Here is a 115,343-nt window from a genome sequence, read left to right on the forward strand (position 1 = left end):
CAAGATGGTGAGCCTCATCGAGTGATTTTGCTGTCTTACCAAAAGCAACTAAAGCTAAGGTTACATCTTCTAGCAGCATAGCTTCGGTTTTTAATTTAACTGTTGCCGTACCATGTGGATGCTCAGCGTCAGATGACATGATTTTGTTAATGGCAGCAGTAGTAGGATTTGGCGAAACAGGAAGAACGCTTTCTCCCATTAACGCATTTGCAAATGAAGATTTGCCTGCACTAAATGCACCGAATAGCGCAACCGTGAAAGTCTGCTTTTCTAGTCGGTTTGCCTTATCTGTTAATTCTTTATAAAGTGATTGAAAACCTTTCAAAGGTTGAATTAGTTTGGCTGCCTGCTGTAAATTTGATGCAGTCTCCATTAACTTTTCCTTCCCACGTAAATCTATCGTATTAGATAATGGAACGCCTACAGTTGATTCTGCTGCCTTAGTTTCGATTTCAAGATCCGCCACATGTAGTTCGTTAGCTTGCTTAACCCTATTGTCATCATTCGTGTTCATAATTTTGACTGTAATATTTTTTTCTTCTTCATCCCATTCAGTCAAAAGTGTCTCGACATAACGCTCATCCATTAGCGATACCGTTTGATTAGCAATACCCTCTAATTGTTCTGTTTGGGACTCGATTTCTGCATTCATCGCTGCGGTAACTTTGAGGGCTTCCGCAAATTCAGCAAAACCTTCAAGTTCATTATCGATGGATATCGTCTGTTGCTCCACTATACCCTGCATGACAGCAATCATGCTGTGCAAAAATTCTTCTGCTTCATCACGTGCCTTTTTTTTGATAGCAGAGGCCAAATCATTTGTATAGTTTAAAACGTATTCACCTGTAATATTGACTTGGGGCTTTAAAGAATTTTTTATGTAGGCTTCTGTCACCTCGATGTGCAGGGCCTGAGCTTTACTTTCAAGCGTTGAGTCATGGACTTCAGCTTCAGTAAGGGTTTTAACCGCTAACTCTTTAAGATGCCATTCAAGCTGGGTTTTGACCTTCTCTTGTAAATCTGCCAAGAATACGTTAAGACGCTCCTCGCGCTCGGCCTCCGTTTTTTTCTTGGCAAATAATAGCCCCATTTTAAAATCAGGTTGTGCTGATTCCAAGAATGATTTACCTAGGTCCCGTGTAGCCGCCGGCATGATGTATGCACTTTTCAAAATGGTTTCTAAATCTTTGGCAAATTGCACTTTCACACTCTCTAAACGTTCTGTTAATGATTTTTTTCCCTTTATAAGGCTGTCCACTTTATTCGTTAGGTCGATTCGCTCTTCATATGGAAGTTCTGATAAAACTTCAAAATCACTGGCATGATCCTCTTCATACTGTTCCTTCAGCCAAATAAGGTGTCTTTCGATTAGGGCCTTTGCCGATTGCATTATGGCATCTTTCCCATCATTTTGACCTTTCTCTGCCATTTCATATATAAATTGACGAACGGTTTCGATTTCATTCTCACTATTGTTCAAGTCTCTGACTGATGTATAAAATATTCCATCAGGGTATACATTCCAGTTTGCAAATGCTTCAGAAACAGATAATTTAAAGTCTTGGAAGCTGAGCTCATTTTCATCATGTTTATCAATCATATTGATAATTAAATATGTTGGTTTTTCCGCTTCTAACAATTCTTTAGTAAAAAGAAAGTTCACTTCTGATTGAACATGATTATAATCCATTACATAGAAGACTACATCAGCAAGATGCAAGGCCGATTCAGTAGAAACTCTATGTGCATCATCTGTCGAATCAATCCCTGGCGTATCCATGATTGCACATGACTCTGGCAGTGAAAACTGATTGGAGCTTATTGTTATTGCCGATACTGAATCACCATCTTTAGCAAATTTCTTTACCTCTTTAAAATCATAAGGTGCGGGAAATACGACCGGTGCCTGATGATGATAAAAGACTTTGGCATAGTCCTCCCCTTTTTGAACCTTAACCGTATTGGCACTCGTTGGAATCGGACTTGAAGGCAATACTTGATCATCTAGGAAGAAGTTAATCATGCTTGATTTCCCCGCTGAAAAATGCCCGCAAAAAGCAATGATAAATTCCTCATTTTTCACTTTCATGATTAGCTGTTTCAGTTTATCAGCATTGCTTGTATCTCCTGCTGATTGAAATTTCTCATACATGGCAGTCAAAATCCCCAATTTAGACTGTTGCTTTAATGTTTCTTGAATCATGAATCCATACCCCTTAATCTATCGTCATTTTAATAATCTTATTGTAAACGATTTCGATTGTTATTCATACCGAAAGCTTTTAGTTTTACTATATGAATTCTTACAAAACGTGTTCAGAAAACAAAAAAATCCACCGATTGGTGGCTTCCACTTTGTTTGTTACATCTTCGTAATTACTTTCTAATTGCATAAAAAAACCAGGTAATTTACCTGGTTGTAGGAGATGGGTTATATGTAGCTCGGTTTTCAATTGTTGACTCCGTATAAGCTTTTACTGCCTTTGCCGGTTTTTGAATATTACTTAATACATGTTTCATCACAAAACTATATGTAGCGATTGTCAATAAAATGAATAACCAGACCATTACGAACACCATCCTCTTTTATATTGGGTAGCTTTTAAGTTTCAAAAATATTTATCAGTAAGTGAATGAGAATAATTTTCATCTTCAATTAGAATCTTATCACGAACGATAATCATTTTCAATAAGAAAAATGAAACTTTTATTATTTTTGCTTAAAAACTGTAGAATATTCTGTGTGTGTTTTTAAAGCCTTCTCTTCCAAGGGGATTCTCACCGCCATCATCCAAGCGTTCAACAAACTAAAAATAATAGCTGTATAATAAGCATTGAATAATAAGGAAATGACGATAATCTCCGTTGCAACAATGAGATAGTTAGGATGTTTGAAGTATTTATAAGGGCCTTTAACTACAACTTCGGCATTTGGCACCACAATGATTTTCGTATTCCAATGTTTTCCTAGTGAACTGATTACCCAAACCCTGCCTGACTGAGCAATGAGAAAAAGAGTCAGCCAGATCGGCCAAAGCGTAGCAATTTTCCTTTCATAGACCATTACCTCGATAGTGAGTACAATAAAAAAACTCAGGTGCATCAGAACCATCCACCGATAATGGGACTCACCGAACTCAACAGCCCCCTCCATTTTCAACTGCTTTTCGTTTTGTTTTGCAATATATAATTCAACAAGACGCTGAATAGCAATCAGCGCAATAAAAATGGTGAAAATCATCAATTCCACCTCATTAACACTAATTCTGAAGAAAACCCTGGCCCCAATGCAGCTGCCAAGCCATATTCACCTATATTCCCGCCACGAATCATGAATCTTTCTAGTACATACAAAATCGTAGCCGAAGACATATTTCCGAACTCCCTCAATATACCCATTGACTCTGCTGTCATGCTTTCATTAAATCCCAGAGCTTCGTGATAGGCATCGATTACTTTTTTTCCGCCTGGATGCGCTATAAAATCTTTCACATCCCCCAGCATCAATCCATTCTCCACTAAAAAAGATTCCACGTTAGGTTTAAGCCAATCTTTGATAATGGTTGGAATATCTTTTGAAAAAACCACGTACAACCCTTGATCTTTAACTTCCCACCCCATTACATCCAACGAATTTGGCATAAGTGTTGATTGTGAATCTAAAAATTTTAAATGCTGATCTTTTTTCGAGACCTTTTTAGCTGACACTTCATCACCACAAATTAAAACGCAGCTAATTCCATCAGAAAATAAGGATGTTCCAATTAAATTGCTCTTGGAAATATCGTTTCTTTGAAAGGTTAAGCTACACAATTCCACACTTAATACTATGACCTTTGCTTTCGGATATGCTTTACAATATTCAAAAGCACGCGATAGCCCACTCGCTCCCCCCGCACATCCTAGCCCCCATATGGGAATTCTTTTTGTATGTGGGTTAAAAGGTAGTTCATTCATTATTCTTGCATCAATGGTAGGAGTAGCCATCCCTGTACTTGATATATAAAAGAAGGCATCAAGCTCACTTGGCTGCAGTTTGTCTTTTAAAAATTCAGTGTTAGCTAAACATTTTTCAATTGCTTCTTTACCAAACTCGACTGCTTGTTTAATATATATATCATTCCTTTCCGCAAACGTATGTTCCTCTTTGAACCAATCAAGATCATTTGAAAAATAACGATTTTCGACTTGGCCATTTTTAAATGCCCGCAATAATCGTTCAATATTCTTAAAAGAGGAACCAAAGATTTCCCTGGAAAATTCCATGATCTTTTCCTGTGAAAGTAAATAAGGAAGTTTTATATGAGATGCGGATAATAAATATGGCATGAACCCACCCCTTAATATACATGATATGGTTAATATACCCACAATAACCCATTTAATGCTCTAACGATAAATAGTGATATATATATGTTTTTTATAAATATTTTGTTTTTTTCATTTTATAAAGTAGGTAAAAAAACCTATATATTTGATAGGATATTCAAAAGCCTTCTCTTTTTTCTAATCAGCCTTCAAACAGGAAACCATCAGCGTGCTAATTGGCATGACAATTGATTTCCGAGGAAGATTTTTCATTGAGGAACAAGTGGATGCATGTGTAAAATAGGCGAAGCTATGTTTGGTATCCCTCTAGAAGGAGAAATGCTTGACTCATTTGCGCAGAGCTTGGCAATATGCTAGCTGTTAATATAGAAACATCCTTAACAGTGGATGAGACTATTATGGATATTCCCCCTCCAACCGTTTTTGTCGGTCAAATATTCGGCTTTAATCAAGTAATCATTTTCCCGATTATACTGAATGGGACCCATAAGATTCATATTATCTTGATGATTGAAATGTAGTTTTTAAATCAAAAAAACCCCTTACCTTCACAAGCGGTAAGGGGGGCCATCATTCTTCCTTCTTTATTGAGGATTGGTTTTGTACTTGTATAATGATATTTTGAAATTCCTCTTTTCCGCACACACGGCATCTAAATTCCTGATTTAATATAGTTCGACAATGAATACAATATTTTTTTTCCATCTCTATCACTTACTTTCTTGTATAGATACTATCAATATATTCAAAAAGTGAAGAGAGTTTCCTTTTATCTGTTAAATCTTTTTTTCATTATAATTAGAATTCTCTGGAGGGCTTTCTTTCAATCCGGTAATGTTTTAATAACCAATCAGAATAAAAAATACTGCCTCAAACGCAAAAATATCTGTGCGTTTGAGGCAGTTTACTCTAAGGTATAAATCTATCAGCTTTTTCGAAACTATTTAGGCTACTTTCCGTCCTTCGATACGTGCTTCTTTCACTTTCCCGTTTGCAGGGACGATATTGAAAACAATATTCAAGAAAATAGCAGTCAAACTTCCTGCCACAATTCCGTTATCCGTTAAAATTTGGATACTTTCTGGAATTTGAGCAAATAGCTCAGGAACAACCGTTACCCCAAGGCCCATACCTACTGAACAGGCGATAATCAATAAATTTTCTTGGGAAGCAAAGTCTACTTTGCTTAACATTTTAATTCCTGCTGCAATAACCATTCCGAACATGGCTACCATCGCTCCGCCTAAAACAGATGAAGGAATAATGGTCGTGAACGCACCTATTTTAGGAACAAATCCGATCAAAATCAGCATACCTGCTGCTGTATAAATAACATTTCTTGTCTTAATACCGGACAATTGTATCAGACCGACATTCTGTGAAAATGCCGTATAAGGAAATGCATTAAACAACCCACCCAACATGATCGCAATCCCCTCAGAACGATATCCACGTGCTAGATCATCTTCGGAAATCTCTTTATCTGTAATTTCCCCTAATGCATAATAAACACCTGTTGATTCCACTAAGCTAACTATTGCAACCAATGTCATTGTAATAATAGCTGTAATGTTAAATGTCGGAGTTCCAAAGTAGAAAAAATGAGGTAAATGCAACCAAGATGCACTTGCTACTGAGCTAAAATCCACTTTCCCCAGGAAGAAAGCTACAAATGTTCCGACTAGTAAACCTAATAAAATAGAAATAGAACGCACAAATCCCGTTGAGAATTTATACATAAAAATGATAAATAGCAATGTTCCAAAACCAAGACCCACATTATTCAAGGCACCGAAATCAGCTGCACCTTGGCCGCCCCCCAGATTGTTAATCGCAACTGGAATAAGCGTGATTCCGATAATCATAACTACTGATCCTGTAACAACAGGAGGGAAAAATCTTGCCAACTTACCAAAAAACTTACTTATTATAACCACAATCAATCCTGAGACCAAAATGGCTCCATAAATGGTAGTGACTCCATATTGGGTACCAACCGCAATCATTGGGCTAACTGCTGTGAATGTGCAGCCAAGAACGACTGGAAGCCCAATTCCAAAGAATTTATTTTTCCACACTTGTAATAAGGTTGCTATACCACACATTAAAATATCAATCGATACTAAATAAGTTAACTGCGCTGCCGTTAAACCCAACGCCCCACCGACTATCAGGGGAACAACAATCGCACCTGCATACATCGCAAGTACATGTTGTAATCCTAAAGAAGCAACTTTTATTGGTGATTGGTTAGACATTTACTGTTGCCCCTTCCTGTTCCTCAGCGAATGTTATCTCGCCGAATTTCAACTTTGCGATTCGAGCTAGAGATTCCACTTGGAAGCCTTGTTCTCTGAGATCCTTTCCACCACTTTGGAAAGCTTTCTCAATTACAATCCCGATTCCGGCCACTTCTGCTCCAACTTGGTCACAAATATCCGCCAAACCTCGGGCTGCTTGACCAACTGCAAGAAAGTCATCGATGATCAATACCTTATCACCTGCTTCAATATATTTATTGGACACCGTGATTGTATTCGTTTCTTGTTTAGTAAAGGAATGAACAGATGCTGTCACTAAACCTTCAGTCAAAGTCAGTGATTTACGTTTACGTGCAAAAATTAGCGGAACTTCTAATTCTAAGGCCGCCATCAGTCCAGGTCCAATCCCTGAAGATTCAATCGTTAGTACTTTTGTTATTTCCTTATGTTCAAAACGTTTCACAAATTCCTTACCGATTTCTTTCATCAGGATAGGATCCATTTGGTGGTTTAAGAATGAATCTACTTTTAAAATATCTTCTGATAAAGCTTGACCCTCGGACAAGATTTTTTCCTTTAAAAGTTGCATGAAGGTTCCTCCCAATCTTGGATGTTTATTTAACCCATAGTCATGCAGATGTTTCCCGACAAATAAAAAGCCCAAGAAACATTGCAGCACTTTTTTTAGAGTGAGGCAATATTTCTCGGGCATAAATGAAAAAGGACTCAACAAAACCCTTTCATTGTGCGACAAGATCTATTACTCACCCATAGTCGAATTATTTACGGTAATTCGGTAGAAACTTGCAGGCCATATCCCTGCTATTATACGAGTGAAACTTTATATTTTTGTAATATATGAATTATAACAACGCTTTCTCTATTTGAAAAGGTATTTTTAACAAAAACCGAACTTTCACTTTAAATAACAAATGATCATTCGTATTTTTAGAAAATTTAGAAATTGACTGATCGTTTCATAGGATTTTTTCCTACCATCTATGTGTGAAAAAATCCAGACTATATAATCTTCACAATTTTTTCACAACTTGATACACATCAAAAGCAAATTTTTATACTTACAAAAAGTAACGATTGAACAATTTGTGAAAAGAGAAAAAGTGGATTCTAATTTAAAAGGTACACTTGCTTCTGTTTTAATACTAGGAATTATTCTAATTATTGTATGGGTCAGCATCTATTTTATTTTTGTAAATCGTTTAGGTTAATTGAGGAGGAGAAATAATGCACATGCACAAGTTTGAAAAGGTTTGGTTGATTTTCGGTACAGTAGCCCTGCTAGTTTTCTTGACAGTGCTTGGGGTTAGTGCTTTCTATCTAGGGAATCAACCTCCCAGCTGTTTAGTTACAATTGATCCTGAAAAAGTGGAGGTCACTGCTCCATTTAATGCCCCTGGCTTACATGAGGTCACAGGAAAAGATTGGGACTATGAATTAGTGTTTGTAGCTTCTGCCTTTTCGTATAGTCCTGCAAAAGTGGAGATCCCTAAAGGTTCAACTGTCAAGGTTATCGCAACATCAAAAGATGTTATCCATGGCTTTGAGATAGCTGGGACTAACGTTAATATGATGCTTGAACCTGGATTCGTCAGTGAATATACCACTAGATTTAATAATGAAGGAGAAAATTTGATTATTTGCAATGAATATTGCGGGGTTGGTCACCACATGATGAGCTCGCGAATCGAGGTGGTTTCAAAATGAAAAAAACGGCTGAAAATGAAAAAGTTCACCCACTGGATGCAAAACTATCCATGGCTCATTTCTATGTAGCCATTATTGCTTTAGCACTTGGAGGATTTGCAGGATTACTTCAAACTTTGGTTCGCTCAGGCAGAATGGAATTACCTGCCGGTATAACGTATTATCAATTACTTACGGTTCACGGAGTTTTACTTGCTCTGGTGCTAACAACTTTCTTTATCATAGGATTTCAGCTATCAGCAATTAGTAAAACAATCGGTCCATTGTCCACCCCTTCCAGAATTGCAGGCTGGATTGGTTTTTGGACAATGACACTCGGCACTGTTATGGCCGCTGTTATGGTTTTATTAAATGAAGCATCTGTCCTTTATACTTTTTATGCACCTCTTCAAGCGCATCCTATTTTCTATGGTGGCTTAACACTTGTGATCGTTGGCAGCTGGATTAGTGGTGGAGCCCTTATAGCGGCATACCGCAAGTGGAAGAAAAACAATCGCGGCCAAGCAAGCCCCTTATTAAGTTTTATGGCTGTTGTAAATACTCTACTTTGGATTGTTGCTACTATCGGAGTGGCAGCTACCGTGTTATTTCAAATTCTCCCATGGTCATTAGGCTGGGTGGATTCTATTAACGTTTTAGCAAGCCGAACTTTATTTTGGTATTTCGGGCATCCGCTCGTATATTTTTGGTTGCTACCAGCTTATATGTGCTGGTATGTAGTGATTCCTAAAGTCATTGGCGGGAAAATTTTTTCAGATTCATTGGCTCGAATGTCTTTTATTCTTTTCCTGCTTTTCTCTATCCCTGTTGGACTTCATCACCAATTGCTAGAACCCGGTATCGATCCTGCCTGGAAGTTTTTACAAGTGACTTTAACCTTCTTGGTCGTTGTTCCATCTTTAATGACTGCCTTTTCTTTATTCGGATCTTTTGAACAATACGGACGTTCTCAGGGTGCCCAAGGGATATTCGGTTGGTTTAAGATGCTACCTTGGGGAGATGCGCGTTTTACCGTTCCTTTTATCGGAATGGCGGCTTTCATACCAGCAGGTGCCGAAGGCTTAGTCAATGCCTCAAACCAATTAAACCAGGTTGTCCATAATACTATTTGGGTTACAGGACATTTTCATTTAACGTTGGCGACTTCCGTAATCCTAACTTTCTTTGGGATTTCATATTGGCTCGTTCCCCATTTAACTGGACGCACCTTAACAAATAAATTAAATAAATTAGCGATTATTCAAGGGGTCTTTTGGGCAATTGGGATGTCCTTTATGTCTGGGGCCATGCATATCGCTGGATTGCTGGGAGCACCTCGCCGCTCTTCGTACTCCACTTATGGAGATTCCACACAGGCACTTGATTGGATTCCTTATCAAATCGCCCAAGCTGTAGGTGGAACCATACTCTTTATCGGGATTATTTTATATATCATTATTTTTATACAGTTATCCTTCTTTGCTCCAAAAGGCAACGAAGAGTTCCCTGTTGGTGAAGTTACTGATAAAGCCGAAAAAACGCCTCTCGTTTTTGAAAATTGGAAATTATGGCTTGGAATAACTGCAGCACTCATTCTCTTTGCGTATACAATTCCGTTTATTGATATTCTCCAAAATGCACCACCGGGATCAAAAGGATTTAAATTATGGTGATAATCCTACACAATAAAAAAACCTTGGCAGATTTGCCAAGGTTTTTTTATTTGAAGATTTTATTTAATTTTATAAACTTCCTTATACTTACTTTCAAGATAATCTATTAAATACTGCACGTTTAAGCCTTCACCTGTTGTTTCTTTCAAAATCTCAAGCGGCTTTTTAGTTTTTCCGAATTTATGTATCTTTTCATTAAGCCATGTTCTAATTGGAGCAATATCACCGGATGCCAACAAATCATCAAAATCAGGCAAATCTTTAAGCATAGCCTGCTTGATTTGGGCCGCATACATATACCCTAATGCATAGGATGGGAAGTAACCAAAGCTGCCGTCTGACCAGTGTACATCTTGTAGAACGCCCATGGCATCATCTTCAGGTACAATCCCTAAGTATTCCTTGTATTTTTTATTCCAAACCTCCGGTAAATCCTTCACTTCAAGCTCTCCATTAAAAAGTGCTTTCTCCAGTTCATAACGAATCATAATATGTAAAGGATATGTCAGTTCATCAGCTTCAATACGGATGAAGGACGGTTTTGATTCGTTAATGCCACGGTAAAAGTCATCAAGTTTCACATCAGCAAATTGTTCTGGTGCATACTCTTTTAAAAGAGGGTATTTATTTTTCCAGAAACTATAGTTTCGTCCAATAAAATTTTCAAAAAACAATGATTGTGATTCGTGGATTCCCATTGACGTCCCATCATCTAGCAGTGTCCCCGTTAACTCTTCAGCGATATTCTGCTCATAAATAGCATGTCCACATTCATGAATCGTACCAAAAATCGCCCCTCTAAAATCATATTCATCATAGCGGGTCGTCACCCTTACATCACCTCTGTTGATTCCAGTCGCAAAAGGGTGGACTGTTTCATCCAACCTTCCAGCCTTGAAATCGTATCCAAGCTGTTTTAAAACTCGAAGATTGAGTTGATGCTGTTGTTCTTTCGGGAATTCTTTATAAAGGAAAGCAGTTTCAGGTTGATGCTTACTCTCCGCTATTTGTTTTACTAGAGGAACTATACTTGCTCGCAGTTGACTAAATACCTTATCAAGAATGTCAACGGTCATACCTGGTTCATACATATCTAATAGGGTATTATATTTCTGACCCTCATAACCCCAATATTCAACGAATTTACGAGTATAGGCAACAATTTGTTCCAGATAAGGTTGAAATAACGAAAAATCCGCCTTTTCCCTTGCCTCTTCCCAAGCGCTTTCAGATCGGGATTGTAAAATAACGAATTCTTTAAATTCGTCTGCTGGGATTTTCTTATTCCTTTCAAACTCTTTTTTACATTCTTGTACCATTTTATTCGTCGTTTCACTAAGAGAAGCTTCCTCTGTTGTAAGGTCGTCGATGAAGCACTCCATCTCTTTACTTGTGATCATATTGAAAACTTCAGAGGAAAGTACCCCAATAACTTCAGAACGCTGCTCTACTCCCTTTTTGGGTGCACCTGTACGTAAATCCCAATTAATTAATGCGAGGGCTTCATTATAGGCTGAAATTTTCTTCACATATTCTTGAAATTCTTTTTCTATCACATTAGTACCCTTTTTCATATTCACTGCCCCTTCCATCTACACTTTACCATATTATACAAAAAGTTTTCATATCAGAACTACCAGCAGCTTAAAAATAAAATAAGAGCCAAGGGCTGGCTTTGCCCCTTGACTCTCAAAATAGTTTAATTAAAGCGATACAGGAAGAACAGAAATAATTTTCTCTTTCACCTGTTCCGAAAGATCCTTCTCAATCAAAATCTGTACGGTCCCCGAGTCATTGCTGGTACGGATCAAACGTCCAATTCCCTGACGCAAGCGAAGAAGCATATATGGAAGATCCACTTCTTCAAATGCATTAGTAACCGAGTTTCGTTTTGCCTCGAATACTGGATCATGTGGCGGGAATGGAAGTGAGTGAATCACTACATTTTGTAATGAAGCCCCCGGAACATCGAGCCCTTCCCATAAATGATATGAGAACAGAACAGATTGCTCTTCTTCTTGAAACCTTTTAACAAGATCGCTAATCTCCGCTTCACCTTCAAAATAAAAGGGATATGCTGTTTTCTGGCTGTTTTCCTTGAACCATAGCAATTCTTCTTTTGATTGGAATAATACTAGCGTTCTACCTTCATTTTCCTCAATCGTCTTCATTGTATAATTAAGTTTAGCCAATTTGTCTCCATTTTCAAAGACCGGCATATTCATTTTCATGACTTCATCATAATCAAAAGGCGATTCAACAGAGAAGCTATCATACTTATCTATCCCTAAGCTATCTGCAATGTATTGGAACGATTTATTATCAGATAATGTTGCCGAAGAAAAAATGTAAGGGATTTTTTTAGAAAAAACTTGTTCAGACAAAATATCTTGTACAAGCCTTGGCATAATGACCAATGTTTTTGTCATTTCATTTTCTTCAAACCATGATACCGCCTGTTCATCCTTCACAAATAGAGAAAGTGAGTATCCTAGCTGTTCTAAGTATTCTTCTGTCACTTTTAAATCATAGTCATTAATCGTGTACATTTCCGCTTCAAAAACAAGGTTTTCTTCTAACTCTTCAACCTTTTTATGAAGCTTTTGTGCAAAGTTTGTAATTTCTTTGGACATCGGAATTTCATACCGATTAGAACCACTAACATGAATGGCCTTTTCATCAAGCAAATCGAAGAACTCTTCATTAATGTCAATTAAGTCTTCAATGATGTAAAGCGTTTCTTCACGCACCTGGTTGGCTGTTAGCAATTCTAAAACCGAAGCAAGAGTTTGTTCACCAACTTTATACGTTAGTGCCTTTTGAGCAGAAAACTCCAATAAATGGCCTTCATCAAAGACCACACAGCTATGTTCTGGCAATAACGGTAACTGTCCTTCACGCTTACGTTTTTCTTTTGTCCAAACATGCTCCATAAAGAAGTCATGTGAACAAATGATCAAATCACTTGATTTTCGGTAGTGGTCTCGTGAAAGGGTTTGTCCACAACGATGGCGTTTATCACACGTAAAACAGTTTTGAAGCTGATCCCAGCCTACTTTTGACCAGTCTTCATCATTCAAATATGGATATTGTTTACGGTCCCCGTAAGCAGTATAAGCATTCATGGATGAGTTATCATGGACAAACTTGGGAAGTTCATCATATAGCTGATCTATTCCCTCTGAATCTTCATGATTCACTGCATACTCCAATTTCTTAAGGCATACATATTGATCATGATATTTGGCAAGACGTACATCCACTTCAATACCTAATGCGTTCTTAATTTTTTGAATGTCGCCTTCTTCTTTGACAAGCTGTTCAATCAATGTTTCGTCTGCACACGAAATAATTGCCGGTTTATTAGTATATCGGGCATAACAAATGGCATATAGTAAATAGACCAATGTCTTACCAGTCCCTACACCAGCCTCCGCAAAACTTACATTCTTTTCTTTAAAGGCTTTTTCTAATTGAAAAGCCATGAAGATTTGTTCGTCACGCAGCTCAAATCCTTTTTCGGGAAGAATATCGTAAAAAACATCACCGATCCATTCTGAAAGCTTATCGTAAAAAGAATCTTCCTTTGTAACCGAAAAAGGCAGTGTTTTAAGCATCATGGTCTCCCCTTTTATCTATCATCAGTATATAAAATTTCGTAAAATAACTTATCTAGGCAAAAGTATATTATCCTTTATTCTACATTGATAGTCAAGTTATTTACCTTTCTACAAGAAATGAATTTTCCCGTATAAACTGCATCTTCTATGTATGTAAGCAAAGCGGCTCCCTACTCGTAAAATAAAAGACAGGCTCTTCATGAGAGCCTGTCTGTAAGTACTATTTAGTTGAATTAAGCTTTGTTTACGTTTGATGCTTGTGGTCCACGTTGACCTTGTTCTACATCAAATGTAACATCTTGGCCTTCTTCAAGTGTTTTGAAACCTTCGCCTTGGATAGCTGAGAAATGTACGAATACATCGTCTCCACCTTCACGTTCGATGAATCCAAAACCTTTTTCTGCGTTAAACCATTTTACTTTACCTTGTTCCATTTTTGTTGCCTCCTAGTGTGTTCGCCACACATTATATTACTATCCTTGCTCATTGAATATTAAGGTATTCCTTAAATCTGAACAAAAATAATTCATTATTAGAATAACAGAAAAGGAAATGATAAGCAAGACTGGAACCTATTATGAATAAAATATCCTGACTATTCTAAATTTTCCATTATATTATACCTATTTATTCATTTCTCGGTTGTTTTGGCGGCCGTTTTCCCCAATACTGATAAAGGTCCGCTCGGATGAATCCATTGAACAACTTCCTTTTTTTAGTTGCAGGCTTACCATAAAACTGTTCAAAGTCAGGGTTCGAGGTAATCATGTACACTGACCAAGTATCAAGCTTCTTGAAGGCCTGCCCCATTTCTTTATACATCTGTTCAACAGCTTTTTTCTCCCCTAGACGTTCACCATAGGGTGGGTTCCCCACAATAACACCATATTCTTTCCTGGTCGAGATATCTCTCACTTGCATTTGTTTGAATTCAACAAGATCACCAAGTCCTGCTTCAAAACTATTGGCTTTTGAAATTTCAACCATGCGATGATCAATATCACAACCTGTTATGTCTAAATACTGATCATAATTCGCTAAATCTTCAGCTTCAATTCTCGCTTCATCCCAAACCTTACTGTCCATCCAAGCCCAGCTTTCAGAAACAAATTCCCGGTTAAAACCAGGAGCGATGTTCTGCCCAATCAATGCAGCTTCAATAGGAATAGTTCCAGATCCACAAAATGGGTCAATGAAAGGTTTATCCGGTTTCCAATTAGTCAGCATGATCAATGCAGCCGCCAAAGTTTCTTTAAGGGGCGCTTCCCCTTGCCCTGTGCGATATCCGCGCTTATGAAGTCCTGCACCTGATGTGTCCATAGTAAGTGTCACTACATCTTTTAAGATAGAAACTTCAATTTTAAACAAAGGACCTGTTTCTTCAAACCAAGATACTTGTTTATATTTACTTTTCAATCTATCAACAATCGCCTTTTTAACGATAGCCTGACAATCAGGGACACTGTAAAGCTGCGATTTAACTGATTTACCACTTACAGGGAACTCAACGTCTGCAGATAAGTAATCTTCCCAGTTCAAGGCTTTTGTTTTTTCAAACAGCTCATCAAAAGAATAAGCTTTAAATTCAGCGACTTTAATTTTCACACGGTCTGCACTGCGCAGCCACAAATTAGAGCGAGCAATGGCTGATTGGTCCCCTTTGTACATAATTTTCCCGTTTTCCACTTGACAATCGTAACCAAGATCCCGAACTTCCTTGGCAACAATTGATTCCAATCCCATTGCTGATGTTGCAATAATATCGAATTGTTTCATTTCTTCATGCACCTACTTTCCATTAATCAAAATCGGTTCCCGCATTTTTCCAAATTTTTTTAAATTCAGAAACAGGTAGCGGTTTTGACAAGTAAAACTCTTGAATGATATCACACTTTTGCTTTTTCAAAAAGTCTACATGCTTTTTATGTTCAACGACTTCAGCAATGATTTCCAGATTAAGTGTCTTCGACATCGTGATGGTAGCTTTTACAATGAGCAAGTCACCTTTATAATTGACCAACTTTTCATTAAAACTTTGATAAATTTTCATTGTATCAATCGGAAACCATTTAATATAACTTAAGGAAGAATAACCAGTACCAAGATCATTGATAGACAAAATGACCCCCTGTTTTTTAAGAATAACCAATTATTCAACAGAACCCTCTGCATTTGCCATAATTCTGCTATCCAACAGTTTCAATCCTTGCGCAATAGGGGAAATGTTCTTATTTTCAATAAGGACAATACCTTTTTCTAACATTATTCCTGTTAAAATACAAACTAGAAATGTTAATGCTAACCTTGCAATTAGGATACCCAGAAATATGGAATCACTTAACATACTCACATGTTCATTTTATAACCAACTGGCTGATTTAGGTTAACAAGGTCTGTCTCTTTTGGAAAAGAAATGAACTCTCCAAGGTGATATGTATTCCAGTCCAATCACATCTCCTGTTTCCAAGTGAACTTGCGGAAGATAATGTACCTGCAACTCATTTCTTTCAATTGCAGTCAAAATCCAAGTTTAACACAGAAAGGTATTGATTATACCCTTATGAAAGTTATTATTATTATACTCATGATTTAGAGTTAACATTGCCGTACCCAACAATACGTCTTACTGACCCACTTTTGAAACTGATCTTTTTTCTCGATTGGTAATGTCCAAAAATAGAGCAACGTAATACATCCCGATTCGACTCTTCGGAAATGGGGGAATCTTAACTATAAGGTAAAGAACTCCCCCTTTATGGATAATCACTGGTGAATCACTATACATATCATATTGCTGTATAAAAGTATTAGTAAATTAAAAAAACTCTAGAATACTGACCTGTTCATTTATGTCACTCACATAATCTTCGAATACTTTTACAAAGTCATTTTCACTTCTATGATAAGGTATTTTGCACCTATAGTGTTAAGATATTGAGGGAAATTTTAAAATGGACAATTTTTTCACAAACAAAAACTCTCCTTTTAAAAAGGAGAGTTGTGCTTAAAGTGTTATATGGTAACGTTCTGTAAGCCATGTTTTGTTCCTCAGTACTGCAAGCGACTCACGTCTCGTACTTCGGCGGTAATCATCTATCTACAGAAGCATAGCTTCTGTCCTTCTCCTCGTTCAATTCCAAGGAAGAAAGCGCCCCTACCATTAATTTGGGTTTCTCGCTCGTGGGGTTTACCTCGTTCCACCCTTTACATTTCTGTAAAGGCTCCGTCACTGTGGCACTTTTATAGGTATTCATGCCATATCCAAAAGGACTTAGGCATTTTCCCAGCCGTCAGCAATCCAAGACTGCTGCCCAAGCTTATTTTTTCGCCAGGCACGAACACTACGGACATCTCAGTCCGTGCGAGCATGGACTTTCCTCTACTGCAAAAAAATGCAGCAGCAATTACCCAAACGTTAACATAACATTATTGATTATAATACATTATTCAAGAAAACACAATACAAATTATTTTACCTTTTAAAAACATTAATCAAAAAGCTTGTTTCCAAATACGTGCTTTTCCAAGTTGGATAACCGTTTAAGGATATCAAAGTTAGTGGTCCCAGGAGTGGCACCAGGTGCAGGTTGGCTCGGACGTTTTGTACTCTCTTCGGCCTGTTTTTTTAATTTAAGATTTTCTTGTTTAAGATCATCAATTTCCTGATGAAACACTTCATAATCTTTAATGATTAGATCCAGAAATTGATCCACATCCTCAGGTTTATAACCCTTTATGGCTGTTTTAAAATCTTTTTCAAGAATATCTTTAGCCGTTAATTTTATCTTATCGGATAGCATAAGACTTCACCTCAATACTTTCGCCAATACAATCGACTTTTTATTATTTTTTCAAATCTACTTGGGTTTGTCAACGAAACACTTTTTTTATACGTCATACTTTTTTTAGTGCCCGATATGTACTCCCATAAATCTGTATCTAATTTTCATCATAATATGAATATGCTTTTGAAACAACTTTTAGTCCATAATTATTTTTACTGTGCTAATCTTCGGCCCAACTGTCTTCTTCTGCAGCCAGTTGCAGATCATCAAAGCTTATCTGTAAAATAGGGTATAGTTGAGTTTCCGCTTTTTTCATTGCTTCGTAATAAGGATATTGGGCGGATCCTTCTTTTTCGGGATCAAAAATGATTAGCATGGCATCACTTTTATGGACCATATAACGATTTTTAGTTTTCAGCTGTTGTGGCCCTTCATACGGTTTTTTGAAGATGGATTCTATAAAATCAGCACGTGCTAAAATGGAACGGTAATAGTCTTGATTCGTCTCGTTCCATGACTCTTCCTGTTTCAGGAAGGGAGTAAGTACCCCTAATTTAAGCTGGGTATATTCTTCCTGTATCTCGAATACTACTTCTGCACTCCATAGTTCTGTGCCTAACTGGCCTGAAATAATTACCCATTCTAACCCCTCTTCCACCAATGGTAAAAGACGTTGCTTAATTGCTTTTTTTATATATTTTACTGCTTCATGATCATTTTTAAATATTCCCATTTCAAAAGCTTTGTAGCCAGTTATATACAAAACCTTCATTACTTGGCCAATCTCCCTTTTCACATGATTATGTAAGAAGATAAGGGCTTAAAATAAGCCCTTAAATTTTAATATCCGAAATGCCCAGGTGGGCAGCAATGATGATGGTGATGTGGCCTTCCACAAATAAAGTTTTGAGTGTAACACTCATTCACTACAGATTGAGTATGCGGAAAGTAATGTTTATACGTGTTTACATGTTTATTAACGGTTGTAGTATGTGATGGGTGAACGACAGGTATCACTGTGTTCGAAACGTTTGTATTAACATATTGCTGCGTTGGAGATACCTGTGCTGGGGCTACTTGAGATGGAAGTGCTTGTGTTGGACCATATTGAGCTGGAGATACCGCAGTCGGATAACCGCCAGCCATCGGACTAGTATAAGCTCCCATTACATGGGAAGGTTTTTTTCCAGTTGAAGCACCCATTACATTTGATGCTCCCATTACATTCGATGCACCCATTACATTGGATGTTCCCATAACATTGGATTTATGTCCTCCACAATTACGAAAATTCATTTATATTACGTCCCCTTTCGTCATAATAATTTTGGTCTTACCATTATAGACTATGAAAAAAAGGGGTTACGTGTACTGATGAAAAGACCTATTTATACGTAATAAGTATAAAACTCTATGCGACAACCTAAAAGTACACATCGTTATATGTGATAGCCCTACAAAAGTGCTTGCAGAGTGAATTTCTTATAAAAAGGAGTAGAAACTGTCTTTTAATGATGTAAATAAAACAATCGTTAAACAAAGGACAACAAAAAATAGAAATAAAGTCGTTTTATACATTTCTCCGCTCCGCTTTCACCTTGAATTTAAATGATGTAAGGCATGAAATGAATGTTTCAGAATTTCACCCTCAACCATTACCATTTTACACATAATGACTGAATGCTACAATATTTGTAACCATTTTTTTTAATTTCATAATCACCTATTTATTGACTATGTAGATTCCTATTTAAGACTATCTATATTATACAAATCTACCCTTAGAACCTTTTTTCCTTTCGAGTCTTTGAATCCTTTTTTTCAGATCCAAGATTTTTTTTGGTAGATGGTTGCCATTCTCTGTCCTCATCATCTCTTGATGCGCATTTCTAGCACAATTTATTGCTGAAGCGATGTCCTTAAATTGATGTTCAAATAATTTTGCACATTCAATCTGAGCCTGTATCCTTAAGTGAACATCCCCTTTTAAAGCAACTTCCTTCCAAATCTCCAACGCTTCATTGAATTGCTTTTGCTTCTTTTTCTGAAAGGCTAAAGCATTACCAGCTATAATCCGATCTTCCTCACTTCCTACTTCCAATATTCTTTGATAGGTCTCAACCGATTCCTCTTTTTTTCCTAGATAATCGAGCCAGCGTGCAATTTCCATCGACTCTTCCGTATATCCATCTATTTGGAGAATTTTCCGGGACAAGTGAATATACAGAGTGATTAGTGATAAAATATCCACTTCATTATGCTTCATGATTCCAAACAAAATTTCCGGGTTCTTTCTTTCAACGAAATCAAAGTAAATCATCGGCGCCAAATATCCAGGAATATCATCCTCTCTATGTACACCTAAAATGTCTGTTTCAACAACGGATAATTTTACACGTTCTAATTTGTTTTTCCAAAGGCGTCTTGAAGCATGATACAAATCAAAATGTCCGAATTCAGGCAGTTTTGGAACATGTTCCTTTATCAAGGTATGTCTGGTTTTTAACTGCGGCCAATCAAATGACTTACCATTATATGTGACAAGAGTTTCATAATTGATGTTTTCCAGAAAGCTTTGGTAAAGCGGTATTTCACTACCAGGCTGTGGCAAGATATGCTGTTTAACGACCACTTCTTCACCTTCTAAATAGGCATAACCTAGTAAAAAAATTGTATTTCCGGCACCACCGCCAAGCCCTGTTGTTTCGGTATCGAAGAAAAAGAGTTCTTCGCTTTTTACACCTTTAGCGGAAAGGGGATGCACTAATGAAGTTTGATTCCATTCTTTCACAATCTTTTTCAACTCAGAAAATGAATACAACCCATGCTTATGATTAAGGGGATAGCGGACTTCACGGATGAAACAATAGTCATCATCGAAATGAAAGGAAACGGTATCGTTCTCCAGCCACTTATCATGAAAAGGAATATCTGTATTTACTGACGTGCTATCTTCCTCTATAGGAGAAGGAATGTTCATTGGTTCTAAGTTCATATGTGTTTTCATACGATTCAATTTATTTTTTAATGACAAAATACTGCACCTCTATTCACATACCCCTGCATTTGATGCATGGTTTTCCTTACAAAACAGATCCAATAACCGCTTAGCATCACTTTTGGCTGTCTTCGAAGCAGATTCCGTTCCGATACAGGAAGGACAGCCGTTTTCACAAGAACAATTTTCGATCATTGATTTTGTTTCCAACAAAATGACCGCAGCATTTTCAAACACTTTATCACTTAGTCCTATTCCACCTGGATAACTGTCATAAATAAAAATGGTGGGTTTTTCATTATGTGCTGCTTTAACTTGTGGATACACATGTATATCATGGGGATCACACATTACATAAAGCGGAATCATGTAATTCAGCGCGTGTGAGGCACCTATCATTCCTTGCTCGATTCGATTTTCATCCCACTCAAAAATATCAGGTTCCATGGAAAGCATGGCAGAGCTCGTATGAAGTTCCACTTCCGGGAGGCTGATTGGCCCTGATCCAATATTTTCATGAGTCTCAAATTTAATTTTTTTGAATATCGTAGGCATCGCCCGGATAGAGACATCTCCAAAAGCTGCTGTAGTTGAAGAGAATGTTTGCTGTTTATCCACTTCCAATACAGATAACTGAACGGCAAGGTTAGCATCCGTGTAATAGTCCACATTGACTTCACGTACATACGCTTTCTTTTCTTCCCAATCTAATTCTTCCACTTGGAATTGTATTCCTTGATGCATATAAATTGCTTCATCGTGAAGAAGGGTCATCGCACTGAACGTATCCATTTCTCCGATAACCCTATTGTCTGGGGCATTCGTTTGATCGACGATGACGACATTTTCCTGTGCTGCAGAACGAAGACTGATATTGCTCGCCGGAAATGCATCATTCATCCAATGCCATTTATCGCCATTTTGGTGTAAAACTCTTTCTTCTGTCAGAAATTCAAGAACGTCCATAATCTCCGCCTTGCCAAAGGCATCTCCTTTTTTAAAAGGAAGCTCATATGCTGCACATTTGATATGATCAACCAAGATTATGAGATTATCTGGATTAATTCTTGCGGTTTCCGGATTTCTCGTAAAGAAATAGTCAGGATGCTTCACGATATACTGATCAAGAGCACTAGAGCTGCCGACCATAATGATTAAAGCTTCCCCATGCCTTCTACCTGCACGTCCTGCCTGCTGCCAGGCGCTCGATATTGATCCAGGGTAGCCAGTCATGATGCAAACCTGAAGCTGACCGATATCAACCCCTAACTCAAGAGCATTCGTAGAGATCACACCATAAATTGAACCATCCCGCAGCCCCTTTTCAATTTCTCTACGCTGTGTTGGCAAATAACCTCCGCGATAACCTCGGATCGATTTTGGACCCAACTGTTTGGACACTAGTTCCTGTAAATAGGTTAGTAAAATCTCCACACGGACCCTGCTTCGAGCGAAAACAATTGTTTGAATCTTATTTTTCAAAAACTCATTTGCGAGTTTCCTGACTTCCAACACCGCACTTCTTCGAATATTAAGCGGTTTATTAATTACTGGCGGATTATAAAACACAAAATGTTTTTTTCCGCTCGGTGCTCCATTGTTATTGACAAGAACCATCTCTTTTTCCGTAAGTTCCTCAGCCAACTCTTTTGGATTATTGATTGTCGCAGATGTACAGATAAATACAGGATCACTTCCATAAAACTGGCAGATTCGTTTTAGTCTTCTAATGACGTTTGCCGTATGACTTCCAAAAACGCCTCTGTATATATGAAGTTCATCGATGATCACATACTTTAAATTCTCAAATAAAGAAACCCATTTCGTGTGATGCGGCAGGATTCCCGAATGGAGCATATCAGGGTTGGTTATCACAATATGCCCTGCCTGACGTATTTTTTGCCTTATATTGGATGGTGTGTCGCCATCGTACGTATAACTATTTATATCAGCTTCCATCTCATTAATCATTTCGTTCAATTCACTTTTTTGATCATAACTTAATGCTTTTGTCGGAAAAATATAAAGTGCTCTTGTTTTTTCATCTTCAAGTACTTTTTGAAGAACTGGCAAATTATAGCATAACGTTTTACCAGAAGCTGTCGGTGTGACAGCCACAAGGCTTTTACCACTCACAGCAGTCTCAAAAGCAGTCGCCTGATGGGTATACAACCCATTTATCCCTCGTTTATTAAGAGCCTGCTTGATTTTATCATCTATTTGATCTGGGAAAGAGACGATTTTTGCCTCTTTCGCGTCAATAACTTGCCAGTGAACAATATTATTTTTAAATTCCTCATTTGTTTTTAAACCAGTGATAACTTCTTGTAAATTTTTTCGCAGTTTCATATAACCCACCTCATACTCCTATTCTACCGAATGAACGTTCTGTACAAAAGGGAAACTATTTCCTTTTACAAAAAAAAAGCAGGAAACGGTAAAATTCCGTGTTCCTACTTGTTATTTCTTCACTTATTTTCCTTCGACAAAACGTATAATTTCTTCCGCAAGTTTGCCTGGAGCTTCCAACATCCCCATATGCCCGCTTCCTTTGAGTATTACTTCTTTAATATGATCCCCTTTTACAGTAAAGGTTTTTTTAGCAGGAATAACCTTATCTTGTTCACCTGCAACCAAAAGAACAGGTAGCTTTGTATCTTTCAGTACATGATTTCGGTCTCTTCTTTTCCTCATAGCATGCAAAGAACCGATTGCTCCACTTTCACTTGTTTTATAACCTATTTCTTTTGCATTTTCAATGTTAGGATCATCAGATTTAGCAAAAAGCTTCGGTACAAGTCCGTCAATAAAGGAAGGGATCCCGTCAATTTCAATTTTTTCAACAGATTTTAACCGCCCTTCCTTCCCAGCCTCATCGTCAGGCAACGCGGTGGAATGAATGAGGGAGAAACCACTCAATTTTTCAGCAAACTGCTCAGCAAATGACAATGTGATATAACCTCCGAGCGAATGACCGAACATGTAAACCTGATTGATTTGCTGTTCATCTAAGAATGCAGCAATATTCACTGCCATATCTTCAATCGTGAAAGATGTCCCTAGTGGCTCACTTGCACCATGACCTGGTAAATCAATGGAAATAATTCGATATTTATCTTTTAAACCACTAATGATGTCCCGCCAATACCCATGACTTCCGCAAAATCCATGGATAAATAGCAACGTTTTTTTACCTTCCCCGCTATCTATGTAAGAAAGCTTGTTACTTTTATTCATCTCTATCCCTCTTTTCTAAAATTAATCATTTAGTAACGTTATTCCCTTCCTCCCTATATCTAAACCCTTCTTTGATTCACACATATTAAGTCTCTACATAGCCTATATGCAAAGGAATTTTTAGAAAGGAGCACCGTGATGACCTCTTCTGAAAAAAATAATAACCACAAGGGCAGAAATGAGCCTTTTACCCATTTTATTCACAAGATGGATCGATTATTTTCCGAGAGACCCAAAGGCATGCTGCAATCACTTGATGATTTCTTTAGTTCAGCAAAAGAACGAAGCTTTCCGGTCGACCTTCATGAGACGAATTCCGAATATATCCTCACTGCTAGCTTGCCCGGAATTGCACGCAGCCAAATTTCCATTGATTTGTTGACCCAGGCGGTAACCATCTCGGCAAATCATGTAGATAGCCTTGCTACGCAACATAAAACTCAAGGAATGTTTCAGAAAGATCTGTCAGCAAGCCGATTATCTAGAACCATTTCCTTTCCAAAACCAATTAATGAAAGAAAAGTAACAGCAAGACATCGCGATGGCATTCTCACTCTACATTTACCCAAGGTTAAGGGAAATCGAATTGAAATCAATGATTAATCTTTTTAAGCAATTAAAAAGCAGACTTAATTAAGTGGCTGGGTCACTTGTAAGTCTGCTTTTACTTTATTTAACATCTAAACTTTGAAGAAGCCCCCTACTCCTTTGACCATTGAAGAAACTTGAGAGACTGTATTCATCATTTGTCCAGCTGTGTTCATCATTTTCGTTATATCCATGGATCCATCTTGTGTTTTGAATTGATTCATAACCGACTTGATACCCGACGGCTGCTGTTTTTGCATGAATTGCTGCTTTGGATATGGATTGTGAGCCTGCTGCTGATTATGTGGGGGACGTTTAGCCGGCTGGAGCGGGTTATCAAACGGACTAAAAGCTTGAGGCTGATGTTGCTGCTGATAGGGCTGCAATTGCATTGGCTGTATTGGCTGCTGCATTGGCTGCATCGACTGCATTGGCTGCTGCATCGACTGCATTGGCTGCTGCATTGGCTGCATCGACTGCATTGGCTGCATTACACTGTTGCCTGGAAACACTCCCACAGGCATCACCTGTTGTTGCATTTGTTGAAACGGATGATAGGCCGCCTGTTGATATGGGTCATGATTTGTCGGCATATAGCCCCCTTTTTCCTGGGGAGGATAAGGATACATATATGGTTCTTGATTACTGGGCTGAGGATACGGCATAGGCTGCTGGTATCCTCCCCAGTATTCTGATATTGATTGAGGATAATGTTCTTGACTAGGGGAGACTTGGTTATAACCGGATCTCATCATTTTCAATGAGCCCTCCTCATTATTCATGGCATGGTTCCAATAATATATGAAAAAAGAGGAAATATAGTGTAGGTGTTTTTATGATAATATCCGATCGATTTCTGATTTTACATTATTAAGAATAAACACAACCGATTGGACATGACTTTTAAATCGCTTGTAACTGGTTTTTGGAAAAAATGCCTGAACGGCTACATCGGAAAGGTTATGTGCTGTTTGTTCAATTTGCTCGGGGAAAAGATGTTTAAACTCTGTTTCTTTCATCCACTCCTTCATTCCGCTTTCCCATTCTATACAAATGGTTCTGACTTGATCTGCAAACGGCTTAACCTCAGAAAAGAAATCCTTTTCTTTTCCTTCCCTACGTACATTTTCATATATATCATCTGCTTTAACCGCATAATTCAATAATTGTTCAGTTAATCTTTGAAGATTTTCTTTTTGCACAATAAATTCCTCCGCACATTTGTTTCCAATAGTATAATCTAGTTCTTTATAAAATGAAATCCTGTTGGCTTAAAACTGCACTTCAGCTAAAATCTTGTGCGTCCTTTTGGATTTATCTAGTGTAATGGAATAGGAATGGTTTTCTTTTTCAGTATTAATCCAATAATCTTCTGCTTTCTCAATGGCCTCCTGGGCTTCATTTACTAATGTATACTGCTCTGCCCATAGTTTACACCTTACTGTATTAACAGTTTCTCCATATGAATTTTCCAAACAGTCCAGACTGGTACTGATCTCAGCTATCATCCTTAGTATTTCCTCTGTTGCGACACTATTATTGACCATGCTGACCCCTCCCATTCATTACCTGTACTATTCTTTTTTTTATTAGAAAGCCCTTCAACGTTGACAAAACTAGAAGGGAATCGGCAAAGAAAGTGCTATTCACTTAATTTATTGGGACCTTCGACAACAATGGCAGAATGAAGAATGGAGTTTTAAACAAAAATACAGACAGGAGGTGAATTTTATGCAGTCGAATGAAAGCAGACAGAAAGCAAACGAAAAACGACAAAAGCCGCCCACCAACAAGGCAGGAACGGGAAATCCGAAACTTAGTGGAGAAAACCGGCCCTCTACCTAAGGCTGTAACACTTGCATCACCATTAACAGGGAAGGCTTAATCAACGCCTTCCCTGTTTGTCATTTTATTAAAAAACCAATTTTTGACCATTACGGCTGTGTGTAGCTGTTTTTGTTTATGGTCATACCAGTCGGTCAACATAGGGTCTTCCTCCCATTTAGGTTTTATAAACCACTCCTTTTTAATTTTTTTATTTGAATCCCACTGTTCAATCTTTTCTACCTTATGATGGATGATTGGATAAACTCCCCGCAGCATCGGTGTCTCGTGGTACCTAGGCCTTTTTCGATATTGTTCATAATCGAAGCGGGCTCCGGTTGGCTCAGTGCGGCAGGAAAATTCATGAAATAGTGGAAACAACTCCTTAGAAAATAAAAGATTAGCCAATTTTTTCCCCAAATTAATTCTTTCATCGATATTTCTAAAATGCGAAACGGACGAACCATACAATTTCCCATTGCAAGTAGGAAATAATACAGTACTAAAATGCATCCAGTCCTGCAGCAAAAATAATAATGAATGAAATACGAAAGATTGCTTTTTAATAACCGGTTTTTCAATGATATTTTGTTCATTTATTATTAGAGCAGTGACTAATTTTTCGTGATTTCTATGTTTCCAAAAAGATTCCCATTGATTTGTCATAAATTTGGTAATAAAAAAATAATGACATAAGTGAAACAAAGGACGCCCATACTTCGTCGAATAATGATAGAGCAGTAATTGTGGATAAGCATCCTGGAAAATACGCCAATTCGCTTCTTCATATGTAAGGAATAATTGAAGTCTGTATTTAGAACTAAGTAAATGAGAAAACCAAATCCCTTCAAGATCACACATATTCCAGCCTGCATTTCGGGAAACCATACCTGCCAAAAAGGACCATTGGATTTCTGGATGAGCATTAAAAAATTGTTCATATGCTTTAGTTCTTGATATATTATCTCTATTCCCTTTTGCAGTTTGAACTTTTATGGAGTAGAGTAATTGCATTTCCGTCTTTGGAATTCGCATTCTAATGCTCCCAACCTTTCAAGAAGGATAAAATGTGACAATTGTGTTGTACTTAAATCCTATCGTTCTAAGAAACAATTCTTTTTATTCACATTTTAGATTCTTTTTTGCTAATATAGATAAGTGAAAAAAAGGAGGGGTAAAAGTGGCATTTCATTATCCCAACGGACGAAGATTTGTACCGCAGGCAATGGAAGAAAAGAAAAGCCCACTTAAAGAAATCAGTTATAGCAACCGGGGAAAAACATTAGAAGATGATTTGAACGAAACCAATCAGTATTATTTAGCACACGGTATTGCCGTCATTCATAAAAAACCAACACCTATTCAAATTGTCGATGTTCACTACCCGAAAAGAAGTGCCGCTGTTATTAAAGAAGCATACTTCAAACAAGCATCGACTACCGATTACAATGGTGTTTATAAAGGAAAGTACATTGATTTTGAGGCAAAGGAAACGAAAAACAGCAGTTCCTTCCCTCTTAAGAATTTTCATGACCATCAAATTGAACATATGAAACACATTGTTCAGCATGACGGAATTGCATTTGTAATCATCCGTTTTTCTGCTACGGATGATATATATTTAATGAGTTCTGAACAACTAGGTTTTTATTGGAAAAGAATGAAAGACGGCGGGCGCAAATCTATTACTCTCCAAGAGGTCGAAAGTAGTTCAGAAAAGATTACTCTTGGCTTTCAACCGAGAATTGACTATATTAAAGTAGTAGATTTACTAATCGCAGAAAATTTTTAGTTTTTTTTAGAAAGGCAGGTTAGCTGTAATGGCTGAAAAATATAATACTAGAGAAGAACGCCGAAAGCAGGGGCAGACTCAGAAAAAGGCACCAAAAAATGGGCCGAAAAAGTCAGCAAGCATGCTCAAGCGCATTTTTCTTATACTCGTTACAATTGGAATTATCGGCTTAGTCACTGGAGGTGCTGCATTAGCTTACTTTATAAGTGATGCTCCCAAACTTGATGAAAAGCTTTTAAAAGATCCAGTTACTTCAAAAATTCTTGATGAAGATGGTAAATTACTGGCAGAGGTTGGCAGAGAGAACCGGGATTATGTCAATTATGAAGATATACCTGATCTTGTCGAAAATGCTTTCCTGGCTACGGAAGATTCCCGCTTTTATGAACACCATGGGGTGGATTTCTTACGTCTGGGTAGTGCCGTCATCGCCAACGTCAAAAACGGATTCGGCTCAGAGGGTGCAAGTACTTTAACCCAACAAGTTATCAAACGTTCTTATTTAACGCCTGATAAAACTATTAAAAGGAAAGTCCAAGAAATGTGGCTATCCATACAGCTTGAAAGAAAGTATACAAAAGAAGAAATTTTTGAAATGTATGTTAATAAAATTTTCTTTGCAAACCGTGCAAATGGGATTTTGACTGCATCTCAAACATATTATGGAAAAGATTTAAGTGAATTGAAATTAAACGAAGCGGCCATGCTTGTTGGATTACCGCAAAGTCCAAGCCGTTATGATCCATATAAATATCCCGAACGTGCAAAAGAACGTCGCGATATTGTACTTCATTTAATGAATAAACATGGTTATATATCCGAGAAGGAAATGAAAGATGCTCAAAATATCGATATTGCTGAAGGACTTCAAGAAGTTGATAAGAGTCAAATAGACACGACAGCTTATGATGCGTTTATCGACTTAGTAATTGAGGAAGTCGGGGATATGGGAGACTATAACGTCTTTACAGATGGATTAGAAATACAAACGACTATTGATAAAGACGCCCAAGAATATGTTTATAAAATGCTAAATAGTGATGAAGTCATCAATTACCCAAGTAAGGACCTTCAAGCCGGCCTTACCTTGCTTGATACACAATCTGGTGAAATTAAAGCTGTAGGCGGCGGTAGGAATACAACTGTTAAGCGCGGCTGGAATTATGCAACGGATGCCAAGCGTTCACCTGGTTCGACCATTAAGCCAATTCTGGATTATGGTCCTGCAGTAGAATATTTAAATTGGTCCACCTACCATCAAATCAAGGATGAGGAATATACCTACAGTGACGGAACACCGCTTAAAAATGCTTCAGGGCGTCATTATGGTACAGTTACGACTCGTGATGCACTGGCAAGGTCATTAAATATCCCTGCCTTAAAAACGCTTCAAGCAGTCGGCTTGGACCGGGCACGTGATTTTGCTGTAGACCTGGGCATTCCTTTTGATAAGGAAATCACCGAATCCGCTGCAATTGGCGGTGGCAAAGATGTTTCCACACTAGAACTTGCCGGAGCATACAGCACATTCGGTAACAGCGGAATCTATAACAAACCGCATACAGTGAAAAAAATTGTTTTACGTGATAAAACTACGATCAAAAACAAAATGGAAACGAAACCTGTAATGAAAGATTCAACTGCTTTTATCGTGACGGACATGCTGAAAAGTGTCATGAAAGAACCTTATGGAACAGGAAGGTTAGCCAATATACCTAATCTCCCGGTAGCCGGTAAAACGGGTTCAACCAATTTCACGCCTGAACAGCGTGCAAAGAACAACATCCCATCTTCCGGTGTAAAAGATAGCTGGATGGCGGGTTATACAACCAATTATACAGTCGCAGTATGGGCTGGTTATGATAATGCTTCAGGTGGGCAAATGGAATATCTGGGTGATTCATCACAAAGAATTCCAAAAGCAATATTTAAGAATTTAATGGAATATATGGCAAATTCAAAGGAAACTAAAGACTTTGAACAACCAGACAGTGTAGTAAAAGTTGGCATCATAAAAGGCTCAAATCCAGCTATTAAAGCCAATGAATATACGCCAAGTGATAAAATCACTTATGAATATTATGTTAAAGGGCACGAGCCAACACAAGTAACGACAGAATATAAGAAAATGGACTCACCTAGTATCAACGCTTCCTATAATCAAGAAAGCAATGAAATTCAGCTATCATGGTCATATCCTCAAAGTGATGGGGATCCGCAATTCGAAGTCAACGTGTCCGTTGATGGCGGAGCTCAAAGTGTGCTGAAAAAATCTAAGGATACTAGCTTGACGATTCCAAATCCAACCCCTGGAAGTAAATATACTTTCTCTGTTGTAGCAAGAGTTGATAATCAACAAAGTGATCCTGCTAGTACCTCTGTGGAAATTCCTGCAGAAGCGGTAGAACCTGAGAAACCAGACGAGGATATTGAAAAACCAGCCGAAGATGAAAATCTGGAACAAGAAACTCCAACCGAAGGCGAGGACAATCAAGGCAAAGACAATCAAGGCGAGGACAACGGCAATGGCAACACCGAGAACAATGGCAATGGCAATGGTAATGGTAACGAAAATGGAAACGGCAATAACAATGGCAATACAGATGATGGAAGTGGCAACAAAGACGACGAAAACGTTGTTGATGAAGGAGATACTGAACCTGGCACAGTAGAGGAGAATAAACCAGAAAAACCAGTCGAGACTCCTGATCCCACTCCAGACCCAGATAAAGAAAATGCAGACTAACAAACAAAAAAAACGTCTAAGCTTTAAGCTTAGACGTTTTTTTATCGTTCTTATTTTTTAATTTTAGACTTTACATATTGTTTTTCAAATTCCCTAAACATTTCACTGAGCTGCCTATACGAATGAAAAAAAGCAGGTCTTGCAAGGATAAAAGAAAGCCTTTCAACCAAATTTACTGGAATATAAGTGAAGTCCTTTATCTGTCCCTGCCAGGCACTCATTACAACTGGCATTCCATGCATCCAATAGACTGCCGATAAAAATAAACCAATTCCCTGCTTCATAGGTTCCAAAGCCTGTCCCGCTTTTCTCTCTGAAAATAGCAGACCGCATTCAGCTTCGATTTTCTTCCACTTTTCCAGTAGTTCCGGGACATGCCCATCTCCATCTTTCCAAGGTAAATAAGACTCTACTTTATTATAAAAAAGTAACTCATACGGGAACTTCTCGAGTTGAATCAAACAATTCCACTCATTATAGTCTTCTTTTTCCAAGATGATTTCCTCATTAGAAAAAAACAAAGGATGTTTTAATTCAGCAGGCACTCTTAATGAAAGCAATTGCGTCATTTGACCTCTATCCTTTTCATTCTTTTTTTCCCTTCACGGCACAGCTCTAGAAGCGGGCAGGTTTCACATCTCGGTGACTGGGCCTTGCAATGATAGCGTCCAAAGAATATCAGCCGGTGGTGCGTAACAGACCATTCTTCCTTTGGTATCTTGACCATTAATGTTTTCTCAACTTCGAGCACACTGTCCTTCCAGCGACATAATCCCAGTCGCTTGGAAACACGCTCTACATGGGTATCAACAGCAATCGCTGGCACGTCATACGCGACCGATACGACTACATTGGCCGTCTTTCGGCCGACACCAGGTAATTTAGTAAGTTCATCACGATCTCGTGGAACTTCTCTGTCATATTCCTCAATCAGCATTCGTGACAACTTTTGGATATTCTTAGCCTTATTACGAAACAACCCGATTGAGCGAATGTCATTTTCTAACTCCTCTATCGGGACGCTTATGTAATCCTCAGGCGTTTTATATTTTTGAAATAGATCCTTAGTAACCTTATTGACTAATACATCCGTACATTGAGCTGACAGGGCAACAGCAATCACCAATTCAAATGGATTGGAATGATTCAGCTCACAATGGGCATCCGGAAACATCTCACCCATTGTATCCAAACAATAGCGAATTTGAGCTTTATTAAGCATGTTTCTTCTCCTTTAATTCACATTACTGCTCGAGCCAGTTATAAAAGGGCACATCTTTCATCGGTTGTGTTGGCTCTATTTTCCGGTCCCTTTTTTGATGCACTCTAAATTTTTGTCCTTGCTCCCTTGCTTGTTCCAGGGTTTTTATTCCATTCTTTTTCCACTCAAATAAAATCCGGTCAATGTATCGGAAATTCAATTTACCAGAAATGACAGCCTCCTTAAGAGCTGATTTAATAATTTCCGGTTGATGATCATCTTCCATCCACATTGCCAATGTCTCACATTCAAATGGAGATAATGGGCGCCCGAACTCCTGTTCAAAAATCGTATAAAGACTCTCCCCGGCTTTTTGTACCTCAGCGGATTCAGCCTGTTTCAAAGACTTTAAGAAGCAGTCCATCATTTTTTCATATAGCGGAGCCAGCGAATATTTTTCCTGGCCGATTTCTTGATTACTTTCAACCAACATTTCAACAAACCCTCTTTGAACCAAACGTTGGATTAAAAATAGACATTCCGATTCTTGTAATGTCATTCGTTCAGATAGTTGGGATGGTGCAGGAAAAGGATTATCTTTATCAATAAAACTTTGCAATTGAAGTAATAGGACCATTTCTTGTTCATTTAGTCCCATTGTCTTATAGTTAGTCAACAAAAAGGATGGAATCGTTGTCGTTCCTTCCTTAAACCACGCATATAAATGTTCTTTATTCATGTTATGGACACCTCTGAATAAGTATAACATGAATAAGGGTTTACGAATAAGCTTATAATTTTAACAAAAAACGGTTATCTGCCAAATATGACAAGATAACCGTTTTATCATGGAATCAAGGATATAATCGATTTAATAGGCGTGGGAATGGAATAGTTTCACGGACGTGTTCAACACCACTAATCCATGCTACTGTCCGTTCTAAGCCCAAACCGAAGCCCGAATGCGGTACCGAGCCATATTTTCTTAACTCCATATACCATTTGTAAGCATCTTCACTCAAGCCATGCTCTTTAATTCTCTGTTCAAGCAGTTCTTGATCATGAATCCGCTCTGAACCACCGATAATTTCACCATATCCTTCTGGAGCAATCAAATCGGCACAAAGAACGACTTCTTCCCTGTTAGGATCTGGCTGCATATAAAAAGGTTTAATTTTCGTTGGATAATGAGTGATAAATACTGGCTTTTCATAACTCTCTGCTATTGCTGTTTCGTGTGGCGCTCCAAAATCATCACCCCATTGGATATCTTCAAAGCCTTGTTCATGAAGGAATTTAATTGCCTCATCATATGTAATCCGTGGGAAAGGAGCCTTAATTTGTTCAAGCTTTGCTGTGTCACGGCCTAGTGTATTCAACTCAAGCTGACAGTTTTTCAATACAGACTGAATTATTGATGAGACAAATTGCTCCTGAACTTCCAGGTTTTCTTTGAATTCAATGAAAGCCATTTCCGGTTCAATCATCCAGAACTCGATTAAATGACGTCTTGTTTTGGATTTCTCTGCCCGGAACGTAGGACCAAAAGAAAATACTTTTCCTAATGCCATGGCTGCTGCTTCCATATAAAGCTGACCGCTTTGTGAAAGATATGCATCCTCTTCAAAATATTTCGTGGCGAATAATTCACTTGTTCCCTCTGGAGCACTTCCTGTTAAAATTGGAGGATCGACCTTAACAAATCCTTCTTCATTAAAGAATTCATAGGTAGCACGAATGATTTCATTCCTAATTTTCATAACAGCATGCTGACGTTTTGAACGCAGCCATAAATGACGGTTATCCATTAAGAATTCAGGACCATGTGCTTTTGGAGTAATCGGATATTCAACTGATTCATGAATGACTTCAATATCTTTTACCTGTAATTCAAATCCAAACGGCGAGCGCTCATCCTTCTGAATGACACCTGTAACGTACATAGATGTCTCTTGCGTAACCGTTTTCGCACGAGCGAAAACTTCTTCGCCCACATCTGCTTTAACGACCACACCTTGTATGAAGCCAGAGCCATCACGAATTTGAAGAAAAGCAATTTTCCCACTGGAACGTTTGCTAGCAAGCCAGCCGCCAATGGTCACTTCTTGATTGACAAATTTACTAGCTTCTTTTATTGTAATTTTCACGGAATTTCCCTCCAAAAATAGCTTATCTTACTAAGGAATTTACTCTACTTATTATACCTATAGCCCTCCATACAAGCAAATAAATCACATAAATCAGAGGTTCCAAAATTCTTTTATATTCTTTTTATTCATACTTTTTTTGATAACTATTGCCCTTGTACTTGTTAGGTTCCTTATTTACTAACGTATTTGCTGATACAAAATGCAATAGTCATTTTTAAGCTTTTGTTTTTAAAATTTATAGACTAAACATACTATTTAAAAGGGGTGACAATTGAACTGTCCACATATATAAAATCCACCATTTAAAATTTGTTCCAGAAATAATCCTTTACCCTTTCACGCACCTTTATCTCTAGCTCTAGGTTTATAGTATTATCTTTTATAACACCTAACAGCAAAATTGGCCATTATTTTAATCACTACTTATCGTGATAAAGTCCTGGCAACTATCAACATGACTTTAAATACATATTCTTTTGTAATTCTTTAGTTAATTGAACTTCTGAAAGATAATCTTGAAGGAGCCGATTACACATAACTTTTATTATTTTTTTATCAATATCTGAATCTACTTCACACAATTTATCTAAAACAATTGGTCACATCCTTTTATAAAGGGAACCAAAGTACATCCTGTACCACTAAAATATTTATTAAACAAAAAAACCTGCTGACACCCACTTTTACGCGGAATAACTGCAGGTTTTAAAATATTTAAGCCATTTTTGACTTAACAAATGAATGGATTCTTTCAACCGCTGCTTCAAGCAGTTCCAATGAAGTCGCGTAAGATAGTCTGATGTTGTCCGGAGCACCAAAACCTGAACCTGGAATTACTGCTACCTGAGCTTCTTCTAACAATGCAGTAGTAAAATCATCCACATTGCTGTAGCCAGTTAATTCAACCGCACGTTTAACATTCGGGAACAAGTAAAATGCTCCTTGCGGTTTAATGCAGCTAACTCCTGGAATTTCCACTAATTTATCATAAATTGTATTCAATCGACCTTCAAATGCTTGGCGCATTTCTTCCACAGGATCCTGTGAACCTTCATAAGCGGCAATTGCACCGTACTGAGCTGTTGTCGTAGGATTGGATGTGCTGTGGCTAGAAAGGTTTGTCATAGCTTTGATGATGGCCTCATCACCTACTGCATAACCAATTCTCCAGCCTGTCATTGAATGTGATTTAGAAACACCATTAATGATGATTGTTTGCTTTTTCAATTCAGGAGAAATCTCCGCAATCGATGTATGTGATGCATTTCCATAAACCAATTTCTCGTAAATTTCATCGGAAACGATTAAGATGTCATGTGCTAAACATACTTCTCCGATAGCCGCTAACTCTTCCCTAGAATAAAGCATACCAGTTGGATTGCTTGGAGAGTTAATGATAACTGCTTTCGTTTTCTCAGTAATTGCTTGTTCTAACTGTTCTTTTGTAATTTTATATTGATTTTCTTCAGTGCCTACAACATATACTGGTTTTCCGTCAGCAAGTTTAATTTGTTCTGGATAACTTACCCAATATGGTATTGGAACAATAACTTCATCTTCTTCATCCAGAATTGCTTGAAACAATGTATAAAGAGCGTGCTTAGCACCTGAACCAACAATAATTTCAGAAGGCTTGTAATCTAAACCTTGATCACGCTTTAATTTGGCAGCAATAGCCGCTTTTAACTTTGGAAGACCTGCTGATGGCGTATATTTAGTTTGCCCTTCATTCATCGATTGAACGGCTGCATCAATAATATGTTTAGGAGTGTTATAGTCTGGTTCACCGGCCCCCAAACCAATTATATCAAGACCTTGAGCTTTTAGTTCTTTTGCTTTTGCTGTGATTGCCAATGTTGATGATGGCGTTAATGCTTGAACCCGGTTAGCTAATTTCATAATAAATTAATCCCCCATTCTAAATGCTTCGATAATACTTTAGCCATTCCCCTGTTTTGAAATCATAATAATCATAATTAAAGCGCTCAGATTCATCAAGATATGTTACTTCCCAAAGTGGAACGTTTTTTTCCATACCAAGCTTTACTGAAATGATTTTTTGAGGATTTAGCTTTTCATTAACAATGCTTAAAATCTCTTTTTTTGACTTACCATCTTTATAGTTTTCCACTACAATTTCTTTCTTCTCGTCCTCAGGAAGCCAGACTATTTTTTTAGTCCCATTTTCTCCCTTACCAATGATGACAGAATACGAATCCTGCCCATTATAAAGGTAGAACTCTTCCATGGTTTCAAGGCCGCCCTCTTTCTTCGCCTTTTCAAAAGCCTCATTACCAGCTTCTTTTTTAGGCTGCAACGCTTTAATATATGCCCCGCCGACAAATCCGATAAAACAAAGGACTAGGATAGAAGCAATAATCAACCATTTTTTCAAAGCCGCTTTTCCCTCTTTCTATGTACGATAAATTGTAAATATCGCTTTTTCTTGATTTTCTGAATCTAATGCAAGTCCGAACATTAAGTCGTCCTTTTTCAACGTCCGGTTCAAAGAATCTACAATCTTATACAAATCAGGAGAATTTTGCAACCTGACTGTCGAGATTACTTCAATTTTACTTTCCATGAAAACGCCCCTCCATTTTAACTAAAAATTGTCAACAATCACTGGTATGAATAGGATTAGAAGGCTTTACTACCTTTCACATTATAACAGCTCGAAGGTTATTTTTCTTTATTATTTCATAAAAATTCAATTGGATTTATGAATAATCTAAAGATTCTTTAAATCCACTCTTCTATCATATCCACCATCTCATTAATTGAGCCCTGATGCCAGTCAACGGCCGGTATGGACTTTTGAAATTCAAGACCGTATTTGGCGGTGATAATGCGGCGGTCCAGAACAACTAGGACTCCTCTGTCTTCAGGAGTACGTATCAGCCTCCCGAATCCTTGGCGGAACCTTAGCAAGGCTTCAGGTAAAGAATACGCAGAGAAGGCGTTTCTGCCTTGCTTTTCGAGAAGTTGGCATTTTGCAGCTGTGACCGGCTCATCCGGTGGTGAAAACGGCAGCCTGACAATGATTAGGCAGGATAAATCCTCTCCTGGAATATCAACACCTTCCCATAGGCTAGTTGTTCCAAATAGGACGGCTTTCTCGAAGTTTTGAAAATTTCTGAGTAACCTCATTCGGCTTCCACCAGAAATCCCCTGTGCAAACAAGGTATACTCATCTAGGACCCCTGAGTCTTTGATGGAAAAATAGGTTGCTCGCAGCATCTCATGCGATGTGAACAAAACCATCATTCTCCCTTTAGCTGCCTGTGCAGCGGCAATAATATGGTTTGCCGCTGTTTCCGAGAACTCCTCCACTGATAAGCAATTAATATCCGGAATATCGTTCGGAACTACGACCTTCACAAGTTCCTTATAACGAAAAGGCGAAGGAAATCTTGCGGTCTGTATTGGTTCAGAATCTAAACCAAGCTGCGCTTTAAAGTACTGAAATGAATCCTTCACAACGAGGGTTGCCGATGTCATGATCACACTTTTCTGGCGTCCAAAATAGGAATCCCACAACCATTTACTTCCTGCAATTGGCTGAACAGTCAATGTCACGCCATGTTGTGGTGCTGTATTTGTATAATCAAGCCAATAAATATTTTCTTCTTGTGGATTGATAAAAAATTCATGTAAGGAATCCCTTGTATCCTGCAAATGTCCAAGAAGCACTTCTATATCATTTAAATAAAATAAAGCATTTTTCCCTAACGTGGCCTCATTATTTAATAAAAGACTCAACCTTTTCTCCAGTTCCATGATGATCGATCCTAGCAAGTCTACTAACCGTTCAGCAACCAGAATCGCTTTACTCCATCGATGGTCATCTATCTTAAATGAGAGGCGTTTCGGACTCACAGAATGAGATAGTTTTTGGGCTTGGTTGGAGATGTAATAAAAAAGTTGTTCAAATTCATAGGCAAAGTCATTAAGCTTTCGATCTAGGTCATGCGTAGACTTACCTTCCGTCAAGCCGTTGTTTGAGAGCAATTTTTCAAGTTTGTATAATAATTGCTTTTGATCTGTGGTCCCTAGTCTGTTCAGCACCGTCTTCACGGAAATATAATTAAGTCTTCGTCCAAGCTGTTTAGAAGCAGCTTGTTCCAAATGGTGAGCCTCATCAAGAATTAAATACCCTTTTTTTGGAATGAGGGCATCTTCTGTAAGAAGGTCAGTCATTAAAAAGGAATGATTAGTAATGATGATATCTGCTTTGCCCGCTGTTCTTTTTGCTCTTTCAAAAAAGTCCAATTCAAGCCATGGTTGTTTTAAACCGACATATGTAAGCCCGTCACTTTGAAGTCTATTCCAAAAAAGTTGTCCACCACTTGTGAGATTTAATTCATCTTTATCTCCTGTTTCCGTTTCCGTTAGCCAAACTAATATTTGCATTTTTGTTAATGCTGTTTCGTAATTATCTTCCTTTTCACGTAATGCCCGTTCAAACTTTGCCAAACTCAAATAATTACTTCTTCCCTTTAGCAATACAGCTTGAAAAGAATAAGGAAGGATTTTTTTCAGCTTAGGAACTTCGTTTTGAAGAAGTTGATCCTGTAACTGAAGCGTATACGTCGAAACGACTACGGGCTTTTGATGTTTCCTCGCAAAATAAACAGCAGGAAGAAGATAGCCTAAGGATTTCCCAATCCCAGTCCCAGCTTCAATGATTGCGTCTTGACTGGATTCGAAGGAATGATGAATCATATTCATCATTTCCAGCTGTCCGTTTCTCGCTTCAAAAGCAGGAAAAGCATTTTGTAGCATGGCCATTTTCTTCTCATCATCTTGCGGAAATTCTGCTTCTCTGTCTTTATAATCAGTTTCTTCGTCGACTTTTTTAAATGCAAGGCCTCTAAATGTAATAAGTTCAGGTGAATGAACTTCAGCTTTTGTAAGTTTGCTTGCAATACAAGCATCTATCAATTCGGAAATTTCACTTTGTAAGGAAAAAGATAAGCGGTATAACTGTTTTAGCGTCATCACTGGCAGATTCATGAGCTTTTTTTTCAATTCCAATAATAATAAAGCGGTAGCATATGCATCGCTATCCGCTTGATGAGGCCGAGAATGATCTAGATTTTCTTCTTTGGCCAGCTGATGTAGCTTATATCCATCGGATGTCGGTTTCAAAATTTTCGCTAACTCTACCGTATCAAGTGTGGAACCATAAAAAGGCTCCAATCCACAGCGTACTAATTCTTCCTGTAAAAAAGATAAGTCAAATAAAACATTATGGGCAACAAAACAAGCCCCTTCTATAAGCCTGGCAATATTTTCTGCGACATCTTCAAAGTCAGGTGCATCCTTTACCGTCTCGTTGCTTATTCCGGTCAATTCTTCAATAAACAAGGAAATTTCTTGTCCAGGGTGGATGAACGTTGAGTATTCATCTACAATTTGATCATTTTCGATGACTACGCCGGCAAATTGAATAATCCGGTCTCCCTTTTTCGGAGAATTTCCTGTTGTTTCCAAATCGACCACTACATATCGTTGTGTCATGAATTGTACACCTCAAACTTCACTTTCTCCACTTCCTGATGGAATTCTCTTATCTTTTTTATACCATAATAATCGTAATAAAGGAAACACGCAGTTTATCGAATAAAAGTTTAATTACCTTTGAATCCACTTCAATCCCTACCCCTATCCTGGTAATACAATTCTAAGCAAATGAAAAGGGCCGGCTCAACATATGCATGATACATGTGCATAAGAGCCGGCCTTCCGCTTACATGATAGTAGCTGCAGGTTCGTTTGAAATCAGTTCAACAATTTGGTTATTTTCATTCATAATCGCAACTTTAGGCTGATGATCACTCAGCTTATCTTCAGCGACCATCACATAAGAAATAATAATCACAATATCATCAGGCTGAACTAGTCTTGCTGCTGCTCCGTTCAAACAAACAACACCGCTGCCCCGTTCACCTGCAATCACATACGTTTCAAGACGTGCACCATTATTATTATTGACGATGGCTACTTTTTCATTAGGCAGAATGCCTACCGCGTCAATTATGTCTTCATCAATTGTAATACTGCCAACATAATTCAAATTGGCTTCAGTAACCCTTGCGCGATGGATTTTTCCATTCATCATTGTTCGAAACATGTAAACTCCCCCTAAGCTGTAGGTTTATTCTACTGTTAATGTAATATTATCAATTAGCCTTGCATGCTTAAACTTCACGGCCATTGCAATAATGATATTTCCTGATAATGTTTCAATCGGCTTGAGCTCTGGATATTGATAAACCTCAATATAATCTATTTTCCCATTTGTATGGGCTTCTACATGTTCCCTTACTAGCGCCGTAATTGTATTAGGATTTCTTTCCCCTGTATTAATCGCTTCTATCGCCTTTAATAAACTTTGGTATAATTCTTTTGCTTCTATGCGTTCATCATCTAGCAGATATACATTTCGAGAGCTCTTTGCTAATCCATCTTCTTCACGAACGGTATCGACAGCTACGAGTTTAATTGGAAAATTAAAGTCTTGAATCAAACCATCTATTACTGCGACTTGCTGTGCATCCTTCTTACCGAAGTAAGCTCTATCTGGAAGAATGATATTAAAGAATTTCGTTAGGACCGTCGCTACACCATCGAAATGGCCTGGTCTTTGTCTACCACATAAACATTCCGTCCTGCTTTGGACGACAACCTTGACTGATGGTTCTTCACCGTACATTTCATTGACAGTTGGGTAGAAAAGATAATCTACGCCTGCATTGGCTGCGACATTTTCATCACGTTCCAAATCACGAGGGTATGTTTCAAAGTCCTCATTTGGTCCGAACTGCAACGGATTGACAAAAATACTTAAAACAACGATATCATTTTCTTTACGAGCGTTTTCTAAAAGGGTGGCATGCCCCTCATGTAAGAAGCCCATTGTCGCTACATAGCCGACACTTTTTTGATTGCTTTTTTCCTTAATGATTATTTGTTGTAATTCAGCTGCAGAAGTAAAAGTTTTCATTTTTCCCCCCCGTAAAGAGCTGAAAGCTGCTCTTCCTTCATCGTAAATGTATGCTCTTTCGTTGGAAAATCTTTAGTTTTCACGTCATTCACATAACTTGTAATCGAATTGCTTATTAGTTCGTTCGCATTTCCGTACACTTTAACAAATTTTGCAACACGATCAACACCATAACTGATGACATCGTGATAAACAAGGACTTGACCATCTGTTTCAGCACCTGCCCCAATTCCAATGGTTGGAATTGCTAGGTTTTGTGTGACGAGTTCTCCTACTTGATATGGTACACATTCAAATACTATCGCTATGGCTCCTGCCGCTTCACATTTTTTCGCATCTTCAACGAGCTGTGCAGCTGCTTCGGCATCTTTTCCCTGTACTTTATACCCACCAAGCACACCGACTGATTGCGGAGTCAGGCCAAGATGAGCTATTATGGGAATACCAGCCTTTGTTAATGCGGAGATTTTTTCGACAACGTCATCTGCCCCTTCAACCTTCACAGCATCCGCATGGCCTTCCTGCATGATGCGGGCCGCATTTTTAAGTGTTTCATCTAAAGAAAGGTGATAGCTCATGAAGGGCATGTCTGTCACGACAAACGTATCGGGGGCCCCACGTTTTACTGCTTTTGTATGATGAATCATGTCATTAACCGTAACAGGGATGGTAGAGTCATAACCTAATACAACCATTCCTAAAGAATCGCCAACTAAAATCATGTCGACACCTGATTGTTCGGCTAACTTTGCTGACGGATAATCATATGCCGTAAGCATGACAATTTTCTCGTGATTTTGTTTCATTTTCAAAAAATCTCCGGATAATTTCATTACGTTTCCTCCTTTTTGATGGAGGAGATGAAAACATCAGCGTTTTAAAAACTGGTGTCTATACATTCATACGCAAAAAAAAGACTGACTAAATAGAGTATCTGTTACGTTACAATAAGTGGCAAAAAACGCCTCATATTGTCAACAAAACAGCACTTGTCCTTTTAGTCAATCTCTTTGATAACATCAGAAGTTTCATCCCTCCGTCCTAGTCCAGTACGCTGGATCAAGGCAGATTTTCAAATAATTTGGTATTTATGGGGGTGCAGTTCACATGAGATACTGCCCACTTGCATTATATCAAGCCAAAATCAAAAATTCTATTTATTTTTCACAGATTTGACAAAAATCTACTGAATTTCAATGTCTGCTGAATAAATCGAATGTACGGTTCCCTTTTTGTCTTCAAGGAGCAGAACACCAGCATCTGTTATTCCCAATGCTTTTCCGGCAATTGTATCATTAACCGTACTCGCTTTAATAACCTGTCCCAGGCTGATGGCATAACTCTCCCATAGACCCTTTATTGGCATAAAGCCTTCTTGTAAATATAGATCATACAAATTTTCTAAACGAACCAACACACGTTGTATAACCTTTGACCTTGAAACCGTTTCTCCGCTTTCTATGAAAAGAGAAGACGCTTTCTCCTGCAGATCTTCTGGGAAATCTTCAATTTGTTGATTGATATTCATACCAATTCCGATAATGACAGAATGAATTCTGTCCGATTCTGCCTGCATTTCTGTCAGAATGCCAGTTACTTTCTTTCGATTTATCAAAATATCGTTCGGCCATTTGATTTGAGGTTGTAAATCCGTTATATCCTCTATTGCCTGAACCACGGCAACCGCGGCCAGTAAAGTCAACTGAGGAGCCTCATGAAGTGGAATCTTTGGCCTTAAGATTAGACTCATCCAGATGCCACTGAATTTTGGAGAATGCCAAGATCTCATGAGTCTTCCTTTTCCAGATACTTGTTCCTCGGCAACAACAAGAGTCCCCTCCTGAACTCCTTCATTTGCAAGTTGATGGGCAATTTTTTGAGTTGATTCTACAGATTCCTGATAGTGAATCATTTTCCCGAGTTTTTTTGTTTCCAAGCCAAGCTGTATTTCACTTTCTGACACTTTTTCCGGTGTTGAAATAATCCGGTAGCCTTTTTTGCGGACAGCTTCAACATTATAACCTTCACTGCGCAGGTCTTCTATATGCTTCCAGACAGCCGTGCGCGAACAGCCTATATATTCAGCAATTTCTTGACCGGATATAAATGCACCATTCGCCTTTGAAAGGGCTTCCATCAGCTTTGTTCTTAAATCAGATTGCATTTCTCCAGCCACCTCTTAATTTCATCTTTTTCATTTCTTAATTCTGCATTCAAAACAGCTTTCAAAATCAATTCCAAGTTTTCTTTCACCCATGGACCCGGTCTTTCTTGACGCCATTTCAGTAAGTCCGTACCCGTTACCGCAAGATCAGACATTTGTTTAATTATTAATTCATTAAATCGTTGATGAATAACCTTCTCTGCATCCTTAACATTTCGTCCTTTTAAGACAGCTCGGACTTTAGCAGCTTGGACGGCTTCAATCTGACCTGCCTGAAATATTTCGAGAGCAGAATTTTCAAACGGTGGTTCTTTCTTTGCTAACTGAATAATACGTTGGACACTTCTAATTGTTTTTAGCGGCAGTTTCCACTCTCTTAACGCCACTTCAATATCCTTGGCATTCGTATAAATCATGATAACAGACCATAATTCTGCCGCCTTTAAGTGATGAAGCGGCAGATTTAATAACTGCTCCAAATTTTCTTTTTGATTAGAAAATTGGGGCAAGTATTGGTATAACCCGCTCTCTAGTAAGAGCGAAAGAGCCCTTGTCTTGTAGGCTCCAGCTAAAAGTTTTTCAAATTCAATGAGAATTCTTTCGATTGCAATTTCGCTAATGATTGGTCCATTCTCTTGAAGTGAATCAAAAGTTTGCTGATCCAGTTCGAAATCAAGCTGGCTGACAAACCTTAATGCACGCATCATTCTCAAAGCATCCTCATGAAATCTTTCATGAGGATTGCCAACCGTGATAATTCTTTTTTGTAACAAATCACGCTTTCCGTTAAATGGATCAATCATATTCCCAGACTTATCCATAGCAATCGCATTCATCGTAAAGTCTCTTCTCTGTAAGTCTTCGGTCAAAGAACGGACAAATTGCACGGAATCAGGTCTGCGAAAGTCCGTATACCCGCTTTCCGTTCTAAATGTCGTAATTTCGTACGTACCAGACTCCGCAATTACAAGCACCGTTCCATGTTCGATTCCGATATCTGCTGTTTTAGGAAAGATTCCTTTAATTTCCTGAGGTGTAGCAGAACTAGCGATATCCACATCATTGATGGGCCTGCCAAGTATATAATCTCTTACAGAACCACCCACAAAATAGGCTTCGAATCCTGCTTTTTCAATCAATTCAAGAATGGGCACTGATTTTAAGAATAACTGATCCATCAGCATCCCCTCCTTATTCAATAGAATTAGTTTCGAGCGCTTGAACATAGATTGCTTCATACTCTGACATAATGGTATCTGAGTGAAATTCAGTATTGGCCCTTTCTAGAGCAGCCTCAGAAAAACGTTTATGTAAAATAGGGTTGCTTAAAAGTCCGACAGCCTTTTCAGCTACCATTTCGACGTCGCCCAATTCACAAATATAGCCGGTCTTTCCGTCAACAATAACCTCTGGAATCCCTCCTACATTCGTTCCTATACATGGAACACCACATGCCATTGCCTCAAGAAGTACAAGTCCAAAACTTTCTTTTTCGGATAGCAGTAAAATTAAATCACTAATTGAATATAATTCGGCAAGGTTGTCCTGCTTCCCCAGGAACAAAACCTTTTCTTCGATTTCAAGATCTTTAGCCAACTTTAATACCGTTGTTACTTCCGGGCCGTCTCCTACGAGAAGAAGCTTAGCAGGTATTTTCTTTTGAGCTAAAAAGAACGCTTGGATAACATCTTTAACCCGCTTGACTGAACGAAAATTTGATACATGAATGATGACTTTTTCTTCATCTTGGATACCGTATTCGTCCCGTAAATATTCTGAATTGGTTTTATGATAATCCCTTTCATCAATAAAATTATAAACGGTTTTGATTTCCTTTTCCGGAGAGATTAACTCATGTGTTTGTTGCACGAGCGAATTAGATACACCTGTAACAACATCTGATTGTTCAATCCCAAATTTTATTAAATTGGATAGTGAAGGGTCATGGCCTAGCACAGTAATGTCTGTACCATGAAGAGTCGTGACGATTTTAACTTTATTTCCTGACATCTGCTTTGCAAGAATCGCACAAACCGCATGTGGAATGGCATAATGAACATGGAGAATATCAAGTTTTTCCCTCTTCACTACTTCCGCTATCTTACTCGCAAGCGCAAGGTCATAAGGTGGATATTGAAAAACAGAGTAAGAGTTGACTTCCACTTGGTGATAATAAATATTATGGTACATCTTATTTAGGCGGAAAGGGAGGCTTGAAGAAATGAAATGAATTTCATGTCCTTTTTCAGCAAGCATTTTGCCCAATTCAGTTGCAACGACACCCGAACCTCCTACTGTAGGGTAGCAGGTAATTCCAATTTTTAATTTCATAAGATTATTTTTCCCCTAACAAATCGGCTTCGATCAGCAACGGTTTTTTTGACATAAATCCTTCCGCATAAGCGACACCCACTTCTTTGCCGAACATCTTTTCCCTTGCTTCTACTGTCTCGATATATCCGTTCACAAGCGGTGTCTCCACCGTTGTATTACTTTTTTCGAATTGACTTCCATATGCTCTAAGACTGTCCAATTTTTCCGATATAGAAGAGGTAATGTCAACGACAAAGTCAGGTTTGTGAAAACCATTTATCATAAAATAGTACATATTTTGGACACGATGAGCTTCAAGACCATCTTCATCCAAATACTTTCTAACCCCTGCTGAAAAAACTGCTTCTTCAACTAATTTTGCACAATTCCCATGGTCAGGATGACGGTCTTCCCAAAAAGGGGCAAATACAAGTGTAGGTTTATATTTGCGAATAACCGTTATAATTTGATTTATGTATTCTTCTTTCATATATAAACCACGGTCGGGTAAATCTAGGGATATTCTCTCCACCCCTAGGATTTCCGCTGCCTTAGCTGCTTCCTTTTGCCGTAATAGAACGGTACCGTTGGACGACATTTCCGCTTTTGTCAAGTCACAAATGACGATGTCCTTACCCTGTTGCGCATATTTAGCAATCGTACCACCCATACCAATTTCAACATCATCCGCATGTGCCCCGAAAGCGAGGATATCTATATTACTTTTGTTTGTCATTTATCTCACCTTGTTTTTTTCGTAGTTTAAGCCAGTCCATATATCCATGTTTCAAACCCTGAATAAGTACTTCTGCCGTTCCCATATTTGTGGCCAATGGAATTTCATATACATCGGAGAGCCTTATTAGTGCTGATACATCCGGTTCATGTGGCTGCGATGTTAATGGATCTCGGAAAAACAGGACCATATCCATTTCACCACGGGCAATCATTGCCCCGATTTCCTGGTCTCCGCCTAGAGGTCCCGAATGGAAACGATGGACAGGCAATGATACTTCTTCCATAATTCGTTTCCCCGTTGTACCAGTAGCGAATAATTCATGTTGTTGAAATACAGCTTTATAGGCTGTTACAAATTGAATGATATCTTCTTTTTTCTTATCATGGGCAATTAAGGCAATTTTCATCGTATTCCTCCTAATACCTACTCGATAATATTTTCTAGTCCATATACAAGTACATCCAATTTCATGACTGAATCAACAGCAAGTTTAACTCCTGTCATAAAGGACGCGCGATTGAATGAATCATGGCGAACCGTCAATAGCTCTCCATCACTCCCGAAAAGTACCTGTTGATGAGCAACAAGCCCCGGTAGACGAACACTATGGATATGCATGCCATCTATATTTGCTCCTCGAGCACCTTGAATGGTTTCTTTCTCATTCGGATGACCCTGTTGTTTTGTCTCACGTACTGCAGCTATCATATCTGCCGTTTTAGCAGCTGTACCTGAAGGGGCATCCAATTTTTGATCATGATGCATTTCAATGATTTCTACATTCGGGAAGTACTTTGCAGCCATTTGTGAGAACTTCATCATCAAAATAGCCCCAATTGCAAAGTTTGGAGCGATAATACATCCAATACCTTTTTCCCTAGTTAACGAATCCAGCTTTGCTAAATCTTCTTTTGTAAATCCTGTTGTTCCTACAACAGGACGGATACCATGATTCAGTGCTGTTTCTGTATGATACATTCCTACTTCAGGTGTAGTTAAATCAATCAATACGTCTGCATTTACAGCCGAGAAGCATTCGTTAATATCGGAAAAAACAGGTGCTTCAATTCCTTGAAAACCATCAATATTTGAGAGGCTTTCCCCGTTATATTTACGGTCTATAACAGCTGCTAATTCAAACCCTTCTGTTCTATGTACTAACTTCACCGCTTCATTACCCATTCTGCCACGAGGTCCAGCTACAATCACCCTTACTTTACTCATCCTTTACTTCCCCCTCTACATTCTCTTCTTTTTTTGTCCATCTGTCTTTATCACGTGTTGCAAACTTATGCATGACCGTATCGTGCGAGCTTTGAAGGTCAATACCAAGTGAATTAGCAAAACAAATTAGCACAAATAGCATGTCACCCAATTCCTCTTCAACCGTATTCTCATTTTCAGTTGATTTCTTAGGTTTTTCACCATGGTAATGATTGACTTCTCTAGCCAGTTCACCAAGCTCCTCTGACAAGCGTGCTAGCATAGCCAAAGGGCTGAAATATCCTTCTTTGAATTGTCCTATGTATTGGTCGACTTCTGCTTGCATTTGTTGGATCGTCTTTTGCTTTTCCATTTAGTCACCCATTCTTGATTTTCGTTAATAAACATTATACCTTCTTTATGTTAGCTAAAAGTGAATCATATGACAACAGATACGTTCGGTAACAACAATTGCCCATAGTTGGTTAATTAGTTATAATAAGTAAATTAACCGCATTCAAACGTTTTGGAGGTAAAAGACATGCTTTTCGGCTTAAAATTGAAAAACACTATATTTATCCTTTTTGGAGCTGGAATCTTCGCATTTGGCCTCGTACATTTTAACATGCAAAATAACTTGGCAGAAGGCGGTTTCACTGGTCTCACCTTGATTATATATCAACTTATTGGGATAAATCCTTCTTATTCTAATTTGGTTTTAAATATCCCCTTATTCTTAATAGGGTGGAAATATTTAGGGCGGACTTCTTTTTTTTATACAATCATTGGAACAGTTGGTTTATCCGTTTGGCTATGGGTATTCGAAAGATATCAAATCGAAATAAATCTCGGGAATGATTTGATGCTGGTGGCATTGTTTGCCGGGGTCTTTGTTGGTGTTGGGCTAGGTATCATCTTCCGTTATGGCGGGACAACTGGCGGCGTTGATATTATTGCCCGATTTGCCCATCGATATTTAGGAATGGGCATGGGCCGGACCATGTTTATTTTTGATGCCGTTGTTATTGGCCTATCCATTCTCACCTACTTGGATTACAGGGAAGCGATGTATACCCTAGTGGCGGTATTCATCGGTGCGCGGGTTATCGACTTTATGCAGGAAGGAGCCTATGCGGCTAGAGGAGCAATGATTATCAGCGAGAAAAATGAGGAAATTGCTGATAAAATCATGAAAGATATGGAGCGGGGAGTAACAGTCTTAAGGGGGTATGGATCATATACAAGAACTGATCGAGAAGTTCTATATTGTGTTGTCGGTAAAAATGAGCTCGTTCGCTTGAAAAATGCCATCACTTCAGTGGACCCTCATGCTTTTGTATCTGTAAGTGAAGTGCATGACGTATTAGGTGAAGGCTTTACCCTAGATGAGAATAAGAATCCAATCGAACGGTAGTATCCACTGTGAAACCATTACAAATACATCATTTTACATGATTCCCCGAATAGTGAAGTTTTATAAGTAGTATTAACTAAACCCGGAATATATCGTAAACGAATAAAAAGAACTCCATCATGTGATGGAGTTCTTTTTATTTAATCTTCTTCTCTCATACCTGTATACATAAGCAGAAGTCGAACTAGTTCAAGCACGGCTACAAGAGCGGCAGCAACATACGTCATCGCAGCTGCACTTAATACTTTTTTCGTTTCTCGTTCTTCATCATTACGGATAACTCCTACAGAAACGAGTTGATCCATTGCCCGAGAGGAAGCATTAAACTCCACCGGCAGCGTGATTACTTGAAATAATACTGCAGCTGCCATAAATACGATACCCGCTATTAATAAGCCTGGGATTCTGGCTAACACCCCGATTAAAATTAAAATCCAAGATATATTGGAACCAAAGTTAGCGACCGGTACTAACGCATGGCGAAAACGTAAGAACGCATAAGCTTCTTTATCTTGAATCGCATGTCCCACTTCATGGGCTGCAACTGCTACACCGGCAACAGAATGCCCATGATAGTTATCCGTCGATAAACGGACCGTTTTATCTCTTGGGTCGTAATGATCTGAGAGCATTCCAGGTGTTTCTTCGACCCTGACATTATATAAACCATTTTGATCCAAAATGGCTCTCGCCGTTTCAGCACCATTCATACCCGAAGAAGCAGATACTTTTGAATATTTTTTATACGTACTTTTCACTTTCATTTGTGCATAAATCGGGATTAAAATGATAATCGCCAAATAAATGAAATACATGGTATCCTCCTAAAACTATTATTACTCTCAATTCTATGGAATGAATGCTACCATGTCAAATATAGAGTTCTCTTCACTTACCTTCAATCGTTATGCTCTTTTCTAGGTTTTTCTCGATCTCCATTATATTTTCTCCAGCCGACGTAAGAAAGAGTCATTATTATAATACTGCCAGTAGTTATGATAACCCACCAAAGGGAAGGATCTGCATCGTCTTCTCCCATATCATTAAAAATAGACGTTAATTCATTTTGCAATGCATCCAGCTCTTTTTGGCTATCACTATCTCTAATTACTTCAGGACGGTATTGATTAATGTATTGAATCCTAGTATCCAGTTGCTGAATCTTTTCTTTAGAAAGGTCGACTTTCAAGCTTGGATATATCATTTCGTATTGTGAAAGGAATAAGTTCAATTGATTATTAAATGTTATTGTGTCTTGATGGATCGCGGCATCCTTTGTTTGCCTGAAGGAATTCATCATTTGATCCTCCATCTCGGTCCAAAGAGGCTGATGCGTTGACTTCACAGCATCCACAACAAGCCTAAATTTTGTAACTGAATTAACCTTCTCAGAATCTCCCTTATTCAAATCCTTTATTGTCATCAATGCTTCATTATGAGCTACAGTAATAATTCGAAGTTCGTCCATGTCAAGAATTTGTTCTTTCGCTGTCTCTTTTATAAACTGGTCAGAAAAAAACGTAAGCATCTTTTCCGAATCTCCGTATCGCTTCAACTTTGTCATTTCCAACGCTCTATCGGAAATGTTATCTAATTGCTCCAAACTTGAAGAGGATTCTGCATAGACAGGGAAATGTAAGACGACAAATAAAACAGCAATGGTTAATATGAATTTTTTCAACATGCTACTCGTCCCTCCTCATATCTCTACTAAAACGATATGAAACAAAAAACATGAGTAGACCTTGTTCATCATAAAAAGTTAACCCCGCACTCAAAAAATGAATGCGGGGCTAACTATTAGTTGATCATTGAAAGAGTAAATCGCTTTTTTCTAAAACCAAAGTACCATCCAACAAAGATAGAAAGAATACTTAGCCAAAAGGTAAAATAGCCTATTGAATTCATATAGACCAATAAATCACGATAAATAGGCATCATTTCAAAAACGTAATCAATAATATCATTATGTATGGTCCAAATCCCTGCTACAATCAAATGCCAAGGTTTTATTCGATAAAATGGTGAATATAAAATCCCTTGAATCGCCATACCCAAATGAGAAGCCATTAACATATAACCTTCCCAAGGCAATGAACCTGTTGTCATTAATGTCAGTATATTCATCACAACTGCCCATAAACCATATTTGAATAGGGTTATAATCGCCAATGCCTCCATAAGGCCAAAGTTTCTTTTCAAAAGAAACCCCAGTAATACAAATACAAAAAATAGGCTAGCAGTCGGGCTGTCTGGTACAAAAGCTAAAAAAATAGTCGGTGTGTTTGCTAATTGACTACTATACCAATAATATCCAAATAAAGTTCCGAATATATTAACCATTAATAGCAAAAAGAGCATTTGCCGATTTGCAAGCCAGCTGTAGATAATATTCATTCTTTTTACCTCTCTTACTATTCTCAATACAACCATTTTACAGTTCCTGATCTTTAAATCCAAGTTTTCATTTCAATTTCTTATCAGATTCTTTTCAATTTTCCAATAAAAAAGCCGACAACCGTAGTCGTCAGCTTTTCCATTCGGCAGCATATGAAAGAAAATGCTGTCGATAGATACTTTATTTTGCTGTTAAACCCGAAACAAATTCAGCTAATGTTGCCAATTCTTCATCAGAACCTTTGAACATACCAGCTGGCATAGCACCTTGGCCTTTGCGAGCGATTTTAGAGATTTCTTCTGGCTTTAAACCAGTGTCAATCAAGCTCGGTGCACCTGCACCACCTGTTAACTCAGCTCCGTGGCAACTAATACAACCACTAGCATCCATAAGTTTATAACCTTCGCTGTCTTTATCAATGTCTGCACCTTCTACGATTGCACCTTGCTTCTTAGAAGCTTCCCAGTCGTGATGGGCTGCAGACTCCCATGTCAGATAAAATACACCAGCCATTGCTAATAACATAAAACCTACAGCAAATGGACGTTTTGCTGGACTACGCTCTGGACCACGGTCTAAAAATGGTGCCAAGAGCAATGCTCCGAATGCTAGTCCAGGTATAACGAGAGCCCCGATTGCATTATACGGACCCGATGCATAAGTATACTTAAGTAATTGGTAAAGGAATAGGAAATACCAGTCAGGTAGCGGAATATACGCTGTATCTGTCGGATCTGCTATTCTTTCTAATGGAGACGGATGTGCAATTGTTAGGCACAAATAGCCAACAAGAAATACAGCTCCGACCATCCATTCTTTTAAAAGGAAATTAGGCCAAAATGCTTCAGTTTTCCCAGGATATTCTGAATAATCTTTCGGAATATTCGGTTTACGGTTCGCGGAGATACGCGAGTCACCTACGAATTTCATACCTTTCCCACGATGCATTGAACAATCCCCTCCTTTATGAAAAGGTTTTTATGATTCTCAGTTCATAACTCTTTTATAGTGGACCTGAAATACCTTGTTTCCGGATCATCAAGAAATGAGCCGCTAGTAAAGCAAATAGTGCTGCAGGCAGGAAGAATACATGAATTGCGAAGAATCGTGTTAATGTCTGTGCTCCAACTATTGTTGGATCTCCTGCTATCAATGTCTTAAGTGCTGGTCCCATTAGCGGTACCGAATCGACAATTGTCAAAGTAACCTTTGTTGCAAATAGCGCTTTCATATCCCATGGCAGTAAATAACCTGTTAATCCTAATGCCAGCATAATAAAGAAAATTAATACGCCGACCATCCAGTTCAATTCGCGCGGTTTTTTGTAAGCTCCCTGGAAGAAGACACGAAGAGTATGTAAAAACATCATAACAATAACTAGACTTGCTCCCCAGTGATGCATACCACGGACAATTTGACCGAAGGCAACTTCATTTTGTAGATAATAAACAGATTCCCAAGCGTTTTTAATGTCCGGTACATAGTACATCGTCAAAAACATACCCGACAATATTTGGATGACCGTGATAAAGAAAGTTAACCCACCAAAACAATATACGAATGCAGAAAAATGATGCGCGGGGTTAACATGTTCAGGAACCTCATGGTCAGCAATATCCCGCCATAATGGCGTAATATCTAAACGCTCGTCCACCCAGTCATATAACTTTGTTAGCAATGTTTACGCCCCCCCATGCGGTTTTAGTTGACCCAAATAAAGAATTCCATCTTTCTCTTTCGTGTCATAGACATCCAAAGGTGAAACCGGTGGTGTCCCTTTCACGTTCACACCATCTTTCGTGTACCTGCCATAATGACAAGGACAGAAAAATTGATTCGGATTAGACTTATCCGTATTCCATGCTACCGTACAGCCTAAATGTTTACAAATTGGAGATAAAGCAACGATATTGCCGTCTTCCATTTTATAAACCCAAGCTGTATTTGTTTCTTCAGACTCATACCACCCGTCGACCTGCTTAAAACTAAAGTCAACACGTGTTGGTTCGGTAGTCAGTTCACTTACCTTTTGTTTAGTTGCAATGTAATCCCCGCCTTTATCTGCTGATAATACTGGATCAATTGCAAACCTAACCATAGGCATCAACATACCGGCCGCCATAAATCCACCAACGCCAGTAAGTGTGTAATTAAGGAATTGACGTCGTGAAACATTATGCTTGCTCATGCGTTTTCCCCCCCTCTATTACTATACTGAGAGCCCAAAGGACCAATAAATAGCAACACTATAAAACTAGGACATTTCCATGATATCTCAATAATTTACCAAGGTCAATATTTGTAAAACCCAAAAGGTGGCAACTATGTGTCAAATAATGCGAAAAATCCTACTTTTTTTCATTTTTCCAATTATAAGTGAAAATATCAAGGATCTGGAGAACTTGCTGGTTAATCATTTCCCTAGCTTGGTTATTTTCTAGGGTTTCAAGAGGGATGGCTGGAATCCATACTAAATTATGTTCTAATTCCCGCTCTTCCTTTTTCCATTCAATATCTGATGTAAGAAAAAAATATGTTTAAAATTATTTTCTTTCACTTTGTTAGTCCAACGCTTTAATAAATCAATCTTATCCTCCTCATCACTCAAATAATGAAAAGTTGGCATTAAAAGAATTCTTCCTTTCATCTGCTTTTCAATTTCCGAGCTTAAAATGGTAAGAAATTCATTCATTGAACCAGTTTGCTTAATTTGACTTCCAAATGTTATGGGAACCAAAGGAATCAAAACCGTATCCACATACTCTTTTGACTGGATATACATATCCAGATCTTTTGCTGTCCACTTCATATTTTTTCTTCACTCCCGATTTATTAAATCAACTCCTTATCATTTTACCATTTTTTTATTACATCTTTACCATATACCTATAGTCTTTACAAAAATGTGGATTTTATCAGCGTTTTATAAAAAATAAAAACCTTTCCTGATTACGGAAAGGTCGTTTTAGTTCATCCAAGTACTTTTAATTGATTAAGTTGTTCGGTTAAGTTCTTAAATGCCTGTTCGTCATGTTTATCGAGCGCTTCATCAATTTCCTTAAGTAGACGATCCCTTTGGAAATACAGCATACTTTTTTCCAAAAATTGCTCAGCCAGCAGCTGATCTTTTTCATTTGCAGCCGTGGATTTCGGCATGAAAGGGTTATTCTCAAGCACTGCTGCGTACTGATATGAAGAATAAGCGGATTTAAAATTGAGTTGAATATAAATATCTTCATCCCGGTTTAAGCGGATATCATGAAAAGATTTCTCTGCATCGGTCGTCATAATATTGGACTTATAGAACCTAAAAGGAACCTCTTCTACACAATGTGTCGACATAATTAATCCGCGTGGACAATATTGTGCATTTTCTACAAAATGAACCTTTTTCATTAATTGATCATGACTCATTAAATAATTTAATATCCAAACACATTCTCTTCTTTTCAGTTGATAATGATTTAAAAACCACCGAATAAAATCCTTTTTCTCATTCACAGAAACAGGGGCAGCCACCATGAATTCCCTCCTCTGTCTTGATATTATTTTATTTTCTCTTATCTACAATTCCTCTGGACTTTCGCCAAGCCGTTCCAAAATCATCACATACTCATCGTTTGCTGGGTTTAGCTCAAGCAGCTTATTAAATACTTCTCTAGATGTGGTTCTGTCTCCTTCTTCAATTAAAAAGAAACCATAGTTTTCAAGAAAGTCTGGATTGTTCTTGAATGAATTATATGCTTTATGATAGCAGGTTAATGACTCTTTAAATTGTTCGGTGTGTTGATAACATACGGCAGCTATCCATTCAAACTGCGGATCATCCTCACCGTATCTTCTAACCTCGCCAATACACTCTAAGATATCTTCATATCTTTCGTGATGCATATACAGTTTCAAAAGAGTAAGTGCAGCTTCCAAATAGCCGGGATCAATGGCAAGAGCCTCTTTGAATAAATTTTCTGCTTCACTATCGAGTCCGCTTTTTAAGGCTATTTTACCACCGAAGAAATAAAGCTCCTTATTGAATTCATCAGCCTTGATACCTTCTTTGACCGTTTTCAAAGCATTTTCCAAATCTTCAAGATGTTCATAACTCTTGGCCAAGTATAAATATAGGGAATGATATTCATGATCCAATTCCTTCAATTCGATAAACTTACGCACGGCGGTTTCATAAAGACCTGCTTGAAAAGCTGTAAATGCATACTCAAATAACGTATTTATTTCGAGCCCGTCATTTAGAGCCTTTTCAAAGTACGGAAGGGCCTCCTCAAACTTCCCAGAGCTGCTTAATGCTTCAGCTAGTCGTTGATTGACATTAACTCCAGCAATTTCTTGTTCCTGTTCCAAAACCTTTATGTAATTTGCAATGGCTTCCTGGTCTCTTCCTTGGTGATAGAACAGTTCACCTAGTGCAAAATCAATGATGATCTCATCTGGTAGTATTCCCTTTGCCTGCAACAATTTTCGTTCACTGACCTCATCCATCCCCTGTAATTGATAAAGGTCTGCTTCCAAAAGCAATGCACTTGGATATACTTCATCATCTACACTTACTTTTTCAAGCATTAACATCGCTTCATCTTCTTGATCCATATCAATCAAAATTTCAGCTAATGAAACAATCAATTCTCCTTCATCAGGATATAGTTCTAGTAGATGCTCAAAAAGATCTTTTGCCTCCTCTACAAAACCAAGCTGGAGCATTTCTTCAGCCAGAATCAAAATGTCCTCGGCTGACTCTGATGATTTAATTCGATTTATATGTTTAAGAGCCTCTGTTAATTCCCCTTTTTTTAAATGCTGAATAACTTGATCTACTGTGTTCATTGCTGCTTCCTTCCTTTTTGCATAATAAACTTAGTCTCTAGACAAACACTCTCACGTGATAGTGTTATATTCTCTTCCATAAAGTACAAAATGTTGCATCTAATCGTGAGGTGCATAGTAAAAACAGTATTCATTAGTTTACCATACTGCAGCCCTGTATTCCATTGATGAAATTCTCCCCCCATTCTTATTAAAAAAAGGTTAATAGTTAATTCTCCATACAAAGGTAAATCTCCTTTTTGGTGATAATCACCTTTTTTATAATTCTAAGTAGTTATTATTAGAAAAGAGGCTATAATGATAGCGCTTACAACAATTTCGAGAGATTAATCTAAGAAAAAAAAATATAAAAAAGTCTGCAGACTCTAATAAGGTCTGCAAACTTCTTTAAATCTTTACTGTATTAAATGAGTCAAATGCTCAAAAAATTGTGGATATGAGACATCAATTGCATCCGGATCCTCAAGTTCCACTTTCCCATCTGTGATCAATGCCGCTACAGCCAGCATCATCCCAATACGGTGGTCTCCATGGCTTGTAACCGTGCCACCATTTAGTGCTTTTCGTCCCTTGATAATTAAACCGTCTACAGTCGGCGTTATATCCGCTCCAAGGATGGAAAGCTCGTTGGCTACCGTATCAATTCGATTGGTCTCCTTCACTTTAAGCTCTGCTGCGTCCTTGATCGTCGTTATTCCTTCCGCCTGGGTGGCCAAAAGTGCAATAACTGGTATCTCATCGATTAGGCGCGGAATTAGATCACCGCTGATCGTTGTTCCTTTTAAACGAGAGCTTCTGACAGTAATATCGCCTGCCGGTTCACCTTCACTCGATTTCTTCTCGACCGTTATATCTGCCCCCATCGCTTTCATAACTTCGATGATACCTGTTCTTGTCGAATTAAGGCCCACATTCTTCAGAACAATTTCACTATTTTCTGTAATTGCAGCAGCCACCATAAAGAACGCTGCAGAAGAAATATCTCCCGGCACATGAATATTGGTTCCTTTGAACACTTGGTTGCCTTTTACTTTTATCGTTTGACCGTCTTTTTCGATTTCCCCGCCAAACTGCTTGATCATTCGTTCCGTATGATCACGAGTCTCTTCCGGTTCGACAATGATTGTCTCCCCTTCTGCCTGCAAGCCTGCAAGGAGTATAGCTGATTTGACTTGTGCGCTTGCCACAGGCAATTTATAGCGAAACCCTTGTAATTGGCCACCCCTTATGAAAAGCGGCGTGTATTCGGCTCCTTTCCGGCCATCAATGTGTGCTCCCATCTGACTGAGAGGATTCACTACTCGCGTCATCGGGCGTTTAGCTATTGATTCGTCACCTACTAACACAGCCGAAAAATCCTGTCCAGCCAAAATACCCATCATTAATCTGATCGTAGTACCAGAATTTCCGACATCAAGTACTTCACGTGGTTCCGTCAAACCATTAAAACCTTTGCCTTCAATACGGACTTGCTGCCCATCTTGTTCAATGTTTACTCCAAGCTGTTTAAAACAGGAAATAGTACTTAAACAATCTGCTCCAGGCAGAAAATTAGTAACTGTCGTTTCACCCTCGGCAAGGGCTCCGAACATAATCGAACGATGGGAGATAGACTTATCTCCTGGTACAGCAATCGCACCACGTAATGATTGAATGTTCGTTTTTAAACTTTTTGTATTCATACAATCATCCTTCGACTATTATTTTATTATGCCAGAATTGTTTCATATTCTGTATGTCTTGAAATGCATTCCGATGCTTTAATACGGTCTACATCCGTTTGGAAGCTGATAACTAGAACACCGTATATTTCTTCCCTAGTTTCAATAATTCTTATGTTTGTTAAACTGATTCCTTCTTGAGCCAAATATCCGGTAATTTCAGAAATTACACCAGCATAATCCGGTACATCAATATATAAATCATAAAAGGCAGGGATGGCGCCTTTCGCATGCGTTGGCAAATCATCTCTAAAAGTCTTTGCATCCTTAAAGAAACGCAGAATCTCTTCACTATCTTCATTTTCTACAAGCTCTTTGACATTCTCCATTTCCTTCAGCCAATCATTCATTAATACCAGTAACACATCACGATTATGTAACAAAATGTCACGCCACATTTCCGGACTGCTTGAGGCAATTCTCGTAATGTCTCGGAAACCTCCAGCTGCAAGTCTAGAGATCAGCTCATTTTCCTTACTATATGTCTCTGCCTGTTTAACCAACCCGGAAGCAACAATATGTGGAAAATGGCTGATTACTCCTGTCAGTCTATCGTGGGTACTAGGTGTTACTACCAAAAAGTTCGCTCTTGTGCCAATTAACCATTCTTTTAACTGCTCTATTTTACCTTCTTCTACAGTTTCATCTGGAGTAAGTAAATAAAACGCATTCTCAAATAAATGCAGTTTGGCAGCCCCTGCACCGCTTTTATGAGACCCAGCCATTGGGTGACCACCGATGAAGGCCACACCTTTATCTATCAATGGTCTTGCCGCATTTACGACTTTATCCTTTGTACTTCCCGCATCAGAAATGAGGACATCCCTTTTCAAATCTAACTCAGCTAATTTCTCTAAAATCTGGACGGTTTCATTTACGGGAACTGCCAGCAGAATTAAGTCAGCGTCACACGCTCCCGCTTCAAGAGAAGATACTGAATCATCAATGATTCCCAGTAGCCTTGATAGTTGAATATTCTTTTCGCTTAGATCCATTCCAACAATCACAGCTTCAGGATGTGCATGGCGTACAGCCATGCCCAAAGATCCACCAATTAGACCTAGACCTATTACAAAAACCTTTCCCTTCACACTTCTCTCCCCCGCTTCTTTTTGCTCCTCTATGCTTGCTGAAACGATTAAAGAAGGGAATTAGAAGGCGTAGCACCTTCATTTAAGAAAGATTTGATAGCGTTAATCATTCCTTCATTTTCTTCTGTTGAACCAATCGTTACACGCAGACTGTTCGGGAAACCGAACGATTTTCCAGACCTTGCAATGTATCCACGCTCTAGCAAATATTGAAATACTACATCCGCATCCTGTTTGAAATGTATGAAAATAAAATTACCTTGTGATGGGTAATAAGCTAGATTTTCCTTACTGCAAAACTCATAATATTGTTTGAGTCCTTTTTGGTTCTCAGTATTACACTTTTCAATAAAAGCTTGATCTTCCAGAGCAACAATAGCAATCTTTTGTGCGAAAGTATTGACATTGAATGGTTCTCGGGATGGGTCGAGCTTCTGAATAATATCATCATCTGCCAATCCGTACCCGACCCTAAAGCTGGCAAGACCATAAATTTTTGAAAATGTGCGAAGTATAATCAAATTCTTAAATTTATTGATCCATTGATTTGTTTTCGGGTAATCCTCAGCCACTGCATATTCACAATAGGCTTCATCCAATACGACAAGAACATCATTCGGTACCTTTTCAATGAATGTTAATAAATCCTGTTCCGGAATGTATTTTCCTGTTGGATTATTAGGTGTACAAACCCAGACAACAGCAGTGTTCTCATCTATCGCTTTTAACATACCTTCTAAATCATGTGCTCCGTCAATATGAGGAACTTCTCTGATTTCCGCGCCTTCAAGTGTAGCATTATGGCGATACTGCGAAAAAGTGCCTGTTGCCATGACGGTGTTTTTACCAGCTCCCAATAGGCTTCTAGAAATGATTTGAATGTTCTCATCAGACCCATTTCCAAAAATAAGCTGTGTTTCTTTTACACCTGTATGCTTTGCAACAGCTTCTCTAAGCAATGTTGCATATCCATCCGGATAGATAGCAAAAGAATGGGTTGCGTTCTTAACGCTTTCTCTGACCTTTTCAGAACAACCAAAAGGATTTTCATTTGAAGCTAATTTTGTGATTTTTTCAAGACCGTACATTTTTTTTACTTCATCGGTTGATTTCCCAGGTTGATAAGACTTCAAGGAAAGGACCGCATCATTCCACTTCATGTCATTCACCTCTATATTTTTATCACTTTAAAGTAAGAAAGTGTGAGAATAGTATATCATATTCTTTTTCCTAAAATCATATCTTATATATTATTTGTCAAATCCGGCCGCAATACGACAGCTCCTGCTTGATAAACATGTTGTATCTCTTTTTGAGATTTTGTTGTATTTACATGAATCATTACCCGTATACAAGATGGAAGGGAGTTGCTTACTGGTATTTCTTGCATGCACGTTACTGGCACATATGTCCAACCCTCAAATTTACGTAGGGCTTTGGCTGGAAAGACAGAGCGTATCTCATCCGTTGCAGAAAAAAATACAGAGGCAACCATATCAGGATCAATCTCGTTGACCCGAATGATTTCTGCCATCAACTGCTCAACAGCAGCAATCACTTCCATTTCTGTGTCCTTCTCTACTGTTGTTGCGCCCCTTATTCCTCTTATCACACACAGTTCCTCCATTTCCTGTATTTTATTTCATTTCAATCATTTCCTCTATCAGCACAGAGTCGGCTATATCCATTAATAATGGAGACCCCAATTGTTTAAGCAAGACAAAGGTAGCACCTTCATTGATTGATTTTTTGTCTGTTTTCATTAAATTAAGTAAGGTTTCTTTTTCAAGTTGTAAAGGAATGGTTGTTTGATAACCTAAAGAAGATACCCAATTAATAAACTCGTCAAGTTTAAAATCAAGACCCTGTTCTCTGCTGCTTAATTTAAGAGCATATACCATCCCGATTAAAATGGATTCACCATGCGTAAAGTTTCCATATCCCATAGAGCCTTCCACAGCATGTCCAAGTGTATGACCGAAATTTAAAAAAGCACGAATCCCCATTTCTTTTTCATCTTCTTCGACAATGGACGCTTTTATGCCAATACCTTTTGTAATCATCGTTAAAAATTGCTCATCTGTTATATTATTCAAATCAACAATATTCGACTTTAACCATCGATAAAACTCTTTATCTGCTATCAAGGAATGTTTAATGACTTCAGCAAAACCCGACCGTAATTCTTGAAGTGGGAGAGTCTGCAAAAATTCAAGATCATATATGACTGCTTCTGGCTGATGAAAGGCCCCAATCATATTTTTTCCAAGAGGGTGATTGATGGCAACTTTGCCGCCCACAGCACTATCATGGGCGAGCAGAGTCGTCGGAACCTGGATAAATGGAATCCCTCTCATAAAAGTAGCCGCAACAAATCCAGCCAGATCACCGACTGCACCACCACCAAGGGCGATAATCAATGACTTGCGATTAAGTTGTTGAGATAAGCAATAGCTTTGGCATTCATAAAACACTTCAAACGTTTTAGCATGCTCTCCTTCCGGTACAACATAGTGCAGGACCGGTTTTCCCGTCTTAATCAGAACTTTTTTCACAGTTTGTAAATGAAGTTCAGCTACTTTCTCATCGGTTATAATCAAAATCTTATTTAGTTGATTTAATTCATGGGTTATAAAATCGGGCAGCTCGTTAATCGCCTGTTTACCAATTAAAACTGGATACTGCTTGGAAGCCGTTTTTATTTGCATGGATTCCATAGTTTAAAACTCCTTTACTTCTTCCCGATAAGAGTTCATGTATTCTGCCAATTGCTCATAACGATCTGAAGGGAATTGATCAACAATCGCTGCTGCAAGTTCCCAAGCTACTACAGCCTCGGCAACAACAGCAGCAGCAGGAACTGCACAGCTATCGGAACGTTCGACACTTGCTTCAAATACTTCCTTTGTATCAATATCAACACTTTTCAACGGCTTATATAAAGTAGGAATTGGCTTCATAACGCCACGAACAATAATCGGCATTCCAGTTGTCATACCGCCTTCAAAACCGCCAAGGCGATTGGTTTTACGGTAATAACCATTTTCTTTGTCCCAAGCAATTTCATCATGAACATCACTGCCAAAACGGTGGGCCGCTTCAAACCCAAGACCTATTTCTACCCCTTTAAACGCATTAATACTCATAATCGCTGCTGCAAGCTTTGCATCTAGTTTACGGTCATAATGAACATAACTTCCTACGCCCACTGGCATTCCTTCTACAATGACTTCAACGATGCCGCCAATCGAATCCCCTTTTTGTTTCGCTTCATCAATTGCATCTTTCATCTGCTGCTCTACGTTTTTATCAAAACATCTGACTGAAGATTCTTCCGTAACTTGCTGTAATTGCTGAATTGTTTCATATTGTGGTGGTTCAGCCTTTATTCCACCAATTTCCAATACGTGTGATGCCACTTCAATGCCCAATAACGACAATAACTTTTTAGCGACAGCACCGGCAGCAACCCTTACAGTCGTTTCACGGGCTGATGAACGTTCCAATACGTTTCTTAAATCACGATGCCCATATTTAATACCGCCGTTCAAATCTGCATGACCAGGACGAGGACGAGTAATTTTACGTTTGATCTCCTCAGCTTCTTCCTCTGAAAGTCCTTCACTTCCCATAATTTTAGTCCAATGTTTCCAGTCGTCATTCTCAACAACTAAAGCAACCGGTGACCCTAGTGTGTAGCCATGTCTGATTCCCGAAGATATAAAAGCCTGATCTTTCTCAATCTGCATTCTTCGTCCACGACCATGCCCTTTTTGCCGGCGTCCTAACTCTTCATTAATATCCTCATTCGTAATCGGCATCCCTGCCGGTAATCCCTCAATAATAGTAGTCAGCTGCGGACCATGTGATTCTCCCGCTGTTAAATATCTCATCTTCCAGCCCCCTTTTAGCACTTTAAAGTGTATATGTATCAATATACCACAATTTTATGAAATGTGGGTATATGTAAAACGTAAAAACCTTTGTTGTTTGAATTTATTCACTTTTCATTTTATTTTACATGTTCTTCAACATTTTCGATATAGTTTAATCTCTCTTATCATAGACATACAGTCTCTGTTTTTTTATAGCAAGTAAAACGAAAAAGGACTGAATGCATTATCAGCCCTTGTATACTATTTACCTTTTTTTATAAAAAAATGTGTCAATCGTTTCAAACTCATATTTTCCGGGATTAAATATTTGCTCTGTACTTCCTACAAAAAACACTCCCCCACTTTTCAATGACGCACTGAATTTATCATATAAAAGACTTTTGGCATCTTCAGTGAAGTAAATTAAAACATTCCTGCATACGACTAAGTCAAATTCTTGATCAAATCGATCTGCAAGAAGATTATGTTTCTTAAATGTGACTCTTCGCTTAATTTCATCATCAACGCGATAAAAATCCTCTTCTTTTATAAAGTATTGCTTTTTTATATCAGCAGGTACTTCATTCAAGGAACGCTCAGGGTAAACTCCCAATTTCGCACGTGCTAATACATTCTCATCTAAATCCGTCGCTAGTATCTCTATCTGGCTTAAGGGAACAAGATTGGATAAAATCATTGCAATCGTGTACGGTTCTTCACCAGTTGAACAGGCTGCGCTCCATATTTTCAACCTTTTTTGGCTTTTTAATAAAGAGGGAAGAATTTTTTTCTCCAATACTTCCCATCTTTTCGCGTTTCGATAAAACTCTGAAACATTAATTGTCATTCTGTCTAAAAATTCATTTAAAACGTTGGGACTTGTTTGAATGTCTTTATAATATTCACGAAATGAGTGATAACCTCTTTTTTCATAAAGAGAAGTGAGGCGCCGTTTCATTTGTCCTTCCTTATATAATGACAAATCAATGCCTGTCAACATTTTGATTTTTCGAATAAACTCTTCATATTCTTGAGGCATACCTACGACTCCCTTTGTTTTAAGTAGTTCTTCTCTTTATATATCGGAAAGGGCTGAAAATTCTTAAAAAGACAGTTTTTACGACCAGTGACAGTTAAAATTGTCAAGAATTAAAAAAAAGCAGGTACTATCGCATAAGGGCGACAGAACCCGCTTTTTTAAAATTTATTAACTAACTATTAATAAACCCACTCGTTAACAAGTTTAGAATATTCAACAAGTTCTTCTTCTTTGAAGAATAAACCGATTTCACGAACAGCACTTTCAGCTGAATCTGATCCGTGAATGATGTTTTTGCCTACAGTTACTGCAAAATCTCCACGAATTGTAGCTGCTGCTGCATCTTTAGGATTAGTAGCGCCCATCATTTGACGTGCAGTTGCGATTACATTTTCACCTTCCCAAACCATTGCGAAGACAGGACCTGAAGTGATGAAGTCCACTAATTCGCCAAAGAAAGGACGTTCTTTGTGCTCACCATAATGTTGCTCAGCTAGTTCTTGAGAGATAACCATTAATTTTGCTCCTGCTAGAAGGAAGCCTTTCTTTTCAAAGCGGGAAACGATTTCACCGATTAAATTACGTTGAACGCCGTCAGGCTTTACCATTAAAAATGTTCTTTCCATAATTGTCACTCCTAATATGTATCATTGTTATTTGCCTATATAAGGCAATCCTTTTAGAATATTACCATTGTTTGATGAGTTTCGCAACTCCAAGTCCTAAAACTTTCTTTTTCCGATATTTTTCGCTATATCAGATAATGTTTTCCTTGCCTTAATAGCAGGAAGACCTTTCAACTCTGAAAAAGCTTTTTCTAAATACATGTCACTGATTCTAGCAGCTTGCTCAATGGCGCCTGAAGATTTGATAGCATTGATGATATGGATCATTTCGTCTTTAGACGTATCTTCCCGAACTGTTTCGATAAGCCTTTTCAACTTTGGATCTTCCATCGCAATCAATACTGGTAAAGTAATGTTTCCTTGAATCAAATCGCTTCCAGCCGGTTTCCCAAGTTCCTCTTCCGAAGCAGTAAAATCCAAGATATCATCAGTAATTTGATATGACATCCCGACATAATAACCAAATTTAAATAGCTTTTGATGAATTTTCTCATCGACACCCGCTGAAATAGCTCCCAACTGGCAGCTAGAAGCAATGAGTAATGCTGTCTTTCGTTTGATTCTTCGGAAATAAATCCGCCAATTTTGATTGAAATTGTATTTATCTTTAATTTGCTCGATTTCTCCAAGGCATAGTTCCACCATAGTATCCGCGAGAATTTGATGCGCAAGCGGCGACTCAATTACTGCCATCATTTCTAGTGCCCGTGCAAAAATGAAGTCGCCTGTATACATGGCGACACGATTATCCCATTTTGATTTTATAGTTGCAGATCCCCTGCGTAAGTCCGCATCATCAACAACATCATCGTGTACGAGAGAAGCAGTATGGATTAGTTCCAATGTTGCTGCAACATGCTTTACGACATGAATATCATAATCGCCAAACTTCGCACCCAAAAGGACGAATACCGGACGAATTCGTTTTCCGCCGGATTGCAGTAAATGCAGTGAAGCTTCCCTTAAAACAGTGGAGTCTGCTTCAATTGCGGCTTCTAGTTCTTTTTCTATTAATTGCAAATCTGTATTCAAAAAGGAATACATCATTTTAAATTTCATACATTTCACCCAGCTTTGTCCATTGCTATTATGCTTTATTTGAAGGCTTGTACCCGAAATGTGTTGCTGCAACACCACCGAAATGGGCCTTGTAACTGACATTTTCCATTCCTGCCTGTTTGAACATACTTTCAAGCTTTTTCATGCCCGGGAAATCGCGCGCCGATTCCTGCAGCCATGAATATTCGTTATAGCTTTTAGCGAATAGTTTACCAAACACGGGCATTATGAAACGGAAATAAAAGTAATAGCCCTGTTTAAATCCAAGCATTGTTGGCTGTGAGGTATCGAGGCAAACAACCATTCCACCCGGCTTGACAACACGGTTTAACTCTTTGAGTACTTGCATGTAATCAGGAACATTCCGCAGCCCGAAACCGATTGTGACATAATCAAAGCTATTATCCTCAAAAGGAAGTTCCATTGCATTCCCATGCATTAGAGAAACTTGATCTAACTTGAGTTCATTCACCTTTTGTTCGCCGATTTTCAGCATATTTTTACTAAAATCCAGACCAACAACCTTTCCTTCAGGTCCTACTTCATTAGCAAGGGCAATGGTCCAGTCCGCTGTTCCACAGCATACATCAAGTGCATGGGCGCCTTTTGGGACTTTCATTATAGCCATTGTAGCCTTCCGCCATTTAAGATGCTGCTTAAAGCTGATGAGGGAATTCATCTTGTCATAATTACCGTAAATCTTTTCAAAAACATGATGAACTTTTTGCTCTTTAGACTGCTCCATGACTCACCCTTCTTTCACGTAAGAAATTGCTTCACTCTCTGTTTGTTTCAAGATTACGTTTACTCTTTGAAGTAAATCGTCATTCTTAGTTACTAGCTTCTGCATCGAAAGCTTTACGGATTGCCTGGCATCCCTCAGACACTTATCAAATTGAGTCCGTACCTGTGCTTCCTTTTCTGAAGTTAGAACATCATTACTATTCGAATCATCAAAAGATATGTCTCTTAAGACATCAAAAACTACCGATTGGCCTGACTTTAGATAGTTTCTCATCTCAGCATGCAGCCGATTCAAAAGAAGCAGGTCTTCTGAAATGTCAATCCAGGCAGGTTGATTATAATAATCAGCCAATTTATAAATCAGCGAAGCCTCGATCGCTTTAATTGTCGTTATAAGCGTTGGAACATCCTTAATGGACCGTTGTTGATAAAGAATGATTTTATGATCATTTATTTTTTTTATGGCGCTTGATAGTATACGAATCATCTCAACATTACCAACACCGGCAAGCCCTTGATAGTATAAGCCACTATAATAATCACCAGCAAGTACTTGTAATTGCCGATTTTTCAATTCCTCAGGCAACTCTATTCCTTCGCCCGAATTTGACACTATTTCATGGGTATCAAGAGCTATTTGCACTAGCATAGTTGAAATAATGTATTGATTCCGTTCTTCGCTTAAAACGTCCAAATCGTTAAACAATCCCCAAAGCAATAACAGTTTATCGTCGTCTAAGCTTGGCTTTTGAATATATTTCAATAAATATGGATGTTGAGCTTTGGTTTCTATTAATTGTTTTAATTGCCTTAAGTCGTTCGTTATGTTTAACAATTGAGATCACCCTTGCATCCCCGAAAGATAATTTTTTTTCATACATATTGGTTTCTGTCTGTGTAAAATACACATTATTATACCATAAAAACAATCAGATGAAATGGACAACGTTTATAAAATGAAACTTCCATAAATAAGGAAACCATCGTCTTATGTTCATTCAAAAAAATGGATGCGGGAAATTTACAGCTTGTTAAAACGCGATATCAGGTGATTGATTTAAAACATAACCAATTAGGGACAAGATTTTACTTGTCAGAAGGATTCTTTTTCGAATCACTTTCAACCTCACCGAATGGAGTATAAATCTTTGCATGTCCTCTTATTTTAATCGCAGAAGTGTGCTCTGTGAATTGTGCGATCATCACTTCCCCTGAATCGAGTTTTTCAGAGTGATGAAACTTAGTATCCGTTCCTCTAGTTAAACCGATGACATTTACACTATCCTCAATAGCTTTAATTACCACAAAATCATTCAAGATCTTTTTTTCATTCATTTTCTAACCCCCTATATCCTTAGTCTTTAATGAATGCCAGTACTTCAGCTCTTGTACGATGATCCTTAGCAAAAGTACCTCTCACAGCTGAAGTCACTGTTTTAGACCCGGGTTTTTTGACACCTCTCATTGTCATACACATATGTTCAGCCTCTACTACCACCATGACACCATGAGGTTCAAGCTTTTCCATTATGGAGTCCGCTACTGTTGAGGTGATGCGCTCTTGAAGTTGTGGACGCTTTGAAACCGCCTCTACAGCTCGGGCTAACTTACTTAAGCCGGTAACTTTCCCGTTTTTCGGGATATATGCTACATGAGCTTTTCCGTAAAAAGGCACTAAATGATGTTCACAGACTGAGTAAAATGGGATATCTTTTACAAGGACAAGTTCCTCATGGTCTTCTCCAAAAACAGTATCAAAATATTCTTTTGGGTCCTGAGTAAGTCCGGAAAAAATTTCTTCATACATTCTTGCTACACGGCCAGGGGTATCAAGCAGTCCTTCTCTAGTAGGGTCTTCCCCAACAGCCTCAAGAAGCATTTTCACCGCTTCTTCAATTTTGGCATGGTCAACATTAGCCATTTAAACTTACCTCCTAAAAATAAATAAAATAGTATGTATTCAGAAAAAAATGCATGGAGTTTCACCCTGACATTCATATTTCCTATTTTTAAAGCAACCTAAGCCTAACTGAAATGTATTAGCTTAAAGCGACCTCTAAACTTAGTTTTGTCGTGATTGATTTTTTCATAATGGTATATCCTTTTGAATAAATTTATCAAAATCAACTTTTCTAAAATATTCACTGTCTTTTATATTATCACAGATAGAAATTAAGAAGCAAAAAAAGGGCCGCGTTTGCACGCGGCCCTTTTCCGGTTAAGCACCCGTATGTAATGGTAGAGTTACTTCACTGCATCTTTCAGTGCTTTACCAGGTTTGAAAGCTGGCACTTTGCTAGCTGCAATTTCGATTTCGTCACCAGTTTGTGGGTTACGACCTTTACGAGCCGCACGTTCACGAACTTCAAAGTTACCGAAACCAATTAATTGGACTTTATCACCGTTTTTTAGAGCTTCTAAGATTGTATCAAAAACAGCATCAACAGCTTTTGTAGCGTCTTTCTTAGAAATTTCAGTTGCTGTAACAACTTCATTAATCAATTCTGTTTTGTTCATGCCATTCACCTCCTCCCAAAAGGATCTTATAAAAAATCATTATTACAACACTATAATAGTGATTTGATATTAGTTTCGGTCAAAAATTTTCATTCCATGATAATCAGGGTTACCAAGCTGAAATAATTTCCCAAAAAATGCACCTAGAAATTTTAAAATAGGTTGAAATCGCTGATATAACGCGTTTTCTGTATGTAGATTATCACAAATCCTATTAGCTTAGCAAGGGAAATCAAAAAATAATGGGAATCTTTTCATAAATAATTGTATATATTATAAATTTTGTCTTTCGCTATACATCATTTCCCTTTTTTATAGAAATTAAACTTGTTATATTACTGAAAATCGCATAACCATAGGCTTTTAGCGATTATACTGAAAAAACAACCAGATTTTCAAGAAAGAAACTCCCTTCAAGAGAAATTTTTCTTAGAATATAATTGTTTTCCCTCTTACTTTGGCAACAAAGAAGCCGGTACGCCCTAATGTAAAGCCAAAAACGTATCATCCATTTTATTATTTTTAGTAAATTTCTAGACTCACATGTAAAAAGACCAATCCGATGAAGGAGTTGGTCCAGCTTTTAACCTTTTTTATAATATGATAGCAATCAATCCCCCACTGCCCTCATTAATAATCCTTTCCAGCGTCTCCTTCAATTTGTAACGTGCATTATCCGGCATCATCGCTAATTTTACCTGAATGCCTTCTCTTACGTAAGAACTTAGGCTTCGGCCAAAAATATCAGAATTCCAAATGGATAATGGATTGTCTTCGAAATCTTGCATTAAATATCGAACCAATTCTTCACTTTGCTTTTCCGTTCCAATGATTGGTGAAAACTCCGATTCAACATCGACCTTAATCATATGGATTGAAGGAGCCACAGCTTTGAGCCTGACCCCGAACCTGGCTCCTTGACGGATAATTTCCGGCTCATCTAGACTCATATCATTAAGAGAAGGGGCTGCAACGCCATAACCCGTTTGTTTAACCATTTTTAATGCATCCGCAACCTGATCATATTCGGCCTTGGCATATGCAAAGTCCTGCATCAGGGATAAAAGATGATCCTTCCCGCGTATCTCCACACCGACAATTTCTTTTAAAATATCATCATAGAGTTCATCCGGTGCGTAAAGGTCGATTTCAGCCACGCCCTGACCCATCTCAATACCTGCAAGAGCGGCACGGTCGATAAACTCGAATTCATTGAAATGACCGACTACACGGTCTACATCTCTTAGGCGTTTAATGTCCTTCACGGTCTCTTTTACAGCTTCCTGATAGCTTTCTCTTAACCAATGATCCTCCCGCAGAACCATTACCCAGCTCGGAAGATTCACATTGACTTCAAGTACCGGAAATTCATATAGGGCCTCACGCAGGACGCTGTATACATCTGATTCCCGCATTCCTTCAACGCTCATGGCCAATACAGGTATATCATACTTTTCCTGTAAAGATTCCTTTAGTGCGACTGTATTTGGGTGATGGGGCTGAACGGAATTGACAATCATAATAAATGGCTTGCCAACCTCCTTCAATTCTTCAACAACCCTCTCCTCCGCCTCTAAATAATCACTGCGTGGAATTTCTCCGATTGATCCATCCGTAGTAACGACTACGCCTAACGTGGAATGATCCTGGATTACTTTTCGTGTGCCGATTTCAGCTGCTTCATTGAACGGAATCGGCTCCTCGTACCATGGAGTATGAATCATACGGGGACCATTTTCGTCTTCATACCCTTTAGCCCCAGGTATTGTATAACCCACACAATCAACTAAACGAATGTTCACTTCAAGCCCTTCCGCAACCTGAATCGACGCTGCCTGATTCGGTACGAATTTAGGTTCTGTCGTCATAATCGTTTTTCCAGCAGCACTTTGAGGTAATTCATCTTGTGCCCTGGCACGGTCAGCTTCTGACGGTATATTCGGAATAACAACAAGCTCCATGAATTTCTTAATAAATGTGGATTTCCCTGTTCTGACGGCACCGACTACACCTAAATAAATGTCGCCACCGGTCCGCTCAGCTATATCTTTGAAAATATCTACCTTTTCCAAGGTATCCCCTCCCGAATTAGAGTTTTGGGATTTCGTTTATCCATTTACTTTATTTAGGACACTATATATCTATGATGTTGTCCTAAAAATTTATTCCAATTATTTCCCTGGTTTAATCCCTTCCTCCACCAGAAATTTTATATAAGGGTTGTTATTTTAAAAGTAAGATGAAATAAAAATAAAGAAATAACCCTTCCCCTACAATATATTTTGTAGAAGAAGGGTTATGACTATTTTGAAAGAAATTTTGGATTATTTGTTTTTTTATCAATTGTATATGGCAGTGAATAGGCCGGAACAAACTCTGAATTTTGTACAAGGAGTTCACGAATATCATCACCAGGATTAATACCTCCGTCATACCCCTGCAATACGTCATATAAATCAGGAGTATAGTCAACAAAAATATTGCCGCCACCGTCAACCACGAAATATAAGTCTTTTTGTGAAAATGGACTCGTGACCGTAGGGGCTTCCTTTAGACCCATCTTTTCATAATCAAGAGTAAAGACATTATCCGCTAACCTTTCCTTAAATGGGGGGTATCCGTTGCTTTGCTGATAAGCTTTCAATCTCAAGGAAATATCCTGAATTTTCTGAGCCATCCGGACATCCAACAGTTTTACAGTTGGATCATCTTCAACATTAACAAGGACATATTGAAAAACTCCACCTGATTCATAGGCATTGTCAGGCGGTTCTGCCATATACTTGGGTGAAATCTTAGAAAACTTAATCACGTATTTTTGGTAAATTGGTGTTTCAGCCTCTTTTGTAACAATTGGCAAAATGCCGCCTTCATCTTTCTGAAATTGATCAACTGCGCTTTGGACAGATTGTATTTGCTCTTTATAAGGCAGTTGATTTTGCATTTTTTGCTTCTGAGGATACAAACACCCAGTCAATAACCCCGAGATGCATAATAAACATAATATTTTGAAAAAATTTTTCATCATTTCTCCTCACCTATCAAGTGGTTGGCCCGCTAAGAACAACGATAAGGATGATCAAGCCGGCAAGAATCATAAGTATGTATGCAATAATTGCTGTTAAGCCTTTAAAAAAACCTTTAAATTTATAGCGGCTTAAGTAAATAAGAAGTATAGAGATAACCATAAAGCCCATAGCTATAAAGGATATCCACATTTTTTGCAGAGCAGGTGTCATATCATTATCACTCCTTTTTCCAGAAATTATTATAACATACCAAATTACGTTAAAGGAATTAAATCATTGTCCAAACTGTGTAAAAAATTGCTTGTCACAATCATTTGATAAATAATAATTTTCAATTTCACTACCCCTAGCCTTCCATATAGTCCGATAAAAGACTTCCACTTCTTGCAAATTACCCGAATAAATAAATGTATAACACTCCCCATTCTCTTCCTTTTATTCAACCAAAAAAGCAGCCCCTCGGCTGCTTATTTGTTGAATTATAATTAAGATTTAAGTGTTGGCAACACATCTTTAAACGCTTTGATTACTGTATCAACTTCATCCAAATGGATTGTCAATGACGGCTCAATCCGGATTGTTTTAGAGTTTATAAGCGTACCTGCTACCAAAATACCTTTATCGAAGAGAGCTTTTGAGAATTCATAACCTACTTCGTCTTTATGGAACTCAATACCAATCATTAAACCTTGTCCACGGATCTCCAAAACCTTATCTTTATGCTCGTTAGCTACTTCTCTTAATCCATTTAGGAAGTATTCACCTACTTCTGCGGCACGCTCCGGTAGTTTTTCTTCCAAAAGCACATCGATTGTAGCAATGGCTGCAGCACAGGCAAGTGGGTTTCCTCCAAACGTGGTTGTGTGCATGAACGGGTTTTCGAACCAGCTTTTAAACACTTTCTCATTGGCTACAACTGCCCCAGCTGGCATCACTCCACCACCAAATGCTTTAGCTAAACAAATAATGTCTGGAACAACATCATAAAGCTCAGAAGCAAACATTTTGCCTGTGCGCCCCATTCCCGTTTGCACTTCATCTAAGATTAATAACGCATCATACTCATCACATAATTCTCGAACTTGCTTCAAATAACCTTGTGGAGGCAGAATGACTCCTCCCTCTCCTTGGATAGGTTCCAACAATACAGCAGCAACTTCTTCACCGACAAGGGCACTACTTTCGAACGTTTTCCTCATCATATCGATATCACCGAAAGGTACATGACGTACGCCTGGAATCAGTGGTAGGAACGGTTTACGGAACATGCCCTTTGCAGTAGCCGAAAGGGAACCAAGACTTTTTCCGTGAAATGATTTTGTCGTCGAAATAATCGTGTATCGGTCGCTGTACATTTTAGCCAACTTCAACGCAGCTTCTACACTTTCAGTACCGCTGTTCGTAAAGAAGGAGTATTTTAAATCTCCCGGTGTAATATCAGCAAGAATCTTAGCAAGCATTGCCCGTAATGGATCTAGTAAGTCCTGGCTGTGAAGTGCTTGTCTTTGCAATTGATCAGTAACGGCTTTTACAACTTTGGGGTTACGGTGGCCAACATTATAGATACCAAAGCCGCCTAAACAATCAATATATTTTTTTCCATTAACATCCGTAAAACAGGAATCCTGGTCAGACCATTCTACTGCTGCGAATTGTGTATCTTTCGTTACCGTTTTCCGATATTCTAAAAAACCTGGGTTTACATGGTTACGGAAATTTTCAACAGTTTCTTTCGTTACCCATTGGGCATCTTCTTTTGAAATTTCTTTTTGTTCGATTAATTGAAGCACTTTTTTAATATAATCCTGTGTTTCTGTTTGGCTCACTTGATTTGTTTTATTTTCTACATTAATTGACATATAAAAAACTCCTTTTTTAGTAATCTGTAGTGGTTGGCTAATTATGATAGCTCTGATAAAACTTTACTGTTTACCTCCCTTTTAGCTTATACATATATACAAGCAAGAACCATGCCAACATGTTTCATTGAGGATATAGCTATTTTTCTTTTAAAAATCTATAAAAACTATGCAAATATGCATAGCTTATTTTCTGATGCATACCTCCCTTTTAGAAGTCCTTCGAGACGCTTTCCAATTACTACATAAAAAAAAAGCCGTTGTACAAGTTAAACACTTGTCAACAGCTTTCATTCAAAAAAATACATTTTTTTCGCTTCTCTTATTTTGCTCTGCTAAGATTTTTTGATACTTTCTGCTCACTGACGATTGGCTGATTCCAAGCGCTTTAGCTGCTTTCGTCGTAGTTTTATATTGTTTCATTGCAAGCATGATCAATTGCTCTTCCACATAATCCTGTGCCTCTTGAAGAGGAAGAATTCTCGTTATAATTGGTTTTGCCTGTTTAAAATCGCTGCCAACCGTAAGGAACTTCTGGATAAAGTCGGCATCAATCATTTCTTCATCCGCGGAGACAACCAATCTTTCAATCATATTTTGCAATTCGCGAATGTTACCTGGCCATGAATAGACCTCCAGAATATTTAGAGCATCTGGCGAAAAATGGTAATTTCGGTGATACCGCTCATTTAGCTTTTGTAGAAAATGAAAAGCCAGCGGCGGTATATCCTCCGGTCTTTCCCTTAAAGGCGGAACATGAATGGGAATGACGTTTAACCGATAGAACAAATCTTCTCTAAATGTCCCCATCTCGACCATTTTTTCCAGTCTCTTATTCGTAGCAGCAACAATTTGAACATCAATCGGTATAGGTGTAGTACTACCAATCGGAATCACTTCCTGTTCCTGTAAAACACGAAGCAATTTCACTTGCAGGTGTATAGGCATATCTCCAACTTCATCAAGGAATAAAACGCCATTATTCGCCTGTTGAAAGTATCCTACCTTTCCATTTTTATCTGCGCCGGTAAATGATCCCTTCGTATAACCAAACAATTCACTTTCGAGTAAATTTTCCGGTATCGCTCCGCAATTTATTTTCAAGAAAGGCTGTTTGGACCTTCTACCCATTTTATGGATTGACTCGGCAATCACTTCTTTACCTACACCAGACTCTCCATTGATTAACACGGTAGATGAAAAATGGGCAATTTTTTTCACTTGGCTAATAATCTGCTCCATTTTAGGACTGGCGAAAATCAACTCTTTGTAAAATTGATCTTGTTTTTTGAACGAGTCAAGTTCTTTTCTCATTTCATTTAACTCTGATTTTAACTGAGTTGTTTCTGTAATATCCCTTGATGCAATGACAATTCGCTCAATGTCTCCTTTTTCATTGAACACAGGGGTTCCTACGGAAAGGACTTTCTTATTCATTTTCGTATCTTGAACAATCGATACTTTCTTCTTTTGCTCAAGAACTAACCGGGTGACCGAAGGGTTAAAAATCCCTTCATCCTCTATTTGCAAGAGGTTCTTCCCGATATAATCCTTTAAATCCATTCCCCAGAATCCAGAAATGATGCTGTCACTGTAGCGCAACAGTTCCCCTTTTTGATTAACGACCAGAATTTCATCATAGATATTCGCTAAAATGGCATTTAAATCCTTATTCGAACTCTTTATCAACTCTATTTCCATAGCCATTTCCTCAACCATTGGTAAGTCCTGAACGATGATAATAAGACCTTCCACTTCTTTTGTATGGTTTAGAATTGGGCTATAATCGACAAGCACACTCATTATATCGGTAATTTCCAGCTGATTGAGGATACTGCCTCCACTGGTAAACACACTATGTATATGCTGCTTATTGAAGATGGTCGCAGCAGGTTGATTAAGTACTTGTTCTGAAGGCTTTTTTATCATTTTCAAGCCTGATTCATTAAAGTTAACAATATTTCTTTCTTTATCAGCTACAAAGATCCCCATAGGAATGGATGTCAAAATAACTTTTAACAGATCTAAATTTTGTTTGCTGTCCTGCTTGAATAGTTCAGCTAACACATCTTCCCTTTTAACATAGCCAGTAAGCATGCCTTCATCCGTTTTTATCAATACGATAGGTTCACCGATAATTTGATAAAGAAGCGGCAGAGAGATGTTCGGAGGCAACTTACAGACATTATCAATTGAAAAGGCATACTGCACAAGCTGTTCGGCTGTTAATGTTCTATCGTTTAACGGGAGGTCCTCCATGCGGATATAGGCAAACACTTGCTGTTCCTTCATCAGAAAAAAGAAAGGTTCCTGTATCTCATAAACTTTTTGAGCTGAAAATGTAGGTTGATCAATTGTGATAGTTATGAATGGTCTAATTTTATCATCCGGTATGGATAGCACAGTTTCACTCTCCTTTTGTCACTAGCCTTTATTTTAACATAATTCTAAATTGCGAGATAAAAAATAAACATTTACTCCTGAACTCATCTTCAATATAACTGAATCTGTAAACATAAAAAAGGGCCCTCTATTGGACCCTTGTTACATGTACCGCTAATGCATCCCCAAATTGTTTAAAACTGACTTGTGCAAAAGAACATTTTTCCTTTCTAATTTTCATTCTCTTTTTACATTTTTTCATTTGTATTGTTATGATCCGATTCACTATTGATAGGATTAATTCAGAGCATATGCGCTAACGCCTTAAACGAAAAACCAAATAGAACAACAGAAATGAGCGTTTACGACCTGTTCATCCCTCTATCAGACATATGACATCCTCCCTTGTTTCTGATTTTTTTAGATATTTTGAGCTTTTTCAAATTGGAATTGCGGAGGAGAATTAGTAAACAATTTCGTCCGATAAAGAAGATAACCAATACCGATTACCGCCCAAATAACCCCTAGAATCAGTGAACTCATTTCAAGATTAAGCCAAAGAATGAACACTGATGCTGCTCCTATTACCGGGGACAAGATATTACTTAGAAATCCTTTAACTGAACGAAAGCTTTTGTTCCTAATTGCATGGATAATTACACAAATATTTACGAAAGTGAAAGCAATTAAAGCTCCAAAATTAATGAGTGAAGCAGCTGTTACTAAATCAAGGAATAATGCCACCAGTGATATAGCCCCAACAAAGATGACATTGTAAAATGGCGTTTTATATGTAGGATGGATAAACCCAAAAAGTTTTTTCGGGATCATCTGGTCTCGACCCATAACATATAGAAGCCTTGAAACACTAGCATGTGATGCAAGACCTGAAGCAAGGGTACCAGATAATGTACCTGCAAGAAAGAACGCCTGAAAAAGTTTTCCTCCTACATATAGGGCAATTTCTGGTGATGCCGCTTCCGGGTCAGCAAAACGGGAAACATCAGGGAAAAATAGCTGTGTAAAAAAAGCAGCTGTCACAAATAAAACTCCGCCAATAAAAGCAGTTAAAAAAATGGCACGCGGAATCGTTTTGGTTGGATTTGGTGTTTCTTCTGATAACGTAGTGACCGCATCAAATCCCAAGAAAGAAAAACATAGAATCGTTGCTCCTGTTATGAGAGTGGACATTTCCATATGTGACCCAATGAATGGCTGAATCGAGAAGACCTCTCCTGTACCTTCACCACCCATAACCCCTTTAACAACCAGTGCCACAAATATGATAATGACTAGCATTTGAAAAAAAACAAGAAAGCTATTAAAATTGGCAGCAAAGTTCACATTGAATAAGTTAATGACCGTCATTAAAAGAACAAATGCAACCACCCATATCCATGGAGACACTTCAGGAAAAAGAGCAGTTAAATATATTTTTGTTAATACGGCATTCACCATTGGTAAAAATAAATAATCAAGCATCGATGACCAGCCGACAAGAAAGCCTAAATGCGGATTAATCGTTTTTTGGGTGTAAGTATAGGCCGAACCTGCCTGCGGGTAAACTTTTACCATTTTCCCGTAACTGGCTGCCGTAAACAACATCGCTATTAGAGCAATAACATAAGCGGTCGGTACATGCCCCCCTGTTTTTTCAGAAACAATCCCAAATGTATCAAAAACAACCATCGGGGTCATATATCCAACACCGAGCAATACAATATGCCATAAATTTAGAGACCTTTTCAGCTGACCTGTTTGCATGTATCATTCCCCTTCCTAATATCTGTGTTCATTGATTAAAATTTCACCAACGTTTTCTAGTGCCCCCTTATTGCGAAATTTCTGAATATATTACACTTCGCAATTTTCATACCAAAAAAAACAGTCGATTTTAAGCGAATAACAAGGAAATTAGTAGAAACTTCATGCAAACTTGAATAATCTATTCATTTATTCATAATTCGAGATGTTCAAATTTAAAAACAATAAATAAGTATTTATGCTGAAAATTAATTTTGTCATAAACGAAAATGTAAGGTGATTGGGTGATTTTTATTCATAAAAAAAGCAGAAGATATCAAGATATCTTCTGCCCATTTGACTAAATCCCCCGTGCCGAGGTCAAATTACTAGTTTACTTTCGTTGCATTGTATGCTGATACATTGCAACGCGCATCCTCGAATGCCCATTTTAATGAAATTCTTTTTATTGAAACTACAGATTTGAGGTTAATCCTGCTGTCTGCTATCCAAAATGTTAAAGAGTTCTTCCATTTCATTCGTTTTCGAACGATTCATCAAGAGGTCAACTGCCTGTTTCACTTCTTCACCATTAAACAAGACATCGTACAAGGCTTCAGTAATCGGCATATTCACTTCGTACTTTTGAGCTAGTTGATAGGCAGCTTTAGTGGTTCTTACACCTTCAACAACCATACCCATGTTTTCTAAAACTTCCTCAAGCTTTTGTCCTTTTCCAAGCATATTTCCTGCTCTCCAGTTACGGGAGTGTACGCTTGTACAAGTTACAATTAAGTCACCAATACCAGCTAATCCTGAAAAAGTGAGTGGGTTAGCGCCCATGGCTACTCCTAAACGAGAGATTTCAGCCAATCCTCGTGTAATTAAGGCAGCCTTTGCATTATCCCCATAGCCTAACCCGTCCGTAATACCGGCGGCTAAAGCAATTATATTCTTTAAAGCTCCCCCGATTTCGACACCAATCAAATCAGGGTTTGTATACACACGGAAATTATGATTGATAAAGATGTCCTGAACCTTTTCGGCCGCCTTCATATTTTTTGAAGAAACGGCAACTGTTGTTGGATGACGTAAACTGACTTCTTCAGCATGACTTGGCCCAGAAAGGACCACAATATCTTGAAGCCAATCTGTTGAAGATACTTCTTCAATCATTTCTGAAATACGTAGTAGCGAATCAGGTTCAATGCCTTTACTTACATGAACAATTGTTAATGGCTTATCATGGGCTGCTTCAATCTGACCAAGCACTTCACGATAGGCTTTCGTCGGCACAGCTAATATAATTATTTCAATCCCAACTAAAGCCTTCTCGATTGAAGAATACCCTTTAATTCCTATTGGAAGTTCAATACCCGGCAAATATTTTTTATTAGTATGAGCTTGATTTATTTCATCAATTTGTTTCGGATTATGTCCCCATAACCTCACTTCATGCTGATTATCAGCTAATACCATCGCTAAAGCAGTTCCCCAGCTCCCTGCACCAATAACTGCGATACTTTCTTTTGCGTTCACCATTGTACATACCGCCCTTTCTATTTTCTTTGGCGTCCAAAAATGCGTATCGGTGTTCCTTCAAATCCAAAGGCGTCCCGAATTCGATTTTCTAAAAATCTCTCATATGAGAAATGCATTAACTCTGGATCGTTAACAAATACAACAAAAGTTGGCGGCTTAATCGCTACCTGGGTCGTATAGTAAATTTTCAAACGGTTCCCATTATGAGTTGGTGTCGGATTCATAGCCACTGCATCCATAACCACTTCATTCAATACATTTGTCTGAACACGGATAGCATGATTCTCACTAGCTTGATCTATGACTGGTATCAACGTATGTGTACGTTTTTTAGTTAGGGCAGAAAGATAAATGATCGGCGCATAATCTAAGAATAGGAAATGAGCACGAATATTTTCTTCAAAGTCCTTCATGGTCTTTTCATCTTTCTCGATAGCATCCCATTTATTGACGACAATTATGACCGCTCTACCCGCTTCGTGGGCATATCCGGCAATTTTTTTATCCTGCTCACGGATACCTTCTTCCGCATTCAAAACGACAAGAACAACGTCTGAACGTTCAATTGCTCTCAATGCACGAAGTACACTATATTTTTCCGTACTTTCATACACTTTCCCTTTTTTTCTCATCCCTGCGGTATCAATAATGACATACTCTTTACCATTATATTTATACGGTGAGTCAATCGCGTCACGAGTCGTGCCTTCAATATCACTGACGATAACCCGATCTTCTCCAAGCAAGGCATTGACTAGTGATGATTTACCAACATTCGGTCTTCCAATTAAACTGAATTTAATAACATCATCAGCATAATCTTGACCACTGAATTTAGGGAAATGTTTTGCCGCTTCATCTAATAGGTCCCCAAGACCAAGTCCATGTGATCCAGAGATTGGGAATGGATCCCCAAAACCTAACGCGTAGAAATCATAGATTTGATCTCTCATTTCTGGATTATCGACTTTATTGACCGCTAGAACAACAGGTTTTCTCGATTTAAAGAGAATTTTCGCTACCTCTTCATCAGCAGATGTTACTCCTTCACGACCATTCGTCATAAAGATAATTACATCGGCTTCGTCTATAGCAATTTCAGCCTGCTGGCGAATTTGTTCGAGGAACGGCTCGTCACCGATATCGATCCCGCCTGTATCAATTATGTTAAAATCATGTGTCAACCATTCACCTGAACTATAAATTCTGTCTCTTGTTACTCCTGGAACGTCTTCAACTATTGATACACGTTCTCCCACTATTCTATTAAAGATTGTCGATTTACCTACGTTCGGCCGACCGACTATCGCAATTACCGGTTTTGGCATTGCTATTCACCCTTTCTGCTACTATATCTCTGTCAAAGTCACGAAATTCATGAATGCATTTTTTTAATATTGCATCTGCATTGTTGATTTTCATTATTTCCTTTTCAAGGAAAAGGCTGCATCCACCATCATATAAAGGAAACTTCCATCAGTAAGAGAGTTCCCCACTGATAGTTAGTTAAACGTATCAAGTATTTACAGGCAGATTGTCCAATTCACTTCCCCTGTTCCTCAGGTGACATGAAGCTGAACTCTCAGCATGGTAAAACGTGATTAAAAACAGCCCAAAAAAATGAAGATAGCCGAAAAAAGCTTTCGGCATTCAGCTTCCTTTTTATTTGATTAGAGCATATTACGATTTATCTACAGACCTCTAACTATCCTATAGTAACAAATTTCTCGCCAATCAACAATGTTTGTATGCATAAAAGCCTTCCGATTCCAATTAAATCCAAATGCAACCTTGCTTATTGGATAAAACAAGCATTTATCCTCATACGTATATTCTGGCTTCATTAATAGTTAGGTCAGAAATATTCATTGATTAAAGTTCCCTTTTCTCTGCTTCGATAAAAACCTCGATTGAGATGATGAAAAAATGTATCTACTCATAAGTTCCAATAGTCTCCAGACTATGTTTGCACACAATATCAATACTGCATTATCATGCCATGCGTATGTAAGTGCCTCATAGGACAATGAATGATAGGCAAGCAATCCCGAATATACGAGGTCACCCATAATCAGTCCAACTAAAAGGACGAATAAGCGATGTTTCCAATTTTTAAAAAGTAATAGGATAAGATAATTCAGAAAAATACACAAAAGGTAAGAAGGTTTCATAATGAGCCAAATCGGATCAAGCATAGAAAATAGCTGAAAACTTGCATAAGCAAGAGTGATTATAAGGCAACCGCTGATCAGCTCTATAATCTTGATAATCGATTGCTTCCTTATGTACACACAAAGTATAAAGATAAGATATAGACCGCTCATATGTATAGAAAGCAAGGAAACCTCCAGATTATATCCTGCTAAAACCAAGACAGCTAACAGATGAAAAAGAAAATCAAAACGAAATGGAACAGTCTTTGGAATAAAATACATGACAATGACCCAAACTATCCATGACATCCAATAAAACAAAATTCCATCCATGTAGCGTCCCCCTTTTAGGAAACATTATGGCTTGTTTATTTAAAGAATAAACATTAAGCTCGATTTTTAATGAGTACTTGTAATATCTTTACATAAAACTGTTCATTTAGTTATTTACAAAAAGGAGGTGTACTCATGGGTAAAGATCGTCAAGAAAAGAAATTGAAAGAAAGTAAACGGGTGGAATCTGATAGAGACCAATCACTGGATCATAAAGGGGCCACTAGAATGGAAAGCCCGGAAGAGGCAAGAAAAAGAAACAGCTAAATAAAAAAAGAAGCATCCGATTGTCTTTGAACAATTAGAGATGCTTCTTTTTGTTTCATTTAGCATATGTCGAGCAATCAATACCTCTTTGAGCTAACCAATGATAGGTATTGCCGGCAATAACTATTTTTGTTTTCCTTAATTCAGAAATATTAGCAGCTCCAAGCGCCGTCATGATGATTTTTAAATCTTCATGTATGTAGTTTATTTCTTTAATTAACTGTGCCAAGCCCAATTCTTTATGCAGTTTTAGGAAATGGCCGGCTAAACCTACACCTTTTGCCCCTAAGGCAAGGCTTTTTGTAATTTCTAAAGGACTTTGAATACCACCTGATCCTATAACTGAAAGCGTAGGTGAAACGTTTACTGCTTCTACTATTGAGGCAGCTGTTGGAATACCCCATTCATTAAAATAGCCGAGTATTTTCGCTCGTCTTTCATTTTCAATCTTCGCAAAATTCGTTCCGCCGAACCCACCCACATCAATGATTGAAACTCCAACGGAAAGTAATTGTTCAACGGTTTCCTTACTCATTCCAAACCCGACTTCTTTTACAATCATAGGAACTCCAAGGCTTCTGTTGATTTCTTCAATTCGTGATAATGTACCTGCAAAATTCCGATCTCCTTCAGGCATTGTCAGCTCTTGAATGACATTGAGATGAATCTGCAGAGCGTCAGCCTCTATCATATCGCTCGCTCGCTTTGCTTGCTCTACAGTTGCTTCACCACCCAGATTTCCAATCAGGACTCCATTAGGATTCTCCTGTCTTGCTACCTTAAAGGATGCCTGCTGACTGGAATCCTTTATGGCTGCCATTTGTGAACCAACTGCCATAGCAATCCCTGTTTCCCTCGCAGCAATCGCCAAATCCCCATTCAACTTTTCTGTTTCAAGACCACCGCCACCGGTCATTGCATTTATAAAAATTGGCGAACTTAATTTAAGTCCGCCAATTTCTACTGTGAGGTCCACATTATTCAAAGAAATTCCTGGTAAGCTCTGGTGAATAAACGAAATATCTTCTAGTCCGGATTTACGTAGCTGACCTGTTTTTAATGCAAAGTCTATATGCTCTAATTTTCGTTTTGCTCTCTCCAAGGCTATCACCATTATTTTCTTATTTTAGTTTTTTCAATTGATCACCAATCATTTCACCCAGCTGAAAGCCCTTTGTTTCTTCAGGGAGTTCATAATCTGATGTGTAATTGGACTGAGGATCTTCAAGTTCTTTGATGCTCAATGATAAACGGTGTTCTTTTTCATTGACATCAAGAACTTTCACTTCGACAGACTGACCTTCTTTTAACACTTCCTGCGGTGTTGCTATATGTTTGTGTGAAATCTGCGAAATATGGACAAGTCCTTCTACTCCCGGGAAAATCTCCACAAATGCTCCGAAAGAAACAAGGCGTTTCACGATGCCCTTTTGTGTAGATCCTTTCGCTGCTTTATCAGAAATATCTGTCCAAGGCCCCGGTAGAGTATCTTTTATGGATAGTGAAATCCTTTCATTATCGCGATCAATAGAAAGAACTTTCACCTGTACTTCATCGCCTTCGGTAACGACATCTGATGCCTTATCTACATGCTCATGAGAAAGCTGAGAAATATGGACAAGTCCGTCTACCCCTCCAATATCGACAAATGCACCAAAGTCGGTAATCCTTTGTACTGTTCCATGGAGTACTTGCCCGCTTTCAATTGTATCAAGAACATTTGCTTTTTGTTTTTCTTTTAGATCTTGTATGACTGCCCGATGGGAGAGAATTAAACGATTCTTATCCTTCTCAAGCTCAACAATCTTGAATGTTAAAGTTTTGTTTTTGTAATCAGAAAAGTCTTCAACGAAGTAGTCTTCTACTAAAGAAGCTGGAACAAAACCACGTACGCCTAGATCTACAACAAGACCGCCTTTGACAACATCTTTTACTTCTGCCTCAAATACGTCTCCGTTTTCAAATTTTTGTTCCAGGTCATCCCATGCTTTTAACGCATCAATTTTACGTTTTGATAGAATAAGAGCTTCTTCTTCTACTTTAATAACTTCAAGCTCCAATATATCCCCCTCCGAAACGGCATCTGACGCCTTTTCGACATGAAGGCTCGACAGCTCACTGATAGGAATAATTCCATCTGACTTGCTGTTTTCTACATCTACAATAACCTGTTTTTCTTCTACCTTTGAAACGGTTGCTTTTACTTGATCCCCAACTTTGTAATTGTTCACTTCTACCTGATTCATATCTTCTGTCATTACTAACTCCTCCTTAACCCATGACTGATCAGCAAATTTCCTCTTCATCGGCCACATATTTTATTTAAAGTGGTTCAATAAAAACACTTTCCTAATAAAGATAAAAACAGCTTTTTTTAGAGTAACAAGGTTTTTTTCCTTTTCATCCCTAAAACGGAACTATACCCCTATTTTATAAATTCTAACAAAATCATAAAATTGTCAAGTATGAAGGATTATTTATGCTCAGAAATCAATTTTCCGATTTGGTCCATAATAATCTTGGTTGCTTCATCGGCTGAAATCTTCTTTTCCCTATATTCAGTGAAATTTATTGGTGGACCATAAACCACTTTTAATGGTCGCAAAAACTTATAGGGCCCAATAATTGCACAAGGTATAATTACCGCATCAGAACGCAATGCGAAAAACCCAGCTCCAGCCATACCTTCTCCCAATTCACCTGTCTTACTTCTAGTCCCTTCCGGAAACAGTCCAAGCACCTTACCTTCTTTTAAAAGCTTTAAACCTTTTCTAAGAGATTCCCGATCGCTATTTCCCCGCTTTACGGGAAAGGCATTTACTCTTGGTAAAATACCCTTTAAAACCGGTGCTTGAAACAACTCTTCCTTCGCCATGAAGTGAATATCCCTTGGAGACGTTATGCCAACTATAGGCGGATCCAAATTATCAATGTGATTGGCACAAATCAATACCCCTCCATCTTTAGGGAAATGTTCCTTCCCAAGCGTTTTAACCCTATACGAAGGCATTAAGACGCTTTTAACGACGTTTTTGGCAAATGTGTAAAAATCCAATTTCATCTTTTCCTCTCTTCTATCAAAGACATGATACTTTCTGCCACTTCTTGAATTGATAATGAAGTCGTATCAATTTCTATAGCATCTGTTGCCTTTTTCAGGGGAGCTACTTCACGTTCCGAGTCCAGCTTGTCCCTTGTTGCAATTTCTTCTCTTAACTTTTCAATATCGGATGGGAAACCTTTTAAAATATTTTCTTGATGTCTCCGCTGAGCTCGTTCATCTACAGAGGCAATTAGAAATACTTTTACTTCGGCATTAGGTAACACATGTGTCCCGATATCTCTTCCATCCATGACAACTCCACCATTTTCACCAAAATTCTGCTGCCTACGCACCATTTCTTCTCGGATACTCCGATGCTTCGCCACTTCTGATACAGACCCAGTCACTTCATTGTTTCTGATTTGGGCTGAAACGTTTTCATTATCCAAGAAAACCAACTGCCCATTTTCACTCGGTCTTAATTCAATTTCTGTATTAATAAGAATCTCAAATAAAGCTTGTTCATCATTCAGAGGAATCTGATGATTCAGAGCTTTATAGGTTAAGGCCCTGTACATTGCACCTGTATCCACATATATGTAATTGAACTTTTCTGCAACAATTTTAGCAACCGTACTTTTTCCAGCAGCAGCTGGTCCATCGATTGCAACTGATATTTTTTTTTCCATAAATCCTCCCAAGAATCCTACAATCATGCTGATTATTTAATACCCTTTCATTTTATCACAATTAGCGGGAAAATCATTAATAAAAGGGCGTGTACATCCAAATTCGCTTTTGTATACTTTCGATTTAAAAGGCCATTAATAGTTTTCCTTCCAGAAAAAAACTTCATACAAAAAAAGCGGATTGGCCGCTTTTATTTTGATATTCCATTGAAGGTTTCAATGATTTTCGTATAATTATTGCTATTGACACCTTCATACCTTGAGAGCTTAGTTAATTCGAAGATATGATCTTCCCTGCTCAAAAGGAACTGAAAAAAGAACAAACAGACCAGTTGGATAATAATCACTTTAATTAACAGCCTTTCAAATGTTTTCATAAGCTGCTCCTTCCACACTTGATTATCTTATCAGTATGGAAAGAATCGCTGTTTTTCATTCAAACATACAACCCTTTTTTCTTTAAATCCAACTGCTTTTCAAAAATAAATCTCATTAATGTTTGTACATCATTTTTGGTTGGTTCAATGAATTGTATGTGCAGTAGCATATTACCCTGGTCTTTCTCAGTTACTCGAATGACTCGACTTTTTAACCGCAAGTAGTTGATTTGCCCTGATTTTAGAGTAAGAGCCATCCACAGATATAATTGTGAATCCGATTTTATATTTGCACCTTTTAAAAGCCTGATAGAAGCTCCGCCGGCACTGATGTCCTCAGTAAGTGCACGAAATGGAGTAAACTCAGAATGTTCGGGATGGATGGCTATATCAAGCGTTACATCAAGACGAACGTAATCCCTTCTTTGAATCTTCACAAATGTTTCTACATCCGGCAATAGTAGTTGAATCATCGGTATCTGGCCTTTCACTTTTCCTAAAACCTCAGACTCAAAAACATATACAGCCTGTTCCTTATTAGAAAATGTAACGTTCACTTGAGTTCCGTCCACAAGAAATGCATTTTTTCCAGTCGCTAAATTGATGGGAAAGTCTATATTAACAAACCCTGCTTCCATTTCTACAACCATACATTTGAACTTTTCATTTTGAGAAGAATATATCTGTTCCAGCATTAATATATCGCCAATATTAATCATTGTGATTTCCACGTCCTCGCATTCTATGATAGCCACTAAAGAAGGAGATTGCATAAGAATTTCCCAATAAATTTTCCCACATAATCCATAAAATAGTTTATATTATTATGTCATGAAATAAGAAAAAGGGAAAGTGACTAGGCACATTTCCCTATGATAGTAAGTAAAGTTAAATTATTAGAGAATTACATTAAATTTTCGTATATTGGCTCGGAATTTTTTAGTTTTTCCACTTTTTCTTCTTGGCCGTTATCAGCATTAATGAAAATACGGTATGTATCTTCGTTTATCGTACCAAGAAATTCATAACAGAGTACTTCTTCGCCAATATCATTAAAGATTAACGCTTTCCCTTGATCCATTATTTTAACATTTAAGTTAATTTTTTTCTTTGCTTCTTCCTCAGAAATTTTGGGGTTTCCAATTTCCCTAACCTTATGTGATTTTAAAAACTCGTCCGCTGAAAATCCTATAACAGATCCATCATCCAATGCTATTTTAACCTTGACTGAATCCGGATAAATCTTGACTCCATCTATTGATGTCACGAAATTTAACAGAGCGATATTATCGTATTGTGCACTTTCAAACAATTCAAGTGAACTGAAATCATGTTCTTTTAAAAAATCTGCGGCTTTAGTATATGCCTGATTCAAATCAATATTTGTTTTGTTAATGTCCCTATTATTGATATACCAAATTGGATAACCGCCTTTTTTGGTCAAATCCATATTCACTTCGTTATTGGTATCCTTATCAAGAATGCTTACACTGTAAAATCCGTAATCGGAACCTTTGCCGTTTTCTTCGACATTCACCTTCAAATTTCCGTTTTTTATATGGGCATAGCCTTTTGCAACAGCAACAGCTTCTTCTTTTGTATAGACTTTACCTTCTAAATTTTTGTAATTTTCCTCCTTCTGTTGTACAGAAGTAAAAGTCGGATTCATCTCATTTGTTTCCCCATACCCTGATACTTTTTTCTCTACCGTTTTTAATCCGTCGATGATCGTGTTATCCGAATTTTCTTTTCCTGATGCAAGAGCCATTTCGACATCCATCCAGCGTAAATTGTTTTTAAGGACTAGATATTGCACTTTTCTTAACTCGTCCTGGATGTCACCTGCCTGTGTGTACAAGGATTGTAAAGTCGAATATTCCTTATCATTCAATGGTTCTTTTTCAAGGTCACGTACAGCTGTTTTATAACTGAAGTCCGCAATTTTTGATAAAAATTCTTCTGTTTTATTGAATGGGAGCAGGGTCAACGGCAGCTGTCCAACATCACTTTGGGCTTCGGAAGTGATACGCCATACATCGGTTAAGGCCGGACTTAATGAATATCGAGAATTCATAGCCAATGTGCTGCCGACTTTATCATGCAATAAGTCTACTTGATAGCTTAAATCATGAAAGGCTCGCTGATACGTGTTTTCCGCATTGATTAATACAGCATTTTTTTCCTTATGTTCTTGATAGCCCCAGAATGCGGTTCCTGCAACGACTACAACAAGCAGGACAATCACTATATTCCTTATCATTTTCCTTCACCTCTTTACTTACAAAAGATATGTTTTCCGATTCTTTTAATTTGTTCTCTTGACCAGATCCACTTACTTGTTGCCGTATCGGGATTAAAGTAATATTCTGCATTTCCGCTTGGATCCCAACCATTGATAGCATCCACAACGGCTTCTTTTGCCCTTTCGTTTGGTGTCAGCCAAATCTGTCCATCCGCAACAGCCGTAAAGGCCCCAGGTTCAAAAATCACTCCCGAAATGGTATTCGGGAAAGATACACTCTCTACCCTATTTAAAATTACTGCTGCAACAGCAACTTGACCGGTATATGGCTCCCCCCGCGCCTCGCCATAAACGGCATTGGCCATCAGTTGTATATCATTCTGAGAGTATCCGCCCGGAAGATTTGCTGCTGTAGCAGTTTTGGAGGGTGTTTTTCCGGATGGAGCTTTGCCTCCACTTGGCTTAGATCCTGATACATTCCCCTTCACTTTTACCTGCTTTTCAATATCAACTCCTCCATAATACGTAAACTCATTACCTTTATTAATCTGTTCGTGAACAAATTTCCTATTAAAATTAGAGGCATTTGCCAACTTCTGTTTTGTAGAGGTCCCGGCAAAGCCATCGATTGGTAGTCCGAAATCTTGTTGAAAGTTTCGAAGTGCCCAATAAGTACCCCAGCCATAGACTCCATCAATCTTTCCATGATAGTATCCAATGTTTTGTAACCGTGCCTGAAGTTCAATTACATCATCACCAACCGCGCCTTTTTGAATAACTTGGCTCGAAAAGGCATTTGTTCTTGTTTCCGGGAAAATTCCGAAACAAATCGTTATACACGAAAACAGCAAAAGCCATTTCCATTTTGACGAAATTCCTTTCATCAAAAACACTCCTCTTTTTCTTGAATTAATGTAATTCTATTTTCTTCTTAACTGGCTTTTTTATTCCAAACCAATAAAAAACGGAGCGGGCAAAATATGCCAGCACTCCGTCATAGAAATATAAATTACTTACTAAGAAAATGATTTTGAGAAAGTTTTTCTGCATGAAACTCAGACAATAAACGAGCTTTTTTTACTTTTTTCATACCTAACCACCATAAGTAAATCATAAATGGCAAGATAAAATACACCCAAAATTTTTGTGATATTAAAATATAGTCATAAACCCCATGTAGCAAGATTGGTATGACAAGTGCCAAGAATAAATAGAACCTATTATTCGAAGTAGAAAATTTCGCCTTGCCCAAATAGTACCCCATGATTACACCGAATAAAGCGTGACTTGATACAGGGAGAATAGCTCTGATAAAAGCATGTTCTACTCCATTGGCCAGCAAATACAATATATTTTCCATTGTGGCAAATCCAAGGGAGACTGCTGCACCATAGACGATTCCATCATATGGCTCATCAAAGGCTATATGTTGATATATTACATATATGAGTATGAACCACTTGAAAAATTCTTCAAGCAATGCAGCCCATAAAAAAGCATTAGCAAAATCGGTATTTAAAATATGTTCCGTTTCCAGCACATATTGGATAAACATAATCGGCAGAACAAGGAATACACCGAAGAGAAAAGTTTTGATGACAACCGAAATGGGTTCGGTTTCATATTGATCTTTCAAATAGAAATAGCTGAGCAGCGCCAACCCTGGCGCAATAGCTGCTGACAACATGACCAGCATAAGCTGACCCTCTTTTCTTTTTCTTTTTATTAATCGTACCACGGAATGCAGAAAAACTAAATCTAAGAATCAAAGTCTTTCTACATTTTTTAATTCCTCAGTACTTAAAGAATTTTTCATCTACGGTGTGTTCACTGGCTAGAACGACCGCTAACTTAATTCTTGCTTTCTTGCTGTCATAATCAGCACCTAATATTACTCCACGTTGTTTTAGATCAAATGCGCTACCTTCATAATCATAAGCTGGATATACTTTTCCTTCTTCCGCACTTGTTGTCATGACGATAGTAACACCATTATCGATTGCCTCTTGGATGGCAGGAATCATTTCCGGTGTAACCTGTCCCCTGCCAACACCTTCGAGCACGATACCCTTAGCGCCTTTTTTGACCGAAGCTTCTATAAAAAGGCCATCAGCGCCAGTATGGCACTTGATGATATCCACCCTAGGGATACGATGATGGATATCAAAGCACTCCCGATGTAGTGGTTTTTGATATATGCTAACGATATCGTTATCAATAATACCTAAATACCCATAGCCAAAAGATTCAAATCCTTGCAAATTGGAAGCATGTACTTTTTTTACATATTTTGCTGAATAGATTCTTTCATTAAAAACAACAACCACACCAACGTCATAAAGCAACTCACTCGCCGCGCATAATATTGAATTTCTTAAATTCGAATACACATCAGTTCCAACATCTTTAGGAGATCGCTGAGAACCAGTTAAAACAATTGGGCGTTGATCCTTAATCGTAACATCCAAGAAATAAGCCGTTTCTTCTAATGTATCCGTACCGTGTGTTACGACAATTCCAGTAACATCTGGATCCTCCAATTCTTTTTGAATTGCACGTTTAAGTTTTTCCATTTTCCCAAAACCCATGGACATACTAGAAATCCGGAAAAGGTCTACAACTTTCATTTCAATATGGTTTGGTAGTTTGCAAAGTGATGCTAATTCTATCCCGCTTAACGCACCAGAAGCCAACATACCATTCGTGGTTTCTTTACTGGCGATTGTTCCACCTGTTGTTATTAATGATATTTTCTCCATACTTTCAGCTCCTGTAATAAAAATTACTTTTCCTTAACAGCCAAATGGTATGCAATCAAGCCTCCATGAAACCGACCATTTTCAATGAAGATTTCATTCGCATTATTTCCGGCTGCTAGAACTCCAGCAATATAGATACCTTCAATGTTCGTCTCCATCGTTTCCTCATTATAAGTAGGCCTTCCTGTAACCTCGTCAATTTTGATGCCCATTGATGCTAAAAATGAATGATCTGGATGATATCCAGTCATTGCAAACACAAAATCATTTTTAATAACCTTTTCCTCGTTACCTACGTGATAAATGACACTCTCCTCTGTGATCTCGTCAATAACCGCATTAAATTCCATCATAATTGTCCCATTACGGACTAATGATTCAAATTCAGGGAGAATCCATGGTTTAATTTTTGAAGAGAATTCTGAGCCTCTATACAGAACTGTAACTCTTGCCCCTGACTTGACCAACTCCAGCGCTGCATCTACACTTGAGTTTTTACCACCGATGACTGTAACATCACAGTTAAAGTACGGATGACCCTCCTTGAAATAATGAAACACTTTAGGAAGCTGTTCACCGGGAATACACATATAATTAGGATGATCATAATAACCGGTCGATACGATGACTCGCAAAGCTGTATAGTCGCCTTTTGATGTCCGGACTAAAAATTTACCATTATCCTGTTTTTCCACTTTTTCCACTTTTTCGAACTTATTCACACGCAGTTCTTTCCTTCTAGCTACCTCCCTATAATAGGCAAGTGCCTGATTACGGACAGGCTTACGGTTTTCCGTAATAAAAGCCGTGTCACCAATCTCCAATTTTTCACTTGAACTAAAAAAGGTTTGATGTGTTGGATACCGGTATATGGAATCCACCACATTGCCTTTTTCAATGATTAGAGACTGTATCCCCACTTCCTTCAGGGCAATTGCAGCAGCCAATCCACATGGACCTCCACCTATGATAATTACTTCTTCATAATTCATTTCTATTCCACTGCCTTCCTACACACTATGTAATTCGTTCTCTAAAAAAAAATAAAAACTCCTATCAGTACATGATAGGAGTTTTTACAAATCTTTTCAATGATAATGCAATGAACGCATTTATTCCTTTACAATCCAAGCTTTGAACCTATTAGATCCAGCCACGGAAGCGTGAAGCTTCAGCCATTTTTCTTACACCAATCATATAAGCGGCAAGACGCATATCAACTCGTCTGGACTGTGCAAGCTCGTAAATATTATTAAAAGATTTCACAAGGATTTTTTCAAGTTTTTCGTCCACTTCTTCTTCAGACCAGTAATATCCTTGATTATTTTGCACCCATTCGAAGTAAGAAACGGTAACTCCGCCAGCAGAAGCCAGGACATCAGGTACAAGTAATATGCCACGATCCGTTAAGATTTGTGTCGCTTCAATTGTTGTTGGACCATTTGCTGCCTCGACAACGATAGAAGCTTTAATATCTGCAGCATTTTCTTCCGTAATTTGATTTTCAATAGCAGCCGGAACTAAAATATCGCAATCCAATTCAAGCAGCTCTTTATTTGAGATTGTGCTTTTAAACAATTTAGTCACGGTTCCGAAACTGTCTCTACGATCTAGAAGATAGTCGATATCCAAGCCTTCAGGATCATGCAGAGCACCATAGGCGTCTGAAATTCCAATCACCTTAGCACCTGCATCGTGCATGAATTTAGCTAAGAAACTACCAGCGTTACCAAATCCTTGAATAACAACTCGTGCCCCTTTAATATCAATTCCGCGCTTTTTCGCAGCTTCATTTATACAGATAGTTACACCTTTTGCAGTTGCTGACTCACGGCCATGAGAACCACCAAGTACAAGCGGTTTACCCGTAATGAATCCTGGTGAGTTGAATTCATCCATACGGCTATATTCATCCATCATCCACGCCATGATCTGGGAATTAGTAAATACATCAGGTGCCGGGATATCTTTTGTCGGCCCTACGATTTGACTGATAGCACGGACATAGCCCCGGCTTAGTCTTTCCAGCTCACGGAAGGACATATTACGAGGATCACAAACGATTCCGCCTTTACCTCCGCCATAAGGCAAATCAACGATACCACATTTCAAACTCATCCAAATGGACAATGCCTTTACTTCTCGTTCCGTCACATTAGGGTGAAAACGGATGCCACCTTTTGTTGGTCCAACAGCATCATTATGCTGTGCCCTGTAACCCGTGAAAATTTTAACTGAACCATCATCCATACGTATTGGCATCTTCACGGTTAATAAACGTAAAGGTTCCTTCAAGAGCTCGTATACCTCTTCAGGATAACCCAGCTTGTCTAACGCTTTATGTATAACAGTCTGGGTAGACCTCAATACGTCGTGTTTTTCTTCCTCATTTACAGGGCCATTACCTTTTGCCGATTCCATCAATAGTACCTCCTAGAAAATCTCATCCATATATTTAGATTATAATTTACAAATAGTCCTCTTCAAGTGCTAGTATACACCTTCGTTATATTTATGCAAGAGTAAAAATGGGAATTTAAAAGTTGGAAATATTCAAAAAATGAAAACGTTATCATACCATGGGTTTTCTTGCTTCTTTTCCTATACTTTATCTTAAACAGGGAATTTGAGACTAATAAGGCAAACCACATTGGAATGTTCAATATGTGTCTGCCCTGTCTCCCTCTTTTTCAACTAATTAAAATGTGAGATTAATACATGTATGGCTTCTTTCTCAATGATGCATGTTCCATATTCGTTGATGCGGTATAGCGTAAGTGTTGAAGCATGGCCATACTCAGCCGCTAAGGAGATGACCGTGTCATAAGTCGTATCTTTTACATTCTCAATCAGTAAATAGTATCTTCCCTCATAATGATAAAGAGTGCTATTAAGCAAGCCATGATATGACAATCTATGAGATAATTGAACGATATCTTCAAACTCATTGAAAACATACAAAATATGGGGGAAGTCATCAATTTTCACTTGCAAATCCAGGAACTCTTCTTCTTCTGTTAATAACTCTTCTTCTTCCTTCGTTACAATGATAATCAACCCCTGAGCAGGCAGGGAAAAAATCTCGATTGCAATGGAACCACTCATTTTAAAGCTGAGTTCTTCACACGCTTCCTCCACCATATCCTGAAATAACTTGTGGACTTTTAAAGAATTCCCTAAAATATCTTCTTTTGTTATTCCTCTATCAATTAAATCATCAAGGGTCAAAAAAATCTTGATTTTATTATTAGTTAATCGCTCCAGCTTCATAAAAAAATGCCCCCTGGTTACCATCTTCATACATCATATGAAGCCTTGGTCTCAGGGTGCATATCCATTATTTATCAAACACTAACCTCTAAATTTTCAACCATTCCTCCCAATCCGATTGAGATCCACCGATTAAAACTCTGCTGAAGGAGGTTCGGATTTCATCCGATACATGGTTCAGTGCCTCTCCTCCAAGACCAACCTTCAAATCAGGAAAATCCCGGCTTAATTCTTCGACAAGTCTTAAGGTTCCTACGAGGTTTTCATTAAGTGAACAAGACATAAATAAGTAGGATGGTCTTATGATTTTTAAAACGGTAAAAAGATCCTTGTCGGCGATGGATTCTCCCAAATAGACCGTTTCATATCCTTTTCGCTTTAAAAAGATTGTAAAAATCAACAGGCCGAATTCATGTTTTTCACCGGGGGCACAAACAGTAAGAGCTTTAGGAAGAAATTCACTGGTTGGAATCATATGCATTACGGAACTAATTCTGGACTTTAGAATGTTAGATGCAAAATGTTCATGAGCAGAAGTAATTTCTCCTCTTTCCCACTTATCGCCAATCTGAACAAGTATGGCACCAATCACATCAACAACAGTATGTTCAATCGTATACATACTGAAAGCTTGGCTGATCAGCATTTGAGCCTTATTTTCATTGAAGCTTATGAGAGCTTCAAGTAGCTCGTCCGCTAACTTTATAGATTGCTCATTATATCGTTTCGTTTCATTAACATCAGTCGCTACAGTGCTAGTTTCGAGAAGTGAAACGGCCTGACTGATTGTGAAGCCCTGATTTGTTTTATTGATTAGCCATTTGAGGGTTTGAAGATGTTTCTCTGTATACAGCCGGTGACCTGAATCATTTCTGACAGGTTCAATAAATTGATAGCGCCTTTCCCATGCCCTCAACGTACCCGACTGAATACCTAGCAGTTTTGAAACTGCCTTAATATTATATTTACCTTCTTGCATGGTTTTACAAAGCCTCCAATAACAGAACATTCATTTGTTGAAATTATAGTGGATTCTTTCAACTCTGTAAAATTTCGATATGCTTGTTTAAGAAGGCAGCTTAATAGGTCTTTTCCACGGCTTCGCCAATTTGCGTATGTTTTCCTCTTTTTAGCGTAAAAAGGTGAGTTTCTGGCTTCGCTTCAAGTCTTAATGGCACTGCGCTTGTCCCATAACCATTGCTCGTCATGTACAAGCAGTCACCCTCTTTTTTTATACTACCGATCTGATATGGCCCATGCCCGAATATCCGAATCTGTCCTCCATGGGTGTGACCTGATAGGACAAGTCTTATATGATGTTCTGGTGTTAATTGTTTTTTAACTAGCGGGTTATGACTGACCAAAATCCGGAATGGCTCATTCCCGCAATCTGATAGAGCAAGGTCAAGCCTATCTCTTTCTTCTGATATATCATCAATACCTAAGAGAGCAAACTTCTCCCCTTTTTGGGACTCAAAAGAAACGGCTGTATTATCCAGAATTTTCACACCATGCTTCAGAAGTGATGCATCTAGCTCATGAAAGTCTCCTTCGTAATCATTATTTCCCCAAACAAAATAAAGGGGACCAAGTACTTTTAATTTCAAAATATTTTGTTCAACTCTCTCCAGAGGAACCCCACTTTCTCTGATGTCACCACCGATAATTACCATATCTGATTTACCGCGGGCTTCCTCAATCAATTTATCCGACACGATCCGTCGATGAAGATCAGATATAAAAAAAATCCGAACATCGCCAAATCCTTCAGGAAAGTCGTTGAAATATAAGTCTTGAAAAATTATCCTATCCTGATTTGCCGTACGCCACATATGTATAACAGTAGCAAATAACAGCAGAATTAAGCCTAAAAATAATCCACATACCAATAACATCTTCCGTAAAACCTTCTTTCTCTACAAATGGCAAGAGTTACCTTCATATAACCATAAAACCATATTACCCGCAATTAAATATTCTTAAAGCGAATAATCATTTATTTTCATGATATAAGTTTATATCATAGTTCTTCTTCATCATTTCAAAAACCTTATGGCGACTTTTCCATTCATCCTCTTTTTCCCACAGCTGCTTACTTTTATTAATGATTTCGCAACGAAGCAACTGAAACTCCTTCTCAGCTTTATCAAGCTTCTTTTTAATTAATATCATATATCCATATAACCCAAATGCTGCTGCTAAAAAAGAAAATGGCTGAAATGGTCAACAAAAACACTAAACATCTTAAAAAAAGAATAGGAATAAGGAACTACAATATAAAAATAAAGATAAATCAAAAAAAGAGCAGCAATAATCATTGTTGCCCATAAACTATGAAGATGTTTCTTTTTTAGAGCCTCGAACTTTTTTTTTCGATCTACAACGTTCTGCAGCATTTGCTTTGTTGCTTGATCCGTTTTTTCATCCAATAAAATAATTGTAGATTCCATTTTCCTTCCCCCTCATAACTACCCTTTAAGTCATAATATGAGATTGTCCAGAAAAAAATGATAAATAACTAGGCATGATTAGCCTCTTTGCGGAACAAACAAAAACTGTATGAAAGTAAAAAACACCCTGCCTCAAAAGACAGAGTGTTCATTATTATTTCTATTTCTTTATTGGAATTTTTAAAACCTGACCCTTGGAAATTTCATTGCCATTCAGTCCGTTCCAATCCTTAATTAGAGCAATTCCTTCCTGTGATTTGTAGTAATTCATGGAAATTCGGAATAATGTTTCTTCCGCTTTAACAGTATGTAAGACAACCTTATATTCATCCTTATTTGGCTTGACTGGTGCTCTTTCCGTTGTTTTTTTGTCTTCTGCTGCTTCTTTCTTGGCTTTTTCTTCAGCTATTTGCTTTGCCTTGGCTTTTTCCTCAGCTATTTGCTTTGCCTTAGCCTTTTCTTCAGCTATTTGCTTTGCTTTAGCTTTTTCTTCAGCTATTTGCTTTGCCTTAGCCTTTTCTTCAGCTTCTTGCTGCGCTTTAGCTTTTACTTCAGCCTTTTTCTTTGCTTGTTCCTTTTCTTCAGCCTTCTGCTTTTCTTTATCTTTCTTCTTCTCTGCTTCAGACTTGGCTGAATTTTTTTCTTCTTTCTCCAAATCATTATCTTTTAAATCATCTGCAGTTGCTGTAGTTGGTATCGTTTCTTTATCAGCGTCTTCATTTTCATTATAGTTCACTACTTGATCACTTCTTGTACCACGTTCAGGTTTTTCTTGAAGATATGTATTAAGACTGTAAAATCCAATCGGAAGCAAGATAAAAAACAACGATAATAACTTAATCATCGGAAACTTAATCTTCACTTTACTTTTTTTCTTTTTATTCTGATGGACTTGGCTACGCTTTGGCAGAGATGACTTCGCCTTCTGACGTTCGACTCGCGTCCCAAGTTCACCAGCCTGATCTTTGGCTTTCCCATTCTTTTTTACATCATTCATATAGGTCACCCCCTTTCTTGCTCAACCCGCTTTGCTTGTTTCCTCCTGATTAATACTCCAAGGATAAAGTCAATCAAAAAATGGGCCGTGATCGTCACCAGTAAATTATTTGTCCATTCAAACAGAAACCCGATAAAGAAGCTCAAAACCAAAACATTTAAAAATAAAAACCAATTAAATAAATAGCGATAATGAACCGCCGCAAAAATAATACTCGTCCATAGTAAACCAAGATGAGTTTGTAACACTCCACGAAATAATAATTCCTCACTTATTGCTACCACTAAAGCAACAACAAAAATCATCGAGTAAGACAGACTACTGAAAATGCGTTCGTTAATCCCACCATCATCTTGATAGGATGATGGCGTCACTCTCATCATAAATAGATCAAATAGAACGACTATAATTCCTGCAGGGATACCAAATAACAATATATTAAGGTCATTAAAGATAAATAAGTCGAAAAAAGTAGAACGATCATTAAATAAAATAATACCTAAAAAAAGGCTAACGTTAAGAGAATAATTTGTGTAAGAAACAAATTATATAGCAACTGCTTATCTGTTAGCTGTTTTATTAATTCAGCTTGCTTATTTTTCATCCCAATTTTCCTTCTTTAATAATATAAAAGCCAATTCCTGTTTCCAAGTGGTATAAGAATTAACTTGTTCTACCTTCACTGCGGGCAATAAATCGATCATCTTATTCGCATCCATTCCACAGAAGTCGCAGCAGAAAGGATTCAACTTTTGCTGCTTTTCATCAAAGTAATTCAGAATTCCCAAACGGCGACACTCCTGAGCATATATCCAATTGAGAAATCTATGCAATTTTTCCTGATTCCGGGACTTTCTCTTTTGACAATACTCTTTCATCTCTGCCATATGCTGTAAAGGATCTTGATTTCCTGTAAGAAACTGTGTAAAAAAACGAAGCTGAATATCATTTAAGGAAAAAGATTGAGACAGCTGTTCTTTTTCAGAAAGAGTCAAATTTGCTCCTATCTTTTTTGCTTCACTCAGGAAGGAACAAACACCCTCTATTTGCAAATCGGTCGGCAATTGTTGTTCCATCAAATGAAGGGGAAGCCCTTCATCTCCTTCACTATATAATAAGACTGCTACACTTTGTTTCCGATCACGCCCCGCCCTACCTATTTCCTGCAAATAAGATTCCATTGTAGAGGGCATATGAAAATGGATAACATATCTGACATCCGATTTATTTACACCCATACCAAAAGCACTCGTTGCGCATATTATTTTTAATTGGCCAGAAATGAATTGCTGCTGAATAAGCATTCTTTGTTCCTGATCCATGCCGCCATGATAAAAATTGACGCTATCTACCCCGTTTTCCTGTAAAAATCCAGTGACGGCTTCTGCCACCTTTTTAGATGAAAAATAAATAATGCCACTCCCCGTGAATTTTCTGACAAGCTCCAGAACACGGAATAGCTTTTCTTCGTAGCTGAATAGTCTCTCAGCAAGTATGGCAATATTATCCCTATCTACAGATGATACAGTTTCTTTAGCTTGATTGATATTGAGTTTTCCAATGATATCTTTCCGCACTTCTTTTGTTGCAGTTGCCGTTAAGGCGAGCGTTAGTGGATTGTTCAACTCACGTCTAACTTCTCCTAAATTCAAATAATCAGGTCGAAAATCATACCCCCATTGTGAGATACAGTGTGCTTCATCAATGACAAACAAACCTATGTCTAAGGTCTTTAAAGACTTTATCACACCCTCAAGGCTAAGCATTTCAGGAGATAAAAAAATAAACCGATACATATGTAAGCGATCGAAAGCCTCCCTTTTTTGATTTAACGTCAAAAAAGAATTAAGGGTTAATACACTTTTTTCACCTCTCATTTTGAGCTGATCTGCCTGATCCTGCATTAAAGATAATAACGGAGAAACTATTAAGGTCGTCTTATTCAAAAGGTAAGCAGGCAACTGATAACACAATGACTTACCTGACCCCGTTGGCAACATCGCTAAAGTATGACAGCCAGACATCAATGATTCAATCACTTCTTTTTGTCCTGGACGGAATTTATCAAATCCAAATTTTTCTTTTAAAACATGCTCTAAATTCATCATCCATCACCCAATTTCGCAAGTACAAGCCTTATTTGGAAAAAACTAATCTGTTTATTATCAACTTCCTGTTTGATTGCCTTTAGCTGCTTGGTATTGAGTTCCTTAATTGCAGCGATGATTTTCCTTTCAGCCTCATGGGATACATATTCAGCAATTGGAAAGCTTTTATCCGATAAGACAATTTCAACAAGATGATCTTCAATGGTGTTGACTTTTAAACGGCGGATTTCTGCTATTTCAAACAAAGTTTTACCTGCTTGAATATATCGCAATGTCGTTTGTGTAGAATGAGTCAAATGAGGATTGCCACTCCTTTGCCAATCACTGAATAAGGATGCCAAAATAGGGTAATCTGTTACCTGTTCTATTTCCGCAAGCATTTGATGTAACGAGTCAAGAAATGTAAAGCGCACATACTCTTCTTCTACATCTTTCCTTTTCGCAATCTGTTCAAACGTAAGTCCAATCCTGTTTACCCCTGTTAATTTCAAAATAAAAATATCTCGTTTTAAATTACTTTGCAGCTCTAATAACGATATCAGTTCTTCATAAAGATGCTGCGCAATCAACCCTCGGTCCTGGCGATTGTTTTGTAAGAATTCCTTTACAAAACATTGGATTTTGGGGTTTCGTTGTATAGGATAAAAACGTCTTTCATTGTGGACAATATGGGATATAGTTTGTATGAGTAAGTTTAATCTCCCCCAGAATATCGGGGTGATATTTTGATATTTCCAGCCATTTAAGGATGTTGGAAAAGGATTCTTCTTCAAATAATCGGTTAACTTTCTCCCGCCTTGCCCACTAATTATATAAGCATCGGTTTTATCGGTTATCTCAATGAAATTATGCTCATGAAATAGTTGAATGTTTTGATTTAATTGTTGTCGGGTAAAACGAGGTATTGTCCCAAATATATTCGTTAACCCGAATAAGTGGGCATCCTGGATTGTCTGTGACGACTTTTTGCCCTGTAGCATATGATAAATAGCATAAATAGAACGTTCGCCTTGAAATTTTTTTATTGCATATAGAATGATTACCTGTAGATAATTATTCATGGGACTCACATCCTTGTTTCAATTAACCAATTACACCTATTGTATCAAAAAACTGCAAAAATCGCCGTTTTTAATGATAAATACCATAAGAAATTGTGGCTAAATGACGAAGGAAAGCAAAGATCAAAATAATATTTTCTATATTTATCATTGACATTCCACATCATAATAGTTAGTATCAATACAATTTCTATTGAAAAGTTTGGCATTCGGTCTTACAATAGGAAAGAGATAATAATCTGAAATAAAAAGATTATCAGTTGTTAATCAACTTAGGAGGGGTTATATTCATGGCTAAATTTACAATTGTTGATAAAGAAACATGTATCGCTTGTGGAGCTTGCGGAGCAGCAGCACCGGATATATATGATTATGATGACGAAGGGATTGCATTTGTTACCCTTGACGATAACGAAGGTATCGTTGAAATTCCAGATGTACTTATAGATGACATGATGGACGCATTTGAAGGATGTCCAACAGATTCTATTAAAGTTGCTGACGAGGCATTTGACGGGGATGCACTAAAATTCGAATAAAGGTACAAGCCATTTTCAATCGAAAATGGCTTTTTTTTTGCTACTTATGTCCCTTCCCCTACTAACCAAATTAAACAGACAAAAAACCGGACATAAATATCCGGTTTTTTGTGTTTCTATAGTTAATGCCATTAAGCATTTTTATATAATACTTGCTTATTGATCCATGTCTGTAATTTAATAAACAACAACATGAATACAGAAGTGATAAGCACGCCTTTAATCACATTGAAAGGTAAGATTGCAGTCGTTACGAACTTCCTTGACTCGGGTGCCGACATTGCATCCCATCCCATAAAGAAGGTATATGCCGGTAAAAAGACATAATAGTTTAAAACACTCATAACTACCGCCATGGTAACTGTACCAGCAAGTAAAGCGAAAGTCATCCCTTTTTTTGAATTGATTTTTTTAAATACATAGTAAGTTGGCAAGACGAACAGTATTCCTGCTATAAAGTTAGCGATATGCCCCACAGGTACAGCAGTCATTGTCCCTGTCATGACTAAATCCAATAGGTTTTTAAGAAATTCAACTAGAATTCCAGCCATCGGACCGAAAATCAATGCTGCCATCAGTGCTGGAATGTCACTAAAATCAACATTCAGAAAAGGTGGAAATCCTGGAAACGGAAAATTCAAAAGCATCAATAGATATGAAATGCTTCCCAACATTGCCAGTGTGACCATTTTATTCACTTTGTTCTTTTTCATAGTTCTCTCTCCTTCTTTTTCTGATCTACCCGAAAAAGAGGTTAGTGCTCCTTCATCATGTTGATGTTCAATAAAAAACCCTTTAATTCCGACTGAATTAAAGGGATAAATTAAAGGTTTCATCAAACAAACGTTCAGTAAATGACTGTTTGAACGCAATCAGGAACCTCCATCTTCTCCCATCCAGACTATACTGTCGGCTTTGGAATCACACCAAATCCTGCCCCGTAAGGCTCGCGGGCTTAGAAGAATTATTTCTTCATCACCGCCGGTGGGGAATTACACCCCGCCCCGAAGATAGACCTATAAAATTTTATTTTACAAATTCCATTATATATGACTTTCCTTTTTTTGAATAGTTTTTTTTAATTTGAAAGTTTATATGAAGATATTCATTTTTCATGGCCACCATAATTTCTTACATATCAATGTATTAAAACAAAAATTATATTGACGATTATATCAATTTTAAGATTATTTAAAATAATTGTTCTTTTTCAAACAATAGATGATAAATCCATTATTATTGCGGACTTATACAATTATTTCACTTAATAATAATTATTTTAAGCGCTTACATTAATAAATGCCAAATTGACATATTCGGCATTTCAATTGTAAAATTAACTGAAATTTAAGATAATTTTTCCCTTAGGAAGGTGTTTACACGTGTATCGGATTTTAGTAGCAGATGCCATCAAACCCGAAGGACTCGGACCGCTATCAGAGGCATCCAATATCCTTCTTATTCAAAAGACAGTAGAAGAAGCATCAAACGAACTTGCTGAGATTGATGCAATACTTGTTAGAAGCGCAACAAAAGTTACGGAAGATTTAATGAACCGTATGCCACAGTTGAAAATTATTGCACGAGCTGGTGTCGGCGTTGATAATATTGACATCCCTGCTGCGACTAAACGTGGGATTGTCGTCGTTAATGCACCTGATGGCAATACCATTTCAACAGCTGAACATACATTTGCAATGATGGCTTCACTAATGCGCCACATTCCGCAAGCATATGCATCTCTGAAGAATGGGGAGTGGAAACGTTCTTCTTATACTGGAACAGAACTACGCGGTAAAACATTAGGTATAGTGGGTTTTGGACGTATCGGAGGAGAAATCGCCAAACGCGCAAAAGTTTTTGGTATGGAAGTCATTGTATTTGACCCATTCTTAACTGCTGATCGTGCAAAAAAAATGTCTGTCATTTCCCTGCCGTTAGATGAGTTACTTCCTAAAGCAGACATTATTACTGTTCATACACCTCTGACGAATGAAACTAGAGGATTAATAAATAAAGAAAAACTACTTACCTGTAAAAAGGGTGTTTATGTATTAAATTGTGCCCGTGGCGGAATTCTTGACGAAGATGATTTATATGAAATGATTGTTAAAGGGCATGTAGCAGGCGCAGCGTTGGACGTTTTCGTTGAAGAACCTCCGCTTGGCCATAAGCTACTTGAACTTGATAATGTCATTGCTACACCTCATTTAGGTGCTTCTACAAAAGAAGCTCAATTAAATGTTGCAGTACAGGTTGCACAAGAAGTGCTGACTTATTTTGAGGGAAATCCAGTTTCAAGTTCTATCAACCTTCCAGCCATTTCTAAAGAAGTGTTTGAAAAGGTTCAGCCATTTTATCAACTCGTACAGCAAATGGGATCAATTGCATCTCAATGTATGAAAGAAGGCATCCAAGAGATTTCCGTTACATATGCGGGAGAATCATTGGACTTTGATACAGCGATTTTGACAAAAAGTTTAATATCAGGCTTCTTTAAATCAAGAGTTGACGCTTCGGTCAATGAAGTGAATGCCTTGCTGATTGCAAAAGAGCGCGGTATTACCGTTGGCGAAAAAATCTCTGCAGACTCTTTAGGATATTCTAACCTGATCAGCCTTAAAGTAAAAGGTGATAACCGTGAACTAACAATCAGTGGCACTTACATTGAAAATTATGGTTCTCGTATTGTAAATTTGAATGGCTTCAAAATCGACTTCCATCCGGAAGAAAATTTACTATATATCCAACACACCGATAAACCTGGTGTAATTGGTAATGTAGGTAAGATACTTGGTGATCATGAAGTGAATATTGCAACCATGCAGGTAGGTCGAAAAGAAGCTGGCGGAGAAGCTATCATGGTTTTAAGTTTTGATAAACCATTAAGTGATAACATGAAGCAATTTTTAAAGGAAACAGAAGAAATTACATTCATGGCTCTCATTTCATTATAAGAAAAAAAGAATGTGCCCTTAATGCGGGCACATTCTTTTTTCTACGAGATTTTAGATACTCAGCAACCATTATCAAGATGTTTTATATAGCCCAGCTCCCTCTTCTTTTGACAACTTCCTCCCTTCAATTCACTTGGTTAGGGGCTTTGGGTACTACTATGTCTTCTGTTAGATTTAGATTGCCAACTTTTTCAATTGGAGCATTTTCAAACTTTACTCTGTTAAAGCCAAATTCCTTTGCAATAAAGAGAATAGCTTCTAAAGCTTGAAGAGAATCCTCACTATTTTCAATTGCCGCTTGTTCTGCTAATTGAATAGTCACAAGATCTCCATCTGAACTTATTTTTTCCCAAATTAAATCATCGGGGATAGCAGAAGATATCCCCTCTATGTCTGGCTCCTCTTTTCCTGCCTGAAGTGCCTCCTCAAAGTCTTGATAATCCATATTACTTGGTACAAGAAACTTTGGTGAGGATTCATCACTTTGATAAAGTAGAAATGTGCGTTTTTTTTGTTGAGGTATATCTGCTTCCTTTAAAAATCCTGCATGGGCAAACCTTGCACCTTGCTTTCCATCTGTAGCAAAGGTCATCTTCTCTATATTAAGATAGGACAGCGTCTCTTCCATCGTATGAAGAAAGAGGATATCCTCATCCAATAACTGGCTGTCTTCATGTAGCTCAATATGAGCAGTATTCATTTCGGTTCCTTGGGTAATCTCAATATCAAGCGGGAAATAGTCAGAGAGACCATATTGTTCCTCATTGATATCCGACATTTGATTAACTAACTGATTTAGAGTATCCGATTCATCATAACGATTGACAACAATTGAAATCGGGATGACAAAATTCTGTTGATTATCTGGCACACCCATGGTAATTGTCGATTTATTTTTCAGATTGCCTGGGTAAATTGCAGGAGCAAGGGCTACTGCCTTGTCCTTTTTTACCGGTTCACTATCGAAAACTTCTTCTTTAGTTTCTATATCTTCTTCACGCATACTCTGAAGCTTACTATTTTCCTCTTTGTCTTCGGCAGACTTATCTTTTACCTTTGCATCCTGTTGTTCATGATCTGGCAGGCTTTTAAGTTCAGAGACAGCTAATTTCTTATCGCTGCTCTCCTCTTTGCTTGTAGTCCCTTCTTTCCCAATAATCAGTGAAGAGGCCAAAACAACCATTAAGAATAAGGAGGCAACACCCACAATAAGAGGAAACCATTGTTTTTTCCGCTTTTTATTATGAATCCTTGCATACACCTCATCCTTTGTTCGTTTGTCTTTTACTTTCGGAAGCTGGTGAAGCATGTCTTCAATTTCGTTTTCTTTCCAACGGGGTTTTCTCAATGGGGTCATCCTCCTTTCCAGACAAATCTTCCATCATCTTTTTAATTGCTTTTAACGCACGATGCTGGGTTGTTTTAACCTTACTTTCACTCCAATTTAATACCTCCGCGGTTTCTGATATGGACAATGCTTGAATATATCGTAATATGATGACGGACCTTTGATCGACCGTGCATCGGTTCAAACATTGATATATATCATGGATATCATCATTCATAATAGCCACTTCATCCGGAATAGGCTGAGTATCTTTAATCATTTGCCTCTCCCAGTCGAAGTTAGAAAAGATTTTGTCTCTCCACCGTTTTTGTTTCCGAAAATAATCAATCGTCACATTTCTCGCAATAGAATATATCCACGTTTTTTCACTACTTTTTCCCTCGAATCGGTCATAGGCCTTCATAACCCTGATATAAACCTCTTGAACAAGGTCCTCTGCCGATTCCCGATTTTTAGTCATATAATAAATGAATTGATAAATTTCGTGATGATACTTTTCATAAAGATCGTGGAAAACGGAATCCATCATTTCCCCACATCCGTTCATAAATATAGTCGTCATTCATATATAAAAGTTACACTTTACATATGATCTTATTACAAAATTCAGTGAATTTCTATATAGAAGAGTCCTATTCACTAGAATATTACTAACCTGTTCTCTTTCTATGAAAAAAGACAAAGACAAGTTGGAAATAAATCCAATTGCCTTTGTCTCCACTGTTTCTTATGAAACAAGATTTTCTGGCAAACAACCAGTTATTCATTCAGTATTTTCCATTATTCGAGGTAGAATAATGCTGAATGTCGTCCCTTTTTTAGGTAAACTGTTTACCGAAATGTAGCCATCATGGGCATTAATGATATTTTTAACAATAGCCAATCCCAAGCCAGTACCCGAACGACCGCGTGTACGTGCTTTATCCGCTTTATAGAATCTCTCGAATACAAAGGGTAAATCCTCTTCAGGGATACCCGAACCAGAGTCCTTCACATCAATAATCAGCCCTCTTCGATCACTTGTCCTTTGAATGACATCAATGTTCCCGCCTGGAGGGGTATGTCGAATCGCATTATCAATTAAATTCGTCAATACCTGTTCAATTCTGTCGGGATCGAAACACCACTCGATTCCATTGTCTTGAAGATTAGTGGATATCGTTATCCCTTTTTCTTTAGCTAACCCGGAAAATTTGCTTGTAATCCTCTTTAAATAAGATGAAATAGGTATGCATTCATAGTTGAGACTCATTTTTCCTGATTCCAATTTAGCTAGATCGAGTAAATCATTGACTAAACGGCCCATTCTTAGAGATTCATCATAAATAATCCTGGCCATTTCCATTTTTTCCTCTTCACTTCCAGCTATGTCATCAACAATCGCTTCACTATATCCTTGCAGCATTGAAATCGGCGTTCTTAACTCATGAGAGACGTTTGCTATGAAATCAGTCCTAAGTTTGTCCATACGTCTTTCATCACTCATATCACGAATGATAGCTACTGCTCCGCGAATATTGTCGGCATTTGTATATAAAGGACTGACAATCAATCCCCAGTCCCTACCCTGCAATGTAATTTCCCCGACTTGCTCCTTATCGAAAGACTCTGATTCATCAAATAGATTCATCAGTACCAAAGGGACATTTACATTATCTTCCCGATTGTAGCCTTTTTCAAAGTACCAAGATTGCAGAAATCTTTCCGCTGGCGGATTTGTTTCCAGGATAGTTCCATCTTTATTGAAGGTAATGACCCCATCCGCCATACTACTAAGGATGCTCGAAAGATGTTCTTTTTCCTGGCTAAGAGCATTCATATTGAATTTCAATTGCTTTCTCATCTGATTAAATGCTATTGCCAACTCACCAATTTCATCCTGCGTCAAGATAGGCACCTTTGTATCAAATTTCCCCCTAGCAATGGCTAGGGCGGCTTCCCTCATCTTCACCAGCGGAGCATTGATCCTTGTAGATAAAAAGAAAGCAAAAATCGTTGTTAAAATAATTGCAATCCCTGCTGCCAAAAGAATGAATTGCGTTGTGGACTTAGTGGTTTCTTCCATGGATTCCAAGGATTGAAATAAGAAGACCTCGTCCTGCTCCCCATTTAGTTCAAGTGGCACTCCGACAACGATTGCAGATAATTCCTTATTTCCATTGTCATCAGATAGCGCCATTTCTTTTTTTACAGTCTTTCTTTCCGTAAAAACTTTCTGCAAATCGGGATCATTTTTAATTGACTCTGGCGTAATTTTAATCTCCTTATCACCGATTGATGAGAATATCATTTTGTCATCATTAAGGATAATCATTTTCGTTTCGTCGCCTATCAATTCCGAAGCTATTTGTAAAACATAATTGCTAGAGCCCTGATGATCATTTGTAACCTCTATGATCTGCTCTGCCGTTTTGGTTAAATCATTTTCAATATTTTCAATTTGAAAATTCTGAAAGAATTCTACTAATAGAACGGTTAAAACGATTAATACAAATGACACGAGCAAAAGAATGGTTGCCCAAAGCTTCCCTACAACACTGCCCCATAACATCAGTCATTAATAACTTCGAACTTGTAACCGACACCCCAAACAGTGACAATCATCTTGGCAGCATTTTCGGATATACGGTTTAATTTTTCACGTAGGCGTTTAACATGCGTGTCAACAGTTCGAAGGTCTCCAAAGAATTCATAATGCCACACTTCTTTTAACAATTGCTCGCGATCAAATACTTTATCAGGTGATTTCGCTAAGAAATACAATAATTCATATTCTTTTGGTGTCAAAGATACCTCTTTATCATCAGCAAGTACACGATGTGCATCATTATCAATTGTTAAATGGGAAAAGACAATCACATCTTTTGTCGTCGTTTCGGTCTGAACGTAACTCGTGCTTGAAGAACGGCGTAATAACGCTTTCACCCTTAACACAACTTCACGAGGACTGAATGGTTTGACAATATAATCATCAGTTCCTACTTCAAATCCTTGGACCCGATTGACTTCTTCTCCTTTTGCAGTAAGCATGATTATAGGTGTTGTTTTTTTCTCTCTTAACTCACGGCAAACTTCGATTCCATCTTTACCTGGCATCATAATATCCAATAAAATTAAATCATAATCATTTTCAAGAGCTTTTGATAAAGCAACATCTCCATTTTCAGCTTCATCAATTATGTATTCTTCTCTTTCCAAATACATTTTTAACAAACGGCGGATTCTTTCTTCATCATCCACCACGAGAACTTTAATAGCATTATACATTATGTAATCAGCCTCCCTACATATATTTTACAAAATGAAAACTTCTATGACTAATATTTTTTCCTTCCAAAGTACGATAAATAGCCAATTCTGTTTAGCTTCTATGAACTATTCACCATTTTGTCACAATAAACACACTCCTTCTGTTCCCTCACTAATGCCTGCTGTTATTTCCCCCGGAATAACATGGAAATAAAAGTATAGAAAAAGGGATCATTCTTAGAAACATCGATAAGTATTCTCCTCGATGTTTCTACCAAAAGACCCCCTTAATCTAATTTATTAAATTACCGAATCAAGCATACGAATGCAAACCAGCAATAACAAGATTAACAAATATTAAGTTAAATATCATAATAGCAAAACCGATAACGGCTAGCCATGCTGATTTTTCTCCCTGCCAACCCTTTGACATACGCAAATGTAAGAAAGCGGCATAAAACAGCCAGGTAACCAGTGCCCAAACTTCTTTCGGATCCCATCCCCAGAATCGTGTCCAGGCAACTTGAGCCCAGATCATGGCAAAAATGAGGGCTCCAAGTGTAAAGATTGGAAAACCGATAAGAACCGAACGATAACTGATTTCATCCAATAAATTCAAATTTACATTTTTGACAATCGGTTTGATCAATGCGGCAACTCTTTTACGAGAAATCAGTCTAATCAGACCATAAAGAACGAGTCCGATTCCCATCGACCAAATGACTGTATTCAGTTTCTTAGCATTAATTATCGCAGGCATGTTCACCAGTGGTTCAAATCGTTCTGTATCAGTTAGTTCCCCTTCATGGGGACCTACAAGTGCAGGAAGGTTAAATTCCTGTTTAGCCAGCTCATCATGTTTATCGACCCAATCAAAATTCGCTTTATAGTCCATGGCTGCGAAAGTTGAAGTGATAATGACAAAACCTATGGTACTTACTAACGTGTACATGATGATTTCGAGCCAGAACGTTCGTTTGCTAGATTGAGATTGATCTACGAATTTGACTAAATAAATTATAGCAGCAATAAAACTAATCGCAAGGATAGACTGTCCTGCTGCTGCAGTTGTTACATGAATATGAAGCCAATCACTCTGCAGTGCAGGAATGAGCGGTGAAATTTCTGTTGGGAACATACTTGCATATGCGATAATTAATAAGGCAATAGGTAAGGCAAATAGCCCAAGAGCAGGCAATTTATAAAGGAAATAAATTAATATGAAAGCACCAACCAGCATCATTCCGAAAAAGGTTGTAAATTCAAATAGATTACTTACCGGCGCATGCCCGGCAGCAATCCACCTAGTGATAAAATATCCAATTTGTGAAGCAAAACCGAGAATGGTAATCATAATCCCCAATTTAGCCCATTTGTTTTGTTTCTTTTCCTCTGCTCCTCGTTTATCCTTAATCGATCCTCCGAATAGAAAGGTAGCAATCAGATATAAAATAAAAGCTGCATATAAAAAGTTACTGCTTAATTCAGCCATTTAAAACTTCCCCCTTAGTAGAAGATTTCTCCTCCTCAAGTTGATCCGATGGTTCGCAAAGAGAAGTGGATTCTATCGCATGTTTTATATCCCTTTTAATACCGTGCCAGTTTTTGTTTGTATGGCCGGAAATTAATATCTCCTCATTTTTCCTTTTAATCCAAATACGTCGGTGATTCCAATATGAACCTTGGACAACACCTACCATAAAAATGATTCCGCCTGTGAACAAAATCCACAGTGTAAGGTCTTTTCTAACCGTCAAAGCAGTGACATCTTTAGTTTCTACACCATTAAAAGCCATTTTATATGTATTTTCACCTAATGGTTCCACAGTCTCTTTTATCGCAACAAAACTAACTTCACCATCTGGTTTATCCGGTGTGTACATTTTAAAGATAAATGCCGGATTATTCGGAATCTTCGATATCGTTCTTGGGTGGCCTTTTTCATCGAACTCGAAATCTGGGAAGTAACTGATTAAATCTACTGAATATCCCTTATTTAATTCGTATTTCTTTTGAGGGTTATTCAAATCAACCTTCAAGCTTCCATAATTCTCTTCGGTTTTTTTATTAATTAAATTAAAAGCCATCGTACTAAGTTCATCTAATTTATAGTCCACTTGGTAGAGAGCATAATGATCATGTTTCAAAGGTTCATTGACTTTAATTTTAAAATCTTTGAGCTTATCAAGGTCCACTTTTTCCCCAGGTATCGTTTCTCTCTGAGCCTCGTATAGTGTGACATCGGATTGATAGGTTTTAGCTATTGTACCGGTTTTGTCTATTGCAGCACTGTATTGCTCATCCTCTTTATTTTCCTTGTCATACACCTCTAAGGTAAACCCATTATTCTGGAGATAATATTCCCCATTTGTACCCGGAATTTCTTTCGTCTCGCCTTCTCGGAGCCAGAGAACTTTGTCAATATACATCCCGGGGACAGAGCGCAATAACGCCCCAATTAAAAAAATGATAAGTCCGATATGGTTTACGTAGGGTCCCCAACGTGAAAAACGGCCTTTTTCAGCAAGAATATTACCGCTTTCCTCTCGTATATGATAACGCTGCTTTTTCAATCTTTTTTTCACATCTTCAAGGTCGATATCTTGTTCATCCAGCTTTGTCACTCCATAAATTCTCTGACGTTTCATAAAACCGTCATGACGTGTGACTCCTTGTTTCTTCAATGAACGATATAAAGGAAAAAAGCGATCAATGCTGGCAATCAAAAGTGATATGCCTAACATGCCAATAATAATCAAATACCACCATGAACTATACAAATTATGAAATCCAAGTTCATAATACACCTTTCCGAACCAGCCGTATTCTAATTCATAATGCTCTGCTGGCGTCGCAGTCGAAGGGATGTACATTTCCTGTGGCAATATTGTACCAATCGCTGAAGCAACTAAGGCAATGACAATGAGCGTCACTCCTACCTTAACGGAAGAAAAAAAGTTCCATATCTTATCAATGATTGTTTTTTTATAAGTTTGTGAGCGTCTGGCACTACCTTCATATCGCATATCAATAAGCTTGTTTTCTTTTTCGTTTCCAAGTACCATCCCGCATTTACCACAAATTTTTGTACCAAACGGATTTACATGACCACAATCGCATTTTACTTCATTCATGTCAAAAACTCCCCAATATTATGGTTTAATTCTCTCCATATGCTTTTGGATGCTCTCTTCTGTCAAAGCTCCGGTAATGATATCTACCACTTCTCCCTCTTTATCAATCAAAAAGGTGACCGGCAAAATATCCACGCGATATGCATTCTCTACTTTACTACCATTATCGATCATGACAGGAAAGGTAAGATTATGTTTTGCAATAAAATTGTTGACAGCATAGTCAGATTCCCCAACATTCACGGCTAATATCTCAACGCCCTGGTCTTTGTAGTTTTTATATTGACTTTCCATATAAGGCATTTCATATTCACATGGCTTACAATATGTACCCCAAAAGTTCAAAAAGACACCTTTTCCTTTATAGTCGGACAACTTATGCTCTTTGCCTTCCATATCCGTCAAAACGAAATTAGGTGCATCTGATCCTTTTCGAAGACTTTCATTCTTTTCTTTAGTGAAGTTTGTATAAAGGGCAAACACTAAAGCTGCACCTAACAGCAGAAGAATGATGGTTCTGCTAACTAGGCGTCGCTTTTTTTTATCCATAGAAATCCTCCTAAGGCAACACTAAAATTTAACCATACCATCATACCATTTAACACTATGTCCATATTTTTTACATTTCCGAAGGTTTTGTGACACTCTTTTCCGATTTAGGAAAGAAAGGGTATTTACAGGTTGTTTTCCACCACCTATCCCTCTAGTTAGAAGAATGGGGTAGTGGTTTCAACCTATTAATACGGGATAACTTCTTTCTTACATTCTCCGTTGTTTAGGCTCGGTTGTTGCTAAAGTTCGCATTAATTTGACTTCATGTGGAGTCAATTCACGGGAGTCACCAGCAGTTAAACCTGCTAAAGTTAAAAAGCCATATTGTTCCCGCTTCAATTTAATTACAGGATGACCAATTGCTTCAAACATCCGGCGGACTTGTCGATTTCTTCCTTCGTGTATAGTGATTTCCACAATAGCCGTTTGCTTTTTTTTGTCGGTTGACAGAACCCTAGTCTTAGCTGGAGCTGTCTTACCGTCCTCCAATTTGATTCCCTTTTCTAACTTTTTCAAGCTTTCACGTAATGGCATTCCTTTCACTTTTGCCACATACACTTTATCTACTTCATGTTTCGGATGCATTAACGTGTTTGCAAACTCACCATCATTCGTTAAAAGCAATAAACCAGAAGTATCATAATCCAGGCGGCCAACTGGATAAATCCGTTCACTAATGTAAGGGAAATAGTCCGTTACAACTTTTCTATTCTTGTCATCCGAAACTGCAGATATAACACCACGCGGTTTATAAAATAAGAAATAAACCGGAGCTTCTTTTTCAAGTGGGACTTCATTAACCTGAACCTTGTCATTAGGACCGACCTTCACACCCAATTCCTTCACTACTTTGCCGTTCACTTTTACCTTACCTTCTAAAATCAACTCTTCTGCCTTACGACGGGAAGCCAGTCCAGCATGAGCTATCACCTTTTGTAATCGTTCCATCTATCTTCACCCCATAGTATAATCATTCGTTTGTTATTGTCTATACATACACAATCATACAATTATTACATATAGAGAGGCAAAAACAAAAGGTTTTTCGTGATTAAGAGCTTATCTTTTATTATTACACCAATTATACAGACGGTTAAATGGGTTGGTTTCCATAATGAGTGTAACATAGCTTATTTTTCCATACAAAAAAATGTATCTTTTGATGAAGGTTTGATTTTAATAAAAAATACTTGTTGGCCTTTTGCAAAAAAACAGTTTACGTATAAGGACAAAAAAAGAAATGGAATGATCCATTTCCGTGACTTTTATTTCATTCCGAATACGAGAGTTACAACGACAACAGCAGCTACAATTCCGATTAGATCCGCTAATAGACCAACCTTGAGCGCATCACCCATTTTCTTGATTCCCACAGCTCCAAAATAAACGGTCAAAACATAGAATGTGGTATCTGTGCTACCCTGAATGGTGGCAGCTAAGCGCCCAACGAAGGAATCCGGCCCATAAACTGAAATTAAGTCACTGGTCATTCCTAAAGCTGCCGTACCTGATATCGGGCGGATTATCGCAAGTGGTAAAACCTCTGCTGGAAAATGAAGCATGGCAAGCAATGGATTTAATAAATGTACAATAAAATCCAGTGCCCCCGATGCCCTAAATACGGAAATGGCCACAAGCATTCCTACTAAGAAAGGTATAAGGGAAAAGGACATGCTAATTCCTTCCTTCCCCCCCTCGACGAAGGTCTCATAGGTAGGAACTTTTTTCAATGTCCCGTAAAGTAATATTGTTAGAATCAAAAGCGGTATCATCCAAATTGAAATGGTGGTCATCCAGTGCAACATCCTATTCCCTCCCGTTCCTTTTTCTCCTGTAATAAAAATATCGATCAATCGCAATCCCTCCAACCGCTGAAATGGCCGTGGCGATAATAGTAGGAAATACGATATCTGTCGGGGAGTGAGCATCATAATTCATTCGAATCGCAATGACAGTCGTTGGAATCAGTGTAACGCTTGATGTGTTTATCGCTAAAAAGGTGACCATCGAGCGGCTGACCGTTGCTTTTCCTCCATTAAGTTTCTTTAACTGCTCCATGGCTTTAATACCAAGAGGCGTGGCTGCATTCCCCAGTCCAAATGTGTTTGCCATCATATTCGATAATATATATCCCATTGCTGGATGATTGGGTGGGACCTCTGGGAATAGCCACCTCATAAATGGTCTGAACAAGTTGGAAAACTTATCGAGCAGTCCGGATTCTTCCGCTATTTTCATTAACCCCAGCCAAAAAACCAAAATACTCATCAACCCTAGACAAAGGGTGACTGCTTCCTTAGCACTGACAAAAAGAGCTTCATTCACTTGATCCATCGTTCCATTTATCATCCCAAATACGATGCCGATCACGGTCATTCCAACCCAAATATAATTAACCATTGCTTTTGATTCCTAATACTGCTTCAAATAGCTCAGCCCAGGTAGATTGAAAGGATTGATGCTTGAAGCTTTCTTTTGTTTCACCATAAAAAATTGAACGTGAACCGATTTTTTTTCCATCGAGATAGATAGAAGCTTTGCCAATTACTTCAGGAATTTTTCGTTTATCTTTCCAAGCCTTCTGTGGTTTCAACAATTTCATTT

112 protein-coding genes, 1 other RNA gene, 2 pseudogenes and 2 riboswitches (2 of these 117 running past the window's edge) are annotated in these 115,343 nt (G+C 38.0%); of the genes and pseudogenes, 11 read left to right on the forward strand and 104 right to left on the reverse strand.

Annotated features, from left to right (window positions below):
- The 4 genes from JFV29_RS17850 to JFV29_RS17865 all read right to left on the reverse strand — a co-directional run.
- Nucleotides 1-2,203, reverse strand: the 5' portion of a protein-coding gene (locus JFV29_RS17850; RefSeq protein WP_201185593.1) for a dynamin family protein. 1,508 nt of this gene lie to the left of the window's left edge; the window shows 2,203 of its 3,711 coding nt (coding positions 1-2,203); its start codon is at nucleotides 2,201-2,203; the stop codon falls past the left edge of the window.
- 206 nt (nucleotides 2,204-2,409) lie between these two features.
- Complete coding sequence (locus JFV29_RS17855) at nucleotides 2,410-2,568, reverse strand: hypothetical protein (RefSeq protein ID WP_157443918.1); 159 nt, start codon at nucleotides 2,566-2,568, stop codon at nucleotides 2,410-2,412.
- A 142-nt stretch (nucleotides 2,569-2,710) separates the two neighbouring features.
- Nucleotides 2,711-3,241 carry an isoprenylcysteine carboxyl methyltransferase family protein gene (locus tag JFV29_RS17860; protein ID WP_098176868.1) on the reverse strand — a complete coding sequence of 177 codons (531 nt, stop codon included), beginning with the start codon at nucleotides 3,239-3,241 and terminating at the stop codon, nucleotides 2,711-2,713.
- Nucleotides 3,241-4,329 carry a type III polyketide synthase gene (locus tag JFV29_RS17865; protein WP_201185595.1) on the reverse strand — a complete coding sequence of 363 codons (1,089 nt, stop codon included), beginning with the start codon at nucleotides 4,327-4,329 and terminating at the stop codon, nucleotides 3,241-3,243. Before JFV29_RS17865 ends, JFV29_RS17860 begins: the two co-directional genes overlap by 1 nt.
- A gap of 350 nt (nucleotides 4,330-4,679) precedes the next feature.
- On the opposite strand from JFV29_RS17865, the gene JFV29_RS17870 reads away from it, so the two are divergent.
- A complete protein-coding gene (locus tag JFV29_RS17870) occupies nucleotides 4,680-4,850 on the forward strand; it encodes a hypothetical protein (protein WP_201185596.1) in 171 nt (56 codons plus the stop codon).
- 423 nt (nucleotides 4,851-5,273) lie between these two features.
- Here the strand turns inward: JFV29_RS17870 and JFV29_RS17875 are convergent, their stop codons facing one another.
- Nucleotides 5,274-6,587, reverse strand: coding sequence for a nucleobase:cation symporter-2 family protein (locus tag JFV29_RS17875; protein ID WP_201185598.1), 1,314 nt, complete (start codon nucleotides 6,585-6,587; stop codon nucleotides 5,274-5,276).
- Nucleotides 6,580-7,179 (reverse strand): xanthine phosphoribosyltransferase, encoded by a 600-nt coding sequence (locus tag JFV29_RS17880; RefSeq protein WP_201185600.1) that lies wholly within the window; start codon nucleotides 7,177-7,179, stop codon nucleotides 6,580-6,582. Before JFV29_RS17880 ends, JFV29_RS17875 begins: the two co-directional genes overlap by 8 nt.
- A gap of 162 nt (nucleotides 7,180-7,341) precedes the next feature.
- Nucleotides 7,342-7,443: riboswitch (purine riboswitch) on the reverse strand.
- 392 nt (nucleotides 7,444-7,835) lie between these two features.
- On the opposite strand from JFV29_RS17880, the gene JFV29_RS17885 reads away from it, so the two are divergent.
- Together JFV29_RS17885 and JFV29_RS17890 are read left to right on the forward strand one after the other, a co-directional pair.
- A complete protein-coding gene (locus tag JFV29_RS17885) occupies nucleotides 7,836-8,315 on the forward strand; it encodes a cytochrome c oxidase subunit II (protein WP_056524952.1) in 480 nt (159 codons plus the stop codon).
- Nucleotides 8,312-9,967 carry a b(o/a)3-type cytochrome-c oxidase subunit 1 gene (locus tag JFV29_RS17890; RefSeq protein WP_201185601.1) on the forward strand — a complete coding sequence of 552 codons (1,656 nt, stop codon included), beginning with the start codon at nucleotides 8,312-8,314 and terminating at the stop codon, nucleotides 9,965-9,967. The genes JFV29_RS17885 and JFV29_RS17890 overlap by 4 nt, the downstream gene beginning before the upstream one ends.
- A gap of 59 nt (nucleotides 9,968-10,026) precedes the next feature.
- On the opposite strand, the gene JFV29_RS17895 is transcribed toward JFV29_RS17890, so the two are convergent.
- The 12 genes from JFV29_RS17895 to JFV29_RS17950 form a co-directional block, all read right to left on the reverse strand.
- Nucleotides 10,027-11,541, reverse strand: a complete 1,515-nt coding sequence (locus JFV29_RS17895; RefSeq protein WP_201185603.1) for a carboxypeptidase M32 — start codon at nucleotides 11,539-11,541, stop codon at nucleotides 10,027-10,029.
- A gap of 129 nt (nucleotides 11,542-11,670) precedes the next feature.
- Nucleotides 11,671-13,587 (reverse strand): ATP-dependent DNA helicase, encoded by a 1,917-nt coding sequence (locus JFV29_RS17900; RefSeq protein ID WP_446728256.1) that lies wholly within the window; start codon nucleotides 13,585-13,587, stop codon nucleotides 11,671-11,673.
- Nucleotides 13,588-13,820: 233 nt separating this feature from the next.
- Entirely contained in the window at nucleotides 13,821-14,021 is a 201-nt protein-coding gene (locus JFV29_RS17905) for a cold-shock protein (RefSeq protein ID WP_034307871.1), read from the reverse strand.
- A 193-nt stretch (nucleotides 14,022-14,214) separates the two neighbouring features.
- Complete coding sequence (locus JFV29_RS17910; protein WP_056524964.1) at nucleotides 14,215-15,363, reverse strand: THUMP domain-containing class I SAM-dependent RNA methyltransferase; 1,149 nt, start codon at nucleotides 15,361-15,363, stop codon at nucleotides 14,215-14,217.
- Nucleotides 15,364-15,385: 22 nt separating this feature from the next.
- Entirely contained in the window at nucleotides 15,386-15,736 is a 351-nt protein-coding gene (locus JFV29_RS17915) for an EAL domain-containing protein (protein WP_274607049.1), read from the reverse strand.
- Nucleotides 15,737-16,612: 876 nt separating this feature from the next.
- Nucleotides 16,613-17,003, reverse strand: an RNA gene (gene rnpB, locus JFV29_RS17920) — RNase P RNA component class B.
- Nucleotides 17,004-17,075: 72 nt separating this feature from the next.
- Nucleotides 17,076-17,387 (reverse strand): cell division regulator GpsB, encoded by a 312-nt coding sequence (gene gpsB, locus JFV29_RS17925; RefSeq protein WP_053346734.1) that lies wholly within the window; start codon nucleotides 17,385-17,387, stop codon nucleotides 17,076-17,078.
- Between the two features lie 205 nt (nucleotides 17,388-17,592).
- Complete coding sequence (locus JFV29_RS17930; RefSeq protein WP_201185606.1) at nucleotides 17,593-18,144, reverse strand: DUF1273 domain-containing protein; 552 nt, start codon at nucleotides 18,142-18,144, stop codon at nucleotides 17,593-17,595.
- Between the two features lie 68 nt (nucleotides 18,145-18,212).
- A complete protein-coding gene (locus JFV29_RS17935) occupies nucleotides 18,213-18,668 on the reverse strand; it encodes a CotD family spore coat protein (RefSeq protein ID WP_242486049.1) in 456 nt (151 codons plus the stop codon).
- A 469-nt stretch (nucleotides 18,669-19,137) separates the two neighbouring features.
- Nucleotides 19,138-20,379, reverse strand: coding sequence for a ribonuclease H-like domain-containing protein (locus JFV29_RS17940; RefSeq protein ID WP_242486917.1), 1,242 nt, complete (start codon nucleotides 20,377-20,379; stop codon nucleotides 19,138-19,140).
- Nucleotides 20,380-20,418: 39 nt separating this feature from the next.
- Complete coding sequence (locus tag JFV29_RS17945; protein ID WP_201185608.1) at nucleotides 20,419-22,719, reverse strand: DEAD/DEAH box helicase; 2,301 nt, start codon at nucleotides 22,717-22,719, stop codon at nucleotides 20,419-20,421.
- A 123-nt stretch (nucleotides 22,720-22,842) separates the two neighbouring features.
- Entirely contained in the window at nucleotides 22,843-23,607 is a 765-nt protein-coding gene (locus JFV29_RS17950; RefSeq protein ID WP_201185609.1) for an alpha/beta fold hydrolase, read from the reverse strand.
- A 138-nt stretch (nucleotides 23,608-23,745) separates the two neighbouring features.
- Here JFV29_RS17950 and JFV29_RS17955 point away from each other — a divergent pair, with 138 nt between their 5' ends.
- Complete coding sequence (locus JFV29_RS17955) at nucleotides 23,746-24,210, forward strand: Hsp20/alpha crystallin family protein (protein WP_098176855.1); 465 nt, start codon at nucleotides 23,746-23,748, stop codon at nucleotides 24,208-24,210.
- A 77-nt stretch (nucleotides 24,211-24,287) separates the two neighbouring features.
- On the opposite strand, the gene JFV29_RS30680 is transcribed toward JFV29_RS17955, so the two are convergent.
- Entirely contained in the window at nucleotides 24,288-24,608 is a 321-nt protein-coding gene (locus JFV29_RS30680) for a YppG family protein (RefSeq protein ID WP_242486918.1), read from the reverse strand.
- Here JFV29_RS30680 and JFV29_RS30685 point away from each other — a divergent pair.
- Nucleotides 24,596-24,862 carry a hypothetical protein gene (locus JFV29_RS30685; protein WP_242486919.1) on the forward strand — a complete coding sequence of 89 codons (267 nt, stop codon included), beginning with the start codon at nucleotides 24,596-24,598 and terminating at the stop codon, nucleotides 24,860-24,862. The genes JFV29_RS30680 and JFV29_RS30685 overlap by 13 nt on opposite strands.
- A gap of 166 nt (nucleotides 24,863-25,028) precedes the next feature.
- Here JFV29_RS30685 and JFV29_RS17965 read toward each other — a convergent pair whose 3' ends face one another.
- From JFV29_RS17965 to JFV29_RS17975, 3 genes are all read right to left on the reverse strand, one after another.
- Entirely contained in the window at nucleotides 25,029-25,397 is a 369-nt protein-coding gene (locus JFV29_RS17965; RefSeq protein ID WP_201185611.1) for a DUF1798 family protein, read from the reverse strand.
- A gap of 69 nt (nucleotides 25,398-25,466) precedes the next feature.
- Nucleotides 25,467-25,742 (reverse strand): hypothetical protein, encoded by a 276-nt coding sequence (locus JFV29_RS17970; protein WP_053346742.1) that lies wholly within the window; start codon nucleotides 25,740-25,742, stop codon nucleotides 25,467-25,469.
- A gap of 334 nt (nucleotides 25,743-26,076) precedes the next feature.
- The gene (locus JFV29_RS17975; RefSeq protein ID WP_201185613.1) at nucleotides 26,077-27,054 is read right to left on the reverse strand and encodes a DUF2515 family protein; all 978 of its coding nucleotides are present in this window, start codon (nucleotides 27,052-27,054) and stop codon (nucleotides 26,077-26,079) included.
- A 145-nt stretch (nucleotides 27,055-27,199) separates the two neighbouring features.
- On the opposite strand from JFV29_RS17975, the gene recU reads away from it, so the two are divergent.
- Together recU and JFV29_RS17985 are read left to right on the forward strand one after the other, a co-directional pair.
- Nucleotides 27,200-27,811, forward strand: coding sequence for a Holliday junction resolvase RecU (gene recU / locus JFV29_RS17980; protein ID WP_082527551.1), 612 nt, complete (start codon nucleotides 27,200-27,202; stop codon nucleotides 27,809-27,811).
- A gap of 28 nt (nucleotides 27,812-27,839) precedes the next feature.
- Nucleotides 27,840-30,557, forward strand: coding sequence for a PBP1A family penicillin-binding protein (locus JFV29_RS17985; protein ID WP_201185616.1), 2,718 nt, complete (start codon nucleotides 27,840-27,842; stop codon nucleotides 30,555-30,557).
- A gap of 50 nt (nucleotides 30,558-30,607) precedes the next feature.
- On the opposite strand, the gene JFV29_RS17990 is transcribed toward JFV29_RS17985, so the two are convergent.
- The 18 genes from JFV29_RS17990 to JFV29_RS18075 form a co-directional block, all read right to left on the reverse strand.
- Nucleotides 30,608-31,126: a YpoC family protein gene (locus JFV29_RS17990; RefSeq protein ID WP_201185617.1), complete on the reverse strand. Its 519-nt coding sequence runs from the start codon at nucleotides 31,124-31,126 to the stop codon at nucleotides 30,608-30,610.
- The gene (nth, locus tag JFV29_RS17995; protein ID WP_053346745.1) at nucleotides 31,123-31,779 is read right to left on the reverse strand and encodes an endonuclease III; all 657 of its coding nucleotides are present in this window, start codon (nucleotides 31,777-31,779) and stop codon (nucleotides 31,123-31,125) included. Before nth ends, JFV29_RS17990 begins: the two co-directional genes overlap by 4 nt.
- Before the next feature lie 22 nt (nucleotides 31,780-31,801).
- Entirely contained in the window at nucleotides 31,802-32,497 is a 696-nt protein-coding gene (locus JFV29_RS18000; RefSeq protein ID WP_201185619.1) for a DnaD domain-containing protein, read from the reverse strand.
- A 115-nt stretch (nucleotides 32,498-32,612) separates the two neighbouring features.
- Nucleotides 32,613-33,905, reverse strand: a complete 1,293-nt coding sequence (gene asnS / locus JFV29_RS18005) for an asparagine--tRNA ligase (protein WP_201185620.1) — start codon at nucleotides 33,903-33,905, stop codon at nucleotides 32,613-32,615.
- A 717-nt stretch (nucleotides 33,906-34,622) separates the two neighbouring features.
- Complete coding sequence (locus JFV29_RS18010) at nucleotides 34,623-35,807, reverse strand: pyridoxal phosphate-dependent aminotransferase (RefSeq protein ID WP_056525007.1); 1,185 nt, start codon at nucleotides 35,805-35,807, stop codon at nucleotides 34,623-34,625.
- Between the two features lie 19 nt (nucleotides 35,808-35,826).
- Entirely contained in the window at nucleotides 35,827-36,303 is a 477-nt protein-coding gene (locus tag JFV29_RS18015; RefSeq protein ID WP_056525010.1) for a cell wall elongation regulator TseB-like domain-containing protein, read from the reverse strand.
- 18 nt (nucleotides 36,304-36,321) lie between these two features.
- Complete coding sequence (locus JFV29_RS18020; RefSeq protein WP_082527552.1) at nucleotides 36,322-36,492, reverse strand: YpmA family protein; 171 nt, start codon at nucleotides 36,490-36,492, stop codon at nucleotides 36,322-36,324.
- Nucleotides 36,493-36,650: 158 nt separating this feature from the next.
- The gene (gene dinG, locus JFV29_RS18025) at nucleotides 36,651-39,431 is read right to left on the reverse strand and encodes an ATP-dependent DNA helicase DinG (protein WP_201185621.1); all 2,781 of its coding nucleotides are present in this window, start codon (nucleotides 39,429-39,431) and stop codon (nucleotides 36,651-36,653) included.
- Between the two features lie 229 nt (nucleotides 39,432-39,660).
- Nucleotides 39,661-40,044: an aspartate 1-decarboxylase gene (gene panD, locus JFV29_RS18030; protein WP_053346751.1), complete on the reverse strand. Its 384-nt coding sequence runs from the start codon at nucleotides 40,042-40,044 to the stop codon at nucleotides 39,661-39,663.
- Between the two features lie 24 nt (nucleotides 40,045-40,068).
- Nucleotides 40,069-40,917: a pantoate--beta-alanine ligase gene (gene panC / locus JFV29_RS18035; protein WP_201185622.1), complete on the reverse strand. Its 849-nt coding sequence runs from the start codon at nucleotides 40,915-40,917 to the stop codon at nucleotides 40,069-40,071.
- Nucleotides 40,914-41,750 (reverse strand): 3-methyl-2-oxobutanoate hydroxymethyltransferase, encoded by an 837-nt coding sequence (panB, locus tag JFV29_RS18040; RefSeq protein ID WP_201185623.1) that lies wholly within the window; start codon nucleotides 41,748-41,750, stop codon nucleotides 40,914-40,916. The genes panC and panB overlap by 4 nt, the downstream gene beginning before the upstream one ends.
- 350 nt (nucleotides 41,751-42,100) lie before the next feature.
- Nucleotides 42,101-43,081, reverse strand: a complete 981-nt coding sequence (locus JFV29_RS18045) for a biotin--[acetyl-CoA-carboxylase] ligase (protein ID WP_201185624.1) — start codon at nucleotides 43,079-43,081, stop codon at nucleotides 42,101-42,103.
- A complete protein-coding gene (locus tag JFV29_RS18050; RefSeq protein ID WP_201185625.1) occupies nucleotides 43,066-44,259 on the reverse strand; it encodes a CCA tRNA nucleotidyltransferase in 1,194 nt (397 codons plus the stop codon). The genes JFV29_RS18045 and JFV29_RS18050 overlap by 16 nt, the downstream gene beginning before the upstream one ends.
- Nucleotides 44,260-44,272: 13 nt before the next feature.
- Nucleotides 44,273-45,412: an N-acetyl-alpha-D-glucosaminyl L-malate synthase BshA gene (gene bshA, locus JFV29_RS18055; protein ID WP_201185626.1), complete on the reverse strand. Its 1,140-nt coding sequence runs from the start codon at nucleotides 45,410-45,412 to the stop codon at nucleotides 44,273-44,275.
- A gap of 4 nt (nucleotides 45,413-45,416) precedes the next feature.
- On the reverse strand, nucleotides 45,417-46,130 hold the full coding sequence (gene bshB1 / locus JFV29_RS18060; protein WP_201185628.1) for a bacillithiol biosynthesis deacetylase BshB1: 714 nt from the start codon (nucleotides 46,128-46,130) through the stop codon (nucleotides 45,417-45,419).
- Complete coding sequence (locus JFV29_RS18065; protein WP_053346758.1) at nucleotides 46,114-46,539, reverse strand: methylglyoxal synthase; 426 nt, start codon at nucleotides 46,537-46,539, stop codon at nucleotides 46,114-46,116. Before JFV29_RS18065 ends, bshB1 begins: the two co-directional genes overlap by 17 nt.
- 17 nt (nucleotides 46,540-46,556) lie before the next feature.
- Nucleotides 46,557-47,357, reverse strand: coding sequence for a 4-hydroxy-tetrahydrodipicolinate reductase (gene dapB, locus JFV29_RS18070; RefSeq protein ID WP_057217451.1), 801 nt, complete (start codon nucleotides 47,355-47,357; stop codon nucleotides 46,557-46,559).
- A complete protein-coding gene (locus JFV29_RS18075) occupies nucleotides 47,350-47,709 on the reverse strand; it encodes a nucleotide pyrophosphohydrolase (RefSeq protein WP_053346760.1) in 360 nt (119 codons plus the stop codon). The genes dapB and JFV29_RS18075 overlap by 8 nt, the downstream gene beginning before the upstream one ends.
- A gap of 168 nt (nucleotides 47,710-47,877) precedes the next feature.
- Between JFV29_RS18075 and JFV29_RS18080 the strand changes: the two genes are divergently transcribed.
- Nucleotides 47,878-48,750 (forward strand): YitT family protein, encoded by an 873-nt coding sequence (locus JFV29_RS18080; RefSeq protein ID WP_053346761.1) that lies wholly within the window; start codon nucleotides 47,878-47,880, stop codon nucleotides 48,748-48,750.
- A 140-nt stretch (nucleotides 48,751-48,890) separates the two neighbouring features.
- On the opposite strand, the gene JFV29_RS18085 is transcribed toward JFV29_RS18080, so the two are convergent.
- The 32 genes and pseudogenes from JFV29_RS18085 to JFV29_RS18245 form a co-directional block, all read right to left on the reverse strand.
- Nucleotides 48,891-49,565, reverse strand: a complete 675-nt coding sequence (locus JFV29_RS18085) for a zinc metallopeptidase (RefSeq protein WP_053346762.1) — start codon at nucleotides 49,563-49,565, stop codon at nucleotides 48,891-48,893.
- A gap of 83 nt (nucleotides 49,566-49,648) precedes the next feature.
- Nucleotides 49,649-50,434, reverse strand: a complete 786-nt coding sequence (gene ypjB, locus JFV29_RS18090) for a sporulation protein YpjB (protein WP_053346763.1) — start codon at nucleotides 50,432-50,434, stop codon at nucleotides 49,649-49,651.
- A gap of 116 nt (nucleotides 50,435-50,550) precedes the next feature.
- Complete coding sequence (locus JFV29_RS18095) at nucleotides 50,551-51,147, reverse strand: DUF1405 domain-containing protein (RefSeq protein WP_201185629.1); 597 nt, start codon at nucleotides 51,145-51,147, stop codon at nucleotides 50,551-50,553.
- A 181-nt stretch (nucleotides 51,148-51,328) separates the two neighbouring features.
- A complete protein-coding gene (locus tag JFV29_RS18100) occupies nucleotides 51,329-52,096 on the reverse strand; it encodes a menaquinol-cytochrome c reductase cytochrome b/c subunit (protein ID WP_053346765.1) in 768 nt (255 codons plus the stop codon).
- 55 nt (nucleotides 52,097-52,151) lie between these two features.
- Nucleotides 52,152-52,826, reverse strand: coding sequence for a menaquinol-cytochrome c reductase cytochrome b subunit (gene qcrB / locus JFV29_RS18105; RefSeq protein WP_053346766.1), 675 nt, complete (start codon nucleotides 52,824-52,826; stop codon nucleotides 52,152-52,154).
- Between the two features lie 3 nt (nucleotides 52,827-52,829).
- Complete coding sequence (locus JFV29_RS18110) at nucleotides 52,830-53,336, reverse strand: QcrA and Rieske domain-containing protein (protein WP_053346767.1); 507 nt, start codon at nucleotides 53,334-53,336, stop codon at nucleotides 52,830-52,832.
- Between the two features lie 160 nt (nucleotides 53,337-53,496).
- Nucleotides 53,497-53,957: pseudogene (locus JFV29_RS18120) on the reverse strand (YpiF family protein).
- 161 nt (nucleotides 53,958-54,118) lie between these two features.
- Nucleotides 54,119-54,670: a ReoY family proteolytic degradation factor gene (locus JFV29_RS18125; RefSeq protein WP_053346769.1), complete on the reverse strand. Its 552-nt coding sequence runs from the start codon at nucleotides 54,668-54,670 to the stop codon at nucleotides 54,119-54,121.
- Between the two features lie 42 nt (nucleotides 54,671-54,712).
- The gene (locus JFV29_RS18130) at nucleotides 54,713-55,984 is read right to left on the reverse strand and encodes a tetratricopeptide repeat protein (RefSeq protein WP_201185632.1); all 1,272 of its coding nucleotides are present in this window, start codon (nucleotides 55,982-55,984) and stop codon (nucleotides 54,713-54,715) included.
- A 395-nt stretch (nucleotides 55,985-56,379) separates the two neighbouring features.
- Nucleotides 56,380-57,666 (reverse strand): 3-phosphoshikimate 1-carboxyvinyltransferase, encoded by a 1,287-nt coding sequence (aroA, locus tag JFV29_RS18135; RefSeq protein WP_201185633.1) that lies wholly within the window; start codon nucleotides 57,664-57,666, stop codon nucleotides 56,380-56,382.
- 26 nt (nucleotides 57,667-57,692) lie between these two features.
- Nucleotides 57,693-58,796, reverse strand: coding sequence for a prephenate dehydrogenase (locus JFV29_RS18140; protein WP_201185634.1), 1,104 nt, complete (start codon nucleotides 58,794-58,796; stop codon nucleotides 57,693-57,695).
- 47 nt (nucleotides 58,797-58,843) lie between these two features.
- Nucleotides 58,844-59,956: a histidinol-phosphate transaminase gene (gene hisC, locus JFV29_RS18145; RefSeq protein ID WP_201185635.1), complete on the reverse strand. Its 1,113-nt coding sequence runs from the start codon at nucleotides 59,954-59,956 to the stop codon at nucleotides 58,844-58,846.
- Between the two features lie 83 nt (nucleotides 59,957-60,039).
- Entirely contained in the window at nucleotides 60,040-60,408 is a 369-nt protein-coding gene (gene aroH / locus JFV29_RS18150) for a chorismate mutase (protein WP_309557864.1), read from the reverse strand.
- A gap of 25 nt (nucleotides 60,409-60,433) precedes the next feature.
- Nucleotides 60,434-61,513, reverse strand: a complete 1,080-nt coding sequence (aroB, locus tag JFV29_RS18155) for a 3-dehydroquinate synthase (protein WP_201185637.1) — start codon at nucleotides 61,511-61,513, stop codon at nucleotides 60,434-60,436.
- 3 nt (nucleotides 61,514-61,516) lie between these two features.
- Nucleotides 61,517-62,689 (reverse strand): chorismate synthase, encoded by a 1,173-nt coding sequence (aroC, locus tag JFV29_RS18160; RefSeq protein ID WP_053346777.1) that lies wholly within the window; start codon nucleotides 62,687-62,689, stop codon nucleotides 61,517-61,519.
- Nucleotides 62,690-62,936: 247 nt separating this feature from the next.
- Entirely contained in the window at nucleotides 62,937-63,710 is a 774-nt protein-coding gene (locus JFV29_RS18165; protein ID WP_201185638.1) for a CheR family methyltransferase, read from the reverse strand.
- A gap of 179 nt (nucleotides 63,711-63,889) precedes the next feature.
- Nucleotides 63,890-64,336: a nucleoside-diphosphate kinase gene (ndk, locus tag JFV29_RS18170; protein ID WP_034308008.1), complete on the reverse strand. Its 447-nt coding sequence runs from the start codon at nucleotides 64,334-64,336 to the stop codon at nucleotides 63,890-63,892.
- A gap of 96 nt (nucleotides 64,337-64,432) precedes the next feature.
- The gene (hepT, locus tag JFV29_RS18175) at nucleotides 64,433-65,395 is read right to left on the reverse strand and encodes a heptaprenyl diphosphate synthase component II (protein ID WP_201185639.1); all 963 of its coding nucleotides are present in this window, start codon (nucleotides 65,393-65,395) and stop codon (nucleotides 64,433-64,435) included.
- Nucleotides 65,396-65,423: 28 nt separating this feature from the next.
- On the reverse strand, nucleotides 65,424-66,140 hold the full coding sequence (locus tag JFV29_RS18180) for a demethylmenaquinone methyltransferase (protein ID WP_053346780.1): 717 nt from the start codon (nucleotides 66,138-66,140) through the stop codon (nucleotides 65,424-65,426).
- 3 nt (nucleotides 66,141-66,143) lie between these two features.
- Nucleotides 66,144-66,974: a heptaprenyl diphosphate synthase component 1 gene (locus tag JFV29_RS18185; protein WP_201185642.1), complete on the reverse strand. Its 831-nt coding sequence runs from the start codon at nucleotides 66,972-66,974 to the stop codon at nucleotides 66,144-66,146.
- A 251-nt stretch (nucleotides 66,975-67,225) separates the two neighbouring features.
- Nucleotides 67,226-67,474 (reverse strand): trp RNA-binding attenuation protein MtrB, encoded by a 249-nt coding sequence (gene mtrB / locus JFV29_RS18190; protein ID WP_053346782.1) that lies wholly within the window; start codon nucleotides 67,472-67,474, stop codon nucleotides 67,226-67,228.
- 19 nt (nucleotides 67,475-67,493) lie between these two features.
- Entirely contained in the window at nucleotides 67,494-68,060 is a 567-nt protein-coding gene (folE, locus tag JFV29_RS18195) for a GTP cyclohydrolase I FolE (protein ID WP_053346783.1), read from the reverse strand.
- A gap of 323 nt (nucleotides 68,061-68,383) precedes the next feature.
- Nucleotides 68,384-68,656, reverse strand: coding sequence for an HU family DNA-binding protein (locus JFV29_RS18200; RefSeq protein ID WP_034308023.1), 273 nt, complete (start codon nucleotides 68,654-68,656; stop codon nucleotides 68,384-68,386).
- Between the two features lie 593 nt (nucleotides 68,657-69,249).
- Complete coding sequence (gene spoIVA / locus JFV29_RS18205; protein WP_053346784.1) at nucleotides 69,250-70,728, reverse strand: stage IV sporulation protein A; 1,479 nt, start codon at nucleotides 70,726-70,728, stop codon at nucleotides 69,250-69,252.
- Between the two features lie 230 nt (nucleotides 70,729-70,958).
- Complete coding sequence (locus JFV29_RS18210; RefSeq protein WP_201185644.1) at nucleotides 70,959-71,681, reverse strand: hypothetical protein; 723 nt, start codon at nucleotides 71,679-71,681, stop codon at nucleotides 70,959-70,961.
- Between the two features lie 16 nt (nucleotides 71,682-71,697).
- Nucleotides 71,698-71,895 (reverse strand): DUF2768 domain-containing protein, encoded by a 198-nt coding sequence (locus tag JFV29_RS18215; protein ID WP_201185645.1) that lies wholly within the window; start codon nucleotides 71,893-71,895, stop codon nucleotides 71,698-71,700.
- A 275-nt stretch (nucleotides 71,896-72,170) separates the two neighbouring features.
- On the reverse strand, nucleotides 72,171-73,544 hold the full coding sequence (locus JFV29_RS18220; protein WP_056525074.1) for a putrescine aminotransferase: 1,374 nt from the start codon (nucleotides 73,542-73,544) through the stop codon (nucleotides 72,171-72,173).
- 294 nt (nucleotides 73,545-73,838) lie between these two features.
- Nucleotides 73,839-75,947 carry a sigma 54-interacting transcriptional regulator gene (locus tag JFV29_RS18225; RefSeq protein ID WP_053346787.1) on the reverse strand — a complete coding sequence of 703 codons (2,109 nt, stop codon included), beginning with the start codon at nucleotides 75,945-75,947 and terminating at the stop codon, nucleotides 73,839-73,841.
- 399 nt (nucleotides 75,948-76,346) lie between these two features.
- Nucleotides 76,347-77,690, reverse strand: a complete 1,344-nt coding sequence (locus JFV29_RS18230; protein ID WP_201185646.1) for an APC family permease — start codon at nucleotides 77,688-77,690, stop codon at nucleotides 76,347-76,349.
- Between the two features lie 468 nt (nucleotides 77,691-78,158).
- Nucleotides 78,159-79,211 carry an NAD(P)H-dependent glycerol-3-phosphate dehydrogenase gene (locus JFV29_RS18235; protein WP_201185647.1) on the reverse strand — a complete coding sequence of 351 codons (1,053 nt, stop codon included), beginning with the start codon at nucleotides 79,209-79,211 and terminating at the stop codon, nucleotides 78,159-78,161.
- Between the two features lie 17 nt (nucleotides 79,212-79,228).
- The gene (der, locus tag JFV29_RS18240) at nucleotides 79,229-80,539 is read right to left on the reverse strand and encodes a ribosome biogenesis GTPase Der (protein WP_056525083.1); all 1,311 of its coding nucleotides are present in this window, start codon (nucleotides 80,537-80,539) and stop codon (nucleotides 79,229-79,231) included.
- 537 nt (nucleotides 80,540-81,076) lie between these two features.
- Entirely contained in the window at nucleotides 81,077-81,697 is a 621-nt protein-coding gene (locus JFV29_RS18245; protein WP_201185648.1) for a YphA family membrane protein, read from the reverse strand.
- 135 nt (nucleotides 81,698-81,832) lie between these two features.
- Between JFV29_RS18245 and JFV29_RS18250 the strand changes: the two genes are divergently transcribed.
- On the forward strand, nucleotides 81,833-81,964 hold the full coding sequence (locus JFV29_RS18250; RefSeq protein ID WP_069981702.1) for a YpzI family protein: 132 nt from the start codon (nucleotides 81,833-81,835) through the stop codon (nucleotides 81,962-81,964).
- Between the two features lie 55 nt (nucleotides 81,965-82,019).
- On the opposite strand, the gene fni is transcribed toward JFV29_RS18250, so the two are convergent.
- The 20 genes and pseudogenes from fni to JFV29_RS18350 form a co-directional block, all read right to left on the reverse strand.
- A complete protein-coding gene (fni, locus tag JFV29_RS18255; protein WP_274607057.1) occupies nucleotides 82,020-83,078 on the reverse strand; it encodes a type 2 isopentenyl-diphosphate Delta-isomerase in 1,059 nt (352 codons plus the stop codon).
- Between the two features lie 7 nt (nucleotides 83,079-83,085).
- Nucleotides 83,086-84,222 carry a 30S ribosomal protein S1 gene (rpsA, locus tag JFV29_RS18260; protein WP_053346792.1) on the reverse strand — a complete coding sequence of 379 codons (1,137 nt, stop codon included), beginning with the start codon at nucleotides 84,220-84,222 and terminating at the stop codon, nucleotides 83,086-83,088.
- Nucleotides 84,223-84,437: 215 nt separating this feature from the next.
- The gene (locus JFV29_RS18265) at nucleotides 84,438-85,019 is read right to left on the reverse strand and encodes a lysophospholipid acyltransferase family protein (protein ID WP_053348125.1); all 582 of its coding nucleotides are present in this window, start codon (nucleotides 85,017-85,019) and stop codon (nucleotides 84,438-84,440) included.
- Nucleotides 85,020-85,021: 2 nt separating this feature from the next.
- Entirely contained in the window at nucleotides 85,022-85,696 is a 675-nt protein-coding gene (gene cmk, locus JFV29_RS18270; protein ID WP_201185651.1) for a (d)CMP kinase, read from the reverse strand.
- Nucleotides 85,697-85,887: 191 nt separating this feature from the next.
- On the reverse strand, nucleotides 85,888-86,073 hold the full coding sequence (locus JFV29_RS18275) for a YpfB family protein (protein ID WP_053346794.1): 186 nt from the start codon (nucleotides 86,071-86,073) through the stop codon (nucleotides 85,888-85,890).
- Between the two features lie 59 nt (nucleotides 86,074-86,132).
- On the reverse strand, nucleotides 86,133-86,846 hold the full coding sequence (locus tag JFV29_RS18280; protein ID WP_207205152.1) for a flagellar brake protein: 714 nt from the start codon (nucleotides 86,844-86,846) through the stop codon (nucleotides 86,133-86,135).
- Nucleotides 86,847-86,977: 131 nt separating this feature from the next.
- Nucleotides 86,978-88,333 (reverse strand): germination protein YpeB, encoded by a 1,356-nt coding sequence (gene ypeB, locus JFV29_RS18285; protein ID WP_201185656.1) that lies wholly within the window; start codon nucleotides 88,331-88,333, stop codon nucleotides 86,978-86,980.
- A gap of 14 nt (nucleotides 88,334-88,347) precedes the next feature.
- Nucleotides 88,348-89,199 carry a spore cortex-lytic enzyme gene (sleB, locus tag JFV29_RS18290; protein WP_201185657.1) on the reverse strand — a complete coding sequence of 284 codons (852 nt, stop codon included), beginning with the start codon at nucleotides 89,197-89,199 and terminating at the stop codon, nucleotides 88,348-88,350.
- Nucleotides 89,200-89,324: 125 nt separating this feature from the next.
- A complete protein-coding gene (gene prsW / locus JFV29_RS18295; RefSeq protein ID WP_201185658.1) occupies nucleotides 89,325-90,011 on the reverse strand; it encodes a glutamic-type intramembrane protease PrsW in 687 nt (228 codons plus the stop codon).
- A 97-nt stretch (nucleotides 90,012-90,108) separates the two neighbouring features.
- Entirely contained in the window at nucleotides 90,109-91,074 is a 966-nt protein-coding gene (locus JFV29_RS18300) for an asparaginase (protein WP_201185660.1), read from the reverse strand.
- 23 nt (nucleotides 91,075-91,097) lie between these two features.
- Nucleotides 91,098-92,066, reverse strand: a complete 969-nt coding sequence (locus tag JFV29_RS18305; protein WP_201185661.1) for a YpdA family putative bacillithiol disulfide reductase — start codon at nucleotides 92,064-92,066, stop codon at nucleotides 91,098-91,100.
- Between the two features lie 151 nt (nucleotides 92,067-92,217).
- Complete coding sequence (locus JFV29_RS18310) at nucleotides 92,218-93,495, reverse strand: Glu/Leu/Phe/Val family dehydrogenase (protein WP_053346801.1); 1,278 nt, start codon at nucleotides 93,493-93,495, stop codon at nucleotides 92,218-92,220.
- Nucleotides 93,496-93,768: 273 nt separating this feature from the next.
- The gene (locus tag JFV29_RS18315; RefSeq protein ID WP_201185662.1) at nucleotides 93,769-94,344 is read right to left on the reverse strand and encodes a genetic competence negative regulator; all 576 of its coding nucleotides are present in this window, start codon (nucleotides 94,342-94,344) and stop codon (nucleotides 93,769-93,771) included.
- Between the two features lie 88 nt (nucleotides 94,345-94,432).
- Nucleotides 94,433-95,323 carry a MerR family transcriptional regulator gene (locus JFV29_RS18320; protein WP_242486920.1) on the reverse strand — a complete coding sequence of 297 codons (891 nt, stop codon included), beginning with the start codon at nucleotides 95,321-95,323 and terminating at the stop codon, nucleotides 94,433-94,435.
- A gap of 100 nt (nucleotides 95,324-95,423) precedes the next feature.
- Nucleotides 95,424-96,239 (reverse strand): metallophosphoesterase, encoded by an 816-nt coding sequence (locus JFV29_RS18325; RefSeq protein WP_201185664.1) that lies wholly within the window; start codon nucleotides 96,237-96,239, stop codon nucleotides 95,424-95,426.
- 97 nt (nucleotides 96,240-96,336) lie between these two features.
- Nucleotides 96,337-96,794, reverse strand: a pseudogene (locus JFV29_RS31755) (YpbF family protein).
- Between the two features lie 160 nt (nucleotides 96,795-96,954).
- Nucleotides 96,955-97,791 carry a LysM peptidoglycan-binding domain-containing protein gene (locus JFV29_RS18335; RefSeq protein ID WP_201185665.1) on the reverse strand — a complete coding sequence of 279 codons (837 nt, stop codon included), beginning with the start codon at nucleotides 97,789-97,791 and terminating at the stop codon, nucleotides 96,955-96,957.
- A 5-nt stretch (nucleotides 97,792-97,796) separates the two neighbouring features.
- Nucleotides 97,797-98,174 (reverse strand): CPBP family intramembrane glutamic endopeptidase, encoded by a 378-nt coding sequence (locus JFV29_RS31475; protein WP_342366576.1) that lies wholly within the window; start codon nucleotides 98,172-98,174, stop codon nucleotides 97,797-97,799.
- A 210-nt stretch (nucleotides 98,175-98,384) separates the two neighbouring features.
- Complete coding sequence (locus JFV29_RS18345) at nucleotides 98,385-99,896, reverse strand: RecQ family ATP-dependent DNA helicase (protein ID WP_201185666.1); 1,512 nt, start codon at nucleotides 99,894-99,896, stop codon at nucleotides 98,385-98,387.
- Complete coding sequence (locus tag JFV29_RS18350; RefSeq protein WP_201185668.1) at nucleotides 99,896-100,960, reverse strand: helix-turn-helix domain-containing protein; 1,065 nt, start codon at nucleotides 100,958-100,960, stop codon at nucleotides 99,896-99,898. Before JFV29_RS18350 ends, JFV29_RS18345 begins: the two co-directional genes overlap by 1 nt.
- Before the next feature lie 290 nt (nucleotides 100,961-101,250).
- On the opposite strand from JFV29_RS18350, the gene JFV29_RS18355 reads away from it, so the two are divergent.
- Complete coding sequence (locus JFV29_RS18355; protein WP_034308087.1) at nucleotides 101,251-101,499, forward strand: ferredoxin; 249 nt, start codon at nucleotides 101,251-101,253, stop codon at nucleotides 101,497-101,499.
- 131 nt (nucleotides 101,500-101,630) lie between these two features.
- Here JFV29_RS18355 and JFV29_RS18360 read toward each other — a convergent pair whose 3' ends face one another.
- Nucleotides 101,631-102,212, reverse strand: coding sequence for an ECF transporter S component (locus JFV29_RS18360; RefSeq protein ID WP_053348127.1), 582 nt, complete (start codon nucleotides 102,210-102,212; stop codon nucleotides 101,631-101,633).
- A gap of 167 nt (nucleotides 102,213-102,379) precedes the next feature.
- A riboswitch (FMN riboswitch) is annotated at nucleotides 102,380-102,515 on the reverse strand.
- Between the two features lie 366 nt (nucleotides 102,516-102,881).
- On the opposite strand from JFV29_RS18360, the gene serA reads away from it, so the two are divergent.
- Nucleotides 102,882-104,456, forward strand: coding sequence for a phosphoglycerate dehydrogenase (gene serA, locus JFV29_RS18365; protein ID WP_201185669.1), 1,575 nt, complete (start codon nucleotides 102,882-102,884; stop codon nucleotides 104,454-104,456).
- 124 nt (nucleotides 104,457-104,580) lie between these two features.
- Here serA and JFV29_RS18370 read toward each other — a convergent pair whose 3' ends face one another.
- From JFV29_RS18370 to JFV29_RS18420, 11 genes are all read right to left on the reverse strand, one after another.
- Nucleotides 104,581-105,804, reverse strand: a complete 1,224-nt coding sequence (locus JFV29_RS18370) for a hypothetical protein (protein ID WP_201185670.1) — start codon at nucleotides 105,802-105,804, stop codon at nucleotides 104,581-104,583.
- Nucleotides 105,770-106,330, reverse strand: a complete 561-nt coding sequence (gene sigX / locus JFV29_RS18375) for an RNA polymerase sigma factor SigX (protein ID WP_201187932.1) — start codon at nucleotides 106,328-106,330, stop codon at nucleotides 105,770-105,772. Before sigX ends, JFV29_RS18370 begins: the two co-directional genes overlap by 35 nt.
- Nucleotides 106,331-106,567: 237 nt before the next feature.
- A complete protein-coding gene (locus tag JFV29_RS18380; RefSeq protein WP_201187934.1) occupies nucleotides 106,568-108,358 on the reverse strand; it encodes an ATP-binding protein in 1,791 nt (596 codons plus the stop codon).
- A complete protein-coding gene (locus JFV29_RS18385; protein WP_053346821.1) occupies nucleotides 108,355-109,071 on the reverse strand; it encodes a response regulator in 717 nt (238 codons plus the stop codon). Before JFV29_RS18385 ends, JFV29_RS18380 begins: the two co-directional genes overlap by 4 nt.
- A gap of 295 nt (nucleotides 109,072-109,366) precedes the next feature.
- Complete coding sequence (ccsB, locus tag JFV29_RS18390; RefSeq protein ID WP_056525138.1) at nucleotides 109,367-110,545, reverse strand: c-type cytochrome biogenesis protein CcsB; 1,179 nt, start codon at nucleotides 110,543-110,545, stop codon at nucleotides 109,367-109,369.
- A complete protein-coding gene (resB, locus tag JFV29_RS18395) occupies nucleotides 110,538-112,187 on the reverse strand; it encodes a cytochrome c biogenesis protein ResB (protein WP_201185671.1) in 1,650 nt (549 codons plus the stop codon). The genes ccsB and resB overlap by 8 nt, the downstream gene beginning before the upstream one ends.
- Before the next feature lie 18 nt (nucleotides 112,188-112,205).
- Nucleotides 112,206-112,736: a thiol-disulfide oxidoreductase ResA gene (resA, locus tag JFV29_RS18400; protein WP_056525144.1), complete on the reverse strand. Its 531-nt coding sequence runs from the start codon at nucleotides 112,734-112,736 to the stop codon at nucleotides 112,206-112,208.
- Between the two features lie 210 nt (nucleotides 112,737-112,946).
- Nucleotides 112,947-113,687: a 23S rRNA pseudouridine(2605) synthase RluB gene (gene rluB / locus JFV29_RS18405; RefSeq protein ID WP_053346825.1), complete on the reverse strand. Its 741-nt coding sequence runs from the start codon at nucleotides 113,685-113,687 to the stop codon at nucleotides 112,947-112,949.
- Between the two features lie 317 nt (nucleotides 113,688-114,004).
- Nucleotides 114,005-114,532 (reverse strand): spore maturation protein, encoded by a 528-nt coding sequence (locus JFV29_RS18410; protein ID WP_446728268.1) that lies wholly within the window; start codon nucleotides 114,530-114,532, stop codon nucleotides 114,005-114,007.
- Between the two features lie 13 nt (nucleotides 114,533-114,545).
- Nucleotides 114,546-115,139, reverse strand: coding sequence for a nucleoside recognition domain-containing protein (locus tag JFV29_RS18415; protein WP_201185673.1), 594 nt, complete (start codon nucleotides 115,137-115,139; stop codon nucleotides 114,546-114,548).
- Nucleotides 115,132-115,343, reverse strand: the 3' end of a protein-coding gene (locus JFV29_RS18420; protein ID WP_201185674.1) for a D-alanyl-D-alanine carboxypeptidase family protein. 949 nt of this gene lie beyond the right edge of the window; 212 of the gene's 1,161 nt are visible here — the last part of the coding sequence; its start codon lies off the right edge, out of view — the gene reads right to left on this strand; its stop codon occupies nucleotides 115,132-115,134. Before JFV29_RS18420 ends, JFV29_RS18415 begins: the two co-directional genes overlap by 8 nt.

This window comes from Peribacillus sp. TH16, from assembly GCF_016651095.1.
Taxonomy (GTDB): domain Bacteria; phylum Bacillota; class Bacilli; order Bacillales; family DSM-1321; genus Peribacillus; species Peribacillus butanolivorans.

What these genes read in the sequence shown, in the direction of transcription:
- JFV29_RS17855 (WP_157443918.1), bottom strand. Translation starts at nt 2,568, where the DNA reads ATGGTCTGGTTATTCATTTTATTGACAATCGCTACATATAGTTTTGTG.
- JFV29_RS17860 (WP_098176868.1), bottom strand. Translation starts at nt 3,241, where the DNA reads ATGATTTTCACCATTTTTATTGCGCTGATTGCTATTCAGCGTCTTGTT.
- JFV29_RS17865 (WP_201185595.1), bottom strand. Translation starts at nt 4,329, where the DNA reads ATGCCATATTTATTATCCGCATCTCATATAAAACTTCCTTATTTACTT.
- JFV29_RS17870 (WP_201185596.1), top strand. Translation starts at nt 4,680, where the DNA reads ATGCTAGCTGTTAATATAGAAACATCCTTAACAGTGGATGAGACTATT.
- JFV29_RS17875 (WP_201185598.1), bottom strand. Translation starts at nt 6,587, where the DNA reads ATGTCTAACCAATCACCAATAAAAGTTGCTTCTTTAGGATTACAACAT.
- JFV29_RS17880 (WP_201185600.1), bottom strand. Translation starts at nt 7,179, where the DNA reads ATGCAACTTTTAAAGGAAAAAATCTTGTCCGAGGGTCAAGCTTTATCA.
- JFV29_RS17885 (WP_056524952.1), top strand. Translation starts at nt 7,836, where the DNA reads ATGCACATGCACAAGTTTGAAAAGGTTTGGTTGATTTTCGGTACAGTA.
- JFV29_RS17890 (WP_201185601.1), top strand. Translation starts at nt 8,312, where the DNA reads ATGAAAAAAACGGCTGAAAATGAAAAAGTTCACCCACTGGATGCAAAA.
- JFV29_RS17895 (WP_201185603.1), bottom strand. Translation starts at nt 11,541, where the DNA reads ATGAAAAAGGGTACTAATGTGATAGAAAAAGAATTTCAAGAATATGTG.
- JFV29_RS17900 (WP_446728256.1), bottom strand. Translation starts at nt 13,587, where the DNA reads ATGATGCTTAAAACACTGCCTTTTTCGGTTACAAAGGAAGATTCTTTT.
- JFV29_RS17905 (WP_034307871.1), bottom strand. Translation starts at nt 14,021, where the DNA reads ATGGAACAAGGTAAAGTAAAATGGTTTAACGCAGAAAAAGGTTTTGGA.
- JFV29_RS17910 (WP_056524964.1), bottom strand. Translation starts at nt 15,363, where the DNA reads ATGAAACAATTCGATATTATTGCAACATCAGCAATGGGATTGGAATCA.
- gpsB (WP_053346734.1), bottom strand. Translation starts at nt 17,387, where the DNA reads ATGCTATCCGATAAGATAAAATTAACGGCTAAAGATATTCTTGAAAAA.
- JFV29_RS17930 (WP_201185606.1), bottom strand. Translation starts at nt 18,144, where the DNA reads ATGAAGGTTTTGTATATAACTGGCTACAAAGCTTTTGAAATGGGAATA.
- JFV29_RS17935 (WP_242486049.1), bottom strand. Translation starts at nt 18,668, where the DNA reads ATGAATTTTCGTAATTGTGGAGGACATAAATCCAATGTTATGGGAACA.
- JFV29_RS17940 (WP_242486917.1), bottom strand. Translation starts at nt 20,379, where the DNA reads ATGAAAACACATATGAACTTAGAACCAATGAACATTCCTTCTCCTATA.
- JFV29_RS17945 (WP_201185608.1), bottom strand. Translation starts at nt 22,719, where the DNA reads ATGAAACTGCGAAAAAATTTACAAGAAGTTATCACTGGTTTAAAAACA.
- JFV29_RS17950 (WP_201185609.1), bottom strand. Translation starts at nt 23,607, where the DNA reads ATGAATAAAAGTAACAAGCTTTCTTACATAGATAGCGGGGAAGGTAAA.
- JFV29_RS17955 (WP_098176855.1), top strand. Translation starts at nt 23,746, where the DNA reads ATGACCTCTTCTGAAAAAAATAATAACCACAAGGGCAGAAATGAGCCT.
- JFV29_RS30680 (WP_242486918.1), bottom strand. Translation starts at nt 24,608, where the DNA reads ATGCAGCAGCCAATACAGCCAATGCAATTGCAGCCCTATCAGCAGCAA.
- JFV29_RS17970 (WP_053346742.1), bottom strand. Translation starts at nt 25,742, where the DNA reads ATGGTCAATAATAGTGTCGCAACAGAGGAAATACTAAGGATGATAGCT.
- JFV29_RS17975 (WP_201185613.1), bottom strand. Translation starts at nt 27,054, where the DNA reads ATGCGAATTCCAAAGACGGAAATGCAATTACTCTACTCCATAAAAGTT.
- JFV29_RS17985 (WP_201185616.1), top strand. Translation starts at nt 27,840, where the DNA reads ATGGCTGAAAAATATAATACTAGAGAAGAACGCCGAAAGCAGGGGCAG.
- JFV29_RS17990 (WP_201185617.1), bottom strand. Translation starts at nt 31,126, where the DNA reads ATGACGCAATTGCTTTCATTAAGAGTGCCTGCTGAATTAAAACATCCT.
- nth (WP_053346745.1), bottom strand. Translation starts at nt 31,779, where the DNA reads ATGCTTAATAAAGCTCAAATTCGCTATTGTTTGGATACAATGGGTGAG.
- JFV29_RS18000 (WP_201185619.1), bottom strand. Translation starts at nt 32,497, where the DNA reads ATGAATAAAGAACATTTATATGCGTGGTTTAAGGAAGGAACGACAACG.
- JFV29_RS18010 (WP_056525007.1), bottom strand. Translation starts at nt 35,807, where the DNA reads ATGAAATTAGCTAACCGGGTTCAAGCATTAACGCCATCATCAACATTG.
- JFV29_RS18020 (WP_082527552.1), bottom strand. Translation starts at nt 36,492, where the DNA reads ATGGAAAGTAAAATTGAAGTAATCTCGACAGTCAGGTTGCAAAATTCT.
- dinG (WP_201185621.1), bottom strand. Translation starts at nt 39,431, where the DNA reads ATGACACAACGATATGTAGTGGTCGATTTGGAAACAACAGGAAATTCT.
- panD (WP_053346751.1), bottom strand. Translation starts at nt 40,044, where the DNA reads ATGTTTCGAACAATGATGAATGGAAAAATCCATCGCGCAAGGGTTACT.
- panC (WP_201185622.1), bottom strand. Translation starts at nt 40,917, where the DNA reads ATGAAAACTTTTACTTCTGCAGCTGAATTACAACAAATAATCATTAAG.
- panB (WP_201185623.1), bottom strand. Translation starts at nt 41,750, where the DNA reads ATGAAATTATCCGGAGATTTTTTGAAAATGAAACAAAATCACGAGAAA.
- JFV29_RS18045 (WP_201185624.1), bottom strand. Translation starts at nt 43,081, where the DNA reads ATGCAATCTGATTTAAGAACAAAGCTGATGGAAGCCCTTTCAAAGGCG.
- JFV29_RS18050 (WP_201185625.1), bottom strand. Translation starts at nt 44,259, where the DNA reads ATGGATCAGTTATTCTTAAAATCAGTGCCCATTCTTGAATTGATTGAA.
- bshA (WP_201185626.1), bottom strand. Translation starts at nt 45,412, where the DNA reads ATGAAATTAAAAATTGGAATTACCTGCTACCCTACAGTAGGAGGTTCG.
- bshB1 (WP_201185628.1), bottom strand. Translation starts at nt 46,130, where the DNA reads ATGACAAACAAAAGTAATATAGATATCCTCGCTTTCGGGGCACATGCG.
- JFV29_RS18065 (WP_053346758.1), bottom strand. Translation starts at nt 46,539, where the DNA reads ATGAAAATTGCCTTAATTGCCCATGATAAGAAAAAAGAAGATATCATT.
- dapB (WP_057217451.1), bottom strand. Translation starts at nt 47,357, where the DNA reads ATGAGTAAAGTAAGGGTGATTGTAGCTGGACCTCGTGGCAGAATGGGT.
- JFV29_RS18075 (WP_053346760.1), bottom strand. Translation starts at nt 47,709, where the DNA reads ATGGAAAAGCAAAAGACGATCCAACAAATGCAAGCAGAAGTCGACCAA.
- JFV29_RS18080 (WP_053346761.1), top strand. Translation starts at nt 47,878, where the DNA reads ATGCTTTTCGGCTTAAAATTGAAAAACACTATATTTATCCTTTTTGGA.
- JFV29_RS18085 (WP_053346762.1), bottom strand. Translation starts at nt 49,565, where the DNA reads ATGTATTTCATTTATTTGGCGATTATCATTTTAATCCCGATTTATGCA.
- ypjB (WP_053346763.1), bottom strand. Translation starts at nt 50,434, where the DNA reads ATGTTGAAAAAATTCATATTAACCATTGCTGTTTTATTTGTCGTCTTA.
- JFV29_RS18095 (WP_201185629.1), bottom strand. Translation starts at nt 51,147, where the DNA reads ATGAATATTATCTACAGCTGGCTTGCAAATCGGCAAATGCTCTTTTTG.
- JFV29_RS18100 (WP_053346765.1), bottom strand. Translation starts at nt 52,096, where the DNA reads ATGCATCGTGGGAAAGGTATGAAATTCGTAGGTGACTCGCGTATCTCC.
- JFV29_RS18110 (WP_053346767.1), bottom strand. Translation starts at nt 53,336, where the DNA reads ATGAGCAAGCATAATGTTTCACGACGTCAATTCCTTAATTACACACTT.
- JFV29_RS18125 (WP_053346769.1), bottom strand. Translation starts at nt 54,670, where the DNA reads ATGGTGGCTGCCCCTGTTTCTGTGAATGAGAAAAAGGATTTTATTCGG.
- JFV29_RS18130 (WP_201185632.1), bottom strand. Translation starts at nt 55,984, where the DNA reads ATGAACACAGTAGATCAAGTTATTCAGCATTTAAAAAAAGGGGAATTA.
- aroA (WP_201185633.1), bottom strand. Translation starts at nt 57,666, where the DNA reads ATGAATACAAAAAGTTTAAAAACGAACATTCAATCATTACGTGGTGCG.
- hisC (WP_201185635.1), bottom strand. Translation starts at nt 59,956, where the DNA reads ATGAAGTGGAATGATGCGGTCCTTTCCTTGAAGTCTTATCAACCTGGG.
- aroB (WP_201185637.1), bottom strand. Translation starts at nt 61,513, where the DNA reads ATGGAATCCATGCAAATAAAAACGGCTTCCAAGCAGTATCCAGTTTTA.
- aroC (WP_053346777.1), bottom strand. Translation starts at nt 62,689, where the DNA reads ATGAGATATTTAACAGCGGGAGAATCACATGGTCCGCAGCTGACTACT.
- JFV29_RS18165 (WP_201185638.1), bottom strand. Translation starts at nt 63,710, where the DNA reads ATGCCTCAAGAATATGAAGAGTTTATTCGAAAAATCAAAATGTTGACA.
- ndk (WP_034308008.1), bottom strand. Translation starts at nt 64,336, where the DNA reads ATGGAAAGAACATTTTTAATGGTAAAGCCTGACGGCGTTCAACGTAAT.
- hepT (WP_201185639.1), bottom strand. Translation starts at nt 65,395, where the DNA reads ATGAAATTTAAAATGATGTATTCCTTTTTGAATACAGATTTGCAATTA.
- JFV29_RS18180 (WP_053346780.1), bottom strand. Translation starts at nt 66,140, where the DNA reads ATGGAGCAGTCTAAAGAGCAAAAAGTTCATCATGTTTTTGAAAAGATT.
- mtrB (WP_053346782.1), bottom strand. Translation starts at nt 67,474, where the DNA reads ATGAATGAAAAAAAGATCTTGAATGATTTTGTGGTAATTAAAGCTATT.
- folE (WP_053346783.1), bottom strand. Translation starts at nt 68,060, where the DNA reads ATGGCTAATGTTGACCATGCCAAAATTGAAGAAGCGGTGAAAATGCTT.
- JFV29_RS18200 (WP_034308023.1), bottom strand. Translation starts at nt 68,656, where the DNA reads ATGAACAAAACAGAATTGATTAATGAAGTTGTTACAGCAACTGAAATT.
- JFV29_RS18210 (WP_201185644.1), bottom strand. Translation starts at nt 71,681, where the DNA reads ATGAAAAATTTTTTCAAAATATTATGTTTATTATGCATCTCGGGGTTA.
- JFV29_RS18215 (WP_201185645.1), bottom strand. Translation starts at nt 71,895, where the DNA reads ATGACACCTGCTCTGCAAAAAATGTGGATATCCTTTATAGCTATGGGC.
- JFV29_RS18220 (WP_056525074.1), bottom strand. Translation starts at nt 73,544, where the DNA reads ATGTCAATTAATGTAGAAAATAAAACAAATCAAGTGAGCCAAACAGAA.
- JFV29_RS18230 (WP_201185646.1), bottom strand. Translation starts at nt 77,690, where the DNA reads ATGCAAACAGGTCAGCTGAAAAGGTCTCTAAATTTATGGCATATTGTA.
- JFV29_RS18235 (WP_201185647.1), bottom strand. Translation starts at nt 79,211, where the DNA reads ATGGTGAACGCAAAAGAAAGTATCGCAGTTATTGGTGCAGGGAGCTGG.
- der (WP_056525083.1), bottom strand. Translation starts at nt 80,539, where the DNA reads ATGCCAAAACCGGTAATTGCGATAGTCGGTCGGCCGAACGTAGGTAAA.
- JFV29_RS18245 (WP_201185648.1), bottom strand. Translation starts at nt 81,697, where the DNA reads ATGGATGGAATTTTGTTTTATTGGATGTCATGGATAGTTTGGGTCATT.
- JFV29_RS18250 (WP_069981702.1), top strand. Translation starts at nt 81,833, where the DNA reads ATGGGTAAAGATCGTCAAGAAAAGAAATTGAAAGAAAGTAAACGGGTG.
- fni (WP_274607057.1), bottom strand. Translation starts at nt 83,078, where the DNA reads ATGGTGATAGCCTTGGAGAGAGCAAAACGAAAATTAGAGCATATAGAC.
- rpsA (WP_053346792.1), bottom strand. Translation starts at nt 84,222, where the DNA reads ATGACAGAAGATATGAATCAGGTAGAAGTGAACAATTACAAAGTTGGG.
- cmk (WP_201185651.1), bottom strand. Translation starts at nt 85,696, where the DNA reads ATGGAAAAAAAAATATCAGTTGCAATCGATGGACCAGCTGCTGCTGGA.
- JFV29_RS18275 (WP_053346794.1), bottom strand. Translation starts at nt 86,073, where the DNA reads ATGAAAACATTTGAAAGGCTGTTAATTAAAGTGATTATTATCCAACTG.
- JFV29_RS18280 (WP_207205152.1), bottom strand. Translation starts at nt 86,846, where the DNA reads ATGCAATCTCCTTCTTTAGTGGCTATCATAGAATGCGAGGACGTGGAA.
- ypeB (WP_201185656.1), bottom strand. Translation starts at nt 88,333, where the DNA reads ATGATAAGGAATATAGTGATTGTCCTGCTTGTTGTAGTCGTTGCAGGA.
- sleB (WP_201185657.1), bottom strand. Translation starts at nt 89,199, where the DNA reads ATGAAAGGAATTTCGTCAAAATGGAAATGGCTTTTGCTGTTTTCGTGT.
- prsW (WP_201185658.1), bottom strand. Translation starts at nt 90,011, where the DNA reads ATGCTGGTCATGTTGTCAGCAGCTATTGCGCCAGGGTTGGCGCTGCTC.
- JFV29_RS18300 (WP_201185660.1), bottom strand. Translation starts at nt 91,074, where the DNA reads ATGGAGAAAATATCATTAATAACAACAGGTGGAACAATCGCCAGTAAA.
- JFV29_RS18305 (WP_201185661.1), bottom strand. Translation starts at nt 92,066, where the DNA reads ATGAATTATGAAGAAGTAATTATCATAGGTGGAGGTCCATGTGGATTG.
- JFV29_RS18310 (WP_053346801.1), bottom strand. Translation starts at nt 93,495, where the DNA reads ATGGAATCGGCAAAAGGTAATGGCCCTGTAAATGAGGAAGAAAAACAC.
- JFV29_RS18315 (WP_201185662.1), bottom strand. Translation starts at nt 94,344, where the DNA reads ATGAAGCTGGAGCGATTAACTAATAATAAAATCAAGATTTTTTTGACC.
- JFV29_RS18320 (WP_242486920.1), bottom strand. Translation starts at nt 95,323, where the DNA reads ATGCAAGAAGGTAAATATAATATTAAGGCAGTTTCAAAACTGCTAGGT.
- JFV29_RS18325 (WP_201185664.1), bottom strand. Translation starts at nt 96,239, where the DNA reads ATGTTATTGGTATGTGGATTATTTTTAGGCTTAATTCTGCTGTTATTT.
- JFV29_RS18335 (WP_201185665.1), bottom strand. Translation starts at nt 97,791, where the DNA reads ATGAATGATGTAAAAAAGAATGGGAAAGCCAAAGATCAGGCTGGTGAA.
- JFV29_RS31475 (WP_342366576.1), bottom strand. Translation starts at nt 98,174, where the DNA reads ATGATGAGAGTGACGCCATCATCCTATCAAGATGATGGTGGGATTAAC.
- JFV29_RS18345 (WP_201185666.1), bottom strand. Translation starts at nt 99,896, where the DNA reads ATGAATTTAGAGCATGTTTTAAAAGAAAAATTTGGATTTGATAAATTC.
- JFV29_RS18350 (WP_201185668.1), bottom strand. Translation starts at nt 100,960, where the DNA reads ATGAATAATTATCTACAGGTAATCATTCTATATGCAATAAAAAAATTT.
- JFV29_RS18355 (WP_034308087.1), top strand. Translation starts at nt 101,251, where the DNA reads ATGGCTAAATTTACAATTGTTGATAAAGAAACATGTATCGCTTGTGGA.
- JFV29_RS18360 (WP_053348127.1), bottom strand. Translation starts at nt 102,212, where the DNA reads ATGAAAAAGAACAAAGTGAATAAAATGGTCACACTGGCAATGTTGGGA.
- sigX (WP_201187932.1), bottom strand. Translation starts at nt 106,330, where the DNA reads ATGGATTCCGTTTTCCACGATCTTTATGAAAAGTATCATCACGAAATT.
- JFV29_RS18385 (WP_053346821.1), bottom strand. Translation starts at nt 109,071, where the DNA reads ATGTATAATGCTATTAAAGTTCTCGTGGTGGATGATGAAGAAAGAATC.
- ccsB (WP_056525138.1), bottom strand. Translation starts at nt 110,545, where the DNA reads ATGGCTGAATTAAGCAGTAACTTTTTATATGCAGCTTTTATTTTATAT.
- resB (WP_201185671.1), bottom strand. Translation starts at nt 112,187, where the DNA reads ATGAATGAAGTAAAATGCGATTGTGGTCATGTAAATCCGTTTGGTACA.
- resA (WP_056525144.1), bottom strand. Translation starts at nt 112,736, where the DNA reads ATGGATAAAAAAAAGCGACGCCTAGTTAGCAGAACCATCATTCTTCTG.
- rluB (WP_053346825.1), bottom strand. Translation starts at nt 113,687, where the DNA reads ATGGAACGATTACAAAAGGTGATAGCTCATGCTGGACTGGCTTCCCGT.
- JFV29_RS18410 (WP_446728268.1), bottom strand. Translation starts at nt 114,532, where the DNA reads ATGACCACCATTTCAATTTGGATGATACCGCTTTTGATTCTAACAATA.
- JFV29_RS18415 (WP_201185673.1), bottom strand. Translation starts at nt 115,139, where the DNA reads ATGGTTAATTATATTTGGGTTGGAATGACCGTGATCGGCATCGTATTT.